Source organism: Gordonia amarae NBRC 15530, from assembly GCF_000241345.1.
Lineage (GTDB): Bacteria > Actinomycetota > Actinomycetes > Mycobacteriales > Mycobacteriaceae > Gordonia > Gordonia amarae.
The window spans coordinates 57,672-173,014 of sequence record NZ_BAED01000003.1 but is presented as its reverse complement, the minus strand read 5'-3'; the positions used below and the strand labels follow the sequence as shown (position 1 = coordinate 173,014).

Annotated in this window: 95 protein-coding genes, 1 tRNA gene, 3 pseudogenes and 1 riboswitch (2 of these 100 cut by a window edge); of the genes and pseudogenes, 68 read left to right on the top strand and 31 right to left on the bottom strand. The window is 67.6% G+C overall.

The genetic code is table 11. The features are described 5' to 3' along the window. From GOAMR_RS01005 to GOAMR_RS00985, 5 genes and pseudogenes are all read right to left on the bottom strand, one after another. A protein-coding gene (locus GOAMR_RS01005) for a GmrSD restriction endonuclease domain-containing protein (RefSeq protein ID WP_040513959.1) crosses the window boundary here: on the bottom strand, window positions 1-679 show its 5' portion. Its footprint begins 1,412 nt before the window's first position; 679 of the gene's 2,091 nt are visible here — the first part of the coding sequence; it begins with the start codon at window positions 677-679; the stop codon falls past the left edge of the window. 7 nt (window positions 680-686) lie between these two features. Continuing rightward, a pseudogene (locus tag GOAMR_RS01000) lies at window positions 687-1,595 on the bottom strand (restriction endonuclease subunit S); the annotation flags it as partial. 236 nt (window positions 1,596-1,831) lie between these two features. Next, window positions 1,832-3,287: pseudogene (locus GOAMR_RS00995) on the bottom strand (type I restriction-modification system subunit M). Window positions 3,288-3,335: 48 nt separating this feature from the next. Next, window positions 3,336-3,956: a response regulator gene (locus GOAMR_RS00990; RefSeq protein WP_005181415.1), complete on the bottom strand. Its 621-nt coding sequence runs from the start codon at window positions 3,954-3,956 to the stop codon at window positions 3,336-3,338. Window positions 3,957-3,963: 7 nt separating this feature from the next. Next, entirely contained in the window at window positions 3,964-5,142 is a 1,179-nt protein-coding gene (locus tag GOAMR_RS00985; protein ID WP_005181413.1) for a sensor histidine kinase, read from the bottom strand. A 150-nt stretch (window positions 5,143-5,292) separates the two neighbouring features. Between GOAMR_RS00985 and GOAMR_RS00980 the strand changes: the two genes are divergently transcribed. Together GOAMR_RS00980 and GOAMR_RS00975 are read left to right on the top strand one after the other, a co-directional pair. Next, window positions 5,293-6,372 (top strand): ABC transporter permease, encoded by a 1,080-nt coding sequence (locus GOAMR_RS00980; protein ID WP_005181410.1) that lies wholly within the window; start codon window positions 5,293-5,295, stop codon window positions 6,370-6,372. Further along, window positions 6,369-7,073 (top strand): ABC transporter ATP-binding protein, encoded by a 705-nt coding sequence (locus tag GOAMR_RS00975; protein WP_005181407.1) that lies wholly within the window; start codon window positions 6,369-6,371, stop codon window positions 7,071-7,073. Before GOAMR_RS00980 ends, GOAMR_RS00975 begins: the two co-directional genes overlap by 4 nt. An 84-nt stretch (window positions 7,074-7,157) precedes the next feature. Here GOAMR_RS00975 and GOAMR_RS00970 read toward each other — a convergent pair whose 3' ends face one another. Then, window positions 7,158-7,919, bottom strand: a complete 762-nt coding sequence (locus GOAMR_RS00970; protein WP_040513958.1) for a PIG-L family deacetylase — start codon at window positions 7,917-7,919, stop codon at window positions 7,158-7,160. 145 nt (window positions 7,920-8,064) lie between these two features. On the opposite strand from GOAMR_RS00970, the gene htpG reads away from it, so the two are divergent. Beyond that, window positions 8,065-10,020, top strand: coding sequence for a molecular chaperone HtpG (gene htpG / locus GOAMR_RS00965; protein WP_170319093.1), 1,956 nt, complete (start codon window positions 8,065-8,067; stop codon window positions 10,018-10,020). Between the two features lie 210 nt (window positions 10,021-10,230). Here the strand turns inward: htpG and GOAMR_RS00960 are convergent, their stop codons facing one another. Next, a complete protein-coding gene (locus tag GOAMR_RS00960; protein WP_005181399.1) occupies window positions 10,231-11,163 on the bottom strand; it encodes an N-acetylglucosamine kinase in 933 nt (310 codons plus the stop codon). Window positions 11,164-11,176: 13 nt separating this feature from the next. Further along, window positions 11,177-11,596, bottom strand: a complete 420-nt coding sequence (locus GOAMR_RS23410) for a hypothetical protein (protein ID WP_138943529.1) — start codon at window positions 11,594-11,596, stop codon at window positions 11,177-11,179. 103 nt (window positions 11,597-11,699) lie between these two features. On the opposite strand from GOAMR_RS23410, the gene GOAMR_RS00950 reads away from it, so the two are divergent. Then, the gene (locus GOAMR_RS00950; RefSeq protein WP_040513956.1) at window positions 11,700-12,167 is read left to right on the top strand and encodes a nitroreductase family deazaflavin-dependent oxidoreductase; all 468 of its coding nucleotides are present in this window, start codon (window positions 11,700-11,702) and stop codon (window positions 12,165-12,167) included. A gap of 284 nt (window positions 12,168-12,451) precedes the next feature. On the opposite strand, the gene GOAMR_RS00945 is transcribed toward GOAMR_RS00950, so the two are convergent. Beyond that, complete coding sequence (locus GOAMR_RS00945; protein ID WP_005181391.1) at window positions 12,452-13,279, bottom strand: crotonase/enoyl-CoA hydratase family protein; 828 nt, start codon at window positions 13,277-13,279, stop codon at window positions 12,452-12,454. A gap of 415 nt (window positions 13,280-13,694) precedes the next feature. Here GOAMR_RS00945 and GOAMR_RS25785 point away from each other — a divergent pair, with 415 nt between their 5' ends. Beyond that, window positions 13,695-14,039 (top strand): PaaI family thioesterase, encoded by a 345-nt coding sequence (locus tag GOAMR_RS25785; RefSeq protein ID WP_306302432.1) that lies wholly within the window; start codon window positions 13,695-13,697, stop codon window positions 14,037-14,039. A gap of 12 nt (window positions 14,040-14,051) precedes the next feature. Here GOAMR_RS25785 and GOAMR_RS00935 read toward each other — a convergent pair whose 3' ends face one another. Continuing rightward, on the bottom strand, window positions 14,052-15,143 hold the full coding sequence (locus GOAMR_RS00935) for an NAD(P)H-dependent amine dehydrogenase family protein (protein ID WP_005181384.1): 1,092 nt from the start codon (window positions 15,141-15,143) through the stop codon (window positions 14,052-14,054). Between the two features lie 160 nt (window positions 15,144-15,303). Between GOAMR_RS00935 and GOAMR_RS00930 the strand changes: the two genes are divergently transcribed. Both GOAMR_RS00930 and GOAMR_RS00925 read left to right on the top strand, forming a co-directional pair. Next, window positions 15,304-16,038, top strand: a complete 735-nt coding sequence (locus tag GOAMR_RS00930) for a glucose 1-dehydrogenase (protein ID WP_040513954.1) — start codon at window positions 15,304-15,306, stop codon at window positions 16,036-16,038. A 94-nt stretch (window positions 16,039-16,132) separates the two neighbouring features. After that, on the top strand, window positions 16,133-17,761 hold the full coding sequence (locus GOAMR_RS00925; protein ID WP_005181378.1) for an AMP-binding protein: 1,629 nt from the start codon (window positions 16,133-16,135) through the stop codon (window positions 17,759-17,761). A 23-nt stretch (window positions 17,762-17,784) separates the two neighbouring features. On the opposite strand, the gene GOAMR_RS00920 is transcribed toward GOAMR_RS00925, so the two are convergent. From GOAMR_RS00920 to GOAMR_RS00905, 4 genes are all read right to left on the bottom strand, one after another. After that, window positions 17,785-18,765 carry an arsenic resistance protein gene (locus GOAMR_RS00920; RefSeq protein ID WP_005181374.1) on the bottom strand — a complete coding sequence of 327 codons (981 nt, stop codon included), beginning with the start codon at window positions 18,763-18,765 and terminating at the stop codon, window positions 17,785-17,787. Window positions 18,766-18,844: 79 nt separating this feature from the next. Further along, window positions 18,845-19,474 carry a uracil phosphoribosyltransferase gene (upp, locus tag GOAMR_RS00915; RefSeq protein ID WP_005181372.1) on the bottom strand — a complete coding sequence of 210 codons (630 nt, stop codon included), beginning with the start codon at window positions 19,472-19,474 and terminating at the stop codon, window positions 18,845-18,847. Window positions 19,475-19,483: 9 nt separating this feature from the next. Then, complete coding sequence (locus GOAMR_RS00910; protein WP_005181369.1) at window positions 19,484-20,740, bottom strand: URC4/urg3 family protein; 1,257 nt, start codon at window positions 20,738-20,740, stop codon at window positions 19,484-19,486. Next, entirely contained in the window at window positions 20,740-21,975 is a 1,236-nt protein-coding gene (locus tag GOAMR_RS00905) for a GTP cyclohydrolase II (RefSeq protein WP_005181366.1), read from the bottom strand. The genes GOAMR_RS00910 and GOAMR_RS00905 overlap by 1 nt, the downstream gene beginning before the upstream one ends. A gap of 204 nt (window positions 21,976-22,179) precedes the next feature. On the opposite strand from GOAMR_RS00905, the gene GOAMR_RS00900 reads away from it, so the two are divergent. After that, on the top strand, window positions 22,180-22,899 hold the full coding sequence (locus GOAMR_RS00900) for a CPBP family intramembrane glutamic endopeptidase (RefSeq protein ID WP_005181364.1): 720 nt from the start codon (window positions 22,180-22,182) through the stop codon (window positions 22,897-22,899). Window positions 22,900-23,072: 173 nt separating this feature from the next. On the opposite strand, the gene katG is transcribed toward GOAMR_RS00900, so the two are convergent. After that, the gene (gene katG, locus GOAMR_RS00895; RefSeq protein WP_005181361.1) at window positions 23,073-25,268 is read right to left on the bottom strand and encodes a catalase/peroxidase HPI; all 2,196 of its coding nucleotides are present in this window, start codon (window positions 25,266-25,268) and stop codon (window positions 23,073-23,075) included. A 200-nt stretch (window positions 25,269-25,468) separates the two neighbouring features. Beyond that, window positions 25,469-25,942 carry a Fur family transcriptional regulator gene (locus GOAMR_RS00890; protein WP_005181358.1) on the bottom strand — a complete coding sequence of 158 codons (474 nt, stop codon included), beginning with the start codon at window positions 25,940-25,942 and terminating at the stop codon, window positions 25,469-25,471. A gap of 273 nt (window positions 25,943-26,215) precedes the next feature. On the opposite strand from GOAMR_RS00890, the gene GOAMR_RS00885 reads away from it, so the two are divergent. From GOAMR_RS00885 to GOAMR_RS00870, 4 genes are all read left to right on the top strand, one after another. Next, window positions 26,216-28,819 (top strand): helix-turn-helix transcriptional regulator, encoded by a 2,604-nt coding sequence (locus GOAMR_RS00885; protein ID WP_005181354.1) that lies wholly within the window; start codon window positions 26,216-26,218, stop codon window positions 28,817-28,819. A gap of 107 nt (window positions 28,820-28,926) precedes the next feature. Continuing rightward, complete coding sequence (locus GOAMR_RS23405; protein WP_005181353.1) at window positions 28,927-30,261, top strand: T6SS phospholipase effector Tle1-like catalytic domain-containing protein; 1,335 nt, start codon at window positions 28,927-28,929, stop codon at window positions 30,259-30,261. Between the two features lie 50 nt (window positions 30,262-30,311). Next, entirely contained in the window at window positions 30,312-30,623 is a 312-nt protein-coding gene (locus GOAMR_RS00875) for a hypothetical protein (RefSeq protein ID WP_005181350.1), read from the top strand. A gap of 108 nt (window positions 30,624-30,731) precedes the next feature. Then, the gene (locus GOAMR_RS00870) at window positions 30,732-31,583 is read left to right on the top strand and encodes a 3-hydroxybutyryl-CoA dehydrogenase (RefSeq protein ID WP_005181337.1); all 852 of its coding nucleotides are present in this window, start codon (window positions 30,732-30,734) and stop codon (window positions 31,581-31,583) included. Here the strand turns inward: GOAMR_RS00870 and GOAMR_RS00865 are convergent. Next, window positions 31,571-32,839 carry an MFS transporter gene (locus tag GOAMR_RS00865; protein WP_005181336.1) on the bottom strand — a complete coding sequence of 423 codons (1,269 nt, stop codon included), beginning with the start codon at window positions 32,837-32,839 and terminating at the stop codon, window positions 31,571-31,573. The two genes, GOAMR_RS00870 and GOAMR_RS00865, sit on opposite strands and share 13 nt — an antisense overlap. A 155-nt stretch (window positions 32,840-32,994) precedes the next feature. Here GOAMR_RS00865 and GOAMR_RS00860 point away from each other — a divergent pair, with 155 nt between their 5' ends. Further along, window positions 32,995-33,849 carry a hypothetical protein gene (locus GOAMR_RS00860; protein ID WP_138943527.1) on the top strand — a complete coding sequence of 285 codons (855 nt, stop codon included), beginning with the start codon at window positions 32,995-32,997 and terminating at the stop codon, window positions 33,847-33,849. Between the two features lie 98 nt (window positions 33,850-33,947). Here the strand turns inward: GOAMR_RS00860 and GOAMR_RS00855 are convergent, their stop codons facing one another. The 5 genes from GOAMR_RS00855 to ypfJ all read right to left on the bottom strand — a co-directional run bounded on the left by GOAMR_RS00855 (window position 33,948) and on the right by ypfJ (window position 39,295). Continuing rightward, a complete protein-coding gene (locus GOAMR_RS00855) occupies window positions 33,948-36,107 on the bottom strand; it encodes an acyl-CoA dehydrogenase family protein (protein WP_005181330.1) in 2,160 nt (719 codons plus the stop codon). Between the two features lie 59 nt (window positions 36,108-36,166). After that, window positions 36,167-37,024: an ABC transporter permease gene (locus tag GOAMR_RS00850; protein ID WP_005181327.1), complete on the bottom strand. Its 858-nt coding sequence runs from the start codon at window positions 37,022-37,024 to the stop codon at window positions 36,167-36,169. Further along, window positions 37,021-37,773, bottom strand: a complete 753-nt coding sequence (locus GOAMR_RS00845; protein ID WP_005181324.1) for an ABC transporter ATP-binding protein — start codon at window positions 37,771-37,773, stop codon at window positions 37,021-37,023. Before GOAMR_RS00845 ends, GOAMR_RS00850 begins: the two co-directional genes overlap by 4 nt. 20 nt (window positions 37,774-37,793) lie before the next feature. Beyond that, entirely contained in the window at window positions 37,794-38,282 is a 489-nt protein-coding gene (locus GOAMR_RS00840) for an MTB12 C-terminal domain-containing protein (RefSeq protein WP_005181322.1), read from the bottom strand. Window positions 38,283-38,422: 140 nt separating this feature from the next. Further along, window positions 38,423-39,295 carry a KPN_02809 family neutral zinc metallopeptidase gene (ypfJ, locus tag GOAMR_RS00835; RefSeq protein ID WP_005181321.1) on the bottom strand — a complete coding sequence of 291 codons (873 nt, stop codon included), beginning with the start codon at window positions 39,293-39,295 and terminating at the stop codon, window positions 38,423-38,425. 211 nt (window positions 39,296-39,506) lie between these two features. Here ypfJ and aspS point away from each other — a divergent pair, with 211 nt between their 5' ends. The 15 genes from aspS (at window position 39,507) to aroB (ending at window position 61,794) form a co-directional block, all read left to right on the top strand. Further along, the gene (gene aspS, locus GOAMR_RS00830) at window positions 39,507-41,300 is read left to right on the top strand and encodes an aspartate--tRNA ligase (RefSeq protein ID WP_040513950.1); all 1,794 of its coding nucleotides are present in this window, start codon (window positions 39,507-39,509) and stop codon (window positions 41,298-41,300) included. A gap of 157 nt (window positions 41,301-41,457) precedes the next feature. After that, window positions 41,458-44,937: a transglutaminase family protein gene (locus GOAMR_RS00825; RefSeq protein WP_005181317.1), complete on the top strand. Its 3,480-nt coding sequence runs from the start codon at window positions 41,458-41,460 to the stop codon at window positions 44,935-44,937. After that, a complete protein-coding gene (locus GOAMR_RS00820; RefSeq protein WP_005181316.1) occupies window positions 44,934-47,648 on the top strand; it encodes a circularly permuted type 2 ATP-grasp protein in 2,715 nt (904 codons plus the stop codon). Before GOAMR_RS00825 ends, GOAMR_RS00820 begins: the two co-directional genes overlap by 4 nt. After that, window positions 47,648-48,637: a transglutaminase family protein gene (locus tag GOAMR_RS00815; protein ID WP_005181314.1), complete on the top strand. Its 990-nt coding sequence runs from the start codon at window positions 47,648-47,650 to the stop codon at window positions 48,635-48,637. Before GOAMR_RS00820 ends, GOAMR_RS00815 begins: the two co-directional genes overlap by 1 nt. A 108-nt stretch (window positions 48,638-48,745) precedes the next feature. Beyond that, window positions 48,746-49,960, top strand: a complete 1,215-nt coding sequence (locus tag GOAMR_RS00810) for a protein kinase family protein (RefSeq protein ID WP_040513949.1) — start codon at window positions 48,746-48,748, stop codon at window positions 49,958-49,960. A 7-nt stretch (window positions 49,961-49,967) separates the two neighbouring features. Beyond that, on the top strand, window positions 49,968-51,398 hold the full coding sequence (locus GOAMR_RS00805; RefSeq protein ID WP_005181310.1) for a replication-associated recombination protein A: 1,431 nt from the start codon (window positions 49,968-49,970) through the stop codon (window positions 51,396-51,398). Window positions 51,399-51,552: 154 nt separating this feature from the next. Then, entirely contained in the window at window positions 51,553-54,252 is a 2,700-nt protein-coding gene (gene alaS, locus GOAMR_RS00800; RefSeq protein ID WP_040513993.1) for an alanine--tRNA ligase, read from the top strand. Continuing rightward, a complete protein-coding gene (gene ruvX, locus GOAMR_RS00795; RefSeq protein ID WP_005181307.1) occupies window positions 54,249-54,692 on the top strand; it encodes a Holliday junction resolvase RuvX in 444 nt (147 codons plus the stop codon). The genes alaS and ruvX overlap by 4 nt, the downstream gene beginning before the upstream one ends. Before the next feature lie 89 nt (window positions 54,693-54,781). Then, a complete protein-coding gene (gene mltG, locus GOAMR_RS23400) occupies window positions 54,782-56,779 on the top strand; it encodes an endolytic transglycosylase MltG (protein ID WP_005181306.1) in 1,998 nt (665 codons plus the stop codon). Next, window positions 56,773-57,609, top strand: a complete 837-nt coding sequence (locus GOAMR_RS00785; protein ID WP_005181305.1) for a shikimate dehydrogenase — start codon at window positions 56,773-56,775, stop codon at window positions 57,607-57,609. The genes mltG and GOAMR_RS00785 overlap by 7 nt, the downstream gene beginning before the upstream one ends. A 202-nt stretch (window positions 57,610-57,811) precedes the next feature. Further along, complete coding sequence (locus GOAMR_RS00780) at window positions 57,812-58,201, top strand: prepilin peptidase (protein WP_005181303.1); 390 nt, start codon at window positions 57,812-57,814, stop codon at window positions 58,199-58,201. A 39-nt stretch (window positions 58,202-58,240) separates the two neighbouring features. Further along, the gene (locus tag GOAMR_RS00775; RefSeq protein WP_005181302.1) at window positions 58,241-58,777 is read left to right on the top strand and encodes a Uma2 family endonuclease; all 537 of its coding nucleotides are present in this window, start codon (window positions 58,241-58,243) and stop codon (window positions 58,775-58,777) included. 163 nt (window positions 58,778-58,940) lie between these two features. Continuing rightward, entirely contained in the window at window positions 58,941-60,131 is a 1,191-nt protein-coding gene (aroC, locus tag GOAMR_RS00770) for a chorismate synthase (protein ID WP_280109972.1), read from the top strand. Further along, window positions 60,128-60,682, top strand: a complete 555-nt coding sequence (locus tag GOAMR_RS00765) for a shikimate kinase (protein ID WP_005181300.1) — start codon at window positions 60,128-60,130, stop codon at window positions 60,680-60,682. Before aroC ends, GOAMR_RS00765 begins: the two co-directional genes overlap by 4 nt. Then, a complete protein-coding gene (gene aroB, locus GOAMR_RS00760) occupies window positions 60,679-61,794 on the top strand; it encodes a 3-dehydroquinate synthase (protein ID WP_005181299.1) in 1,116 nt (371 codons plus the stop codon). The genes GOAMR_RS00765 and aroB overlap by 4 nt, the downstream gene beginning before the upstream one ends. Here aroB and GOAMR_RS00755 read toward each other — a convergent pair. The 4 genes from GOAMR_RS00755 to GOAMR_RS00740 are packed head-to-tail and all read right to left on the bottom strand — an operon-like array spanning window position 61,771 to window position 65,078. After that, entirely contained in the window at window positions 61,771-62,463 is a 693-nt protein-coding gene (locus GOAMR_RS00755) for an aspartate/glutamate racemase family protein (protein WP_005181298.1), read from the bottom strand. The genes aroB and GOAMR_RS00755 overlap by 24 nt on opposite strands. Continuing rightward, window positions 62,460-63,239 carry an amino acid ABC transporter ATP-binding protein gene (locus tag GOAMR_RS00750; protein WP_005181296.1) on the bottom strand — a complete coding sequence of 260 codons (780 nt, stop codon included), beginning with the start codon at window positions 63,237-63,239 and terminating at the stop codon, window positions 62,460-62,462. Before GOAMR_RS00750 ends, GOAMR_RS00755 begins: the two co-directional genes overlap by 4 nt. Next, window positions 63,236-64,150, bottom strand: a complete 915-nt coding sequence (locus GOAMR_RS00745; protein WP_005181295.1) for an amino acid ABC transporter permease — start codon at window positions 64,148-64,150, stop codon at window positions 63,236-63,238. Before GOAMR_RS00745 ends, GOAMR_RS00750 begins: the two co-directional genes overlap by 4 nt. Beyond that, on the bottom strand, window positions 64,137-65,078 hold the full coding sequence (locus GOAMR_RS00740; RefSeq protein WP_005181293.1) for an ABC transporter substrate-binding protein: 942 nt from the start codon (window positions 65,076-65,078) through the stop codon (window positions 64,137-64,139). The genes GOAMR_RS00745 and GOAMR_RS00740 overlap by 14 nt, the downstream gene beginning before the upstream one ends. A 153-nt stretch (window positions 65,079-65,231) precedes the next feature. Here GOAMR_RS00740 and GOAMR_RS00735 point away from each other — a divergent pair, with 153 nt between their 5' ends. Then, entirely contained in the window at window positions 65,232-65,894 is a 663-nt protein-coding gene (locus GOAMR_RS00735) for a GntR family transcriptional regulator (protein WP_005181291.1), read from the top strand. A gap of 64 nt (window positions 65,895-65,958) precedes the next feature. Here the strand turns inward: GOAMR_RS00735 and GOAMR_RS00730 are convergent, their stop codons facing one another. Continuing rightward, entirely contained in the window at window positions 65,959-66,444 is a 486-nt protein-coding gene (locus tag GOAMR_RS00730) for a B-4DMT family transporter (RefSeq protein WP_040513946.1), read from the bottom strand. Between the two features lie 90 nt (window positions 66,445-66,534). Between GOAMR_RS00730 and GOAMR_RS00725 the strand changes: the two genes are divergently transcribed. From GOAMR_RS00725 to nusB, 3 genes are read left to right on the top strand one after another with little or no spacing between them, the layout of a single operon-like run. Then, window positions 66,535-67,629: a M24 family metallopeptidase gene (locus GOAMR_RS00725; protein WP_005181287.1), complete on the top strand. Its 1,095-nt coding sequence runs from the start codon at window positions 66,535-66,537 to the stop codon at window positions 67,627-67,629. Between the two features lie 19 nt (window positions 67,630-67,648). After that, window positions 67,649-68,212 (top strand): elongation factor P, encoded by a 564-nt coding sequence (gene efp, locus GOAMR_RS00720; RefSeq protein WP_005181284.1) that lies wholly within the window; start codon window positions 67,649-67,651, stop codon window positions 68,210-68,212. A 12-nt stretch (window positions 68,213-68,224) separates the two neighbouring features. Next, window positions 68,225-68,689 carry a transcription antitermination factor NusB gene (nusB, locus tag GOAMR_RS00715; RefSeq protein ID WP_005181283.1) on the top strand — a complete coding sequence of 155 codons (465 nt, stop codon included), beginning with the start codon at window positions 68,225-68,227 and terminating at the stop codon, window positions 68,687-68,689. A 68-nt stretch (window positions 68,690-68,757) separates the two neighbouring features. On the opposite strand, the gene GOAMR_RS00710 is transcribed toward nusB, so the two are convergent. Continuing rightward, complete coding sequence (locus GOAMR_RS00710) at window positions 68,758-69,711, bottom strand: ERCC4 domain-containing protein (RefSeq protein WP_005181280.1); 954 nt, start codon at window positions 69,709-69,711, stop codon at window positions 68,758-68,760. A gap of 136 nt (window positions 69,712-69,847) precedes the next feature. Between GOAMR_RS00710 and pyrR the strand changes: the two genes are divergently transcribed. The 17 genes from pyrR to GOAMR_RS00625 all read left to right on the top strand — a co-directional run bounded on the left by pyrR (window position 69,848) and on the right by GOAMR_RS00625 (window position 88,721). Continuing rightward, window positions 69,848-70,435, top strand: coding sequence for a bifunctional pyr operon transcriptional regulator/uracil phosphoribosyltransferase PyrR (gene pyrR, locus GOAMR_RS00705; RefSeq protein ID WP_005181278.1), 588 nt, complete (start codon window positions 69,848-69,850; stop codon window positions 70,433-70,435). Beyond that, on the top strand, window positions 70,435-71,412 hold the full coding sequence (locus GOAMR_RS00700) for an aspartate carbamoyltransferase catalytic subunit (RefSeq protein WP_005181277.1): 978 nt from the start codon (window positions 70,435-70,437) through the stop codon (window positions 71,410-71,412). The genes pyrR and GOAMR_RS00700 overlap by 1 nt, the downstream gene beginning before the upstream one ends. After that, window positions 71,409-72,713, top strand: coding sequence for a dihydroorotase (locus GOAMR_RS00695; protein WP_005181275.1), 1,305 nt, complete (start codon window positions 71,409-71,411; stop codon window positions 72,711-72,713). The genes GOAMR_RS00700 and GOAMR_RS00695 overlap by 4 nt, the downstream gene beginning before the upstream one ends. Beyond that, on the top strand, window positions 72,710-73,318 hold the full coding sequence (locus GOAMR_RS00690) for a PH-like domain-containing protein (RefSeq protein ID WP_005181274.1): 609 nt from the start codon (window positions 72,710-72,712) through the stop codon (window positions 73,316-73,318). The genes GOAMR_RS00695 and GOAMR_RS00690 overlap by 4 nt, the downstream gene beginning before the upstream one ends. Beyond that, window positions 73,315-74,436, top strand: coding sequence for a glutamine-hydrolyzing carbamoyl-phosphate synthase small subunit (gene carA / locus GOAMR_RS00685; RefSeq protein ID WP_005181272.1), 1,122 nt, complete (start codon window positions 73,315-73,317; stop codon window positions 74,434-74,436). Before GOAMR_RS00690 ends, carA begins: the two co-directional genes overlap by 4 nt. Continuing rightward, window positions 74,436-77,771 carry a carbamoyl-phosphate synthase large subunit gene (gene carB / locus GOAMR_RS00680; RefSeq protein WP_005181265.1) on the top strand — a complete coding sequence of 1,112 codons (3,336 nt, stop codon included), beginning with the start codon at window positions 74,436-74,438 and terminating at the stop codon, window positions 77,769-77,771. The genes carA and carB overlap by 1 nt, the downstream gene beginning before the upstream one ends. Next, the gene (gene pyrF / locus GOAMR_RS00675; RefSeq protein ID WP_005181264.1) at window positions 77,761-78,618 is read left to right on the top strand and encodes an orotidine-5'-phosphate decarboxylase; all 858 of its coding nucleotides are present in this window, start codon (window positions 77,761-77,763) and stop codon (window positions 78,616-78,618) included. The genes carB and pyrF overlap by 11 nt, the downstream gene beginning before the upstream one ends. Before the next feature lie 111 nt (window positions 78,619-78,729). Beyond that, the gene (locus GOAMR_RS23395) at window positions 78,730-79,263 is read left to right on the top strand and encodes an LppP/LprE family lipoprotein (protein WP_005181262.1); all 534 of its coding nucleotides are present in this window, start codon (window positions 78,730-78,732) and stop codon (window positions 79,261-79,263) included. Between the two features lie 525 nt (window positions 79,264-79,788). Next, window positions 79,789-80,103: an integration host factor, actinobacterial type gene (gene mihF, locus GOAMR_RS00665; protein ID WP_005181260.1), complete on the top strand. Its 315-nt coding sequence runs from the start codon at window positions 79,789-79,791 to the stop codon at window positions 80,101-80,103. After that, window positions 80,100-80,717, top strand: a complete 618-nt coding sequence (gmk, locus tag GOAMR_RS00660; protein ID WP_083836796.1) for a guanylate kinase — start codon at window positions 80,100-80,102, stop codon at window positions 80,715-80,717. The genes mihF and gmk overlap by 4 nt, the downstream gene beginning before the upstream one ends. Continuing rightward, the gene (gene rpoZ, locus GOAMR_RS00655; protein ID WP_005181255.1) at window positions 80,714-81,016 is read left to right on the top strand and encodes a DNA-directed RNA polymerase subunit omega; all 303 of its coding nucleotides are present in this window, start codon (window positions 80,714-80,716) and stop codon (window positions 81,014-81,016) included. The genes gmk and rpoZ overlap by 4 nt, the downstream gene beginning before the upstream one ends. A gap of 55 nt (window positions 81,017-81,071) precedes the next feature. Beyond that, a complete protein-coding gene (coaBC, locus tag GOAMR_RS00650; protein ID WP_005181253.1) occupies window positions 81,072-82,319 on the top strand; it encodes a bifunctional phosphopantothenoylcysteine decarboxylase/phosphopantothenate--cysteine ligase CoaBC in 1,248 nt (415 codons plus the stop codon). A 108-nt stretch (window positions 82,320-82,427) separates the two neighbouring features. After that, complete coding sequence (gene metK, locus GOAMR_RS00645) at window positions 82,428-83,636, top strand: methionine adenosyltransferase (RefSeq protein WP_005181250.1); 1,209 nt, start codon at window positions 82,428-82,430, stop codon at window positions 83,634-83,636. Between the two features lie 86 nt (window positions 83,637-83,722). Continuing rightward, the gene (locus GOAMR_RS00640) at window positions 83,723-85,711 is read left to right on the top strand and encodes a primosomal protein N' (protein ID WP_005181247.1); all 1,989 of its coding nucleotides are present in this window, start codon (window positions 83,723-83,725) and stop codon (window positions 85,709-85,711) included. A gap of 58 nt (window positions 85,712-85,769) precedes the next feature. Continuing rightward, window positions 85,770-86,708 (top strand): methionyl-tRNA formyltransferase, encoded by a 939-nt coding sequence (gene fmt, locus GOAMR_RS00635; protein ID WP_005181245.1) that lies wholly within the window; start codon window positions 85,770-85,772, stop codon window positions 86,706-86,708. Continuing rightward, window positions 86,705-88,171, top strand: a complete 1,467-nt coding sequence (locus tag GOAMR_RS00630) for an RsmB/NOP family class I SAM-dependent RNA methyltransferase (protein WP_005181243.1) — start codon at window positions 86,705-86,707, stop codon at window positions 88,169-88,171. The genes fmt and GOAMR_RS00630 overlap by 4 nt, the downstream gene beginning before the upstream one ends. Window positions 88,172-88,259: 88 nt before the next feature. Beyond that, window positions 88,260-88,721 (top strand): CAP domain-containing protein, encoded by a 462-nt coding sequence (locus GOAMR_RS00625; protein ID WP_005181241.1) that lies wholly within the window; start codon window positions 88,260-88,262, stop codon window positions 88,719-88,721. 133 nt (window positions 88,722-88,854) lie between these two features. On the opposite strand, the gene GOAMR_RS00620 is transcribed toward GOAMR_RS00625, so the two are convergent. Together GOAMR_RS00620 and dapA are read right to left on the bottom strand one after the other, a co-directional pair. Next, window positions 88,855-90,645 (bottom strand): GmrSD restriction endonuclease domain-containing protein, encoded by a 1,791-nt coding sequence (locus GOAMR_RS00620; protein ID WP_005181238.1) that lies wholly within the window; start codon window positions 90,643-90,645, stop codon window positions 88,855-88,857. A gap of 144 nt (window positions 90,646-90,789) precedes the next feature. Further along, the gene (gene dapA / locus GOAMR_RS00615; RefSeq protein WP_005181236.1) at window positions 90,790-91,635 is read right to left on the bottom strand and encodes a 4-hydroxy-tetrahydrodipicolinate synthase; all 846 of its coding nucleotides are present in this window, start codon (window positions 91,633-91,635) and stop codon (window positions 90,790-90,792) included. 70 nt (window positions 91,636-91,705) lie between these two features. On the opposite strand from dapA, the gene GOAMR_RS00610 reads away from it, so the two are divergent. The 19 genes from GOAMR_RS00610 (at window position 91,706) to GOAMR_RS00520 (ending at window position 113,385) form a co-directional block, all read left to right on the top strand. Further along, entirely contained in the window at window positions 91,706-92,587 is an 882-nt protein-coding gene (locus GOAMR_RS00610; RefSeq protein ID WP_005181234.1) for a LysR family transcriptional regulator, read from the top strand. Window positions 92,588-92,685: 98 nt separating this feature from the next. Further along, window positions 92,686-93,375 (top strand): ribulose-phosphate 3-epimerase, encoded by a 690-nt coding sequence (gene rpe, locus GOAMR_RS00605; RefSeq protein WP_005181231.1) that lies wholly within the window; start codon window positions 92,686-92,688, stop codon window positions 93,373-93,375. Window positions 93,376-93,380: 5 nt separating this feature from the next. Further along, on the top strand, window positions 93,381-94,409 hold the full coding sequence (gene ribD, locus GOAMR_RS00600) for a bifunctional diaminohydroxyphosphoribosylaminopyrimidine deaminase/5-amino-6-(5-phosphoribosylamino)uracil reductase RibD (protein ID WP_005181229.1): 1,029 nt from the start codon (window positions 93,381-93,383) through the stop codon (window positions 94,407-94,409). 45 nt (window positions 94,410-94,454) lie between these two features. Next, a riboswitch (FMN riboswitch) is annotated at window positions 94,455-94,620 on the top strand. A gap of 51 nt (window positions 94,621-94,671) precedes the next feature. Next, the gene (locus tag GOAMR_RS00595) at window positions 94,672-95,307 is read left to right on the top strand and encodes a riboflavin synthase (protein WP_005181227.1); all 636 of its coding nucleotides are present in this window, start codon (window positions 94,672-94,674) and stop codon (window positions 95,305-95,307) included. Window positions 95,308-95,348: 41 nt separating this feature from the next. After that, window positions 95,349-96,689 (top strand): bifunctional 3,4-dihydroxy-2-butanone-4-phosphate synthase/GTP cyclohydrolase II, encoded by a 1,341-nt coding sequence (locus GOAMR_RS00590; protein WP_005181225.1) that lies wholly within the window; start codon window positions 95,349-95,351, stop codon window positions 96,687-96,689. After that, window positions 96,686-97,174 (top strand): 6,7-dimethyl-8-ribityllumazine synthase, encoded by a 489-nt coding sequence (gene ribH / locus GOAMR_RS00585; protein WP_005181222.1) that lies wholly within the window; start codon window positions 96,686-96,688, stop codon window positions 97,172-97,174. Before GOAMR_RS00590 ends, ribH begins: the two co-directional genes overlap by 4 nt. A 2-nt stretch (window positions 97,175-97,176) precedes the next feature. After that, window positions 97,177-97,632 carry a PH domain-containing protein gene (locus GOAMR_RS00580; protein WP_005181219.1) on the top strand — a complete coding sequence of 152 codons (456 nt, stop codon included), beginning with the start codon at window positions 97,177-97,179 and terminating at the stop codon, window positions 97,630-97,632. A 44-nt stretch (window positions 97,633-97,676) separates the two neighbouring features. Then, on the top strand, window positions 97,677-99,695 hold the full coding sequence (gene uvrC, locus GOAMR_RS00575; RefSeq protein ID WP_005181216.1) for an excinuclease ABC subunit UvrC: 2,019 nt from the start codon (window positions 97,677-97,679) through the stop codon (window positions 99,693-99,695). Further along, window positions 99,688-100,596 carry an RNase adapter RapZ gene (rapZ, locus tag GOAMR_RS00570; RefSeq protein WP_005181214.1) on the top strand — a complete coding sequence of 303 codons (909 nt, stop codon included), beginning with the start codon at window positions 99,688-99,690 and terminating at the stop codon, window positions 100,594-100,596. The genes uvrC and rapZ overlap by 8 nt, the downstream gene beginning before the upstream one ends. After that, a complete protein-coding gene (locus GOAMR_RS00565; RefSeq protein WP_005181212.1) occupies window positions 100,596-101,579 on the top strand; it encodes a gluconeogenesis factor YvcK family protein in 984 nt (327 codons plus the stop codon). The genes rapZ and GOAMR_RS00565 overlap by 1 nt, the downstream gene beginning before the upstream one ends. A 276-nt stretch (window positions 101,580-101,855) precedes the next feature. Continuing rightward, on the top strand, window positions 101,856-102,839 hold the full coding sequence (whiA, locus tag GOAMR_RS00560; protein WP_005181210.1) for a DNA-binding protein WhiA: 984 nt from the start codon (window positions 101,856-101,858) through the stop codon (window positions 102,837-102,839). 152 nt (window positions 102,840-102,991) lie between these two features. Next, window positions 102,992-104,011 (top strand): type I glyceraldehyde-3-phosphate dehydrogenase, encoded by a 1,020-nt coding sequence (gap, locus tag GOAMR_RS00555; protein WP_005181207.1) that lies wholly within the window; start codon window positions 102,992-102,994, stop codon window positions 104,009-104,011. Continuing rightward, window positions 104,011-105,222, top strand: a complete 1,212-nt coding sequence (locus GOAMR_RS00550) for a phosphoglycerate kinase (protein WP_040513944.1) — start codon at window positions 104,011-104,013, stop codon at window positions 105,220-105,222. Before gap ends, GOAMR_RS00550 begins: the two co-directional genes overlap by 1 nt. A 3-nt stretch (window positions 105,223-105,225) precedes the next feature. Further along, entirely contained in the window at window positions 105,226-106,014 is a 789-nt protein-coding gene (gene tpiA, locus GOAMR_RS00545) for a triose-phosphate isomerase (RefSeq protein ID WP_005181202.1), read from the top strand. A 93-nt stretch (window positions 106,015-106,107) separates the two neighbouring features. Further along, on the top strand, window positions 106,108-106,341 hold the full coding sequence (gene secG / locus GOAMR_RS00540) for a preprotein translocase subunit SecG (protein WP_005181200.1): 234 nt from the start codon (window positions 106,108-106,110) through the stop codon (window positions 106,339-106,341). Between the two features lie 172 nt (window positions 106,342-106,513). Continuing rightward, entirely contained in the window at window positions 106,514-109,345 is a 2,832-nt protein-coding gene (gene ppc / locus GOAMR_RS00535) for a phosphoenolpyruvate carboxylase (protein ID WP_005181196.1), read from the top strand. Between the two features lie 38 nt (window positions 109,346-109,383). Next, on the top strand, window positions 109,384-110,727 hold the full coding sequence (locus GOAMR_RS00530) for a 3' terminal RNA ribose 2'-O-methyltransferase Hen1 (RefSeq protein ID WP_040513981.1): 1,344 nt from the start codon (window positions 109,384-109,386) through the stop codon (window positions 110,725-110,727). Further along, window positions 110,724-113,258 carry a polynucleotide kinase-phosphatase gene (locus tag GOAMR_RS00525; protein ID WP_005181191.1) on the top strand — a complete coding sequence of 845 codons (2,535 nt, stop codon included), beginning with the start codon at window positions 110,724-110,726 and terminating at the stop codon, window positions 113,256-113,258. Before GOAMR_RS00530 ends, GOAMR_RS00525 begins: the two co-directional genes overlap by 4 nt. Window positions 113,259-113,308: 50 nt before the next feature. Continuing rightward, window positions 113,309-113,385, top strand: a tRNA-Met gene (locus GOAMR_RS00520). Window positions 113,386-114,427: 1,042 nt separating this feature from the next. On the opposite strand, the pseudogene GOAMR_RS00515 reads toward GOAMR_RS00520, so the two are convergent. After that, window positions 114,428-115,343, bottom strand: a pseudogene (locus GOAMR_RS00515) (IS1380 family transposase); it runs 460 nt beyond the window's last position.

Below are 115,343 nucleotides of genomic sequence, written 5' to 3'. Positions count from 1 at the left end.
CGCGGGCGTTGAGTGTTTCGAAGATTTCCTGGGAGTCCTCTTCGGCGGTCAGTTCGATGGTCACCAGTTGCAGTTGGGACTGCAACGCATCGGCGAGGACCGTGGCGCGCTGAGCGATGTCGCCCTCGCCTTCGTTCAGCCACTCCTCAGCCCGAGCGGTCATATAGGCATGGCACTGTGCGATCAGTGTTCTCGAGTGTGTGAGCGACACGTAGTCGACGGGGACCGGTGCCTCCATCACCTCGCTGAACGCCGCGCGATCGACATTCAAATGCCGTATTTTCAGGGCACTCTCACCGTCGGCGACGAATGCCGTGGGGTTGTGAGTGAGCATGTCCAGTTGCTCGGCAGATTTTTCGGCCCCGCGTTCGGAGATCACCGCACTCACCGCGTCCATGAGTAACTGGAGGGTGGTGAGGCGCTGTTGGCCGTCGATCACGTTCCACGTCGGGACATTCGCGGTCGTCACCGCCTGGGCTTGCAACACCACCGCACCCATGAAGTGCTGGGGTCGCGCCATCGGATTCTCAAGAGTGAGGTTCGCGATCCGACGTACGTCTTTCCACAGTGGTGCCCACTGGTCTTCCTCGTCCCAAACGTATTTGCGCTGGAATAGTGGAATCACAAGATGCTGTGGTTGGTTGAACAACTGCTGTGGAGTGCGTTTATGGGTGTCCATAATTGACCTACAGGTCCCCTCTGAAGGCACGGGATTGGAGAGATGTGAAGAGTTCGTCATCGTGGTTCGCTACTGCGTGAGTGGTCTCGTGCTCGGATTCGATACGGGCCAGTCTCACGGCGAACTCGGTCTGTGTACTGAGCGGCGGTACCGGAATGGGCATCGCCTTAATGATGCCCATGTTGAGGCCATCCATGATTGAGCCCTTGGTTTGGCGGCGGAGGTGTGCCAACGAATCGGGATGCCAGAGGAACGCTGCCCGCAGGAATTCTGGGTTAAGACGTTCGGTTTCCGGCGTAATCGCACAGATGTGCTTCGTGTTGATCGCGGTGGGGATGTCATCGGGGACAACAACGCATCGGCCAGTTGTACCCATGATGCTGATGAGAACGTCGCCGTGATTAACTGTGTACCTTGTCAGCTTCTCGTACTTCTCGGGTGTGATAAAACGGCGTTCGGCCCAACGGAACTTGTTCCCAACTACATTGTCGAGGCCCAGGACTGCGATTCCTTCGTCAACGAACTCGCTGTGAAGTAGTTGACTGCCGAACGGGCCGGTTCTTATCAGTGAAGCTTCGGCAGCGACAGTCGAGGTAGCAGGGACCTCCGCGAACATATCGCGGAAGACAGACTCGATGAGTGAGTCGAGGTGGGTGAGGACTTGGCGGCGTTTGGTGCGGAGGGAGTCGGCGTGGTCGAGGATTGTGGCGATGCGGCGTTGTTCGGGGAGGGGGGGGAGTGGGATCTGAAACGACAGTAGCGTCGCTTCTGCGATGCGCTGACGGTTCGTTGCACCAAAGCTGGAGGCGCGGATCTGGTCTTGGAGGACTCCAGCCCGCATCAAGTGCAAGAGGTAGGATGGCTCGATTCGACCAAATCGAACGTTGAAAATGGGGAAGTCTTTTGAAACGACGGCGCCGTCCAAAGCGTCCGGTACCAGCGCAAAGGCACCGTTTCGCGCATCAATGCGCGAATATATGAACTGGCCAGCGGCGATCCGGTAGCCAGTGAACGGAACTGGAGTTTTTCCGTCTTTGATTACACGTTGAACGGCTCCGGCTGCCTTTAGCTTAAGTGTGACGAACCGTTCGTTCTCCGGCTCTCGAATACGTTCGGGGACACCAGCAAAGTCAAGTACATCAGCCAGGACCGTCACGACAGCATCGCTTTCAGGTCGGCGATGCCCTGGGTGATTTCGGCGTCCAACTTTTCGATGTCGGCGATGATGTCGAGGGGCGGGCGGTGCTCGACTTCGTCGTATTCGATCTCTTTGTAGCGGTTGAGGGACAGGTCGTAGCCTTGGGCGACGATGTCGGCCTTGGGGACGAGGAAGGACTGGGCGGTGCGGGGGCGGTCGGCCTCGGCGGCGAGGTTGCGCCAACGCGCCAGGACGTCGGGGAGGTCGTTGGCGTCGACGGGGTTGCGTTTGTCGTCGAGGGAGAGGCCGTCGGCTTGGACGTCGTAGAACCAGACGTTGTCGGTGCCGCCGGAGTTGGTTTTGGTGAAGAACAGGATGGCCGTCGACACGCCGGCGTAGGGGCGGAAGACACCGGAGGGGAGTTTGACGACGGCGTCGAGTTTCTGGTCGTCGACGATGAGCTGGCGGAGAGTCTTGTGCGCCTTGGATGATCCGAAGAGGACGCCGTCGGGGACGATGACCGCGGCCCGTCCGCCGGGCTTGAGGAGTTTGAGGAACAGGGCCAGGAAGAGGAGTTCGGTCTTCTTGGTCTTCACCGTGCGCTGGAGGTCTTTGCTGGTGGCCTCGTAGTCGAGGGAGCCGGCGAACGGGGGATTGGCCAGGATCAGGGTGTACCTTTCGGCGTCCTCGCTCGCGCCCTCCGACAGGGAGTCGCGGTAGCGGATGTCGGGGGACTCGATGCCGTGCTGGAGCATGTTCATCGAACCGATCCGCAGCATCGTCGAATCGAAGTCGTAGCCGTGGAACATCGAATTGTGGAAATGGTTGCGCTGCTTGGCATCCAGCAGGGCGTCGGTGTGGGTGTCGCGGATGTACTCGCTCGCTGCCACCAGGAAGCCCGCAGTACCGCAGGCGGGGTCGCAGATCTCGTCGGCCGGGCCGGGGGGCGGTCATCTGCACCATCAGGTCGATGATGTGGCGGGGAGTGCGGAACTGGCCGTTCACACCGGCCGCCGCGATCTTCGACAGCAGATACTCGTACAGGTCGCCGTTGGTGTCGCGGTCGGCCATCGGGATGTCGTCGAGCATGTCGACGACCTTCGACAGCAGGGCCGGGGTCGGGATGGTGAAGCGGGCATCGCGCATGTGCTCGCTGTAGGTGGTGCCATCACCCATCGACCGCAGCAACGGAAACACATGGTTGGCGACCGTGTGGTGCATGACTTCCGGGGAAGCATTCTTGAACTGGCTCCACCGCAGATGCGCCTCATCGGGGCTGAATACCGGGTTGTCCAGGGGTTTGCCGGTGATGGTCGCTTTGCGTTCGGCGAGGATCTGGACGTCGTCAAGGCGGCGGATGAACAGCAGATAGGTGAGCTGTTCGATCACTTCAAGGGGGTTGGAGATGCCGCCGGACCAGAACGAATCCCAGATACGGTCGATCTTGCTCTTCAGCTCACCGGTGATCACCCCGGAAACTCTAGTGGACGGTGCCGACAGACCGCCGACTCCCGGCAATCACCGCAGGGCGCCTGCGTCGCGGGCGGCGGCGACCGCTGCGGTGCGGGAGGAGACACCGAGCTTGGTGTAGGTGTGCACCAGGTGGGACTTCACGGTGGCGTCGCTGATGTGGAGGCGGGCGGCGATCGCATTGTTGGTTGCGCCGTCGGCCACCAGTTGGAGGACCTCTAGCTCGCGAGCGCTGAGAGTTGGTTGGGGGGAACGCATCCGGGCGATCAGGCGGCCCGCGATCGCCGGCGCGAGGGCGGTTTCACCCGCTGCGGCGGCGCGGATCGCGGCGATCAACTCCTCCGGTGGGGCGTCCTTGAGCAGATAGCCGCTGGCTCCGGCCTCGACGGCACCCAGGATGTCGCCGTCGGTGTCGTAGTTGGTCAGGATCAGAACCGCAGGCGGATCGGGCAGGGAGCGGATGCGGCGCGTCGCGTCGGCGCCCGAGCCGGTGGCACCGAAACGCAGATCCATCAGCACCAGATCGGGGGAGAGTTCGCTCACCAGGGTCACCGCGTCGTCGGAGGTGGCGGCGTCGCCGACGATGTCGACGTCCGGTTCCGCCGACAGCATGGCGCGCAGGCCGGCGCGAACCACCGGATGGTCGTCGGCGATGACGATGCGGATCATTTGCGGCTCAACGGATCTCGGAAGTGGGTAGGTGTGCGGCAACGGGGGTGCCCCGGCCCGGGGCGGACGTGATGGTGAGGGTGCCATCGAGCTGGCCGATCCGTTCACTCATCGCGCGTAAACCGAACGACCCGGCCTCGTGAGCGTCGGCGTCAGCGCGGGTGGTGTCGAAGCCGCAGCCGTCGTCGCGGACCGTCAGCATCACCGTCTCCGACGCAGCCGACAGGTCGACGGTGATGTGGGTGGCGTCCGCATGCCGCACCGCATTCGACAAGGCGCCCTGGGCGATACGCAGCAACGCGGTCTGGGTGGACATCGGTAGGTCGACGTCGGCGGCCGAAACCTCGATGGTCGCCGCCGAGCGTCGGGACTGTTCGTCGCCGAGCCGGCGCAACGCGGCCGGGAGTCCATCGTCGAGGCGGCTCGGGGTGAGTTCGCCGATGATCTGGCGGGTGTCGGCGAGACTGCCGGCGGCCGTTTCCCGGGCCAGTCGCAGATAGCCGGCGCCCGGTTCGGGAGTGTCGCGTTCGGCGGCCCGCAGCAACATCTGGATGCTCGACAAACCCTGCGCAACCGTGTCGTGGATGTCACGGGCCAGCCGGGCGCGTTCGGCCAGAGCGCCCTGCTCGCGTTCGGTCTCGGCGAGCCGGCTGCGGGTGGCGATGAGTTCGGCGAGGAGCTGTTCGCGTTCGTGGGCCTCGCGGATCAGGGCCCGGTAGCCCAGGCCGATCAGCAACGCCACCCCGGCACCGACGAGTGGCCCGACCACACCGCCGACGCTGAACCCCAGATGCAGGCCGAGCGCCACGATCGCGAATGCCGTCGCAGCCACCACCGCCACCACACCGTGCCGCCCGCGCAACACGTGCAGGTAGAGGAAGAACAGCGGAAACACCAGGTAGGCGCCCTCCGGACGCAGCCACGTGAGCACCGCCCACAATACGGTGAGCGCGATGACCCAGCCGATGGCCGGGGCCGGCCGGGTAAACGGGATGCCGGTGCGGGCCGCCCACGCGCCGGACAGATACACCCCCACAAATCCGGCACCCACCAGGAGAGTCCACACCGCTACCGGCGACGACACCACAAACGCCCGCACCACCGCGAACACCGCCAACCCGACCAAGAGCGCGTGCAGCCCCGACCGGAGGCCGGTGAACACCGGGGCAAGAGTTGAATGCGACATGACACCACCAGGGTAGGCGAGCACCCGGCGACGCCCATCAACCGAAAGTTGGATCGCGAATCCGCCCGTTCAGGCGATGACCGGGCTCACGACAGCGTGGAATCTAGGTGGCGTAGCCCGCACAGTCCGCTGCGGGCGGAAAGGGACACAGTGTTCGTCGCCTGGCGAGAACTCCGGTTCGCGCGTGGTCGTTTCCTGCTCATCGGGGCCGTCGTCGCCCTCATCACCCTGCTCGTCGGATTCCTGACCGGACTCGCGGGAGGGCTTGCGTCGCAGAATATCTCGGCGGTACTGGAGCTGCCCGGGGATCGGGTGGTGCTGCAGCAACCGGCGAACGGGGATGCGAAGTTCGCGACATCGTCGATCAGCCCCGAGGCCGTCGGCACATGGCAGCGGGCAGGAGGTGTCGAATCGGTTGTGCCCGTCGGGATCGCGCAGGCGCGGGTGTCGTCGGCCGGTACCGACGATCGGGTCGGTGTTGCGCTGGTCGGGATGCCGGGCGGCTCTGCCGGGTCGCTGGGTGATCTTGTGCCAGGGGCCGATGATCAGGTCGGGCTCAGTTCCGGGGCCGCCGAGAAGCTCGGTGTCCGGGTCGGGGGAAAGGTCACCATCACCGGACGGGATTTTACCGTCGCTTCCGTCGGCGACGACCTCTGGTACAGCCATTCACCCGTCATCGCCATGACCGAGACCGCATGGCCGGCGGCCAGCCAACGCGTCGGGGGTACCGGCCGGCCGACGGCGCTCGCGGTCAGCGGTCACCCTGACTGGGGAGCGGTTTCGGCGGACACGGGGACCGTCGCCAAGTCGCGGTGGCTGAGCCTGACCGCGCTCGAAGCGTTCATGTCGGAGATCGGGTCGCTCGGGTTGATGATCGTGATGCTGTTCGGGATCTCCGCGCTCGTCGTCGGGGCGTTCTTCACGGTGTGGACGATGCAGCGGGCCTCGGATATTGCGGTCCTCAAGGCGCTCGGAGCCACCACCGGGTCGCTGACCCGCGATGCGCTCGGGCAGGCGGCTGTGGTGTTGGCGGCCGGAATCGCGGCGGGGCTGGTGCTCGTTCTCGGACTCGGGGCACTCGCCGAGACCAGGCTGCCGTTCATCGTCAGCCCGCTCACCACGGTCGTGCCGGCCGTCGCGATCGCGCTGCTCGGCCTCGCCGGTGCGGCGTTCGCACTGCGCACCGTCACCACCGCCGACCCGCTGACAGCACTCGGGAGCAACCGATGATCGAACTGCAGGACGTCACCCTCACCTTCCCCGACGGGGAGAACCGCATCACCGCCGTCGACCACGTCTCGGTGCGGGGTGCCGACGGGGTGGTCACCGGGATCACCGGGCCGTCGGGGTCGGGCAAGTCGAGCATCCTGGCCGTCGCCGCGACGCTGATCCGTCCCGACTCCGGGCGGGTGCTCATCGGCGACCGTGCCGATGCCGTCGACGCGGCGGGGCTGCCGAAGGCCGAGGCCACGGCGTTGCGGCGGGAACGGATCGGGATCGTGTTTCAGCAGTCCAACCTGTTGCCGGCGTTGACCGCGCGCGAGCAACTGCAGGTGATGGGGCGGCTCTGTGGGCGGGGCGGGGCGTTGCGGCGAGCGCGGATCGATCGCCGGGCCGATGAACTGCTTGACGCCGTCGGACTGGGGGCGCATGGCGGGAAGCGGCCGCACCAGATGTCCGGGGGACAGCGGCAGCGGGTGGCGATCGCCCGGGCTTTGGTTCACGAGCCTGAGGTGTTGTTGATCGATGAGCCGACCAGCGCGCTCGACTCCGAACGCGGGGGCGAGATCATGGGGCTCATCTCCCGGCTCACCAAGGAGCGGGGGACCGCGACGTTGCTGGTGACACATGATCTAGTGCACCGGAATGCGCTCGATGAGTTGGTGACGGTGGTGGATGGGGCGGTGCGTGGGAAGGAGGTGGTCGCTTGAGGGTTCGTGTGTTGGCGGACTCTTCGTGGCGGTCGCTCGTTCCTCGCTTCGGCCTCAGGGATCAAGATGGGTGTGCGTTTGTGGTCAGAGGAGGGGTGTACCGCCGGGGATGAGGTCGCGGCGGTGGTAGCACTCGGTGGCGAGGAGTTTGCGGCGGATGTCGGTGGGCAGGCTCATCAGCGCCTTCATGGCGATGCTGCGGTCGAGTTCGGTGTGGTGGGCCTGGATCGCGGCCTCCTTGCGGTCGAGGAGCGCGGCCGAATCGATGTCGACGCGCAGGTCGATGTCGTCGTCCGACACGGCCTGCAGGCGGTCCACCTCCTTCTCGTCGAAGACGTGTTCCCACAGCGTGTCGACCATCCAGGCCGATGTGGTGACCTCGTAGATCGACTTGATCTGCCACGGATCGCCCAGGCGCCGATAGATGTTGGGCACGGCGGCGGCGCGGGCGGCGGCGTCGGCGAGGCGATGAGCATGAATGTGGTCCTGATGGCCGTACACGCCGATCGGGTCGTAGGTGACCAGCGCATCCGGGCGCAACCGGCGGATATGCGCGACCATCTCCCGGACCTGGGTGTCCAGTCGCGCCTCACAGAACCGGGGAGCACCGGGAGCCGACGCGGGGATCCGGTCGTCGGCGTAGCCGAGGGCGATCGGCTCCCGCGGCAGGCCGAGGATGCGGGCCGCCTCCACCACCTCCGCATGCCGCTGGGTGCCGGGCGCCCACGTGCACACGATCAGATCGGCGTCGCCGCCGGCGGCCGTGTGCTGCGCGATCGTGCCGCCCGTCCACAACGACTCGTCGTCGGGATGTGCGTGAACGAACAGCAGTCGGGGGGCCACCAAGCCACCATAGAAGCACAGGGCCGGGCCCGGCAGGGCCTTCGGGATCGTGTCGGCGCCCCCAAGTAGAATTTCGGCGCGAACACGGCAGTCGCAGCACCCGGAATGAGGGGTGCGCGAATCGAGAAAGAACAGCGGAGGTATGTCGGTGAGTGCGCAACCAGAGGTCCACGAGTTCCAGGCGGAATCACGCCAGCTACTCGACCTGATGGTCCATTCGATCTACTCCAACAAGGACAGCTTCCTGCGCGAGCTGATTTCCAACGCCTCGGATGCGCTGGACAAGCTGCGCCTGGAATCACTGCAGAACAAAGACCTCGACGTCGACGCGAGCGACCTGCACATCCAGCTCGTCCCGGACACCGAGGGCCGCGTCCTGTCCGTTGTCGACAACGGCATCGGCATGAACCGCGACGAGGTCATCGGCCTCATCGGCACCCTCGCCCGCTCCGGCACGGCCGAGCTGCGCCGCAAACTCGCCGAGGCCAAGGACTCGGCCGCGTCCGAAGAACTGATCGGCCAGTTCGGCATCGGCTTCTACTCGACGTTCATGGTCGCCGACAAGGTCACCCTCGTCACCCGCAAGGCCGGCGAGAGCACCGGCACCCGCTGGGAATCGACGGGTGACGGCACCTATACCATCGCCGACGTCGACGACGCCCCGCAGGGCACCTCGGTGATCCTGACGCTCAAGCCCGTGGACACCGAAGATCACCTGTACGACTACGCCGATCAGCACAAGCTGCGTGCCCTGGTGAAGAAGTACTCCGACTTCATCTCCTGGCCCATCCGGATGGACGTGGAGAAGACGACCACCACCCCGGCCGAGGAGGAAGACGCCGAGCCCGTCACCACCACGACCGTCGAGACCGAAACTCTCAACTCGCGCAAAGCGCTGTGGGCCAAGTCGAAGGACGAGGTGACCGAGGACGAGTACAAGGAGTTCTACCGGCACGTCGCGCACGCCTGGGACGACCCGCTCGAAACGATCCCGTTCAAGGCCGAAGGCACCTTCGAATATCAGGCGCTGCTGTTCATTCCGACTCAGGCACCGTTCGACCTGTTCATGCGTGAACGGACCACCGGGGTGTCGCTGTACGTCAAGCGTGTGTTCATAATGGACGACTGCGACGAACTGATGCCCGAATATCTGCGCTTCGTCAAAGGCGTGGTGGACGCGGCCGACCTGTCACTCAACGTCTCCCGCGAAATCCTGCAGCAGGACCGGCAGATCCGCGCCATCCGGCGCCGGCTCACCAAGAAGGTCATCTCCACCGTCGCCGACATCCAGTCCACCCGGCCCGACGACTACCAGACCTTCTGGCAGAACTTCGGCCGCGTGTTCAAGGAAGGTCTGGTCAACGACCTCGACAACCGTGACGCGATTCTCAAGGCGTCCTCGTTTGAGTCAACCAACTCCGAGGACGGGCTCACCACGCTCGCCGACTACGTGGGACGCATGGTGTCGGGGCAGAAGTCGATCTACTACATGACCGGCGAATCGCGCAAGCAGATCGAGAACTCGCCGCACCTGGAAGCGTTCCGCGCCAAGGGAATCGAAGTGCTCCTGTTCAGCGACCCGGTCGACGAGATGTGGTCGGCGTCGGGAATCGAGTTCGACGGCAAGAGCTTCCAGTCGATCGCCAAGGGTGCGGTGGATCTCGACGAGCTCGATGACGCCGACAAGTCCGAATCCGAGGACGAGAAGGCCAAGGACGCAGCCGAATACGGCGACCTGCTCACCTGGCTGGGGGAGGCGCTCACCGACGACATCACCGAGGCCCGGATCTCGCACCGGCTCACCGAGTCCGCCGCCTGCCTCGTCGGCGACACCTTCTCGATGTCGCCGCAGTTGGAGAAGCTGTACCGGGCATCCGGTCAGGACGTGCCCCGGTCCAAGCGGGCACTGGAGATCAACCCCGACCATCCGCTGGTCAAGGGACTCAACGAGGCGTTCGCGGCATCCACCGACAAGGCGGAGCTGGAGCCGACAGCCAAGCTGATCTACGGCATGGCCGTGCTCGCCGAGGGCGGCGACCTCACCGACCCGGCCGAGTTCGCCAAACTGCTCGCCGCGACGCTGACCGCCGCGATCACCACTTAGAGTTCTTCGTTCGTCGAGGTGACCGTCGAAACCCGGTGCGGCGACATTGTCGTCTCACCGGGTTTCGAGGCTCGTCGCTTGCGCTCCTCGCACCTCAACCGGCGGGGTAGGGTATTGAGGCTCAGCCGGCAGGGGTAGCTGGTTTGTCGTCGGTTGAGGTGCGAGCTTGCGAGCCTCGAAACCTGGTGGGATGACAGTGTTCTCTGCACCTCAACCGGCAGATGGGAAGATGAGCGGGCGCAGGGGGTGATCGTGTGGCAGGTCCAGGAGTAGGGCCACTCCGTCGATCGGTTGGCCCAGGGGAGTGCCGGTGACGGCGCCGGGGGCTTGTGCGGTGACCGCGGTGAGGAAGGATTCACGCACGCGGGTGTTGCGGGTGAGGACGGTTCCGGTCCAGCTCACCCGTGCGTCGTGTCCTGCGCGCAGACCTGCCCGGGTCAGAGCCGCGATCGCCGAACCGGCCAGTTCGGTGCCTGCCGCGTCCAGGATGGCGGCGGCGGTGGCGTCGTCGGCCAATTTGTCGACGGTTCGGGCGAAACCGGCGATGCGGTTCACCCGGGCCGGGTCGGCCTGCAACACCATGTACAGGTCGGGGAGCGGCCCGAACTCCTCGATCGCGGCCCGCATCAGCGCTGTCGGTTCGGCACGGCCGTCGAAGGTGCGCAACGCCGCATCCAGGCCCGCCCGGCCGATCCAGTACGCACTGCCGGCGTCACCGAGGAGATGACCCCAACCATCCACGCGGGCGACACCTTCGGGTCCTACGCCGAGAGTCACCACCCCAGTGCCCGCGGCCACCACAACCCCGTGGCGGGTTCCGTTGGCGGCCAGGTAGGCGGTGACCGAATCGTGGGCGAGGACGACGCGTCCGACGCCGAAGTGGGCCAGCCGGTGTCTGAGCACGGCCGGTTGTGCGGCGTCGTCGGTGAGACCGGACAGTCCCACCGCCACCTCGCCGATACGATCGTTGTTGTCGGACAATGTCTCTCGGATCCTGTCCGCAACCTGCTCGACGACGCCGTGGCTGGTGTCGACAGGGCCGGCGACGGTGTCGACGACATGGCCGTCGGCGCCGATCACGCGTAATCGGGTGCCGGTCTGTCCTGCGTCGACCAACAGTCGTGAAGCGGTCACCCCGCCCACGGTACCCGGCCGGTCACCAGCCGCCGACCGCTACGACGGAGCTGTTGTTGGCGCGATGTGTCGGGCGGATATGCACCTCGTGGTCGCGGGCGGCCAGCCCGAGCAGCCGGGCCCACTCGCTGTCGGTGTCCGACACCTCGTTGTCGTCGCCTGCTCTGACCAGCAAGAAGGCGACCGAGGTGTCGTCCTCGATAATCTCGGCGATGGTCCGCATCAGCAGATTGATGCCCGCCGGGTCGGGGCGGATCGCCAGATCGACGGTGTTGTGGGTGGGGATCGTGCGGTTGTCGGAGTCGAGGAAGGTGAACCAGAGGGCGGTGTAGGTGAACGTGAGATCGGCTGTGCGGCGCTGCCATTCGTCACGGAGATCGGTGACCGTCGACAGGGTGCGGGTGAGCGGGGGTGTGTGGTGGTGTGGTGCTTCGGTTGTCATGCCCGAATAGTGCGTGGCGCGGGACGATTTCACGATCGCGGTATCCACAGCCGGTTCATTGTGGATGCCGGTGTTGACCGGACGTGATGGCACACTGTCGGGCATGGGTTTTCGCAAACGGCTGGCCATCGGGATCGGTTCGATCGCCTGGATGCCCCGGTTCCTGCCGCAGATCGTCAAGTGCGACGGCACCATTCAGAAGGTCACCGGCGACCGCTACAGCCTGCTCGACATCGCCGACCTGCCCAACATCACGCTCGACGTGCCGGGCCGGAAGTCGGGCATCGCGCGCCGCACGCGGCTGCTGTGCGCCCCCGACGGGGACGACTGGCTGATCGCTGGATCCTACTTCGGGACTGAGGCGATGCCCCAGTGGGTGTACAACGTGCGCGCCGCCGACACGGTCGCGGTCTTCCACGGCGGCAGGCAATGGGAATGCGTCCCCACCGAACTCGCCGGACCCGAGCGGGACGACGCGTGGCAGGTGCTGCGCGCGGTATGGCCGAACTTCGACCTCTACGAGCAGCGCACCGATCGCCAGATCCCGGTGTTCCGGCTCCGGGAACGCTGAGAAGCCTAGGCGAAGAGCCTGGAAAACCCGCACGAGGACAATGTCGGCGTGCGGGGTTTCGAGGCTCGCAGGCTCGCACCTCAACCGGCAGGAGGCGGCTCGCACCTCAGCCGGCAGGAGGCGGCTCGCACCTCAGCCGGCAGGAGGCGGGTCGCGCGTCAGCCGGCCGGAGGCGGGTCGCGCGTCAGCCGGCAGGAGGCGGGTCGCGCGTCAGCCGGCCGGAGGCGGGTCGCGCGTCAGCCGGCCGGAGGCGGCTCGCGCGTCAGCCGGTGGTGGGAGGGATTCTATTCGCCGGTAAAGTTCGGTTTCCGCTTCTCGAAGACGGCTGTGACCGCCTCGGACAGGTCGTTGGACGGCAGGAACGCGGCGTTCCAGGCGGCCACGAACCGCAGGCTGTCGTTGACGGCGGCGCTGCGCGCCCGGTCGAGGACCTGCTTGATGCCGTGCACCACCAGCGGCGGGTTGGCGGCGATCTCGGCGGCGGCGGCACGCGCGGCGGCCAGGGTCGCCTCGGCGTCGTCGTAGACGTCATTGACCAGACCGATGCGCTCGGCGCGGGCGGCGTCGATGTCGCGGCCGGTCAGCGCCAGTTCACGGAAGTGGCCGTCGCCGATGATCCCGGGCAGCCGGGCGAGGGTGCCCATGTCGGCGACCATCGCCACCTTGACCTCCCGGACGCTGAACTTGGCGTCGGCGGAGGCGTAGCGGAAGTCGGCGGCCGTGATCAGGTCGACGCCGCCGCCGATGCACCAGCCCCAGATGGCGGCCACCACGGGCTTGCGGCAGTCGGCCACCGCGTTCACGCCCGACTGCATGCGCAGGATCAGGTCGTGGAAGCGGGTCCGCACGGCGGCCTTGGCGTCGGGCGCCAGGACCGGACCCAGGTCACCGGCCATGCCGGGCAGGTCGAGGCCGAAGGTGAAGTTCTTGCCCGATCCGGCGAGCACCACGGCACGGACCGCGTCGTCGCGGTCGAGTTCGGCGAACACGGCCGGCAGCTCGTTCCAGAAGTCCGGGCCCATCACGTTGCCTTTGCCGGGTCCGATCAGGGTGACCTCGGCGATACCGTCGGCGATGGCGACCGTGAACGCTTTCCATTGATGCTCACTCATGAATCGTGAGATTACCCCGCAGTAGGTGGTGCGGTTCCCGGGGTGGGCGGATTGTCCTGATACAACGAGACGATGAGCATTGACGAGAGCGCCGCCAAGCCACCCAGGGGGTACGTCGAGGAGGACGTTCCCACCGAGCAGATCGCGCAGCAGGCGGTCGTCGCCCGGGCACTGGCCGGCGACGTGCGTGCGCTCGTTTCGGCCACCGTTCTCACCGACGTCGACGACGAACGCGTCGAGGCGGCACGCGCTCTCATCCGGCAGGCCACCGGCATCCTCGAGGAGCAGAGCCTCGACGGGTCCTTCGGGACGCGGGTGAACTCCGACGGCACCCGTCGCTCCTGGGGCAACGCGATGACGGGCATCCGCAATCCGATCGCACCCGCCGCTGGAGTTTCGGCACCTTCCCGACAAGGTGACAGTCGACGTGGAACTCGGTGGTGCCTACGAGGGTCCGGCGGGGCTGGTGCACGGCGGAATGCTCGCGGCGGTGTTCGACCAGGCACTTGGCCGGGCCTGCGAGAACGCGAAAGTACCGGGGATGACCGGGACCCTGTCGATCCGCTACCGGCAGGGCACCAAGCTCGGCAAGGTCCATGTCGAGGCCTGGCTCGACCGGATCGAAGGCGTGAAAGCCTTTGCCAAGGCCGAGGTTTCGACATCCGACGGGGTGTGTGCCGAGGCCGAGGGGGTCTTCATCATGCCCAAGTGGGCACGCGGTCTGCTGACGGAGAAGCTCCTCGGGACCATCGGCGACTGACCCCGCCGGCGGTCAGTTCGCGGCGGCCGGTTTCGCCGCCGCGAGTCCCGGCCCGGTGATCAGCGGCAGGTCGAGCGTGGTGAGCACGCCGGGCGCGGCGGCGACGACCGCCGGGATGGCGTTGACGACGCGGCCCACACCCGCGACGATCGCCGCGTGGTTGTGGTCGCCTACCGCGCTGGTGGGGCAGATGTCGACCCGGTAGGACGGTTCGCCGACGATCTCCACCCGGTACGAGCCGCCGTCCTGCGCCGGACGTGCCCAGTCGGGCCGCAGATCGTCGCGTAGCCGGGTGATGTGCTCGATGACGATGGCCGGTTCACCGTTGACCATGCCGGTGATCTCGAACCGCACCGCGGCCCGCGTGCCCTTCTCGATGGTGCCCGCCGCGATATCGAAAGTCTCAGGGGCGGGCTCGCTTTCGTGATGCTCGCGGACCTCGTCGATGGTGACGCCGAACCCGGCGGCCAGGATAGCCAGGGTGGTGCCCCACGCCATGCCGAGGATGCCGGGCAGGAGCAGCATCGGCGTCTGGTCCATCGGCAGGCCGAACCCCATCACGTCGAACATGACGGTGGAGCCGTCGTAGGTGGCGTAGTCGGCGATCTCCATGCACCGCACCTGCCGCACGTTCTGGCAGGTGCCGGCGAAGGCGAACGGGATCAGGTCGTTGGCGAAGCCCGGATCGACACCGGAGATGAACAGTGAGGCACCGCCCTCGCGGGCCGAACCCTCGATCTTGTCGATCGCCTTGGCGGGCATCACCCCCCACGGATACTGCAGGCCGCCGGGGGCGGTGCCGACCACATTGATGCCCGCGTCGAGGATCCGGCGGCAGTCGTTGAACGATTCGATCGGGCGGGTGTCGCCCATCGCCGTGTACACGACGCAGTCGGGCCGGGCGGCGATCACGCCGTCGAGCCCGATGACCGCGGTGATGCCGGTGGCGACCTCCAGGCCGGCCAGTTCGCCGGCGTCCTTGCCCGCCTTTTCCGGGGTGGACACGCCGACAGCGACCAACTCGAAACGGGGGTCGTCGATGAGCTGGCGCAGGGCGAGCCTGCCCGCGTTTCCGGTGCCGACGAGCGCGACGCGAATGGCCATGGTGTGTGTTGCCTCCCACTGATATGTGTGCAGGTCCGGCGTGTTTCCGCAGGTAGATGAACAATTGTCCGGACTGGTGTCCATATCAGTACATCACGGGCCGCCGCAGTTGGCTAGAACTTGTTCTAATTTCGGCCCTCGGCGGGTACTGTTGCTCGCCATGGGACGAGTAGAGAACAAAGTTGCGATCATCACCGGCGGTGCGCGAGGCATGGGTGCCGAGCACGCACGGGCACTGGTTGCAGAGGGCGCGAAGGTGGTCATCGGCGACATCCTCGACGACGAGGGCAAGGCGCTGGCCGAGGAAATCGGTACCTCGGCGCGGTACGTGCACCTGGACGTGACCTCGCTGGAGGACTGGGAGGCGGCCGTCGCCACCGCGATCGGTGAGTTCGGCACCGTCAACGTTCTGGTGAACAACGCGGGCATCGTCAACGGTGCGCCGATCCAGAACTTCAAGGTGGACAAGTGGCGGCAGATCATCGACGTCAACCTCACCGGCACCTTCCTCGGTATCCGGACCGTCGCGCAGCCGATGATCGACGCCGGCGGCGGGTCCATCATCAACGTGTCGTCGGTGGAGGGTCTGCGGGGCAGCCCGTGGGCGCACGGCTACGTGGCCTCCAAGTGGGGCGTGCGCGGCCTGGCCAAGTCGGCGGCCCTCGAGCTGGCGCCGCACAATGTGCGGGTGAACTCCATCCACCCCGGACTGATCAAAACTCCTATGACGGAAGGACTTCCGGAGGGGATGGTCAAGGTTCCGCTGGGCCGGTCGGCCGAATCGAGCGAGGTGTCCACCTTTGTGGTGTTCCTGGCCAGCGACGAGTCGTCGTACGCCACGGCGTCGGAATTCGTGATGGACGGCGGGCTCTCGGCGGACGTGCCGCACGCCTGATTGAAACAAATCTGAAGAAATGTTTCCAAATCGGTGATCCACCGATAGGCTACCCACGACAGAGCGCCTCAGGGCGATGAATGGGGAGTTTGGCATGGTTTCACTCGGTGGGTTGAAGGACTCGGTGACCGACGTCATCGGGCTGGTGCGGGTGCTGCGCGATCACGGTCTCGTGGAACTGAGCAAACCGCATCACGCGGCGTTGTCGGCCAAGCGCGGTGAACGGCTCGGACCGGTCGCCGCGCTCGCCGTCAACGGCGGCGAGAAGTTCGCCGGCGACCCGTGCATCACCGACGAACATGGGACCATCACCTACGGCGACTTCGACCGGCAATCCAACGCGCTGGCAAACGCGTTGCTGGCCAAAGGAATCGCTCGCGGCTCGGTGATCGCGGTGATCGCGCGCGATCACCGGGGCCTGCTCATCGCGCTGGCCGCGGCCGGAAAGGCCGGTCTGCGGCTGGTGATGATGAACACCGGTTTCGGCGCCACCCAGTTCGTGGAGGTCGCCCAGCGCGAGAATGTCAGCGCGATCCTCTACGACCAGGAGTTCACCGCGCTCGCCGATGCACTGCCCGCCGACATGCCGCGAATCATCACCTGGCTGGAGGGCCAAGCGCCGCAGGGGATCACCACCCTCGACGAGATCGCGGCCGGCGGCGACACCTCCGCGCCGCCGGAACCCGATGCCGCGGCCGGGATGGTGATCCTCACCAGCGGCACCACCGGACTGCCCAAGGGCGCCACCCGCGGGGCGATGTCACCGTTCGCCAGCGTCCTGCTGCTCGACCGGATCCCGTTCCCGCGCAAGGGAACCTCGATGATCGTCTCGCCGCTGTTCCACGCCACCGGATTCGCCACCGCCGGAGTGAACCTGGCCCTCGGGAACAGGCTGGTGCTGCGCCGCCGCTTCGACGCCGAGCACACTGTCGCCACCATGGCCGCGGAGAAGGTCGAGATGCTGGTGGCGGTGCCGACGATGCTGCACCGCATGGTGGCGCTCGGGCCGGACGTGCTCGGCAAGTACGACCTGTCGGCGCTCAAGGTGATCGTGATCGCCGGGTCGGCGCTGTCGCCTGCGCTGTCGGAGGCGATCCAGGATGCCTTCGGGGACGTGCTCTACAACCTGTACGGCTCCACGGAGGTGGCCATCGCCTCCATCGCGCAGCCACAAGAACTGCGCAAGGCACCCGGAACCGTCGGCCGCCCACCGATTTCCAGCCGATTGCGGCTCTACGACGCCGACAACAAGCAGATCACCGCGGCCAACGTGCGGGGCCGGTTGTTCGTGAAGAACGGGGTGCCGTTCGAGGGCTACACCGACGGCCGCAACAAAGACATCATCGACGGCTACATGTCGACAGGTGACATGGCTCGCTTCGACGACGACGGGCTCATGTTCATCGAGGGCCGCGACGACGACATGATCGTCTCCGGCGGTGAGAACGTATACCCGCTCGAGGTGGAGAACCTGCTCGCCGAACACGACGCCGTCGACGACGTCGCCGTGATCGGGGTGCCCGACGACGAGTTCGGTACCCGGCTGCGCGCGTTCATCGTCCGGGCCGAGGACACCGACCCCACACCCGACGAGATCAAAGCGCACGTCAAGACGCACCTGGCCCGGTACAAGGTGCCGCGCGATGTGGTGTTCGTCGACGAACTGCCGCGCAATCCCACCGGCAAGCTGGTGCGCCGGCAGTTGCCCACCGGACCGCTCTGATCCGGGCGTGACGGCGCGTGGTGTCAGGCCTTGATGAGAGCGGGCACCGCGCGCACGCAGATCGCCATGCCGATCACCTCGACGAGGGTCTGGGTGACGATCACCGCCGGGGCGATCTCCATGCCGTCCGGGAGGGCTATCGCCAGCGGCATCACGACGAGTGAGTTGCGGGTGGCGGCCGAGAAGGCCACAGCGCGGGCGCGTGGCGCGGGGAGCCGCCAGAGCCGTGCCACCGCGGCGCCGAGGAGGATCATCGCGGCGAGGAACACGACGTAGACCGGAACGACCCGGGCCACGTCGCCGGCGCGGCCGTCGATGTGGGGGACCTGTGAGGCTGTCACCACCAGCAGCACCAGCACCATCAACGGCACCATCGTCGTCGCGGCGAATCCGGGCCAGCGGTGCAGGCCGCGCGGGGTGGGGCGGCGTTCGTCGGCGGCGACCGCCCACTGGGTCAGCCAGGCCAGCAGCAGCGGGATCACGATGATGATCACGAACGCCTCGATGAACGGGTGCACGTCGAGCACGTCGCCGATGTTCTCGCCCATGAAGATCCGCAGATACAGCGGGAGCAGCGCCATCTGCACCAGCAGGAGCAGCGGGGTGCCCGCCACCAGCCGGGCTGCGTCGCCGCCGGCGAGGCCGGTGAACACGACGACGTAGTCGACGCAGGGACACAGCAGCACCAGCAGCACGCCGATGCGGACCGCGTCGGCGTCAGGCAGCAGTGGCAGCAGCGCGGCCACCAGCAGCGGCACCACCACAAAGTTCGCCACCAGCAGCGCGGAGACGAACCGGATGTCACGGACCGCCTCGGTCAGGGAGGCGATCGGCACCTGTAGGAACGTCACGTACAGCAGTGCCGCCAGGGCCGGGTTCATCGCGGTCGACAGGGGTGATGTCGCGCCGGGGAGCAGCCACCCCGCGAGCGCCCCGATCAGGATGGCGACGATGTAGATCGGTACCTGATGCCGGTCCATCGCATCGACGATGTTGCGTGCCATAGCCGGAATTGTTCCGTACCGCTGTTCGGTGGGTGGAGGTGGTGGCGAAGGGTCCGGCGAGATGGGGCTCCCAGCGGGATCAGTCGGTGCCGAAGACGCGGTCGGCGGCGTCGCCGATGCCGGGGAGGATGTAGCCGTCGGCGTTGAGTTCGCGGTCGACGGCCGCGGTGTAGATGGTGACGTCGGGGTGGGCCTCGGTGAGGATCTTGAGGCCCTCGGGACTGGCGACCAGACAGACGAACTTGATCGACCGGGGAGAGTACTCCTTGAGCCGGTCGACGGCGGCGACCGCCGAATGGCCGGTGGCCAGCAGCGGATCGGTCACCACCACGTCGCGTTCGTGCAGGTCACCGGGCATCTTGAAGTAGTACTCCACCACCACCTGGGTTTTGGGGTCGCGGTAGAGGCCGATGTGGCCGATGCGGGCGCCCGGCACCACCGTGAGCATGCCGTCGGCGATCTGCGAACCGGCACGCAGCACCGCCGCGATCACCACCTTCTTGCCGTCGATCACCCGGCCGGTGGTGGTTTCCATCGGGGTGTCGATGGTGATCTCGTGCATCGGGATGTCGCGCAGCACCTCATACGCCATCAGCGTGGAGATCTCGGTCATCAGACGACGGAAGTCGTTGGTGGAGGTCTCTTTCTGGCGCATCAGCGTCAGCTTGTGCTCGATCAGCGGATGGTCGATCACGGTGAGTTGTTCCATGGTGTGCTCCTAGAAGACGGTGCCGTCGCTGACGATGGTGAACGGTGGCAGGCCGCCGCGCAGACGGGCCGCGGTGACCCGGCCGGCGGCCCAGGTGCCACCTTCCAGCACGCACGCCAGCGGGAGCCGCGTTGCGGTGACACCCAGTTCGGCGCGGACGGCGTCGGCGATCTCGTCGAGCAGGGCGACGGTCAGGGCCCGCCACTCGACGACCGCTTCGTCGTCAACCTGCCACGCGCGGTCGGTGAAAGCAGGATCCAGCGGCGTGAGCACGCCGGTGTCGAGAAGCAGTCCACCGTTGCGATACTCGGGCAGACCGGTGAGACCGTCGAGGCCGGTCACCGCGTAGCCGCTCAGCTCCAGGGGTTCGATGAGAGAATACGTGAGCCACTGCGACAGCTTGTGGAACGGCATCCGGCCGGGGGCGGGAGTACAGTCGCCGAGGGCCGGGTGGAACCAGCAGTCACCCAGCGCCACAACGGTTCCCGACTCGTCGGTGTAGGTATTGTCCGACGGCCAGATGGGGGACAGGTGATCGAGCACCGCACCGAGGATCGCCTCGGCGGTCACGGGTCCGCCCGCGGTGATCACGTCGAACAGGCCACCCGGACGACCGTCGGCGCCGAACACCTCCGGGTCCGCGGCCAGTACGCCACCGAGGCGATGCAGCACGTCGAGTCTGCCGTCCAGACCTACCAGCGGATTGTCGCCGGTGACCTGGAAGGCGCCGGCCAGTTGTTCCGCGGTGAGTGCGCGCAGGCCCGCCGCGTCGACGCGCAGCGGCACATCGGCGTCCGAGGAGAAGAGTCCGGCACCGAACGCGTGCCAGCTCGCCACCCCCAGACCTTCCGAGCGGGTGTAGACACGGTCACCGTCGGGTGACGATTCCCGGAACGACCAGTCCGGGCCGGCGCCGGCGTCGAGCAGGACACTCACCAGCGTCACGTCGATGAGGGTGCGCGCCCGCTCGCCGGCGTCGAGGCCGGCGATGCGCGCGGTCAGGTCCGCGACGCGGTCGATGCCCCCGGCCTCGAAATGCCGCCACCTGCTGTGATAGGGGATCTGTAGGTCGGGGAACCGTGATCGGGTCAGCTCGGCCACCTCGTGCGCGGCGACCGCGAAGGCGGCGTCGTCGACGGTGAACCACGCCGACTCCCCGGACCTGGCCCGCACGAGCAGCACGCCGGCGCGTTCCCGGATGGTGGCGGTGGTGCGCAGAGCTGCCGCGACGTCGGCGGCGGAGGTCGCCACGTCGGCGGCCGTCATCAGTTCAGCCCCCGGCCGCGGACCTGTTTGAGCGCTGTCGCATCGGGGACCGGGCCGGGCGTGAAGTAGCCCGCGGCCATCTTGGCGTCGATCTCGACGCGGGCGTCGGCCGGCACCAGCTCGTCGGGGATGTTGACCCGTTCGCCCACCTCGATACCCGAGCCGGTGATGGCGTCGTACTTCATGTTGCTCATCGACACCAGGCGGTGGATCTTGCGGATACCCAGCCAGTGCAGAACGTCGGGCATCAGTTCCTGGAAACGCATATCCTGCACGCCCGCAACACATTCGGTGCGTGCGAAATACTGGTCGGCGGTGTCGCCGCCCTCTTGGCGTTTGCGGGCGTTGTACACCAGGAACTTGGTGACCTCGCCCAGCGCCCGGCCCTCCTTGCGGGAGTACGCCACCAGGCCCACACCGCCGCGCTGGGCGCCGAGGATGCATTCCTCGATGGCGTGCGTGAGATAGGGCCGGCACGTGCAGATGTCGGAACCGAACACGTCCGAACCGTTGCATTCGTCGTGCACGCGGGCCGTCAGCTCGACCCCGGGATCGGCGAGATCGCGGGCGTCGCCGAAGATGTAGACCGTCTGGCCGCCGATCGGTGGCAGGAACACGTCGAGGTCGGAGCGGGTGACCAGTTCCGGGTACATGCCGCCGGTCTCCTCGAATAGGACTCGGCGCAATTCGCCTTCGCCGCAACCGAATCGGGCTGCCACACCGGGCAGATACCACACCGGTTCGACGGCCACCTTGGTCACCAGGGCGGCGCCGCTGTCGAAGAGCGCCGTGCCGTCGGGGGTCAGCCGGCCGCGGGCGATCGCCTCGGTGATCTCGGGCAGGATCACGTGCGCCTTGGTCACCGCGATCGTCGGACGGATGTCGAAGCCGCGCTCCAGGTACCCCGAGAACACCTCGGACACCGTCGCTCCCCACGGGTCCAGGCTCACGATCGCCTGCGGATCGCTCCACTGCGGGTACGGGCCGATGTGGTCGGTGGGGGAGGTGTTGGTCAGGTCGGCGCGGTGATCGCGGGACAGTGCTCCCGCCGCCACCGCCAGCGCGCGGTACACGCTGTACGACCCGCTGTGCGTGCCGATCACATTACGGTGCCCGCGCGTGAGGGTCGTTCCCACGACGGGTCCGCGTTCTTCGGCTGTCTTTGCGCCCCAATGGATCCGGGGGGCATCGGCGCCACCGCTGTGCGAGGTGAGCCGGATGTGGCCGGTGGTCATATCACCTTCTCCTTCCCTGGGGGAAGGCACCAGCATAGCCACGGCCAGGCGGTACCGCCCGGTGAAAACCGTGATCGCGGACACACTGTTCACCCGTCGTTGGGCGATCGGTCACGGCGGTGTCACGATCACGGAACTTTCCGGCGCCGGCGACGGTTGAACACTAGGTCGGCGCCGTGGCCGACAGGTGATTAGGAGGACGTCATGGTGCGGTCGAGGCTCGGTTCGGTGGCATGGATCGCGGCGACGCTCCTGGTGCTGGTGGGGGCCAATCTCGCGGTCGCCTTCGGTTCCGGTCATCTGCCCACCGCGCTCACCTACGCGGTGGTCCCCGTCGCCGCAGTCGTGCTTGTCGTGATGGCCCGCGTGTCCGGGCTCGGCTGGGCCGATCTGGGGCTCGCGAAGTCGCAGATCCGGCCGTCGTTGCCCTATGCCGCGGCCGCGATCGGCGTGGTGGTTCTGGTGGTGGGTGCGGTGATCGTGGTGCCCGCACTGCGGCAGCTCTTCCTGTCGGAGAAGTACAACGCCGTCCTGCCCGCACTGTTCGCGGCCGGGATCGCGATCCCGCTGCACACCGTCATCCCGGAGGAACTCGCGTTCCGCAGCGTCCTGCACGGTCGTCTCACGCACTTGTTCGGGGTGCGGTCGGCGGTCTTCCTCGGTGCGTTCGCGTTCGGCCTGTGGCACATCGCGTCGTCGTGGGGGCTGACCGACGGCAACAAGGGACTCACCGACTTTCTCGGCAATGGGACGTTCGGGCAGATCGCCGGGGTGGTCGGCGCCGTCGTGGCCACCGCCGTCGCCGGGCTGGTGCTCAGTTGGTTGCGGCACCGCTCCACCAGCCTGATCGCGCCGATCGCGCTGCATTGGGCGCTCAACGCCACCGGTGCCGTCGCCGCCGCCGCGGCGTGGCAGTTCGCCTGAGGTGGGCGCGAGAAAACCCGGTGAGAGGACAAGGTCTTCTCACCGGGTTTCGAGGCTCGTCGCTTGCGCTCCTCGCACCTCAACCAGCGGGGCACCTCAACCGAGGGGGCACCTCACCGAGGGGGCACCTCAACCAGCGAGGCACCTCCACCAGCGGGGGAGGAGCGTGTCACTCAGACGTCGAAGCGGTCCAGGTTGGACACCTTGGTCCAGGCCGCGACGAAGTCGTTGACGAACGCGTCCTTGTGATCATCCTGGGCGTAGACCTCGGCCAGTGCCCGCAGCTGCGAGTTGGCGCCGAAGATCAGGTCGGCCCGGGTGGCGGTCCACTTGGCCTCACCGGTGGCCCGGTCGGATCCCACGTAAGTACCGTCGTCGTCGGCCGAAGGCTTCCATTCGGTGCCCATGTCGAGCAGATTCACGAAGAAATCGTTGGTGAGTGTCTCCGGCTTGTCCGTGAGCACGCCTAGCGCCGAGTCCTGGTAGTTGGCGCCCAGCACGCGCAGGCCGCCGACAAGGATGGTCGTCTCCGGCGCCGACAGGGTCAGCAGGTTGGCCTTGTCGAGGAGCTCGTACTCGGCGGGTACCGACGACGCCTTGCCCTGGTAGTTGCGGAAGCCGTCGGCGCGCGGTTCCAGGTAGGAGAACGACTCGACGTCGGTCAGCTCCTGGGTGGTGTCGCCACGGCCCGGGGTGAACGGCACGGTGACGTCGTGGCCGGCGGCCGTGGCCGCCTTCTCGACGCCGACGTTACCTCCGAGGACCACCAGATCGGCGAACGAGACGGTGTTGCCACCGGCACCGTTGAAGGCCTCCTGGATCTCTTCGAGCTTCGTGATGACCTGGGCCAGCGCGTCGGGCTCGTTGCTCTCCCAGCCGGCCTGCGGCTGCAGCCGGATGCGGCCGCCGTTGGCACCGCCGCGCTTGTCACTGCCGCGGAACGTCGACGAGGCCGCCCACGCCGTGGACACGAGCTGTGCCACCGTCAGACCGGAGTCGGCGAGCTGACCCTTGAGGGTCTCGACGTCGGCGGCGGTGATGGTGGAGGCGGTTTCGGCCGGGATCGGGTCCTGCCACAGGAGCTCTTCCGAGGGCACGAGCGGTCCGCGGTACAGGGTGGTCGGCCCCATGTCGCGGTGGATCAGCTTGAACCACGCGCGGGCAAAGGCGTCGGCCAGTTCCTCGGGATGGTCGAGCCAGCGACGGGTGATCTTTCCGTAGACGGGGTCGTACCGCAGCGCCAGGTCCGAGGTCAGCATCGACGGATGGGTCTTGCCGGTGCCGAACGGTTCGGGCACCGAGTTGGCCCAGCCGTTGTCCTTAGGCCGCCACTGCTGAGCGCCCGCCGGGCTGTGGAACATCTCCCACTCGTTGCTGTAGAGGATCTCCAGGAAGCTGTTGTCCCACTTGGTGGGGGTGTGGGTCCAGATGACCTCCAGACCGCTGCCCATCGCGTCCAGACCCTTGCCGGTGCCCACCGAACTGGTCCAGCCGATGCCCTGCTGCTCGATCGGGGCGGCCTCGGGTTCGGGACCCACCTGGTCGCCGTCACCGTTGCCGTGGGTTTTGCCGAAGGTATGCCCGCCGACGATCAGCGCCGCGGTCTCCTCGTCGTTCATCGCCATCCGGGCGAAGGTCTCGCGGATGTCGACGGCCGAGGCCAGCGGATCCGGGTTTCCGTTGGGGCCTTCGGGATTGACGTAGATCAGGCCCATCTGCACCGCGGCGAGCGGGTTGGCCAGGTCGCGTTCACCGGTGTAGCGGTTGTCGCCGAGCCAATCCGCCTCCGGGCCCCAGTAGACCTCTTCGGGCTCCCACTCGTCCTTGCGGCCGAATGCGAAACCGAAGGTCTTCAAGCCCATCGAGTCCAGTGCGACGTTGCCGGCCAGCACCAGCAGGTCGGCCCAGGACAGGGAATTGCCGTACTTCTTCTTGATGGGCCAGAGCAGACGGCGGGCCCGGTCGAGCAGGACGTTGTCGGGCCAGCTACCGAGCGGGGCGAACCGCTGCATACCCGCGCCGGCGCCGCCGCGGCCGTCGGTGACCCGGTAGGTTCCCGCGGCGTGCCAGGACATGCGGATGAAAAAGGGGCCGTAGTTACCGAAGTCGGCGGGCCACCAGTCCTGCGAATCCTTCATGAGGGTCTTGAGGTCGGATGTCAGTGCCTCGACGTCAAGGCTTTCCAGCGCTTTGTCATAGTCGAAGTCGCCACCGAGCGGGTTCCCGACATCGGGATTGTGGGCCAGCAGTTTCAGATTGAGCTGATTCGGCCACCAGTCACGGTTGCCGCCGCCCTCTGTGGGGGGACGGATGGTGCCGTGGGCCACCGGGCATCCACCGGTTTGCGGGGTGTCGGTTGTCTCGCTCATGAGCGGGGTTCCTTTCGGTGATCGACCGAGAAAAATGGGTACGTCAAATGCCCGCCGGACGTGGGGTCTCCGGCGCGCTGATTGGGGTTCGATCGACGGATAGGCTGCGGAAATGGCTGTGCCGCAGTATTAATCGTTGGTCTAGCGGGATCGCGGGCTGGGTGTTTCGGGTCCTTGTGGGGATCGGGGTCAGGATGGGTTCATGCGGGTTCGGACTGGATTACCGAGCAGTCGGGGCACAGGCCCCAATAGATCACCTCGGCCTCGTCGACGACGAAGCCTTGGTCGTTTGACGGTGTGAGACAAGGGGCTTCACCGATCGCGCAATCGACGTCGCCGATGGTCCCGCACTGTCGGCACACCACGTGGTGATGGTTGTCGTTGATCCGGGCCTCGTAGCGCGCGACATGACCGGACGGCTGGATCCTGCGGATCAGCCGCGAGGTGGTCAGAGCCCGCAGTACGTCGTAGACGGCCTGGGTCGAGACATCCGGCAGTGTGGAGCGCACCGCACCGACGATGGTGTCGGTATCGGCGTGCGGATGTGAGTGCACCGCTTCGAGAACCGCGACCCGAGGCCGCGTCACCCGAAGTCCGCTGCCACGGATGCGGTCCGTGAAGGTGGATTCGTCGCTCACCTCACCCACGGTAAGCGCCCCGCACCGGTTTGTCATCAGTTTCTGGAATCAATCCAAAAAATTAGGTCACCCTGTGTTGGGCGTCACAGTCGGATCAGGCTCGGATCAGCCATCGCGCTGTCTGGGGCCGGATTGCCGCGTCTCGGCGGCGGATTCGTCCTCCCCGCTGTCGCACGGATCGGTCCGGGCCGCGGTGCTTCGGCGATATTCCCTAGCGTTACTAATAATGTTTCGGCCGCAAGGCTTTCGCCCAGCCGTGTCTGTGTCATTGCTGTGGAGAGGCAAGGTGATGAGGACTACATTTACCCCATGGGGAACAACTGGCCGATGATCGAGCGTGAACTGGAGTTCGCTCGGATCCGGTCCGCGTTGGGGGACCGGTCGGGTCACTGCGGTGTGGTGCTGACCGGTGACGCGGGGGTCGGTAAGACGACGCTGGCGCGCTATGCCGTCGACGGGATGAAATTACGGGTTCGCTGGGTCGCAGGCACGGTGTCGGCGCGCAGCATCCCGCTCGGGGTGTTCGCGCATCTGGTGGGACCGGCCACCTCCAGCGACCCGGTCACCTACCTAGCCGCCGCCCGAGAGTCGCTGCTCGCCGACGGGCATCCCGTCATCGGCGTCGATGACGCCCATCTGCTCGACGAACTGTCCGCGACCCTGCTGCATCAGCTCGCCATCGACCGGGCCGTTCACATCATCGCCACCGTCCGCAGCGGCGAATCGGTTCCCGACGCCATCACGTCGCTGTGGAAGGACGACCACGTCGTCCGGGTGTCGCTGGCGCCGTTCAGCAAGGAGCAGAGCGTCGAACTGGTCGAGCGGGTCCTCGGCGGCCGGCTCGAAGGACTCTCGGCCGACCTGATGTGGGACGCCTCGGGAGGCAACGCGCTGTTCCTGCGGCACCTGGTGCAGGGCGCCGTCGAGTCGGGCAGCCTGCGCGAGGTCAACAACGTGTGGCAGCTCCGCGGCCGCGCAACCATCACCTCCGAGCTGGCCTCCCTGCTCGAAAGCCGCATCGACCAGCTCGACGACGACGTGGCGCACGTGCTGCAACTGCTCACGCTGTGTGAGCCGATCGACCTCGACGTCCTCATGGAACTCGCGGGCGAGCAGCCGGTGGAAAGGGCTGAGGACGAGGGTCTGATCCGGATCGCCCGGGATGGCCGGGCGCTGACCGTGCGCTACGCACACCCGCTGTTCGGCGAGGTGATCCGCAAGCGGCTGGGCTTCGCGTCGTCGCGCCGGCTGCGGGGAAAGCTCGTCACCGCCTTGCGCACCCGGCCGCTTCGCGCGGCGTCGGATCGTATCCGGCTCGCCGGGCTGGCACTTGACAGTGACGCCGCCGCCGAGCCGGAACTGTTCGCCACCGCCGCACGGGATTCGCTGATGCTCGCCGACGTGTCGATGGGGGAACAGTTCGCCCGCGCCGCCGTCGACGAAGGGGCGGGTGTGGCGGCGGCGAGCCTGCTCGCGCGGGCACTCATGTGGAAAGGGCTCGGCGACGAGTCCGACGCCGTGCTCGCCGACTACGATCCGGCGACGCTGGACGACGGCGAGTTGCTGCTGTGGGGGTTGCAGCGGATCGGCAATCTGTTCTGGGGGCTGGGCGAGGTGGGCGCCGCGGACGAGGTGCTCACCCTGGTCCGCGACCGCGTCACCGATCCGGTCCTGAGTCAGATCGTCGACGGAATCGCCTCGGCGTGCGCGCTTTTCACCGGCGACATCGCGACGGCGATAGAACTGTCGGACAAGGTGCTCGATGCCGCCGATCCGTTGCCGTGGGCCACCGAGTGGGCGGTGTTCGGCGGCGGTCTGGCGCGGGCACTGGCCGGCCGCGGCGACGAGGTCGCCGCGATCGCGCGCCGTGGCCGCAGCGCGGAGAAACGCACCGACGGCGTGCTGAGATTCCCGGCCGGTTTCGGTGAGATCCTGGCGCTGACGCTGACCGGGCAACTGCAGGCGGCGCAGTCGGCGGCCGATCAGTATGTCGAATTCTCCTCTGCCGGGCAATATTTGGCGTGGGCCCTGTCGGGTACGCACCTGGCGGCCGTGGAGGTGGCGCGGGGGCGGTTCCCCGCCGCGGCCGAACGGATCGAGCAGACGATGGCGGCGCTGGCCGACCAGGACGCGCTGTCGTGGGTCTTCCCGGGTCGGGTCCTGCTGGCACAGGCCTATGCCGCTCTCGGTGATGCCGGCGCGTCGGCCGGCGTTCTCGTCGCGGCCAGACAATGCGCCGGCCCGGCCGTCGAGGTGTTCCGGCACATGCTGGAGATCGCGCAGGCCTGGCAATTCGCGGCGGCGGGCATGGTGTCCACCGCCATCACCCACGCACAGAAGACGGCCGGTGCCGCGGCGGAGAGCGGCCAGTTCGCCATCGAGGCCGAGGCACTGCACGCGGCGGCCCGGTTCGGCACCTCCGATGAGCAGGTGCCCGACCGCCTCGCCGAACTGGCCACGCGGATCAACGGGCAACTGGTCGGGTTGTACGCCCGGCACGCACGCGCGGTCGTCGACTCCGACGCGGCGGCGCTGGACGACTGCGCCGCGGAGTTCGAACGGATCGGCGCGTTGCTGTCGGCGGCGGACTCGGCGGCCGCGGCGGCGAGCATCCACGACAGGGCCGGTGACCGGACGGTGCTGGCCATCTCGGCCGCGAACGCCGCACGTCTGGCGGCACAGTGCGGTGGCCTGCACACGCCGGCGATGGTGGAGTCGGCCAACCCGCTGCCGTTGACGTCGCGGGAACGGGAGATCGCCAACCTGGTGGCCGCGGGACTGAGCAACCGCGAGATCGCCGACCGGCTGGTGGTGTCGGTCCGCACCGTCGAGGGACATATCTACCGGGCCTGTACGAAACTCGACGTCGGTGACCGCGCCGCACTCGCGGCCCTGCTGACCGACAGCGCCTGACCCGGTACCCGCGCACACCGCGTCCCTGGCCTGTAGATCGAGTAGTCGACTACTCACGACAAGCACCCGGGAACTCCGTACCTTCGGATCATGGACAGGGAGGCGCGATGAAAACGCTGGTGGTGTGTTGTGACGGCACATGGAAACGGGCCGACGACGTCGATGTGTCCAATATCGAGAAGATCGCCCGTGCGGTGGCGCCGACCGGGCACGACGGGCCGCAGATCGTCTACTACCGGGCCGGGGTGGGTACCGGCGGCGGCAAGATCGAACGCATCGTCGGCGGCGCGTTCGGGATCGGTCTCGACACCGCCATCGTCGACGCCTACCGCTTCCTGGCACTCAACTACGAGCCGGGAGACAAGGTGTACATCTTCGGGTTCAGCCGGGGCGCCTATACCGCCCGCAGCCTCGTCGGCATGATGGGCCGCATCGGGCTGCTCACCCCGGACGGTGTGGCCGCCGGCAAGCTGCCGAAGGCGCTCACCCTGTATCGGGAGCGGCCGCGGCCCAAGATCGGATTCGTGCCCGCCTACGCCGGCAGTCCCGGTTGGGAACAGGACAGCGAGGCGTTCACGCGGTTCTGCCATCTCGCCGTGCCCATCGCCTTCCTCGGCGTGTTCGACACCGTCGGAGCGCTCGGGGCACCCGGCCCCACCCGGCGCCGGTACCGGTTCCACGACGTGCGGCTCAGTGACCAGGTGCTGGTGGCCCGGCAGGCGCTGGCCATCGCCGAACGCCGGCGCGCCTTCGCGCCGTGTCTGTGGGCCGTCCCCGATATCAAGGGTGGGCAGGGGCCGGCGTCCCGCGATGTGGTGCAGATGTGGTTCGACGGGGTGCACAGCGATGTCGGCGGCGGCTACGAGAACTGTGCGCTCGGCGACCGGTCGCTGGCGTGGATGGTCACCGAGGCCGCCAAGAACAACGGTCTGGTGTTCGACATGAACCGGATCGTGCCGCAGCGCTGCACCCGCGACGAGCAGGCACATGACTCGCTGACGATCTTCTACCGGATCGGCAACCTGTTCAGCCGCTGCGGATCGATGCTGGGCAAACAGCGGCTGGGTTCGGACCTGCTCACCCGCTACCGGCGCGGCTGGCGGAACTTCGCGCCGATGGTCGATCCCGTCGATCCCGCCGGACCGGAAGACGAGGCCGACAGACCCGTACTGGACGGCCGGGCGTCGGGGGTGTTCGTCGCCGAACCCGCCGTCGAGCGGATGGATGGTCCTGCGCGATCGTGGCCGGTCAACCCGAACATGCGGGCGTGGTTCGACGAATGGGCCGATCTCGGTGTCGAGCCGACCGCGGTGACCGTGCCCGTGCCGACACTTGGCGACATCGGCGCCGTCGGCGACCCCGGCGCGACGGACGGCAGCACCGGCTGCGAGCCCGATGTCGCCGCCGATGACGCCGGACGGGCGGTACCGACAGCCCGGTAGCGGGGCTGTCGGCCCTGTCGGTGTGCCGATGCTGTTGTTAGGGTCGCACCATGGCAGAAGTCGCGTCGGTCGAGGCAACCACCGGGCAGCCCGTGCATCCGGACGAGCTGCGCCCCGGCGACATCGTCGGGCGGGCCGACCGTCCGGGCGAGCGGGTCAGGGTGTCGGGGATCAGCGTGCCGGTGATGATGCCCACGGGGCGCACCGATCCCGATCATGCGCTGCGCTACCTGGTATGCGTGGCCTACGGCGACGGAATCGGTTATGTGATCAGTGTTTTCGCCGACGAGACGATGCTGCGCTATCCGCCCGGTACCCGCGTGAACCCGGGGCCGCACGGTGATCTGACCGACCTGGCCTGAGCCTCACCCGCATCGTCGCCGGCGGTCTCACTATCATCGACCCGATGACAGTGCGGTCGACGGCATCCGGCCCCGGCTCGCATCCTGGTGAGATTGGAGAACAGTCATATGACGCAGCTAGGTGTGGTCGGCGGTGGCACGATGGGCGCCGGTATCGCCGAGGTCGCGGCCCGGGCCGGCGACCAGGTGCTGATCCTCGAGCGTGATCAGGAAACCGCCGACGCGGCCCGCGCCCGGATCGCCGCGTCCTTGGCCCGTGGTGTCAAGCGGGGCAAGCTGAGCGAGGAAGACGCCGACGCCGCGCTGGCCCGGCTGACCACGACCACCACCGTCGACGACTTCAGCGACCGGGAACTGGTCATCGAGGCGCTCCCGGAGATCGAGAACCTGAAGGTGTCGTTCTTCGCGGACCTGGACAGGGTCACCCCTAAGGAGACGATCCTGGCCACCAACACCTCGTCGATCCCGATCATCCGGGTGTCGAAGGAGGTCGCCGACCCGTCCCGCGTGGTGGGTGTGCACTTCTTCAACCCGGTTCCGGTGATGCCGCTCGTCGAGATCATCTCCAGCCTCGCCACCGCGCCCGAGGCCGCCGCGAAGGTGACCGACTACGTCCGCGACAACCTCGGCAAGAAGCCGATCCAGGCCGGTGACCGCGGCGGCTTCGTCGTCAATGCCCTGCTCATCCCGTACCTGGTCAGTGCCATCCGCATGTACGAGAGCGGCTACGCCTCCAAGGAAGACATCGACACCGGCATGGTGAACGGCTGCGCCCACCCGCAGGGCCCGCTCGCCCTGTGCGACACCGTCGGCCTCGACATCGTGCTCGACGTCTCCGAATCGCTGTACGACGAGTTCCGTGAGTCGCACTACGCGCCGCCGCCGCTGCTGCGCCGCATGGTCGACGCCGGCTACCTCGGCCGCAAGAGCGGCCGCGGCTTCTACGACTACGCCAAGTAGCGTCGCCGGCGCGCCGACGTCGCCGAAAGCACGCACGCGACAACGAGATATGGTGCGGCGAACATGGTGAACGCCGCGCTGTACGAGGTCGCCGACACCACGGCCGCCACCGCCGGATACACGGCGGTGGCGGCCGCGTCTGCGCCGAAGGCGCCCAGTGAGGTGACCGTTGCCCGGCTCTGGCCCGTGATCGTGTCCTGCAGGCGGGTATCGGCCACCACATCGGCGGCCTGACAGATCCCGAACGCGACTGCGAGCAGCATCCAGCCGCCGATGCCGCCGAGGACCGCACCGGCCGCGAGGCACACCCCTCCCACTGCGATCAACCCGGCGAAGCCGCTGTCGGGCCACCTGGCGAGTGCACCGCCGCACAGTCCTCCGGCGGTGGCACCCGCCCAGATCACGGCCAGCACCAGGGGGATCGTCTCGGTGGCCACGCCGTGGTCGGCGACCAGCAGCGGTGCGTACTCGTCGAGCACGCCCCAGAACGACGTGAGCACCACCAGGAGGACGATCGCCACGCGCACCCGCCGGTTGTCACGGGCCTCGACGATGCCCGCGCGCAGCGTGGCGAGGTAACCCAATGATGATTCCCCGGCGCTTGGGTCCTCGTCCGCGGACTTACGGTCTGGGGTTGCGGGGATCAGGCCCCGGTTCTCGGGCAGTGCCATCGCGGCGATCGCGCACAGCACACAGGTGGCGACGCTGGCCGCCCCGACCGCGGCGAAATCGCCGTCTGTGCCGCCCCGGCCCGCCCAGTTCAGCACGGGAACGGCCACCAGGGTGGCCGCACCGGCCGCGCCGATCTCGATCGCCCGCGTCACGCCCATCACCCGCGCGTACCGGGCTACCGCGCCGCGGTGCGACAGCTCGTCGTGGACGAACGCCTCCAGGGCGCCGGAGGTGAGTGATCCGGAGATGCCCCACAACACGAAGCCCGCGGCGAACGAGGTATATCCGGGTGCGAGAAGCCACAGCGTGAATCCCGCGGCGGTGAGCATCGGGGCCGCGGCGAGCACGTATCGGCGCGACACGACGTCGGCCAGCGCACCCGCCGGGACACCGGTCACCAGACCGATGCCCGACCACAGCGCGAACAGCGAGCCGATCTGCGTCACCGACAGGCCGTGCTCGTCGAACAGCAACGCGTAGACGGGATACAGGAGCACGAACTCCTTGGCCGCGACATGCGCGTACAGGGGGACGGTGAGACGAGCTATGCGCGAATCATCCGCGCGGAGAACAACAGTGAACACGATGAACCTTCGGGCTCGAAGAAACAGGACTCACATCGGTTCTTCCGGTGGAGCCCTGCCGTGGGCCGAGGTTCGGGCCGAAGGTCATCGTCGCTTGCGCATGGCACCCAGGGTACCTCTGATGGCAGTGACATGGGCCACTACAGTTCATGGGCATGGCACTGCGACGTCGATCGACGATTCGGGCAGGATTCACCGGACTGGTCACCGCCGCGCTGGCGGCGGTCGCCCTCAGTGCCGCACCCGCGGCACACGCGGCGCCAGGATGGCGGCTCGCCGGAGCCTCGAACCATCCCAGCGTCGACGCCAATCAGGGCCTGGCCACCACGTCGTCGGGGCGCCTCACCGTCCGCGGATACACCTCGATCCGGCCCGACCTCGCGCTCGCCGGGTGGTCGCACATCGGGGACCACGACATCCACGGCGGACGCACCTATGACGCCTACGAGAACCTGACGTCTGGCAAGAAGCTGTACGTGGTGACCGATGCCGCCGGACGCGCACGTTCCTACTTTCACCGCGTACGGCCGGGGGAGAAGGCCAACAACTCTTTCGCCACCGTCTCGCCGTCGGGCAAGTACCTGGTGTCCGGCGAGTTCGAGCAGCAGCGGAGGCTACTGGTGTTCGCCAATCCCGTTGGGCAGCCTGATGGTTCGACGATCCGGTACATCGGCGAGATCCGCTTCGACCGGACTGTTGGCGACATTCAGTCCTGCGACTTCGTCACCGAACGCAAGCTGTTGTGCATCGATGATGACCGCGCGGTGAAAACCCTGCACGCGGTCAACCTGACCACGCCACTCGGCGGTGCGGTCACCCCGGCACGGCTGTCGCCCGAACTCACGCTGCCGTTACGCGGCCGCAGCGCCTGCGCCGGCGACTGGGAATCCGAAGGCGTCGACTACGACACCACCCGCAACGTGCTGCGGGTCGCGGCAATCGAACCGCTGCCATGCGGCCTCAACACCGTTGTGTTCAGATTTGTGCGGACCGCCCCGTCGACACGATAGGTCCGTGCAATGTGGGTCGCTTATCGGCGTAAACGACTCAAACCGCGCCGCGACCTCCGTCGAGAGGCATCAGGATCCCATGGATACAGCTCGCGGCATCACTGATGCAGCAGCGGGTCGCGGGGCAAGCCCAGGATGCGTTCGCCGATCTGATTGCGGGAGATCTCCGAGGTGCCGCCGGCGATGGTGTTCTGCCGGGCATACACGTACAGCATCGACGTCATCGCGGCCGGTCCGTCGGCCAGCGCGGCCTCCGGCCCCTGTAGCTCCATCGCGAGATCCAGTGCGCGCTGGCCGTGTTCGGCGGTGAGCAACTTGGTGACATTGCCCTCCGGACCGGGTTCGCCGCCGATCACCGCGCGCTGCGCGCGCCGCAGGTTCATCGCCCGTAGTGCCTGCTTCTGTGCGACCAGCTCACCGGTGCGCCGCCGGGCGCCGTCGACCTCGACGGTGCGGTCGCGCCAGGCCTGCAGCGGATCGATGGTGGCGGTCAGACCGTCGCCGCCGATGGTGACCCGCTCGTTGCCGAGGGTGGAGCGGGCCACCCGCCAGCCCTCGTTGACCGGACCGACGACATCGGTGTCGGGGACGAACACGTCGTCGAAGTAGACCTCGTTGAAGAGTGTCGTACCGCCGGCATCGCGCAGCGGCACGATCGTGACCCCGGGTGCCTTGAGGTCGATGACCATCGTGGTGATCCCGGCATGCTTCGGGACGTCGGGATCGGTGCGGATCGTCGCCAGACCGAACGCGGCCTTGTGTGCGTCGCTCGTCCAGATCTTCTGTCCGTTGACGATCCAGCCGCCGTCCGAGCGGACGGCCCGGGTGCGCACCGAGGCGGCGTCCGACCCGGCCTCGGGTTCGCTGAACAACTGGCACCAGATTGTCTCGCCGTACAGCGCGGGCCGCACCCACCGCTCGATCTGCTCGGGCGTACCGTGCGAGATCACCGACAGCACAACCCATCCGGTGATCGAAAGTTGCACCTTGCGGACTCCCGCGCGCGCCATCCCCTCGTCGATCACGAGTTGTTCTACGGCGCCCGCGGCCCGGCCCCACGGCGTGGGCCAGTGCGGCATCGCCAGACCCGCATCGACCAGCAGCCGACGCCGCTCATCGACCGGGGCGGCCGCGATCGGGGCGATAAGGCCGGCGATCTCGGTGCGGATCGACTCAGCCTCGGCGGGCAGGTCCAGCCGCCCCTGCCGCACCACACCCGCCTCGGCCAGCGCGGTGACGTGTTCGGCCGCGACGGCCGGCGCGGCGAAGGCACTGAGCGCGGAAGCACGGCGCAGCAGCACATGCCCGTCGTGTTCCCAGGTGAAACCGATGCCGCCGTGGAGCTGGATGGTGCGCTGGGCGTTGTCGATGAACGCCTGTTGAGCCAGTGCCGCGGCCGATGCTGCCGCGATCACGAATTGGCCGGGATCGTCGTCGGCGGCGCGAGCCGCATCCCAGACCGCAGCGGCGGCCAGTTCGGCGGCGTTGAGCATGTTGGCACAGTGATGCTTCACCGGTCCGAACGTGCCGATGACCCGGCCGAACTGGCTGCGGATCTTGGCGTAGGCGACGGCGTCGTCGGTGCACCGGGCGGCACCGCCCGCGGCCTCCGCCGCGGTGAGGGTGCGGGCGATCGCCACCGCCGTCGCCGCCGCACCGGCCAGGACCGAGACTCTCGAGAGCGGGACGTCGGTGAATGTGACCCGGGCCGAACGACGAGTCGGGTCAAAACTCGGTGCGGTGGCGATGGCGATACCGTCTGCCGATGCATCCACGATGAGCACGTCGGCGCCGGAGACCACCAGCAGATGGGTGGCCAGGGACGCGCTCAGGACCACGCCGGCGTCACCGGACAAGGATTCACCCGACCGGTCGAGCGAGCCGTGCAGGCCGACCCCGCCGATGGCGGTGCCATCGGCGAATCCCGGAAGCAGCGCGTCACGCTGGGCGTCGTCCCCGGCGACAGAGACGATCGCCGACGCGATGACCGTGGGCAGCAGCGGACCGGGCGCGCACTCGTACCCGGCCTCGTTGATGATGACCGCGAGCTCGCTCAGGCCCAGGCCCGCACCGCCATACCGTTCATCGAGATGGATTCCGGTCCAGCCCAATTCGGCGATCCGAGGCCAGAACGACGGGAGGGACTCGGCTGGTGCGTCGAGGAGCCCGCGGGCCTCGGCGCGCACGTGCGCCGACACGAGAAACGCGCGAGAGGTCTCCGCGAGGGTCCGGTGGTCGTCGGTGATCGCCAGTGACATGGCGCCAGCCTAGCCGCCGACTTGGTTACTGTAATCAGAACGGTAAACGCCGTACGGGCTCAGTCGCTGCCGCGAAGATCGCCCCGCGACAGGCGTACGGTCCCGATCACGAAGAACCCCACGGCGATTGCCGCGAAGTACAGCATCGACCCGAGTGCACCACCGAACGGGCTGTCGAACGTCACCATCTGGCCCGCGCCGATCTCGGCGTTGCGGAACGGAGACCAGCGTTGCAGCAGGATCCCGAAGTCGCCCTGGAGGAACTCGACAAACTTCTCCACCCCGAACTTCCACAGCAGGATGAGCATCACCACGAGACCGGGGCGGGGGAGCAGCGCGGACAGACCGAGGCCCAGCGCGACCACCAGCACCGTGAGCAGTGGTGTGCCGAGCCACAGCCGCACGCCGTCGTAGGAGAGCACGTCCACGCGACCCCACACATCGGGGAACAGTGCGTGATAGCCCCACATGATGCCGAACGTGGTGACCAGCGCGACCACGCCGGAGATGCCGCCGAAGACGATGAGCTTGGCCACCGGGAGCAGCCACCGGCGCGGCTGGACGGCGAACTCGAGTTCCGCTGTGCCGTCCCGGAACTCACCGCAGAACGAGGTCACCGCACCCGTCATCAGGATGAACGTGGAGAACACGATGATCCAGTACGCGGCGTTGTTGGTGTCCATGCCGCCGCTGCCGTCGATCTTGTTGAGCTGCGCGGCCTTGGCGATACCGAAATTGAGCCCCGCCGGGATCAGCACCGCCAGGGGGATCACCGCGTACCACAAGGGGCTGCGGCTGCTGAGCTTGCCGAGTTCGGCGCGCAGCGCCCGCAGCAGGTGCGTCACCACGATCGCCGACCCGGGTGCCATGTCGGGCAGGGCCGGCGTGAGGGTGCCGTCCGGTCTGCGGTGCGTCATCGCGACGAACCGCCGCCCACGTAGTCGACGCTGGTGCGGGTGATCTCCACGTACGCCGACTCCAGCCGGCGCGGCCCGGTACCGAGGGCGAGCACCTCATCGCGGTCCGCATCGGTCAGGATGCGGCCCTTGCCCATGATGATGATCCGGTCCGCGGTGATCTCGACCTCCGACAGGCTGTGGGAGGCCACCAGCAGGCTCTTGCCCCGCGTGGTCAGCGTCCCGAACAGTTCGCGCAGCCACAGCGTGCCCTCGACGTCGAGACCGTTGGCCGGCTCGTCCAGGACGACGCACCGGGGATCGCCGAGCAGTGCGGTGGCGATGCCGAGACGCTGCAGCATGCCGTAGGAGAACCGTCCGGTCAGCCGTCCCGACACCGAACCCAGGCCCACCAGATCCAGTACCCGGTCGGCGTCGGTGAGAGGAATACCGCCAAGCCTGGCCTGCCAGCGCAGATGTTGGCGCGCGGAGTGTTTCGGGTTGTGTGCGAACGGATTGAGCCCGAACCCGACGGCGCGTTTGACCTGCGCGAAATCACGCAACCGGCAGCCGTCGACGGTGATGATGCCGGCATCCGGTGTGGTCAGGCCGGCGATCATGCGCAGCACCGTCGTCTTACCGGCGCCGTTCGGTCCGAGCAGGTAGGTGAGCGAACCGGCACCGGCACCGAGGGTGACATCGTCGACGACCTGGTTGTCGCCGAAACGCTTGGACACTCCCGACACGGAGATCCCCCGCGTGGGGGTCACCGGCGCGCCCGCTGTGGCGTTCAGTAGCCCCAGTTCGTGACGCCCTGGCAGCCGCTGGCTTTGCAGTTGGCCTTCCAGTCGAACTTCCACAGCCCGTTCTGCCGGACGTAGTAGTACGTGAACGACTGGGCGGGGAAGCCGGCCATGACGCCCGTGCCACGAATGGTCATCCGGTTACCGTTGATCGTGGGCTTGCCGAGGACGCGTCCCTGGATGGAGAAGTAGTCGTAGGTGCGGCTCATCGACATGGCCTGGCGCAGGTTCTTCTGCACGGTGGGGTTGCCGCCGTTGAGGCTCACCTCGTACTTGGGGCCGATCGGCAGGTTGGGGTTCCACATCGCCGCGTACTGCCGCTCGACCTGTGCGACGCTCGGAGTGGCCGACCGGACATACAGGTCCGGAACCTTGCCGTTGCGGATGGACACGTCGGCCGAGGCGGGTGACACCAGCCCGGCGGACATGAGCACCGCGAACAATCCGACAGTCACCGCGCGCAAAACATGCCGCATCACACACTCCCTTGTTCACATGATGAATCACTGGATGATTGCGTGAACCGTATAAAGGAGCAGTAGCTTAGTCAACCCTAAGTTACAACTGTGTAGATTGCGCCATTCCGGTGACCCACCGCGCTGACCCGGCGCGCGGCTCAGCCGAGATTGCCGGCGGAGAACGTGTCGCAGGAGTTGGGGTCACCGCTCTTGTAGCCGGTGCTGAACCACTTCACCCGCTGCTTGGCAGAACCGTGGGTCCAGCTCTCCGGGTTGGAACTGGAACCCTGGATGGTGTCGTCGCCGATCGCCCGCGCGGTCTGGATGGCCGTCGCGATCTGATCAGAGGTCAGCGGTTCGAGCAGCGCGTCGTCACCCTTGTCAGAGTGGAACGCCCACACACCCGCGTAGCAATCGGCCTGCAGCTCGGTGCGCACGGAACCGGACGTGGCGCCGTGCGAACCCATCTGGTTGCCCTTCTGCAAAGCGCCCGTGAGGTTCTGTACGTGGTGTCCGTATTCGTGGGCCACCACGTACATCTGTGACAGCGGGCCGTCGCTGCCGCCCATCTTCACCAGCATGTTGAAGAACGTCGGATCGAAGTAGGCGGTCTTGTCGGCCGGGCAGTAGAACGGGCCCGTCGACGACGACGCGGCGCCGCACCCGGTGTTGACCGAATCGGAGAAGATCGTGGTCTTGGGTTCGGTGTAGCCGTCGAGGAGCTTGGTCCACACCTTGTCCACGCTCACCGTGGTGGCCTTGATACGGCACAGGGTGTCGGTGTTGGCCTTCTCGAAGGTGCACGCCTGGAGCTGCTTGTCGATCTCCGACACGACTGCGGTGTCCTGACCGCCGCCGCCGCTATCGCCCCCGCCCATGATGTCGCCGGGATTGACGCCGAACAGCAGCGCCACGATGGTCACCAGCAGGCCGGCGCCGCCGCCTAGTGCGATTCGCCCACGGCCGCCACCGCCACCGCCGCCGCCGGAGACATTGCCGGTTTCGATGGATCCACTGCCCCTGAAAGTCACGGGAATCATCATGGCATGACAAGTGCCCGCCGACGCACAGGAAACCAAGGATGACACGCAACGCGTCGCGCGGCGGCGGGGTATCGGGGTGTATCCGGAGGCGATTGTGGCCCTGAGCGGCGGATGCGGCACCATGGAAGGGCCTGTTGCGACCCCGGCGAACCACCGTTCGCGGGCGTCACGAAGTACCGACCTCTCGGAAGGACCCCCAGTGCTCCGCACACACCTCGCCGGATCGTTGCGCCGCAGCGATGCCTCGCAGACCGTCACCGTCGCCGGTTGGGTCGCGCACCGCCGCGACCACGGAGGCGTGGTCTTCATCGACCTGCGTGACAGCTCGGGACTGGTGCAGGTGGTGTTCCGCAACGAGGACGTCGCGGCGGCCGCGCACCGGCTGCGCGCCGAATACTGCATCGCCGTGACCGGCGTCGTCGAAGCACGTCCGGAGGGCAGTGAGAACCCGAACCTGGCCTCGGGTGAGATCGAGATCAACGCGGTATCGCTTGAGGTGCTCAACGAGTCGGCTCCGCTGCCGTTCCAGCTCGACGAGTCGCCGGGCGAGGAGGCACGCCTGCGGCACCGCTACCTCGATCTGCGCCGTGAGGGCCCGGCCAAGGCGATCCGGCTGCGCTCCCAGGTGAGCGCCGCCGCGCGTGGCGTGCTGGCCGACCACGACTTCGTGGAGATCGAAACCCCCACCCTCACCCGGTCGACCCCTGAGGGCGCCCGCGACTTCCTGGTGCCCGCACGCCTGCAGCCCGGCACGTTCTACGCGCTGCCGCAGTCGCCGCAGCTGTTCAAGCAGTTGCTGATGGTCGCCGGGATGGAGCGCTACTACCAGATCGCGCGTTGCTACCGCGACGAGGACTTCCGCGCCGACCGGCAGCCCGAGTTCACCCAGCTCGACATCGAGATGAGCTTCATCGACCAGGACGATGTGATCGCGCTGTCCGAGCAGATCCTCGTCGCGCTGTGGAAGCTGATCGGGGTGGAGATCTCCACGCCCATCCCGCGGATGACCTACGCCGAGGCGATGCGCCGCTACGGCTCCGACAAGCCCGACCTGCGCTTCGGCATCGAACTGGTCGAATGCACCGAGTTCTTCGCCGACACCCCGTTCCGGGTGTTCAAGGCCCCGTACGTGGGTGCGGTGGTCATGTCCGGCGGTGCATCGCAGCCGCGCCGTCAGCTCGACGCATGGCAGGAATGGGCCAAGCAGCGTGGCGCCAAGGGCCTGGCGTACATCCTGGTGCAGGAGGACGGCAGCCTCGGTGGTCCCGTCGCCAAGAACCTCTCCGACGCCGAACGCGCCGGCATCGTCGAGCATGTGGACGCCAAGCCGGGGGACTGCATCTTCTTCGCCGCCGGGCCGGTCAAGGCGCAGCGGGCGCTGCTCGGTGCCGCGCGCGGCGAGATCGCTTCACGGCTGGGGCTGATCAAGGACGGCGACTGGGCGTTCACCTGGGTCGTCGACGCCCCGCTGTTCGAGCCCGCCGACGAGGCCACCGCCTCCGGCGACGTGGCTGTCGGATCGGGCGCCTGGACCGCCGTGCATCACGCGTTCACCTCACCCAAGCCGGAGTCGATGGAACTGCTCGACACCGACCCTGGTGCGGCGCTGGCGTACGCCTACGACATCGTCTGCAACGGCAACGAGATCGGCGGCGGATCGATCCGTATCCACCGGCGCGATGTGCAGGAGAAGGTGTTCGCCATCATGGGAATCAGCCACGACGAGGCGCAGGAGAAGTTCGGCTTCCTGCTCGACGCCTTCGCCTACGGCGCACCCCCGCACGGCGGCATCGCCTTCGGCTGGGACCGCATCACCGCGCTGCTGGCGGGGGAGAACTCCATCCGTGAGGTCATCGCCTTCCCCAAGTCCGGCGGTGGTGTCGACCCGCTCACCGATGCCCCGGCGGCGATCACCCCGCAGCAGCGCAAGGAGTCCGGCATCGACGCGAAACCCGTTGTGCGGGCGGAAGCCCAGCCTGCGACCGCGGAGTAGACGGCCGCCGGTGGTGACATGAAACGGGAGGCACCCGAGATGCGGGTGCCTCCCGTTTGTGTGCGGGGACTGTGATCCCTGATCGGTGTTAACCGCATGCCAAGCGCGCCCACACTTTGTGTGATGAGATTTTCACCATGACTGTGGAGGTGCTCGGATGACAATCAAGGTCTCGCTGGAACATAGGACAAGCTACGCATTCGACCGGCCCGCCAAGATCTACCCGCACGTGGTGCGCCTGCGGCCGGCCCCGCATTCGCGCACGCCGATCGAGGCGTATTCGCTCAAGATCGAACCCGAGGATCACTTTCTCAACTGGCAACAGGATGCGTTCGCGAATTATCAAGCGCGCCTGGTGTTTCCGAAACCATCGACGAATCTGTCGATCACGGTCAGTCTGGTCGCCGACCTCACGGCGATCAACCCGTTCGACTTCTTCGTCGAGGACTGGGCCGAGAACTACGGTTTCGAGTATCCCGAGGATCTGCGTCGCGACCTGGAGATCTACCTGCGGCCGGTGGGGGTCACCGAGGGCGAGTTCTCCGGTGCCCCGGTCCACCCCGAGGTGGCCGTCTTCGCCGAGAAGTACCGGCCCGTCGGTAAGACCCGGGTCATCGACTTCCTGGTCGCGGTCAATCAGGCCGTCTGCTCGGCGGTCAACTACACCGTTCGCCTCGAAGCCGGCGTGCAGACACCCGAGTACACGTTGTCCAGCGCGATCGGCTCGTGCCGCGACTCGGCTTGGCTGCTGGTGGCGTTGCTGCGACACCTCGGCCTGGCCGCCCGGTTCGTCTCCGGCTACCTGGTGCAGCTCACCTCCGACATCAAGGCCATCGACGGCCCGTCCGGCCCCGACGCGGACTTCACCGACCTGCACGCCTGGGCCGAGGTGTATCTGCCCGGTGCGGGCTGGGTCGGCATGGACCCGACCTCCGGCCTGTTCGCCGGTGAGGGCCACATCCCGCTCGCGGCCACGCCGCACCCCGGGGGTGCGGCACCGATCACCGGTGCGACCGGCCCGTGCCACGCCACGCTCGACTTCTCCAACACGGTCACCCGCTTCCACGAGGACCCGCGCGTCACCCTGCCGTACACCCCCGAACAGTGGAACAAGGTCCTCGACCTGGGGGGCAAGCTCGACACACGGATGCAGGACAACGATGTTCGGCTGACGATGGGCGGCGAACCCACGTTCGTCTCGATCGAGAACCAGACCGACCCGGAGTGGACCACCGCCGCCGACGGCCCGCACAAGCGGTTGCTGGCGTCCAAACTGACCGAACGGCTGATGGCCGACTACGCGCCGAACGGCCTCGTCCAGCGCAGCCAGGGCAAGTGGTACCCCGGGGAACCGCTGCCGCGCTGGCAGATCGCACTGATGTGGCGCGCCGACGGAAAACCCATCTGGCGTAAGCCCGAACTGCTCGCCGACCCGTGGACCAGCATGGATGCCACGCGGGCCACCATCGACACCGAGACATCGGGGCCGCGGGCGGGGGAGAGCAGTGGTCACGTGCGGGCCCGGGCCCTGCTGGTCGCCTTCGCCGATGCGCTGGGCCTGCCCACGACCCAGGTGATGCCGGCGTTCGAGGATCCGCTCGTGCGGATGCGTGAGCTGGCGGCGCTGCCGCCCGGTGACCCGGCCGGCGACCCCACGCTGATCACCCAGCACAACCTCGCCCTGGCCGAGGCCGCCGTCGACATCGAGGAACCCGAGGATGAGGCAGACGACCTCGATCCCACCGCCGACTCGGTGAAGGCGCGGCAGTCGCTGCTGGCCAAGCTCGACGAGGCCGTCACGGTGCCCACGGCATATGTGTTGCCGCTCAACAGGTCTGGCGACGACGCGGCCTGGCAGTCGGCGAAATGGACCATGCGCCGCGGCCGTATCGTGCTCACCCCGGGCACCTCGCCGGCCGGTCTGCGCCTGCCGCTGAACTCGCTGTCGTGGGGTCCGGCGCCCACCATCTTCGAGTCCGACCCCACCGAACGCCGTCCCGATCTGCCCGACGACGTGACCGGCGCCGTCGGCCACATCGTGAAGCAGACCGACCCGAGCCAGTTCCTGCCGCGCACCGCCCTGGTGGCGCAGGTGCGTAACGACGTCCTGCACGTGTTCCTGCCGCCGACGTCGTACCTGGAGGAATACCTGGCGGTGATCGGGATGATCGAGGACGCCGCGGCGGCCACGGACCTCCCGGTGGTGATCGAGGGCTACGGCCCGCCCGGCGACGCCCGCCTGACGACGCTGACCGTCACCCCCGACCCCGGCGTCATCGAGGTCAACATCCAGCCGACCACCAGCTTCGCGCACCAGTCCGATCTGCTCGAATCGCTGTACGAGCATGCCCGGCACGTCAAGCTGGGCACCGAGAGCTTCGACCTCGACGGCAGCCACGGCGGCACCGGCGGCGGCAACCACATCACCCTCGGCGGTCCCACGCCCGCCGACTCGCCGATGCTGCGCCGGCCCGACCTACTCGTGTCGATGCTGACGTACTGGCAGCGGCATCCGGCCCTGTCGTACCTGTTCTCCGGACGGTTCATCGGCACCACCTCGCAGGCGCCGCGCGCCGACGAAGGCCGCGAATCGGCGCTGTACGAGCTGGAGATCGCGTTCGCCGAGATCGACCGCCTCGCCAGTAAGGGCGAACCCGGCACCGGCTGGGACGCGCCGCCCAACCCGTGGGTCACCGACCGGGCGCTGCGGCACCTGCTCACCGACATCACCGGCAACACCCACCGTGCCGAGTTCTGCATCGACAAGCTGTACAGCCCGGACTCTCCGCGCGGGCGGCTCGGGTTGCTGGAGCTGCGGGCGTTCGAGATGCCGCCGCATCACCGGATGGCGATGGTGCAGTCGCTGCTGGTGCGCTCGCTGGTGTCGTGGTTCTGGGAGAAGCCGTACCGTCATCGCCTGATTCGGCACGGCGGCGACCTGCACGGCAAGTATCTGCTGCCGTACTACCTGATCCGCGACATCGGTGCCGTGGCCGAGGACCTGCGGGAGGCCGGTTACGAGTTCGACACCGCCTGGCTGGCCCCGTTCACCGAGTTCCGCTTCCCGCGGCTGGGCACCGTACAGATCCGCGACCACGAGGTGGAGCTGCGCGGTGCGATCGAACCGTGGAACACCCTCGGCGAGGAGTCGACCGGCATGGGTACCGCCCGCTATGTCGACTCGTCCGTCGAACGGGTACAGGTGCGGGTCTCCGGCGGTGAGGACGACCGGTTCATCCTCACCTGCAATGGCCATCCCATCCCGCTGCGCTCCACCGGTATCCCGGGGGAGCGGGTCGCGGGCATCCGGTTCCGGGCCTGGCAGCCGCCGAGTTCGCTGCACCCGACGATCACCGTCGACACCCCGCTGACCTTCGACCTGGTGGATCAGGTGGCCGGCCGGTCCGTCGGTGGCGCCACCTACCATGTCGTGCATCCGGGCGGCCGGGCCTACGACCGCCCGCCGGTGAACGCCGTGGAAGCGGAATCCCGGCGAAACGGCAGGTTCGAGGCCTCCGGTCACACGGCCGGTCACGTCGACATCGGGGTGCTGCGCGAACGTATGGCACGGAGCGCGATCGACTCGGGGGTCCCCGGCATCCTCGACCTGAGGCGCGCACGTACAGTTCTTCGGTGACCGTTTCACCTGGCATCGACGTCGCGGGCAACACCGTGCCCGCGGTGTTCGACCGTTACCGTGCCGATGCCGGTTCCGGGTCGTACGACGAGATGCTGGACGGCGCGGGCGAAGCCCGGGCCGGCTGGTCGGAACTGGTGGCCGGATACGGGATACGTGGGCCGCGGCGGCTCGGCGAGGCCGCGCACCGGCTGGCCGGTGCGGTCCGCGACGAGGGCATCGTCTACAACGAGTACGACGGTGATGCCACCATCACCCGCGACTGGGTGGTCGACGCCGCGCCGCTGATGGTGGACGGCACCGAATGGGCGTCGCTGGAGAAGGCGATCGCGCAGCGTTCGACGCTGCTCGACCTGCTGCTGCGCGACATCTATCACGACCAGAAACTCATCTCCGCTGGCATCGTGCCGCCGGAGATGATCTACGGACATCCCGGCTACCTGCGCAAGGCCGCACACCTCGACGTCGCGGCCCCGCATGCGCTGTTCCTGCACGCGGTGGATCTGGGCCGGCGCGCCGACGGCACCCACGTGGTGTACGCCGACCGCACGCAGGCACCCTCGGGCATCGGGTACGCGCTGGCCGATCGGCGGATCCTCTCGCGCACGTTCGCCCAGCTCTTCCAGGACTGCGCACCCCGGCCGATCTCGACGTTCGTGCAGACTTTGCGGCTGGCGCTGCTCGACTACGCACCGCCCGGTGTCGAGGATCCGACAGTCGCCGTCCTCAGCCCGGGCAGCATGTCCGAGACCGCGTTCGACCAGGCGTATCTGGCGTCCGCATTGGGTATTCCGCTCGTCGAGGGGCCAGATCTCACGGTGCGCGACGGCGCCGTCTACATGCGGTCGCTGGGCAAGTACCGTCGCGTCGACGTGCTGCTGCGCCGGGTTGACGCCGAATTCGTCGATCCGCTGGACCTGCGCACCGATTCCCAGCTCGGGGTGGCCGGGCTGGTGGAGGCGATCTCCCGCGGCAATGTCACCGTCGTCAACACCCTCGGCAGCGGCGTCCTGGAAAACCCGGCGCTGCACACCGTTCTCGACGCGGTGGCGCGCGAACTCCTCGGCGAGCCGCTCCTGCTCGAATCCGTGCCCACATTCTGGGCCGGTGATCCGGGCGGACTGTCGAAGATCCTCGCCGAGGCCGAGTCGATGGTGCTCACCAACGTGCGCACCGGCGAGGAGATCGTGGGTGCGCTCAGCGGCTCGGCGGCCCTGTCCGGGTTGCGCGCACGGATCGAGGCCCAGAACTGGCAGTGGGTCGGGCGGTCGTTGGTGCAGTACTCCACGGCGCCGACGATGCTGCCCGGCGCAGCCGACCAGCCGTCGTCGCGGGAGGTCCGGGGTGCGCCGGTGTCGTTGCGGGCATTCAGCCTGGCACGCGGGCAGTCGTACGCGGTGATGCCGGGTGCGCTCGGGTCGGTGCTCGTCGACGGTGCGGCCGGCCGGGCGATGGCCACGATCGGCGCGAAGGACGTGTGGCTGACCAGCGCCGGATCAGGTGGACATGTCTCGCGCAAGACACAGTCGCGGACCGAACCGGCGGAGATCGTCGATGCAGCGGCGGCACCCGTGCGATCGGGTGCCACAGCATCGCGCGATCATGTCGGGGTCTCGCTGGTGGCCAGCCCGCGTGTGCTGTCCGACCTGTTCTGGGTGGGCCGCTATCTCGAGCGCGTCGACGGCACGACCCGGCTGGCCAAGGTGTGCCAGTCCCGGTATGAGGAGCTGCAGCGGCGTTCGTGGGCGGGACTGCCCAAGGTGGTGCCGGTGCTGCTGCACGCCACCGGCTGGATGACCGGGACCGCCGGGTATCTCGGCACCGCCGCGCTGCTCGAGACCGAATCGGGCGACGAACCGGCCGACATTCTGACCCTCATCGCCAAACTGACCGCCGATCGGCACGTGCCCGGCACCATCGCCTACTCGCGGATGCGGCTGGTGGGGGCGGTGCGTGCGGTCCGCGACCAGATGACCACCAGCACCTGGATGGTGCTGGCGCCGGCCGAGCGGGCCATCTCCCGGCTGACCCGGATGCTGAACACCGACGTGGACCCGGATACCCCGCAACTGGAACTGGGACCGGAACTCGCATCGGTGCACGACGACATCCTGTTCGCGGTGCTGGCCCTGTCCGGCCTGCAGGCCGAGTCGATGGTGCAGGACCCCGGCTGGTACCTGCTGGACGTGGGCCGTCGCGCGGAACGGGCCATCGCGCTCGCCGACCTGACCGCGGCGCTGTTCACCGATGTCCGCGAACCCGACCTGGAACAGCCGCTCCTGGAGTCGTTTCTGGTGGCCAACGAGTCGTCGGTCACGTACCGGCGGCGCAACCGCGGCCTGATCAGGCTCGGCGCTGTGCTCGAACTGATGCTGTTCGACGAATCGAACCCGCGATCGATGGTGTACCAGCTCACCACGATGATGCGGGATCTGACGGCGCTGCCCGATTCGGTCCGGTCGGCGGGCGCCGAGCGCATCGTCGAGGACCTGACAGCCGAACTGCGCCGTGCCGACCCGGCCGATCTGACCGCCGCCGACGCGGAGGGACGCCGCGCTGACCTGGGGGAGTTGATGACGACGCTGCGTGGTGGCATCCGGGAGGTGTCCGATCTGCTGGCCCGGACCCGGTTCGCGCAACCACGCGCGCTGCGGCCGCTCTGGGCGGGCCAGGGTGCGGATATCGATCTCACCGGCGGGAGCGGCGGGTGATGACGGCCTACGAGAACACCGCGGCACCGTTCGCGCCCACCGCCGAGGCCGGTGGTGCGCAGCAGGTACCGGGCACCCGGCGGTACCAGGTGATGCACAGGACGTCCTACACCTACAACGACGTGGTCTCCTCGTCGTACGGCCGCTGCTATCTGCGGCCCCGTGACCTGGTCCATCAGCGGGTGCTCAACGCGTCGGTGACCATCGACCCCGCACCCGACGACCGGTCGACGGGGGTGGACGTCTACGGCAACAGCGACGCCTACTTCCATGTGCATTCGGCGCATCGTGAGCTGGTGGTGGTGTCGGAATCGCTGGTGGAGGTCGATCCGGTCGATCCGGCGCTGTTCGAAACACCCGGGGCAGTGGGGCCGTGGGAGCAGGCCCGTCCCGGACTGTCGGGGTCGGCGGTGCTGCGTGAGTTCTCGATGGACCTGTACCCGCCGGAGATCACCCCCGCGGTGCGGGCGTACGCGGCCGAGGTGTTCTTCCCCGGCCGTCCGCTCGTGGAGGCGGTACGGGATCTGACCACCCGGATCTTCCACGACTTCACCTACGAATCGGGGTCGACGGCCATCAGCACCAAGGTCGACACCGTGCTCGAACGCCGCAAGGGCGTATGCCAGGACTTCGCGCGGGTCGCGCTGGCATGCCTGCGGTCGGTCGGGCTGGCCGGCCGCTACGAATCCGGGTATCTCGCGACCGATCCACCGCCGGGCCGGGAACGGATCTATGGCGCCGACGCCAGCCATGCGTGGGCGGCGGTGTGGGTGCAGGGGACCGCTCCCGATCCCGACAATCCGTCCGAACCCGGCTACTGGCTGGCCTTCGATCCGACCAACGACAAATGGGTGGACGAACGGCACGTCACGGTCGCCTGGGGCCGCGACTACGACGATGTGCCGCCGCTGCGGGGTGTGATCTACACCGATTCCACGCGCAGTGAGATTTCGGTGTCTGTCGACGTCAGTCCAGTGAATCCGGTGTGATAAATCGTCCGTAATCCGCCAGCTGCAATGTGCCACAGCACAACTGGCGTTCATTTGAATGAACAACGATGACGTGTGTCACCGTTATTGGGTAGGTTGGTCAGTGCCATGACGGTACTTACAGAGGGTCGCATTGTCAGCGTGGTGCGCGCAGCCGAGGCCGTGTTGTCTCAGCGCGCAGGTTCGTCGGTTGTGCTCGATGATCCCGAGGATCTCGGGGGCCGCGGCCGCACCACGGTTGTCCGGGTGCGCGTCGCCCAGAACCCGTTCTCCCAGGCGCGGACGTTGGTCATCAAGGCGTTGCCGGTCGACGAGGAGCCGCACGCCTTCCATCGCGAGATCGCGGCCTACAAGTACGCGACCACCCTGCCGACGCAATCGCGGCCGGGCCCCCAGATCATCGCCTCCGATGCCGACGCACGTGTCCTGGTCCTCAGCGACCTCGGCCATGGCCGGTCGATGTCGGAGCTGCTGACCGGGCGCGACGTCACCGAGGCCGTCCACGCGGTGAGTGCGTGGGGGCAGGCCCTGGGACGGATGCACGCCGCCACGTTCGGCGGCGAGAGTGATTTCCGGGCGCTGCTCCGGCGCGGCTCGAACCGGGCGGAGGAGGTCAACGTCCTGCGGGAACAGGCGGTGCGTGCCTTCTCCCTGTTCGACGGGGCGCTGCGGGCGCTCGATGTGCCGGTGCCGCCGCGGGTGACGGGCATGCTCGCCAACGCGTGTGACCTGTTCACCGAGGGCGAGCACCGCGCCTTCAGCACCTCCGACATCGGGCCCGAGAACATCCTCATCAACGGTGGCGGCGTGCAGTTCATGGACTACGAGTGGGGCGGTTTCCGCGACGCCATCCTCGACGTTGCGTACTCCCAGGTCACCTGCAGTTCGGCGTTGTCAACCATCGATCCGGCCGTCCGCGAGCGGCTGGAAGAGGCGATGGTCGACGCGTGGCGCGCCGAGGTCTCGCTCATCTGGCCGGCGCTGTCCAACAGGCGGGTACTGGCGCGCAGGCTGCTGGCCGCCCGGCTGCTGTGGGTATGGCTGTCGACCGTGTGGATGCTGCCGCTCGACGGCCTGCAACCCACCGTCGCCGACATCGTCGAGGCGGGGTTCGCCGAGACAAGTGAACTCACCGTCGCCGGCGCGTCATCGAGCCGCGCCAACGGCCACCTGCACGATCTGGCGCTGTACACCTCCGACCCGCGGGTGCTGGTCACCCGGTGGGCCGACCTGGCGAGCGCCGCGAGCCGCGCCGACGATGCCGTGCTGTCGGCGACGGCGGTTCGGCTCGGCGCCGCCCTCACCCGAGATTGGCTCACCTGAGCGTTCCATGGATTCACTGTTCGACCCGGCGCCCCCACCGCCGTCGGGTGAGGTTCCCGGTGCCGACGGTCGTCCCACCGCGCCGCTCGCCGTGCGGATGCGTCCGCAGACGCTCGACGAGATCATCGGCCAGCAGCATCTGCTCGGCAAGGCGTCGCCGCTGCGGCGGCTGATCAGCGGGTCGGGTGCGGCCTCCGTGCTCCTGTACGGGCCGCCCGGCACCGGCAAGACCACGATGGCCTCGCTTATCTCCCGCGCCACCGGTGGCAGGTTCGAGGCGTTGTCGGCGTTGTCGGCGGGCGTCAAAGAGGTCCGCGCGGTGATCGACGTGGCCCGCAGGCGCCTCATCGACGGTCAGCAGACGGTGCTGTTCATCGATGAGGTGCACCGGTTCTCCAAGACCCAGCAGGACGCACTGCTCGACGCCGTGGAGAACCGGATCGTGCTGCTGGTGGCCGCGACCACGGAGAATCCGTCGTTCTCGGTGGTGGCGCCGCTGCTGTCGCGGTCGCTGGTGCTGCGGTTGCAGCCACTGTCCGACGACGACATCGTCGAGGTCATCGAGCGCGCGATAACCGATCCGCGCGGCCTGGGCGGGGCCGTCCGGCTCACCGACGAGGCCCGCACTCACCTGGTGGCCGTCGCCGGCGGTGACGCGCGCCGTGCCCTCACGGCGCTGGAGGCCAGTGCGGACAGCGTCATCAGCCACGCCGACGACCCAGCGGACGGGGACACTGCTGCGGGGGATGTAGATGAGGGGGATCGGGTCGCGCTCGTCATCGACGTCGCCGACGTGGAGGCCGCGATCGACCGCGCCGCCGTGCGCTACGACCGGGACGGTGACCAGCACTACGACGTGACCAGCGCGTTCATCAAGTCGATCCGTGGATCGGATGTCGACGCGGCGGTGCATTACCTGGCGCGGATGATCTCGGCGGGTGAGGACCCGCGGTTCATCGCGCGCAGGCTGATGGTGCACGCCTCCGAGGACATCGGCATGGCCGACCCGTCGGCCCTGCAGACGGCGGTGGCCGCCGCGCAGGTGGTCCAGCTGGTCGGGATGCCCGAGGCCAAGCTCGCGCTCACCCAGGCCACCATCCACCTGGCAACCGCCCCGAAATCACCGGGTGTGGTCGCGGCGATCGGGGAGGCGATGGCCGACGTGGCCGCCGGCAAATCGGGACCGGTGCCACCGCACCTGCGCGACAGCCACTACGCCGGCGCCAAGGCGATGGGCAGCGGCAAGGGCTACCGCTACCCGCACGACGACCCCGACGGCGTGGTGCCGCAGCAGTACGCACCCGACGACCTGGTGGGCGTCGACTACTACCGGCCCACCCCGCACGGATTCGAACGGGAGATCTTCACCCGGCTCGGCAAACTGCGGTCCATCATCCGGCGCGGCGGGCGCCGCCGATCCCCGCCCGCTCAGGCCTGACAGTCGTCGGCGACCGGGAATGTAGGCTGGTGTGTCGCAGTCGTCGCCACGCCGGGAGCCCCGGCGCCGCGCCGCGGCCCGCACAGCGAACGATCACAGAACCCCCACGATCCCAGAACTCACGATCAAGAACCTCAGCAAGGACGAGACCACAGTGCAGACGCATGACATCAGGAAGCGGTTCCTGGATCACTTCATCCGCGCCGGACACACCGAGGTACCCAGCGCATCGCTGATCCTCGACGATCCCAACCTGATGTTCGTCAACGCGGGCATGGTGCCGTTCAAGCCGTACTTCCTCGGCCAGCAGACCCCGCCCTACTCACGCGCCACCAGCGTGCAGAAGTGTGTGCGCACCCTCGATATCGATGAGGTCGGCGTCACCACCCGCCACAACACCTTCTTCCAGATGGCGGGCAACTTCAGCTTCGGCGACTACTTCAAACGCGAGGCGATCACCTTCGCCTGGACACTGCTCACCAACTCGGTCGAGGACGGCGGCTACGGTATCGACCCGCAGAAGCTGTGGCCCACGGTGTATCTCGACGACGACGAGGCCGAGGCCATCTGGCGCGACGAGATCGGCGTGCCCGCCGAACGTATCCAGCGGCGCGGCATGAAGGACAACTACTGGTCGATGGGCGTGCCCGGCCCATGCGGTCCGTGTTCGGAGATCTTCTACGACCGCGGCCCCGAGTACGGCAAAGAGGGCGGCCCCGAGGCCGACGAGGACCGCTACATCGAGATCTGGAATCTCGTGTTCATGCAGAACGAGCGCGGTGAGGGCGGCGGCAAGGACAACTACGAGATCCTCGGCCCGCTGCCCAAGCAGAACATCGACACCGGCATGGGCATCGAGCGCGTCGCCTGTCTGCTGCAGGGTGTTGACAACGTCTACGAGACCGACCTGCTCAAGCCGATCATCGACCTGGCCTCGGAGCTGACCGGTCGCGGTTACGGTCGCGGCGCCCACGACGACGACGTCCGGTTCCGGGTGATCGCCGACCACGCCCGCACCGCGGCGCTGCTGATCTGCGACGGCGTGCTGCCCGGCAACGACGGCCGCGGCTACGTGCTGCGCCGGCTGCTGCGCCGCGTCGTCCGGTCGGTGCGGCTGCTGACCTCGGCGAGCGAGGCCGCCGGTGTCACCCCGCGCGCCGCGTCGGAACCGACGATGGGTGCGCTGATCGGCCGGGTCATCGACATGATGGCCCCGTCGTACCCCGAACTCGAGGAGCGGCGCGAGCAGATCGTCTCCACCGCGGTGGGCGAGGAGACCTCGTTCTCCAAGACCCTCGCCGCCGGGTCCAAGCTGTTCACCGACGCCGCCACCGCCACCAAGGCCGCCGAGCGTTCCACGATCAGTGGCGACGACGCGTTTACCCTGCACGACACCTACGGCTTCCCGATCGACCTGACCCTGGAGATGGCGGCCGAGGCCGGTCTGACCGTCGACCAGCACGGGTTCACCGCCCTGATGGCCGAGCAGAAGAGCCGCGCCAAGGCCGACGCCACCGCCCGCAAGACCGGCCACACCGACCTCAGCGTGTACCGCGACCTGCTCGACCGCGGGCCCACCGAGTTCACCGGTTTCGGTGAGCTGGTGTCCGAGGCACGGGTGCTCGGCCTGGTCGCCGACGGGGCACGGCTGCCGGCCGCCGGTGCGGGTCAGGAACTGACCGTCGTCCTTGACCGGAGCCCGCTGTACGCCGAATCCGGTGGCCAGATCGCCGATACCGGCACCATTACGTCGTCGGCCGGCGCCCGGCTGACCGTCACCGACGTGCAGAAGCTCAACAAGACGCTGTGGCTGCACAAGGTGCGGGTCGACGAGGGCGAGATCACCGAGGGCGAGGAGGTGCTCGCCTCGGTGGACGCGGCCTGGCGACACGGCGCCACCCAGGGCCACTCGGGCACCCACATGGTGCACGCGGCGCTGCGGCAGGTGCTCGGCCCCAACGCCACCCAGGCCGGTTCGCTCAACCGGCCCGGCTACCTGCGGTTCGACTTCCACGCGAGCGGTCCGCTCAGCGAGGCCCAGCGCAGCGAGATCGAGGAGATCAGCAACGCGGCCGTCGAGGCCGACTACCGGGTCAATACCTTCGAGACCGGACTGGCCGAGGCCAAGGCGATGGGTGCGCTCGCGCTGTTCGGCGAGAACTACGGCGACGAGGTCCGGGTTGTCGAGATCGGTGGCCCGTTCTCGATGGAACTGTGCGGCGGCACGCATGTGTCGTCGTCGGCGCAGATCGGACCGATCACCGTGATCGGTGAGTCGTCGGTCGGTTCGGGTGTGCGGCGCGTCGAGGCGTACGTCGGCATGGACTCGTTCCGCTACCTGTCCAAGGAACGCGCGCTGCTCGCCGGCCTGGCGTCGTCGCTGAAGGTGCCCTCCGAGGAGGTGCCCGGCCGCGTCGAGGCGCTGGTCACGCGGCTGCGCGATGCGGAAAAGGAACTCGAACGGATCCGGGCCGAGGCCGCGCGCAACGCGGCATCGGGCCTGATCGACGCCGCCGTCACCTCCGGATCGACCCTCGTGGTCGGTGGCCGGCTGCCCGACGGTATCGACGCCGGTGACCTGCGGTCACTTGCCACCGACCTGCGCGGGAAGGTGGCCGACAAGCCCGCCGTCATCGCGCTGTTCTCGTCGGCCGGCGGCAAGGTGCCGTTCGTCATCGCCACCACCGACAGCGCCCGTGAGGCCGGGATCAAGGCCGGTGACCTGGTCAAGCAGATCGCCCCGCTGGTCGGCGGGCGCGGCGGCGGCAAGCCGGACCTCGCGCAGGGGTCGGGAACGGACGCGTCCGGCACCGATGCGGCGATGGACCGGATCCGAGAGCTCGTTCTGCGGTGACCGCGGGAGGGGGAGGTCGGCCGGGTCGGGTCCTCGGGATCGACGTGGGGAGCGTACGGATCGGGGTCGCCGTATGCGACCCGGACCGGATTCTGGCGACACCGGTGGAGACGGTGGCCCGGACACCCGGCGACCGCGCGGATGTCGACCGGATCGCCGCGCTGAGCAGCGAATACGAGGTCGTCGCAGTGGTGATCGGGATGCCCCGGACCCTGCGCAACACAGCGGGAGCGGCAGCCGACGCGGCGCGCGAGTTCGGGACCGCTGTCGCCGCCGCGATTGCACCCGTGCCGGTGGAGTATTTCGACGAGCGGTTCACCACGGTGACCGCGCAGCAGGCGCTGCGGGCCAGCGGACGTTCGGCGAAATCGTCGCGCCAGGTCATTGATCAGGCCGCCGCTGTCGCTATTCTGCAAGGGTGGCTGGATGCGGGACGATGATGCGCCGCACCCTCAGGGGTGCGCTTCGGTGACCCCCTCGTCGGTGGACTGCACGGTGACCGGTCCCGTCGCCGGGGTGGTGATGTCCCGTGGATGATGAGCACTACCGGCACAGCCGTCGTCGGGGTGCCCCCGGCTCCGACCCGTCCCACGACGACATCGACCGGCTGAGGTACTTCACCCAGCCGAACCCGGACCGGCCGAGCAGGCACCGGCGTCGCCGCGACGACGCCGACGGTCCGGCTCCGGTCGACACCGGGCGGGCGATGCCGCAGCGGATCGAACCGCGGCCCCCGCAGGGACCCCGCAGGCCGGCCCCGGGTTCGTACACCCCGCCCCCCGCGCCCACCGCACCTGCTCAGCCCGCTCCGCCGATGAGGCGGCCCGAGCCGCCGCAGGCGCCCTCTCAGCAGTACGTGCCGCCGGCCCCGCACGGGCCCTCCGCCGGCCGGCCACCCGGGCCCGCCCGGGGATTGCCGCCGGGCCCGCCGACGTATGACGACGTCGAACGGACCCCTCCGCAGACCGGGTATTTCCGCCGCGAAGCGGTGTACGACGGGAACTCCGACACCGGCCCGATCGAGGTCATTCCGGGGCCGGTCGACACGCACACCGGCCAGATCCCGCCATCGCCGGTGGCCGCTACCAGGACCCAGACAAGCGGCGAGGTCGATCGTGCTGCTGTCGCAGTACCCGCCGAGAGCACACGCCCGACGACCACCGGTCGTGAGGCGTCCGATGCGCGTTCCGCCGAGGACGATCGCCCGGCCCAGGACGAACGTTCAGGTACGGAAGAACCTCCGGCCAAAGCAGGCCGCTCCGGCAGAACCGAGCGCGCGGGCACAGCGGGGCGTTCGGGCAAGGCGGGGCGCGCGGGCAAGGACAACCGGAAAGCCCGATCGGACGACCGGGACACGGCAGCAGCCGATACCGCCCGCAAACGCAAGCGCAAGCGACGGACCGCCCTCGCGTTCGTCCTGGTCCTGTTCGTGGCCATGCTCGGCGCGATCGGCTATGCGGCGATGCGCGCCTTCGGCGGCCCGAGTGCCGAGGACTACACCGGTGCCACCGGCCTCGCGGACGTGATCGTCGAGATCCCCGAGAACTCCACGCTCAGCGACTTCGGGACCATCCTCGCCGACCGTGATGTGGTGAAGAGCTCGCAGGCGTTCATCAACGCCGCGGGAGGGCGGACCATGGAGGGCGGCTTCTACAAGCTGCGCACCCAGATCTCGGCGTCGACCGCCGTCGACATGATGAGCGACACGTCGCGGGTTCACCGTGTCGGGCTGATGAACGTTCCCGAGGGTCTGCAACTCGAATCCAAGAAGGGTATCGACGGCAAGACCACCCCCGGGATCTTTGAAATGATCGCCGACGCGACCAAGGTCGACATCAACGGCGCGCATCGCGGGGTCACGGTCAAACAGTTGGAGAAGGTCGCGGCCACCGCCGACCCCAAGTCACTCGGCGTCCCCGAGTGGGCCCGCAAGTGGGTCACCGCCTCGGATGTGAAGGGTGACTTCCGCAGGATCGAGGGTCTCATCGCACCCGGCACGTGGGAGTACATCAACCCGGAACATTCGGCGACGCAGATCCTGTCCGAGTTGATCTCCCAGAGTGTGAGCCGTTTCGAGAAATGGGGTCTGCTGAACGACAACGGCTCGGGCCTGACCCCGTACGAAACCCTGGTCACGGCGTCGGTGGTGGAACGGGAGGCCAAGAATCCCGAGGACTTCCCGAAGGTCGCCCGGGTCATTCTCAACCGTCTCGCCAAGGATCAGCGCCTGGAGATGGACTCGACGTCCAACTACAAGGCCGAGGTCACCAACATCGACGTGCACGGCGACGCCTACAGCGACGAGAACCCGTGGAATACCTACCAGATCTTCGGGCTGCCGCCGACACCGATCGGCGCGGTCGGGGAACGTGCCTTGGAGTCCACCGAACATCCAGCGAAAGGCCGCTGGCTGTATTTCGTGTCGATCGACACGGACGGCACCACGTTGTTCGCGAACACGTACGAGGAACACAAGCGCAACCGGCAGAAGGCCTGTGACACCGGCCTGCTGTCCACGGGATGCTGAGGCCGCCGGTGACAGCACGCAAAGCGGCGGTGCTCGGTTCGCCCGTGTCGCATTCCCGCTCACCCGACCTGCACCTGGCTGCCTACCGGGCGCTGGGGCTGACCGACTGGACGTACGAGCGCATCGAGTGCACCGCCGAGCAACTTCCCGGGATCGTCGGCGGAGCGGGACCGGAGTTCGTCGGGTTCTCGGTGACGATGCCCGGCAAGATCGCCGCGCTCGAGTTCGCCGACGAGGTCACCGAACGGGCCCGGCTCATCGGGTCGGCCAACACACTCGTGCGAACCGACGCGGGCTGGCGCGCCGACTGCACCGATGTCGACGGCATGGCCGGCGCATTACGGGACCTGGGTGTGCTGGACCGTACCGGTGGCGAGGCGGTGGTGATGGGTGGCGGCGGCACCGCCCTGCCGACGGTCAGCGCCCTCGCCGACGCCGGTATCACCTCGCTACGGCTGGTGGTGCGCAGTCCGCAGCGGGCCGCCGACGTCGCCGCGCTTGCCGGCGTCCTGGGCCTGCACTGCGATTTCCTGCCGTTCGCCGACTCGGCTGACCTCACCGACGCCTGCCGTTCGGCACGCGTCGTCGTCTCGACGGTCCCATCATCGGCCACCGCGCCGATCATCGACTCGGTGCGGGAATCGGCCGCGCTTGTCGACGTCATCTACAACCCATGGCCGACGCCGCTGGCGGCGGCGGTCACCGAGTCGGGGGGCCGCGTCGTCGGGGGACTGGTGATGCTGCTCAACCAGGCCTACAGCCAGGTCGAACAGTTCACCGGCCTGCCCGCACCCCGCGAGGCGATGGCCGCCGCGCTCGCCGCCGCCTGACCCCGTTCCCGCGTAACAGTTTCCCTCGATGCTCATCGGATCCGTTTGTGGCGTTGAAGGAAACCGTTGAGCGGGAACGGAAGATCTTGTCGTCATTTGATAGGGGGATCGGTGTCAAGCGTGTTGGTCACAGGGGATGTGTGTTGTCCACAGATGTGATCGCGGCCGGTTGATTCGGCGGTTGGGCGGCGACGATAGATGTGTGACCCTCGCAACGATCCCCGTCGGACTGTGGTTGTCGGCTATCGCAGTCCGCGACGCACGCACTCGCCGCATCACCAACACCCTCCTGTGGCCCGGGGTGGTCGCGGTCGCCGGAATGGGTGTCGCCTCGCCCGCAGTGATCGTCGCCGGGCTCATCGCGGCATCGCCGTACCTTCTGGCGTGGCTGCTGCGCCAATGCGGTGGTGGTGATGTAAAACTCGCGCTGGTCGTCGGCGGTCTCACCGCCGACTGGGTGATCGCAATGCTTGTCGTCCTGCTTGCCGCGATCCTGTCGGCGATCGCCGCGCTGGTCGCCCGGTCGTCGTCGCTCCCACACGGACCGGCACTGGTCGGTGCCACCGCGTTGCTGCTCGGGGTGACCCATTGACACCGCCGGCCGCACGACCGGCGCGAGTACCCTGACCTCATGTCCGGTCCCGACCCCACCTCGCTGTTGTCGTTGCGGGACTGGCGTGCCCTCGGAGAGGAGACCGACGTACGGTCCGAACTTCAGGAGGGTGTCCGCATCGTGACGCCCCGGCCTGCCAAACGACACATCCGCGCCGTACACCGGCTGTGGAACGCGCTGGAGGGCGCTGCCGGCGAGGACTACGAGGTGCTCGGTGAGATCGACATCGTGATCGATGCCCACACCCCGGCCACGGTGCGCGTCCCCGACCTGGTGGTCTGCGCAGCCACCGCTCCCGACAACCTCGACGCGGCACATGTGCTCCTCGCCGTCGAGGTGATCTCACCCGGCACCCGGCGAATCGACAGGGTGATGAAACGCAGCGAATACGCCGACGCCGGAATCGCCTACTACTGGATCGTCGACCTCGACGGACCACGCCTGACCGAATTCACCCTGACCGACGGCCAATACACCGGCCATGAGCACATCGGCGAGTTCACCACAACCGTGCCGTTCGCCTTTGAGGTGGATCTGCGCTTGTTGACACGCTGACCGCCGATGTGAAGGTCACAGGGACGCCGGTCACCCCGTCGGGAGTTTGTCAGGGGCTCATCGAATGTGCGGGAGGATCCGTCGGGGACCAGATCGCCCATCGCCATCGGTCCATCATGGCCTGAGCAGAAGGGCCGCATCGGCTCGTGGAACAATTGACGCCGTGTTGCGCTGGATAACCGCCGGAGAATCTCATGGACCGGCCCTGGTCGCCATCGTCGAGGGGATGGTCGCCGGAGTAGAGGTCACCTCGTCCGATATCGCCGAACAGCTCGCCCGGCGCCGCCTCGGCTACGGCCGTGGTGCCCGGATGAAGTTCGAGGCCGACAAGCTGACGCTGCTCGGCGGCATCAGGCACGGTCGCACCCAGGGCGGACCGGTCGCCATCGAGATCGGCAACAGCGAATGGCCCAAGTGGGAACAGGTGATGGCCGCCGACCCGGTCGATGCCGACGAACTGTCCGGCAGCGCCCGTAATGCGCCGCTGACCCGGCCCCGGCCCGGCCACGCCGACTTCGCAGGGATGCTCAAGTACGGTTTCGACGACGCGCGGCCGGTGCTCGAACGCGCCAGCGCCCGCGAGACCGCGGCCCGGGTGGCCGCCGGTACCGTCGCCCGCAACTTCCTGCGTCAGGTGTTCGGTATCGAGGTGCTCAGCCACGTCATCTCCATCGGCGCATCCGACCCGTACGTGGGGCCCGCGCCCCGCTACAGCGACCTGGCGGCCATCGACGAGAGCCCGGTCCGCGCGTTCGACAGCGCGTCGGCCGACAAGATGATCGCCGAGATCGAGGCCGCCAAGAAGGACGGTGACACTCTCGGCGGCGTCGTCGAGATCGTCGCCACCGGCGTGCCTATCGGCCTCGGCTCGCACGTCAGCGGCGAGACCCGGCTCGACGCGAAGCTGGCCGCTGCGCTGATGGGTATCCAGGCTATCAAGGGTGTCGAGGTCGGCGACGGTTTCGAGACCGCCCGCCGCCGCGGCAGCCAGGCCCACGACGAGATGGTGCCTGGACCCGACGGTGTGCTGCGTTCCACCAATCGCGCGGGCGGCCTCGAAGGCGGCATGACCAACGGTGAGGACGTGCGCGTCCGCATCGCGATGAAGCCGATCTCGACGGTGCCGCGCGCCCTGCAGACCGTCGACATGACCACCGGCGAACCGGCCGTCGCGATCCACCAGCGGTCCGATGTGTGTGCGGTGCCCGCGGCCGGTGTCGTCGCCGAGGCCATGGTGGCCCTCGTGCTCGCACAGGTCGCCCTCGACAAGTTCGGTGGCGACTCCGCGGCCGAGACCGCCGACAACCTCCACGCCTACGTCAAGCGGATCAGCGCGAGGCCGCCGCACCAATGACGGTGAACCGCAAAAGGATCAAGTCCCGCCCGGCCGCCGTCCTGATCGGTTTCATGGGCGCAGGCAAGTCGACGGTGGGCAAACTCGTCGCCGAACTGCTCGGCGTGGACTTCGTCGACGCCGACGAGGAGATCGTCCGCGTCGTCGGCCGGAGCATCCCGGAGATCTTCGCCGAGGACGGCGCCCCGGCATTCCGGGACATCGAGCGGCGGGTGGTGCTCGACCTGCTCACCCGTGGCGGGGTGGTCTCCCTCGGTGGTGGTGCGGTGATGACCACGGCCATCGCCGACGCCCTCGCCGAACACCGGGTGGTGTACCTGAGCATCGATCCCGCCGAAGGCTATGCCCGCGCCCAGGGCAGCGATCGTCCGTTGCTGGCCGGGGAGGACCCTGAGACCCGCTACCGCGAACTGCTGAACGAACGCCACGACACCTACGCGGGGCTGGCCACCGTGGCCGTCGACGCCGGTGCGGGCAGCGCCGAGCAGGTCGCCGACGCCGTGGTCGCCGCCCTCGCCGATTACCTCATTCCCGAGAGGAACTTCCCGTGACAGAGACCCCCGAACCGATCCGGATCCGCGTCAACGCGGGCGCCCCGTACGACGTCGTCATCGGCCGCGGTCTGCTCGGCGAGGTCGCCGAGGCCGCCGCCGGTGCCGACCGCATCGCGATCGTGTTCCAGCCGACGCTGGTGGAGACCGCCAAACAGATCCGGGAGTTCCTGAACGAGAAGGGTTTCGACGCCCATTCGGTGGAGATTCCCGACGCCGAGGCGGGCAAGGACCTGCAGGTCGCCTCGTTCTGCTGGGGTGTGTTCGGGCAGATCGGTCTCAAACGCAACGACAAGGTGATCAGCCTCGGCGGCGGTGCGGCCACCGACCTCGCCGGCTTCGTCGCCGCCACCTGGATGCGCGGCATCGGCGTCATCCACATCCCCACCACGCTGCTGGCGATGGTCGACGCGGCCGTCGGCGGCAAGACCGGCATCAACACCGACGCCGGCAAGAACCTCGTCGGCTCGTTCCACGAACCTGACGCGGTCCTCATCGACATCGCCACGTTGGAGACCGTGCCGCGTAACGAGGTGGTCGCCGGGCTGGCCGAGGTCATCAAGACCGGATTCATCGCCGATCCCGAGATCCTGAACATCATCGAGGCCGATCCACACTCCGCCCTCGACCCCACCGGCGACGTGTTGCCGGAGCTGATCCGCCGGTCCGTGCAGGTCAAGGCCGATGTGGTGTCGGCCGACCTCAAGGAGTCCTCGCTGCGCGAGATCCTCAACTACGGCCACACCCTCGGCCATGCCATCGAACGCCGCGAACGCTACAAGTGGCGTCACGGCGCGGCCGTGTCGGTCGGCCTGGTGTTCGCCGCCGAACTGGCCCGGCTGGCGGGCCGGCTCGACGACGCGACCGCCGACCGGCACAAGAGCATCCTCGAACTCGTCGGACTGCCCACCACCTACGATCCGGACGCCTTCGCCGACCTGCTGCAGGGCATGGCAGGGGACAAGAAGAACCGCTCGGGTGTGCTGCGTTTCGTGGTGCTTGACGGTCTGGCCAAACCCGGCCGCCTCGAAGGCCCCGATCCGTCGCTGATCGCCGCAGCCTACTCGGCCGTCGCCGGTGCTCCCGCCTCAGGCGGTGGTGTCCTGCTCTGACCGGGCAGGACGGCCCAGCGTTCCCTCCACCAGCGCGATCGCGGCCTCCAGCGGATCGATCACGGGAACGTCGAGCAGCGCGCGCAGACTGTCCGCGTACGGGCTGAACGCGGCCGATCCCAGGCAGATGCTCGACGCACCGTCGCCGGCCAGCAGCTTGCAGGCGTCGGCGAGCCGGGGGAGCACCGCCGCGTCGTCGGCGCTTTCGGCGATGCCCGCCCCGATCGGTTCGATACCGACGCATCGCCCGGCCAGACCACCGGCCCGAAGCGATGCCCGGATCGGGTCGACCATGCCCGCCACGGTCGTCACGATCGCGTAGTTGCCGCCCACCGCGGCGGCGGCGGCCGCCCCGGCGTGGGTGATGTCCACGACCGGGACGGCGACCGTCTCGCGGAGCGCCTCGACACCCACGTCACCGAAACCCGCCATGATCAGCGCATCGAAGCGCTGTGGGTGTTCTGCGATCCGCTCGAGCATCCCGCTCGCACTCCGGTAGGCGTCCGCCCAGGATTCGACGGCACGCGGGCCGCGGGCCGGGCAGAGCGTCACCACCTCGGTGCCGGGGCGGGCGCACCTCCGGGCACGCCGATCGAGGGCGGCCGTCACCGTCGCGGAGGTGTTGGGGTTGAGCACGACAAGCCGCACCGTTGCGGCCTGCTCGCTCATACCGATTCGCCGACCGGCCGGACGTGTCCCATGCGGCTCAGGAATCGCCGGGTCCGTTCGTTCTGCGGGTTCCCGATGACCGCGGCGGGCGGCCCCGACTCCACCACCACGCCCTTGTCGATGAACAGGATCGTGTCCGAGACATCGGCGGCGAAACCGAGTTCGTGCGTCACCACCAGCATGGTGATGTCACCGGAGGCGATATCACGCATCACCGCGAGTACCTCGCCCACGAGTTCGGGGTCGAGGGCGCTGGTCGGCTCGTCGAACAGCAGGATCTCCGGATCCATCGCGACCGCGCGGGCGATCGCCACCCGCTGCTGCTGCCCGCCCGACAGACTCGACGGCATCGCGTCCTGCTTGTCGAGCAGGCCCACCCGGTCGAGCTCACGCCGGGCCCGTTCGACGGCCTCGTCCTTGGCGCGGCCCTTCACCACCCGCTGACCGACCACCACGTTCTGCAGCACGGTCATCCGCGGGAACAGTTCGAACTGCTGGAACACCATCCCGAACAGGCGGCGCTGGTTCACCAGGTCGGCCCGCAGCTGCCGGTTCCGGAGACCGGGGGCCGGGCCGATCGCGGTGTCGCCCACCATGATCGAGCCGCCGTCGGAGGTCTCCAGCCGATTCAGGCACCGCAGGATAGTGCTCTTGCCCGACCCCGACGGGCCGAGGATGCCGACGCATTCCCCGCGTTCCACCGAGAACGAGATGTCGCGCAGAACGACGTTGTCGCCGTAGGACTTCCGGAGTCCGGTGACGTTCAGATGACTCATAGCCGTTGCTCCTGAAGTGCGGGGATCGTGTCGAGTTCGGTTGTCTCGGTGACCTTGGCGGGGGTCTTCGGGGTGCCGGGAGCGGTGCTGAACCGGCGTTCGAGGGCGTGCTGGACGAGCGTTGCGGCCGCGACCAGGACCACGTACCAGATGGTCGCCACCAGCAGCAGCGGGATGGTCTTGAAGTTCTGCTCGTAGATCTGGGTGGCCTTGGTGAGCAGATCGGCGCCGCCGATGAACGCGACCGTCGCCGTCGCCTTGAGCAGACCGATCAGCTGGTTGGTGAGGGCGGGCACCGTCACCCGGATCACCTCGGGCCCGATCACGTAGCGATAGGCCTGCGGCGCTGTCATACCCATCGCCGCCGCGGCCCGGTACTGCCCGGCCGGCACCGCGAGCAGACCACCCCGCAGGATCTCCGCGACATAGGCCGACTCGTGCAGCGCCAGACCGAGGATCGCCGCGGTGAACGCGCTGACCAGGTTGTTGGTCGATTCGTCGAAGATGTGGCCACCGCCGGGCAGCGGGATCGACAGCCGCGGCACGATGAGCGCGACGTTGAACCAGAGCACGAGTTGCACCATGAGCGGCACGGCCCGGAATATCCAGACGTAGGTGCCGGCGATGGCCCGGCCGACACCGCCCATCCGGCCGATCCCGACGATCAGCGCGCCGAGGAGCAGCGAGATCACCGCGGAGACGACGGTCAGCTCAAGGGTGCCCATCAGACCTTCGAGGATCTTGCCGTTGAACAGATAGCTGCCGACGTCGGACCAGCCGAAATGCGGATTGCGGGCGGCCTTGTAGACAACGAACCCCACCACCACGGCGAGGACGGCCCAGGGCAGTGCCCGACGTGCGGTAGAGCGCGGGACGTCGACGGAGAACAGATGCTGGTCAGGAGAATCCATTGGTGGCCCAATCCGTGTGTACTTCGGTGATGCCGTTCAATTCGGGGTCGACGTCGTTGTCGGTGAGAATCTTGGCGTAGGTGCCGTCGGCGACCAGGCCTTGCAAGGCCGCGGCAATCGCCTTGGCGAGTTCGGGTTGGCGTCGGTCGACGGCGATGCCGTTGGGGAACCTGGCGTTCATGCCGTCGTTGATCGGCAGGGCCCAGAACGCGCCTGGATTCTGCTTCACCTGGTATCCGGCGCCGGGGTAGGTCTGCATGGCCGCATCGGCGCGACCGGACCGGACGGCAAGCAGCGTGGCCGCGTTGTCCTTGAACTGGACCAGGGTCATCGGCGGCTTGCCGAGTGTGGTGCATTCGGCGTTCTCCGTCTCGACGATGGTGACCGATACGCTGCCGATCACCGCGGCCACCTTGAGCCCGCACATATCGGTGAACTGCTTGTACTTGCCTTCCGCGGCGGCGGGGAAGACAGCGCCGTTACGGCCGATCAGGTTGTCGACGAAGATCACGTGTTCCTGACGTTCGGCGTTGTCAGTGATACCGAGCGCGGCCACCGAGATACGGCCCGACTGGATCGTCGGCACCGCTTCACCCACCGACTTGACGTCGATGTACTCCGGCTTGAGGCCGAGGCGGTCCATGATCGCGTCCATCAGGTCGGGTTCGTAGCCGGCGTAGCCCTTGCCGGACTCGGGGTGATAGGAGAACGGCGGGAACTGGGCGCCGAGCCCGATCTTCACGGTGCCCGCGTCGGCGATGGCTTTGGGCAGCAATGCGCGGGCGGCCTGGTCGACCACCGCCGGTGCGGCCGGAGTGGAGCCGTCCTCTTCGGACGATGAGCAGCCGGCGAGGAGCCCCGCGGCCGCGGCGAGTGCGGCGCAGTAACGTAGCGCCCTGTGGGCGCCGGTTCTCGGGTGGGATGTCACGGACGTACCTTCCTGGACGGTGGTGTTTGGTATGCCAAAGTCTGCACGCGGACTATTTCCACCAGGTAAATACCGATTTCACCTTTGCTACAAATTGACTTTGGTATGCCAAGTTGGGTGGAACGTGATCCTGGTTTCGGTAAGGATGTGTGCATGACGTCGACGGCCGATGACTCGGTGACCCAGCGCATCTACGCGGAGATCCGTGCACGCATCATCTCCGGTGAGCTGCCCTTCGGGGAACGACTGCGTGAACGGGATCTCGCCGACGAACTCGACGCCTCGCGGGTACCTGTCAGGGAGGCGATCGTGCGGCTGGAAGCGGAGGGTTTCGTCGAGACGGCACCGCGCCGTGGTGCGTCGGTGGTGCGGCTGAGCCTGGCCGACGTGCAGGAGCTCTACGACGTACGGCTGGCCCTGGAGGTGCAGGCGGCACGGCTGGCCGCCCGCCGGGCGGCATCCGGGGAGCCCACCACCTCGATGACGGAGGCGCTGGCCGCCGCCGACCGGCTACTGGCCACCGGCCCGGATGCCGCCATCGCGGAGGCGAATGCGGCGGTGCACGACGAGATCCTGCGGCTGGCCGGCAATTCGTTGCTGTCGTCGATGATGCGTCCGGTGGTGGGCCGGGACCGCTGGATCTTCGGGATCATCTCGACTCAGCGCAACGCCTTCCAGACGTGCCGGGAACACCACCAGCTCTGCGACGCGATCGCGTGCGGTGATGCGGAACTGGCCGGTGCCATCGCCTACGCACATATCGAAGGAGGGCGCCACCCTACGCTGGAGGCGCTGCGGTCGGTACTACCTGAGTGAAACGGGACGTGAAAAAGCCCGCCGCGTCACCGACGCGGCGGGCTTTGTGGTTCGTGGTTGAGGATCAGGCGTTCTGGGGGGTGCGGTCCTCGTGAACCGACCAGTCCTCCTCGGCCTCGTTCTTGCGCTGGTCGCGGCGGACGACCCAGCGGCCGAAGGAGAATCCGACGAAGGCGGGGGCGTACACCAGCAGCGCGGTGAACGAGCCGCCGGCGATGATCTCGATGGGCAGCGAGGCCTCACCGATGCCGCTCATGAACCAGTGGCCGATGATCCAGCAGATGATCGCGGCGACGACACCGGCGAACAGGCCGGCCTTGAGCCAGCGCACGGTCAGGTCGGCGTAGTCGTCGGGGTCGGGATTGGCCCGGGCGTCCCGGATACCGTCGATTCCGCCCCACAGCAGTGCGACGAGCACCACGGCGGCAACGGCGAGAACCTTCCACGTACTCGAGGAGAGCGGCGTTTCCACCACGGCGATCGCGAGTAGCACGCGCGCGACGACGTGGACAGCGGTGAGCGGTATACCGCGCAGTAACCAAGAACCCATGGCGGACAGACTAGACCACCGGTGACGTGAGGGAAACCACATACCCGCTGGTTCCCCCGCACGGATGAGTGCGCTGGGTAGATTTCAGTCATGGCCCAGCCCTGGAATCCGCCCCCTTCCGCCGACCACCGCGCCCGCCGCGACAGGCTGCGCGGCCTGCTGACGGACACCGCCGACGTCCTGGTGGTGTCCGACCTCATCAACGTCCGGTACCTGACCGGTTTCACCGGATCCAACGCCGCGGTGCTGGTCGGCACCGATCCGGCGGCCGACCGGATCAGCACCGACGGCCGCTACCTCACCCAGGTCGCCGAACAGTCGGGCGACCTGGAGGCGGTGATCGCCCGCAACTGTCTCGGCGAGCTCGTCGAGCACGCCGGTAAGGACGGCGCGGTCCGGATCGGATTCGAGGAGCACATCGTCACGGTGGCCGCTCACCGGGACCTCGACGGCGATCTGGTCGGCACGTCGGGGCTGGTGGAACGGTTGCGCGAGGTCAAGGACGCGGGGGAGGTCGACCTGCTGCGCCGGGCGTGCGCGGTCGCCGACGAGGCGCTGGCCGCGATCATCGAGCGGGGGCTGCTGTCGCCCGGCCGGACCGAACGCGAGGTCGCCCGGGCGCTCGAATGGGAGATGTACGAGCGCGGGGCCGATGCCGTGTCGTTCGAGACCATCGTCGCCGCCGGGGCCAACTCGGCGATCCCGCATCACCGGCCCACATCCGCGGCGCTGGCCGCGGGCGACTTCGTGAAGATCGACTTCGGGGCGGCCGTCGCCGGCTACCACTCCGACATGACCCGCACCTATGTCCTCGGTCACGCCGCCGACTGGCAGCGCGAGATCTACGACCTCGTCGCCGCGGCGCAGGCCGCGGGCCGGGCGGCCCTGTCACCGGGCGCGGACCTGCGTGGTGTCGACGCCGCTGCCCGTTCGGTGATCGCCGACGCGGGCTACGGAGACAAGTATGTGCACGGTCTCGGGCACGGCATCGGGCTGCAGATCCACGAAGCGCCGGGAATCGGATCGGCCGCGGCGGGTACACTGCCATGCGGCGCCGCGGTGACCGTGGAGCCCGGCGTCTACCTCCCAGGTCGAGGTGGCGTCAGGATCGAGGACAGCCTCGTGGTCACCGAAGGCGGGCCCGACCTGCTGACCACCACCGACAAGACGTTCACCGTCATCTGACGTTAGGAAGTAACCACGCATGGCGAGTACCGCCGATTTCAAGAACGGCCTCGTGCTGAACATGGACAACGGGCTCTGGCAGATCCTGGAGTTCCAGCACGTCAAGCCCGGTAAGGGGCCGGCCTTCGTGCGTACCAAGATCAAGAACGTGCTGAGCGGCAAGATCGTCGACAAGACCTTCAACGCCGGCGTGAAGGTGGAGACCGCCACCGTCGACCGTCGCGACATGACCTACCTGTACAGCGACGGCAGCGACTTCGTCTTCATGGATGCCGAAACCTTCGAACAGCTCAACATCACCCCGGAGACCGTCGGCGACGGCGCCCGGTTCCTGCTGGAGAACATGAAGGTGCAGGTCGCCACCCACGAGGGTGCGCCGCTCTACGTCGAGCTGCCCGTCACCGTCGAACTGCTCGTGCAGCAGACCGACCCGGGCCTGCAGGGTGACCGGTCCACCGGCGGCACCAAACCTGCCACGCTGGAGACCGGCGCCGAGATCCAGGTCCCGCTGTTCATCAACACCGGCGACAAGCTGAAGGTCGACTCTCGCGACGGCAGCTACCTCGGCCGCGTCAACAGCTGAGCGCGAGGTTCAGTGAAACACCCGGGTACCCGTCACAAGGCGCGTAAACGCGCCGTTTACCTGCTGTTCGAGGCCGAGGCCAAGGGCGTCAAGGCCACCGACCTGGTGGCCGAACGGCGTGAGCTGGTGATCACCGACGAGAGCGTCGGTCAGATCCACCCGTACACCGCGCGCGTCGTCGAGGGTGTGGCGGGTGATCAGGCTCAGGTCGACGCCGTGCTGTCATCGCACCTGAAAGAGTGGACGCTGCCGCGCCTGCCCGCGGTCGACCGGGCCATCATGCGGCTGGCCACCTGGGAGTTGTTCAATGCCACCGATGTTGATCCGGTGGTGATCGTCGACGAGGCGGTCGAGCTGGCCAAGGAACTGTCCACCGACGATTCGCCCGCCTTCGTCAACGGGGTGCTCGCCCGCATCGCCGACCTCGCACCGCAGGTGCGCGCCGCGGCCGCGGCCGAACCCAGCACAGACGCCTGACCCCGACGCACAAAGATTGCGGTTGGTTCCGGATTCCGGAACCAACCGCAATCTTTGTGCGATAGGCGTCAGCCGTTTCTGGCGTCGAATGCGCGCCGGATGTCGTTCGGGATGCGGCCTTTGGCGGGAACGTCGAGGTCGTTGTCGCGCGCCCAGGCCCGGATGTCGGCGGCCGTGGCCGACGGTCCGGCAAGTGTTTCCACCACCGGTTCGGTTCCCTTGTTCAACCGCCATTCGTGCAGCGCGGCGCCCAGCCAGCGGTAGGTCCATTCCTGGGCGAGCTTACGGTTGTCGCAGAAGACGATCGGTACGTTCGGGAACCGGACCTGGGCCTCGGCGATCGCTTCGGCCAGCGATGAACCCGCGACGTGTTCCTGAGCGAACACCGCCGAATATCTCGCTTCGACGACGACTGCACCGCGATGTCGGCCGGCGAGATCGGCGAGCTGGTAGGTGAGGGTACCGCCGAGCAGACTACCGGCGAGGTCCTCGATCGACTTGCGTTCCACCGCAGCCACCAGGTCATCGCCGTCGAAAACTGCGTAATCGCCGACGGGTAGCCGCCGCTTGGTGGTCGTCGCCTGCTGGTGCGAGAAGTTGTAGGAGTAACGTTCGCCGGAATCGATGACGATGTCGAGGACCTGGCCGTGGGCGCGGGCGGTCGGCAATGCGACGTTCGGCCGGGCCTGTTTGGTGGTGCGCCGCGACTGCCAGAAGATCACCTCCCGGCCCCGTGCCCGGGTGAGCACGAATTGGGACCGGTTCTCCCGAGCACGATCGAGGACCAGGTCGATGGCCCCGCCGCGTTTGGTGACCGAGCGCACCGGATGTTGTTCCAGTATCTCGGGTGTGTCGGGCCATTCGGCCGCGCGATGGCAGTAGATCTTGGTGGTCCGCGGCCACGTGTCGCGCACCTTGAGCACGATGCCGTTCGTGCCCAACGGAATCCGGACCAGGTATGGCAGCGTCGAACCCTGCTCGGGATTACGGGCGATGATCAGTTCGTCGGAGGCGGACGACATACCGCCACGATACCGAGGTGAAGGTGCGGGCGATATCACGTCACGCTGCCTGGAGTTCGGCCCCTCGGCGTGTAGACTGCATGACCGGCAGGCATCCTTTAACGGACCGTCCCGTGAGGCGGAGAAGGAGGTCACGTTGGCTGACGTAAACGATGGGCAATCCCATCGGGTGCTGCTCGACGCGGCGGATGTGTCCCGGACCATCGCCCGTGTCGCACATCAGGTGATCGAGAAAACAGCTCTCGACGGCCCGGACGCACCCCATGTCGTCCTCATCGGTATCCCCACGCGTGGAACGGCTCTCGCGAAACGTCTGGGTGCCAAGATTTCCGAGTTCGCCGGTACCGAGATCCCGGTCGGCTATCTCGACATCACCCTGTATCGCGACGATCTGCGCGACAAACCGCACCGCCCGCTCGAACGCACCATGGTGCCCGCCGGTGGTGTCGACGGCGCGATTGTCATCCTCGTCGACGACGTCCTCTACTCGGGTCGCACCGTCCGCGCCGCCCTCGACGCGCTGCGCGACCTCGGCCGCCCGGCCGCGGTGCAACTCGCGGTTCTCGTCGACCGCGGCCACCGTGAACTGCCGCTGCGCGCCGACTATGTCGGCAAGAACATCCCCACCTCCCGCGAGGAGAACGTCGCGGTCCACCTGACCGAACATGACGGCGTCGATGAGGTCGTCCTCGGCGCCCGTGTGCTTCCCGGGGCAGGTGCCTGATGCGTCACCTGCTCAGCACCCAGGATCTGTCCCGCGAACAGGCCACAGCCATCCTCGACGAGGCGGAACGCTTCGAGCAGGCGCTCACCGGCCGCGAGGTGAAGAAGCTGCCGACGCTGCGCGGGCGCACCGTGATGACGGTGTTCTACGAGAACTCCACCCGTACCCGCGTCTCGTTCGAGGTGGCGGGCAAGTGGATGAGCGCCGACGTGATCAACGTCAGCGCATCCAGTTCGTCGGCGGGTAAGGGTGAGTCGCTGCGCGACACCGTCAAAACCCTGTACGCCGCCGGTGCCGATGCGCTGATCGTGCGCCATCCCGCCTCGGGCGCGGCCCGGCAGATCGCCGACTGGACCACCGCCGCCGACGGCAGCGGACCGTCGATCATCAACGCCGGCGACGGCATGCACGAGCACCCGACCCAGGCCCTGCTCGACGCGCTCACCCTGCGCCAGCGCCTCGGCAGCCTCGACGGCAAGCGCATCGCGATCGTCGGCGACGTGCTGCATTCGCGGGTGGCCCGCTCCAACGCCTACCTGCTGTCCACGCTCGGCGCGGAGGTGGTGCTGGTCGCACCGCCCACCCTGCTGCCGACGGGTGTCGAGCAGTGGCCGGTGACGGTGTCGACCGACATCGACGCCGAACTCGCCGCCGTCGACGCCGTGATGATGCTGCGGGTACAGGCCGAACGCATGAACGGCGGGTTCTTCCCGAGTTCCCGCGAGTACTCGGTCCGCTACGGCCTCAACGAGCGCCGCCTGGCCCTGATGGCCGACGACGCGGTGGTGCTGCACCCGGGCCCGATGCTGCGCGGCATGGAGATCGGCTACTCGGTGGCCGACTCGCCGCGCGCGACGGTCCTCGAACAGGTCCGCAACGGCGTGCACGTCCGGATGGCGGTGCTGTTCGGGCTGCTCGTCGGCACCGACCCCGAAACCACGACCCCGGTCCCGAACAGCAGGGAGAACCACCAGTGAGCGCGCCCGGATCGTTGCTGATCACCGACGTCCGACCGTACGGCGAGGGCGATCCCGTCGACATCCTGATCGTCGACGGCGTGATCACCGAGATCGGGCCGGATCTGACCGCTCCGGCGGCGGTGGAGCGGATCGCCGGCCGCAACTCGGTGCTGCTGCCCGGTTTTGTCGACATGCACACCCACCTGCGCGAACCCGGCCGCGAGGACACCGAGACCATCGCCTCCGGTTCGGCCGCCGCCGCCCTCGGCGGGTACACGGCGGTGTTCGCGATGGCCAACACCGACCCGGTCGCCGACAACTCGACCGTCACCGACAACGTGTACCGCACCGGCCGCGAGGTCGGCCTGGTCGATGTGCACCCGGTCGGTGCGGTCACCGTCGGACTGCAGGGCAAACAGCTCGCCGAGATGGGCATGATGGCCGCCGGCGCGGCCAAGGTGAAGATGTTCAGCGACGACGGCAAATGCGTCGACGACCCGCTGCTGATGCGCCGCGCGCTCGAATACGCCAAGGGCCTCGACGTTCTCATCGCCCAGCACGCCGAGGAGCCGCGGCTCACGGTGGGAGCGCTGGCACACGACGGACCCACCGCCTCCCGGCTCGGCCTGGCCGGTTGGCCGCGCGCGGCCGAGGAGTCGATCGTGGTCCGCGACGCGCTGCTCGCCCGCGACGCCGGCACCCGCGTGCACATCTGCCACGCCTCCACCGAGGGCACCGTCGAACTCGTCAAATGGGCCAAGGCACAGGGTATTTCGATCACCGCCGAGGTGACGCCGCACCATCTGCTGCTCACCGATGCCCGCCTGGAAACGTACGACCCGGTCAACAAGGTCAACCCGCCGCTGCGGGAGGAACGCGACAACCTGGCGCTGCGCCGCGGTCTGGCCGACGGCACCATCGACTGTGTCGCCACCGACCACGCACCGCACGCGGCGCAGGAGAAGTGCTGCGAGTTCTCCGTCGCCCGGCCCGGCATGCTCGGACTGGAGACGGCGCTCTCGATCGTGGTCGAGACCATGGTCAACACCGGGCTGCTCGACTGGCGCGGGGTCGCCAAGGTGATGAGTGAACGGCCGGCGCAGATCGTCGGGCTCACCGATCAGGGCCGCCCGATCGCCGTCGGTGAACCCGCCAATCTCACGGTGGTCGACGCCGAGGCGTCGTGGACGGTCACGGCCGACGACCTGGCGAGCCTGTCCCGCAACACCCCGTACGCCGACATGACGCTGCCCGCCACGATCCGGGCGACGGTCCTGCGCGGGGCGGTCACCGCCTACGAGGGGTCGGTCCGGCGATGAACAGGGGATGGGTCCGCGCCGGCGCTGTGGTGCCGGCCGCCGTCCTCGCGGTCGTGGTACTGCACATCGGGCCGGACTGGACCTGGGGCAAGGCCGTGATCAACGTGCTGATCGTCGGGGGCACGCTTGCCGTGCTCGTCGGTCTCGCACGCATGGTGCATATGGTGGCCACGGGGGCGGGGCGTAAGGCCCACGAGCAGGCGCCGACGGTGGGGGAGATCCCGGCGGTGCCCGACAATCCGGGCGCACTGCTACGCGGACCCGATTCCGGGCTGTACCTGGGCACGACGTTCGCGCCGAGCTGGCAGAACAAGATCACCGTCGGCGGGCTGAGCGACCGCGCGGCGGCCAACATCACCGAATTCTCCGACGGTATCGAGATCGCGCGCCAGGGTGCGGGCGACATCTGGATCCCGCGGTCGAGCGTGACGGCGGTCCGCACCGAGAGCGGCCACGCGGGCAAGGTCATGGGGGCGGGCGGAGTGCTCGTGGTCCGGTGGGCGTTGCCCAACGGAACCGAGGTGGACTCCGGCATCAGAGCTGACGACAAGGCCGTGTACAGCGGCTGGGTCGACGATTTCGCTGCAACAGAAAGTGATCAATGAGCAGAGCGGTACTGGTTCTGGAGAACGGCCAGGTTTTCGCCGGGCAGTCTTTCGGGGCCGTCGGGCAAACCCTCGGGGAAGCGGTGTTCTGCACCGCGATGACGGGCTATCAGGAGACCCTCACCGATCCGAGTTATCACCGCCAGATCGTGGTGGCCACCGCACCGCAGATCGGCAACACCGGCTGGAACACCGAGGACGACGAGTCGCACGGCGGCAAGATCTGGGTGGCCGGGTACGCGGTGCGCAACCCCACCCGCCGGGTCTCCAACTGGCGCGCCACCACGAGCCTGGAGGACAAGCTGGTCGAGCAGGGCGTGGTCGGCATCGCCGGCATCGACACCCGCGCCCTGGTGCGGGTGCTGCGTGAGCACGGTTCGATGCGCGCCGGGGTGTTCTCCGGCGACGCACTGTCCGACACCGACGAGCTGCTGGCGCGGGTCAAATCGCAGCCGACGATGGCCGGCGCCGACCTGGCCGGCGAGGTGTCCACCGACGCCGGTTACGTGATCGAGTCCGACGGACCCGCCCGGTTCACCGTCGCCGCCCTCGACCTCGGGATCAAGACCAACACCCCGCGCATGTTCGCCCAGCGCGGCATCCGCGCTCACGTGCTGCCGTCGTCGACGAGCCTGGACGCGATCAAGGACCTGAAGGTGGACGGGGTGTTCCTGTCCAACGGCCCGGGCGACCCGGCCACCGCCGATGCCACCGTCGAGCTCACCAAACAGGTTCTGGGCGAAGGGATCCCGCTGTTCGGAATCTGCTTCGGCAACCAGATCCTGGGTCGGGCGCTGGGCCGGGGAACCTACAAGATGAAGTTCGGTCACCGCGGCATCAACATTCCGGTCATCGACTCGGCCACCGGCAAGGTGTCCATCACCGCCCAGAACCACGGCTTTGCCCTCGAAGGCGAGGCCGGTGAGGAATTCGACACCGACTTCGGCCGCGCCCGCGTCAGCCACGTGTGCGCCAACGACGGCGTCGTCGAAGGGGTGGAACTCCTCTCCGGACAAGCCTTCTCGGTGCAGTACCACCCGGAGGCCGCGGCCGGCCCGCACGATGCCGCCTACCTCTTCGACAAGTTCGCGACCCTGCTGGAAGGAACGAGGGCCTGATGCCACGCCGTACCGACATCTCCCACGTCCTGGTCATCGGGTCCGGCCCGATCGTCATCGGCCAGGCCTGTGAATTCGACTACTCCGGCACCCAGGCGTGCCGCGTCCTCAAGTCCGAGGGCCTGCGGGTGTCGCTGGTCAACTCCAACCCGGCCACCATCATGACCGACCCGGAGTTCGCTGACGCCACCTACATCGAACCCATCACCGCCGAGTACGTGGAGAAGGTGATCGAGGCCGAACGCGACGCCGGTCATCCCATCGACGCCGTGCTGGCCACCCTCGGCGGTCAGACCGCACTCAACACCGCTGTGGCGCTGCATGATCGTGGCTCACTGGAGAAGTACGACATCGAACTCATCGGTGCCGACTTCGACGCCATCCAGCGCGGCGAGGACCGGCAGATGTTCAAGGACATCGTCGAGAAGGTGGGTGGCGAGAGTGCCCGCTCCCGCGTCTGCCACACCATGGACGAGGTCCGCGAGACCGTCGCCGAACTCGGCTTCCCCGTGGTGGTGCGGCCCTCGTTCACCATGGGCGGTCTCGGCTCGGGCATGGCCTACGACGACGCCGACCTCGAACGCATCGCCGGCGGCGGCCTGGCCGCCTCACCGACCGCCAACGTGCTCATCGAGGAGTCGATCCTCGGCTGGAAGGAGTACGAGCTCGAGCTGATGCGCGACAACCGCGACAACGTGGTCGTCATCTGCTCCATCGAGAACGTCGACCCGGTGGGTGTGCACACCGGCGACTCGGTGACCGTCGCCCCCGCGATGACCCTCACCGACGTCGAGTACCAGAAGATGCGTGACCTCTCGATCGCCATCCTGCGCGAAGTGGGCGTCGACACCGGCGGCTGCAACATCCAGTTCGCACAGGACCCGCAGGACGGACGTCTGGTCGTCATCGAGATGAACCCGCGTGTGTCGCGGTCGTCGGCGCTGGCCTCGAAGGCCACCGGCTTCCCGATCGCCAAGATCGCCGCCAAGCTGGCCATCGGCTACAGCCTCGATGAGATCGTCAACGACATCACCAAGGAGACGCCCGCCTGCTTCGAGCCGACGCTCGACTATGTGGTGGTCAAGGCACCGCGGTTCGCGTTCGAGAAGTTCCCCGGCGCCGACGACACCCTCACCACCACCATGAAGTCGGTGGGCGAGGCGATGAGCCTGGGCCGCAGCTTCGCCGAGGCCCTCGGTAAGGTGATGCGCTCGCTGGAGACCAAGGCCGGCGGCTTCTGGACCGAGGCCGCACGTCAGGGCCCGGCCACGGTGGACCTGCCCGCACTGCTGGAGTCGCTCTCCACACCCAAGGACGGACGTCTCTACGGCATCATGCTGGCCTTCGACGCCGGCGCCACCGTCGAGCAGCTCTACGACGCCACCGCCATCGACCCGTGGTTCCTAGCCGAGATCGAGGCCATCGGCGCGCTCGGCTCCCGTATCCGCGACGCCGGCCGGCTCGATGAGGCTCTGCTGCGCGAGGCCAAGAGTTCCGGTTTCTCCGACCGCCAGATCGCCGCGCTGCGCAGCGATTTCGCCGACGAGGCCGCGGTCCGCGAGTTCCGCATCGGGGCGGGCGTGCGCCCGGTGTACAAGACCGTCGACACCTGCGCCGCCGAGTTCGAGGCCAAGACGCCGTACCACTACTCGTCGTACGAGCTCGACCCCGCCGCCACCAGCGAGGTGGCGCCGCAGACCGAACGGCCCAAGGTGCTGATCCTCGGTTCGGGTCCCAACCGGATCGGTCAGGGTATCGAGTTCGACTACTCGTGTGTGCACGCGGCGCTGACGCTGTCGGAGGCCGGGTACGAGACGGTGATGGTCAACTGCAACCCCGAGACCGTCTCCACCGACTACGACACCGCCGACCGCCTCTACTTCGAGCCGCTGACCTTCGAGGATGTGCTGGAGGTGTACCACGCGGAGGCGCAGTCGGGCACCGTCGCCGGGGTGATCGTGCAGCTCGGCGGCCAGACCCCCCTGGGCCTGGCGCACCGGCTCGAAGCCGCGGGCGTCCCGATCGTCGGCACCTCACCCGAGGCCATCGACCTGGCCGAGGACCGTGGCGAGTTCGGCAAGGTGCTCACCGACGCGGGCCTGCCCGCACCGGCCTTCGGTACCGCCACCACCTTCGACGAGGCACGTGAGACCGCCGGACGCATCGGGTATCCGGTGCTGGTGCGGCCCTCGTATGTGCTCGGCGGCCGTGGCATGGAGATCGTGTACGACGAGAAGTCGTTGCAGGACTACATCTCCCGCGCCACCGAACTCACCCCCGACCATCCGGTGCTGGTCGACCGCTTCCTGGAGGATGCGGTCGAGATCGACGTCGACGCGCTCTGTGACGGCGACGAGGTGTTCATCGGCGGCGTCATGGAACACATCGAGGAGGCCGGCATCCACTCCGGCGACTCGGCGTGCGCGCTGCCGCCGGTCACCCTGGGCCGCGCCGACCTGCAGATGGTGCGCGAGTCCACCGAGGCGCTGGCCAAGGGTATCGGCGTGAAGGGGCTGCTGAACGTCCAGTACGCGCTCAAGGACGACATTCTGTACGTGCTCGAGGCCAATCCGCGGGCGAGCCGCACGGTGCCGTTCGTGTCCAAGGCGACGGCCGTGCCGCTGGCCAAGGCATGTGCCCGGGTGATGCTCGGGTCAAGCATCGCGCAGTTGCGCGAGCAGGGGATCCTGCCGGCGACCGGTGACGGCGGCGAGGCACCGGTCGGCGTGCCGATCGCGGTCAAGGAGGCGGTGCTGCCGTTCAACCGGTTCCGCCGCGAGGACGGCACCGGCGTCGACACGCTGCTGAGCCCGGAGATGAAGTCGACCGGCGAGGTCATGGGCATCGACTCCGACTTCGGCAAGGCCTTCTCCAAGTCGCAGGCAGCGGCATACGGATCGCTGCCCACCTCCGGTGCGATTTTCGTGTCGGTGGCCAACAAGGACAAGCGGGCGCTGATCTTCCCGGTCAAGCATCTCGCCGACCTCGGCTTCACCATCCTGGCCACCGAGGGCACCGCGGATGTGTTGCGCCGCAACGGCATCACCTGCACCACGGTGCGTAAGCACTTCGAGGCCGCAGAGGGTGAACCGACAATCCTCGACCAGATCCGGGCCGGTGAGGTGGCGATGGTCATCAACACCCCATACGGCAACTCCGGCCCCCGCGTCGACGGGTACGAGATCCGCAGCGCCGCGGTGTCCAAGAGCATCCCGTGCATCACCACGGTGCAGGGCGCCAGCGCCGCGGTGCAGGGCATCGAGGCCGCCATCAACGGGGCGATGGGCGTCGAATCCATCCAGAGCAGACACGGAGCGCTTATCGATGCACGGTGACACAGGTGTGGTGACAACAGGTTTCGGGGCCCGATATCTCGACGCGGTGGTCCGGCGCGGACGGTTCTGCGCCGGGATCGACCCGCACGCGGGCCTGCTGACCGACTGGGGACTGACCGTCGACGCCGCCGGCCTGTCCCGCTTCGCCGACATCTGTATCGAGGCGCTGGGTCCGGTGGCGGCGGTGATCAAGCCGCAGGTGGCGTTCTTCGAGCCGTTCGGGTCGGCCGGTTTCGCCGTCCTCGAACGGGTCATCGCCGGCTGCCGCGAACACGGTGCTCTGGTGCTCGCCGACGCCAAACGCGGCGACATCGGCTCCACCATGGCCGCCTACAGCACCGCGTGGCTCGACGACTCGTCCCCGCTGTGCTCGGACGCGGTGACGATCTCGCCGTACCTGGGATTCGAGTCCCTGCGTCCGGCGATCGACGCCGCACACGCAGCGGGCAGGGGAGTGTTCGTGCTTGCCCGCACCTCCAACCCGGAGGGCGGTCAGGTCCAGACCGCGTCGGTGCCGGGCGGCCGGATCGTCGCGCAGTCCATTGTCGACGATGCGGCCGCGGAGAACGCCTCCGGTACCTCGACGGTCGGGCTCGTGGTGGGCGCCACGCGTTCGCACGGACTCGATCTGGCCGCGCTGAATGGGCCGATCCTCTCGCCCGGTCTCGGTGCGCAGGGGGCCACCGCAGCCGACATCCCCGAGGTGTTCGCCGGGGCCGATACCCGCTGGGTGCTGCCCGCCAGCTCGCGTGGTGTGCTGGCGGCGGGTCCGGATGTCGCCGCCCTGCGGGCTGCCTGCGAGGCGGCCCGGGACGAGGTCGAGTCGGCGCTGACGCCCTTTTCCTGACCATTCCCGCATACCGGGCGCCGGGCTGTCCTCTGTCTGGGCGAATGTACGCCGGTTACCTGAACTGATTAGTTCAGGTAACTACGGTGGGTTGGTGGAAGGAGATTGACCATGGGTAAACGCTTTGCATCAACCGCACTCGCACTCGCCCTGGGTGCCGGATCCTTCGGGATCGGATCTCTGGGGGCGGGGGTCGCCGGCGCCGCACCGGAAGGTCTGGGAGGGCCGACAGGCTCGCTCGGCACATACTGTCCGGCGATCCCCACCGACCTCGTCACGCGCGCCGTCAAACGCCTCGCGCCGCCGTTTCCAGACCGGGCCTGGGTCGTCGACGGGCGGGGTTCATCGCTGGACTGCTCGCTCAACTGGGTGCGCCTGGACACCGAGGGCGGCACGGTCGCCTCACCCACTCAGATTCTGTGGTTCAACCGGTTCGACTACGTCGGTACCGTCACACGGAAGCCGACCGCGTTGACCCTGGTGCTGGGCAGCTGGGCCCCCGGGCAGGTGACCGTCCGCTTCCGATGGCCGATAGGCGACGACGCCAACGCCGCTCCCAGCGGACGCGCCGACGTACGGTTCCAGGCCCAGGCCGGAGGGCCGCCGAAGGCGCTCGACCGCATCCCGCCACAGGCCGGGGGATAGCCTCCCGGTTCCCGCCTGACACGGCCGGCGCCCGCTTCCGGCGAGCGCCGGGCGGTGTCGGGATGCGGCCGCGACGGGGCGACCGCGGTGTGTTCGGGAGCCGCGACACGCGCAAAACGGCAAATCGGATCGGGTGATTTTCGTTGCCGCCACATGCGTCACACGTGACTCGTCGCCGCAGTGGGACGAGGCTGCGCGGGTGTGGTGTAGCTGCCACCGAAATGGGATTTGACCTGGCCTTTTAGGTGAGTCCGCGGCGCGGGTGGCGGGAGTGTTGATCCGCCGGGCGCGACAGTATGCGGTTTGGGGCCGAACGTCCTTACATCATCGGGTTCCTGGGGTTTTGTGGGGGTGCCACTCGCAAATGCCAGCTCACGTGGGTACGGTCGCATTCGCCGCACCAAATGGCGAGACCCGCAGGTCAGGTAAATATCTGCCGGTCCCGCATCGGGCGACCACCATCACCGCCACCCGCACAGGCAGGCGGTGACAGTCCACACGAAGACACGAAAGACGGAGGAACCCGTGGCCCTTCCCCAGTTGACCCCCGAGCAGCGCGCCGCTGCGTTGGAGAAGGCTGCTGCCGCCCGCAAGGCCCGCGCCGAGCTGAAGGAGCGCCTGAAGCGCGGTGGCACCGACCTGCAGCAGGTGCTCAAGGACGCCGAGACCGACGAGATCCTGGGCAAGATGAAGGTCTCTGCCCTGCTCGAGGCTCTGCCGAAGGTCGGCAAGGTCAAGGCGCAGGAGATCATGACCGAACTGGAAATCGCCCCCACCCGCCGCCTGCGCGGGCTCGGCGATCGCCAGCGCAAGGCTCTGCTCGAGCGGTTCAGCTCCTGAGCACTTCTCTAGGCAGCACTGACCGTCCGAGGGGCCGACTGATCGTTTTGGTCGGCCCCTCGGCCGTCGGTAAGTCCACGGTGGTCCGCCGCGTCCGTGAAGTGCTGCCGGATCTGTTCTTCAGCGTGTCGGCGACGACGCGCGACCCGCGGCCCGGCGAGGTCGACGGCCGCGACTACCGATTCGTCTCCCGGGAGGAGTTCGACCGGATGATCGCCGACGATCAGCTCCTGGAGTGGGCGGACATCCACGGCGGACTGCAGCGCTCGGGCACGCCCGCGCAGCCGGTCGAGGAGCGCCTGGCGGCCGGAGAACCCGTGCTGGTGGAGGTCGACCTGACCGGCGCCCGCAACATCGTCGCGCGGCTGCCCGAGGCCACCACCGTGTTTCTCGCCCCGCCGAGCTGGGACGTGCTCGTCGAGCGGCTTACCGGGCGTGGCACCGAGACCCCCGAAGCGGTCGAGCGGCGGCTGGCCACCGCCCGCACCGAGATGGACGCTGTCGACGAGTTCGAGCACGTGCTGGTGAACAGCGAAGTCGACCAGGTGGCCGATCGGTTGGTATCCTTGTTGGTCGGATCCCGACAGCCCCATCAATCGCAGGAGAATGCGTGAGCACCCAGACAGATTTTGAACTGACGGCCGTCGAGGATGCGCCCGCATACGACACCCCGCTGGGCATCACCAACCCGCCCATCGATGAGCTGCTGGAGCGTGCCTCCTCGAAGTACGCACTGGTGATCTACGCCGCCAAGCGTGCCCGCCAGATCAACGACTACTACAACCAGCTCGGCGACGGCATCCTCGAGTACGTCGGCCCCCTCGTGGAGCCTGGCCAGCAGGAGAAGCCGCTCTCGATCGCGATGCGCGAGATCCACTCGGACCTGCTCGAGCACACCGAAGGCGCGGAGTAGTCCACCGAAGCAGGTTCTGGCCCATTCGGTTCTGACACAGAGATTCGGATAATCGATGACCGCATCGACAGGCCGCCGCCGCATCCTCGTGGGTGTGGGCGGCGGCATCGCCGCATACAAGGTGTGTTCGGTCATCCGGCACTTCACCGAGGCCGGCGATGACGTCCACGTCGTGCCCACCCGGTCCGCTCTCAACTTCGTGGGAGCGGCCACCTTCGAGGCGCTGAGCGGCAATCCCGTCCGGACCGAGGTGTTCGAGGACGTCGACCAGGTCGCCCACGTCAAGCTCGGCCAGGAGGCCGACCTGGTGGTCATCGCTCCGGCCACCGCGGACCTGATGGCGCGTGCGGCGGCCGGACGGGCCGATGATCTGCTCACCGCCTCGCTGCTCACCGCCCGTTGTCCGGTGCTGTTCGTCCCTGCGATGCACACCGAGATGTGGGAGCATCCGGCCACTCAGGCCAACGTGGCCACCTTGCGGTCGTTCGGCACCACCGTGATGCGCCCGGCGTCGGGCAGACTCACCGGACGCGATTCCGGTGCCGGCCGGCTGCCCGACCCGCAGGAGATCGCGCTCGTCGGTGAACTGCTGCTCGACAGCCCTGCAGCCCTGCCCTACGACCTGCACGGCGTCCGCATGCTCATCAGCGCGGGCGGCACCCGCGAGCCGCTCGACCCGGTCCGCTACCTCGGCAACCGCAGTTCCGGCAAGCAGGGCTATGCGCTCGCCCGGGTCGCCTCCCAGCGCGGTGCGCAGGTCACCGTCGTCGCCGGCGCCACGTCCGAACCCGGCGATCCGGCCGGTGTCGAGATCGTCCGGGTCGCGCGGGCCACCGAGCTCGAGCATGAGATGACCAAGCGTGCCGCCGACGCCGACGTGGTGATCATGTCGGCGGCCGTCGCCGATTTCCGGCCGGTGGCGGTGTCCGGGTCGAAGATCAAGAAGGGCGCCAAGGGGCCTGCTCCGATCGAGCTGACCACCAACCCCGACATCCTGCGATCCCTGGTCGAGAGCCGTGACAATGGTCACATTCCGTCCTCGGCCGTGATCGTCGGATTCGCCGCCGAAACGGGCGACGAGACCGGCGGCGTGCTCGATCACGGCCGGGCCAAGTTGCGCCGCAAGGGCTGTGACCTGCTCGTGGTCAACGCCGTCGGCGACGGCAAGGCATTCGGCACCGAGGACAACACCGGCTGGCTGCTGTCGTCGGACGGCAGCGAGACCGCGCTGCCGCTCGGGTCGAAGTCACTCATGGCGAGCCGAATACTTGACGAGGTCCGTGCCCTCGTATCTGATGATTGACCGTTCCGGACAACTGTCCGGTGCCCTGTGAGGGCACCCTAAGACAGTGCCGGTGTACCGTGGGAAAACAATCCTATTTTCCTGAAATGAAGCGCTTGAGAGGATCCGATGACCACATCGTCGCGCCTGTTCACCAGTGAGTCCGTCACCGAGGGTCACCCCGACAAGATCTGTGACGCGATCAGCGACTCGATCCTCGACGCCATCCTCAGCGAGGACCCCGCCGCCCGCGTCGCGGTGGAGACCCTGGTGACCACCGGCCAGGTCCACGTCGCAGGTGAGGTCACCACCTCCGCCTATGTCGATATCCCCGGCATCGTGCGTAACAAGATCCTCGACATCGGGTACGACTCGTCCACCAAGGGCTTCGACGGGGCCTCGTGCGGCGTCAACGTCGCCATCGGTGCGCAGTCTCCCGACATCGCCGGCGGCGTGTTCACCTCGCACGAGAGCCGCACCGGCATCTCCGAGGACGAGATCGACAGCCAGGGTGCCGGCGACCAGGGCCTGATGTTCGGGTACGCCACCGACGAGACCCCCGAGCTGATGCCGCTGCCGATCGCCCTCGCGCATCGCCTGTCGCGCCGCCTCACCGAGGTGCGCAAGAACGGCACGCTGCCGTACCTGCGTCCGGATGGCAAGACCCAGGTCACCATCGAGTACGACGGTGACAAACCGGTCCGTCTCGACACCGTGGTGCTCTCGACGCAGCACGCCGCCGACATCCACCTCGAGAACATGCTGGCCCCCGACATCAAGCGCGAGGTCGTCGACGTCGTGCTGGCCGCCGACGATCTGCCTGAACTCGACACCTCCGACGTGCGGCTGCTGGTCAACCCGACCGGCAAGTTCGTGCTCGGTGGCCCGATGGGTGACGCCGGCCTGACCGGCCGCAAGATCATCGTCGACACCTACGGCGGCATGGCCCGCCATGGTGGCGGCGCCTTCTCCGGCAAGGATCCGTCAAAGGTCGACCGCAGCGCCGCGTACGCGATGCGCTGGGTCGCCAAGAGCGCCGTCGCCGCCGGCCTGGCCAAGCGCATCGAGGTGCAGGTCGCCTACGCCATCGGTAAGGCCGCCCCGGTGGGCCTGTTCGTGGAGACCTTCGGCACCCATACCGTCGACGAGGAACTGATCCAGAAGGCCATCTCCGAGGTGTTCGACCTGCGTCCGCTCGCGATCATCCGCGACCTGGACCTGCTGCGCCCGATCTACGGGCCGACCGCCGCGTACGGCCACTTCGGCCGCACCGACGTCGAGCTGCCGTGGGAGAGCACCGACCGCGCCGAGAAGCTGCGCGCCGCAGCAGGGCTGTAGCACTGGCCACTCCCTCCCGGGCGACACCGCCTGCCAAAGGAGCACCCACACCCGCGTCACCGTTTCCGGTGGCGCGGGTGTTGCCGATGTTGGGCCTGGCGCACCTCGACCGTCCCTTCGACTATCTCGTCGACGCCGCCGACGAGGAGACCGCGGTGGTGGGGTCGCGGGTACGAATCCGGTTCGCGGGCAGGCTCGTCGACGGTTTCGTGCTGGAACGCCGCGCCGACAGTGACCACGTCGGGAACCTGTCGTACCTCGACAGGGTGGTGTCGGCCGAACCGGTCCTGACTCCCGAACTGGCAACCCTGACCCGAGCGGTGGCGGACCGGTACGCGGGCACCATGTCCGATGTGTTGCGGCTGGCCGTCCCGCCCCGCCACGCCCGCACCGAGGCACGGCCTGCCGACGACATTCCGCCGCCACCGGAGCCGCCCGATCTGGCGGGCTGGTCGTCGTACCAGCACGCGGAATCGTTCATCGGCGCACTCGGCTCGGGGGTGTCGGCGGCCGCGCCGCACGCCGTCTGGCAGGCGACGCCGGGGGAGCAATGGCCACAGCGGTTGGCGGAGCTTGCCACGGCGACGGCGGCGGCGGGCAAGGGGACGATCATCGTCGTACCCGATCAACGTGATCTCGACCGACTCGTCGAGGCATGCGAACCGCTCCTGGGTGACCGCTGCGTCAGCCTGACCGCCGGGCTGGGGCCATCGGCGCGGTACCGGCGGTGGCTGGCGGTCAGCCGGGGCACGGCGTCGGTGGTGGTCGGTACCCGCAGTGCCGTGTTCGCGCCGGTGCGTGATCTCGGGCTGGTGGTGGTGTGGGACGACGGCGACGACAGTCTCGCCGAACCACGGGCGCCCTACCCGCATCCGCGTGAGGTCGGTGTCCTGCGCGCCCATCAGCAGCGATGCGGGTTCCTCCTCGGCGGCTACGCCCGCACCGCCGAGGCGCAGGCGCTCGTCGAGTCGGGGTGGGCGCATGATCTTGTCGCCGACCGCGCGCTGGTCCGGGCGAGGATGCCGCGGGTGCAGGCACTCTCGGATTCGGATGCCAGGGTGATGCGTGACCCGCTGGCCCATTCGGCCCGGATCCCGGAGCTGGCGTTCGTGGCGGCCCGCAAGGCGATCGCCGCGGACCTGCCGGTGCTGTTCAGCGTGCCGCGGCGCGGCTACCTGCCCTCGCTCGCGTGCGCACGGTGCCGGACGCACGTGCGGTGCCGCGCCTGTCATGGCCCGGTCCAGCTCGACCAGGACCGGATGGGGCACGGGGAGATCCTGGCCTGCCGGTGGTGCGGGCGGACCGAACGAAGCTTCCGGTGTGTGGAATGCGGCGGGACCCGGGTGCGCGCACTGGTGACGGGTGCACGCCGTACTGCCGAGGAACTGGGCCGGGCCTTCGCCGGTGTTCCGGTGGTGACCTCGGGCGGCAGTGCCACCGTCACCGCGATCGAGCCGGGCGCCCGGGTCGTCGTGGCCACCCCCGGCGTCGAGCCGGTGGTGCCCGGTGGGTACGGGGCCGCGGTGATCCTGGACACCTGGGCGTACCTGGATCGCGCCGACCTGCGGGTCGCCGAGATCGCGGTGCGCAGGTGGCTGGCGATCGGTGCGCTCGTCCGTGCCCACGGCGGCGGCGGGGAACTGGTGCTGGTGGCCGACGCCGGCATTCGTGCGGTGCAGGCGGTGGTGCGGTGGGATCCGGTCGGGTTCGCCGCCCTCGAACTCGCCCAGCGCGCCGAGCTGGGCTTTCCGCCGGCCGTGACGATGGCGTCCGTCGACGGTCTTGCCGCCGACGTCACCCGCTTCACCGACCTCATCGACATGCCCACCGGCGCTGATCTCCTCGGCCCGGTCGCGCTGCCCGCCGGTGTCCGGCCACCCGCGGGTCTGGCCGACACCCGGGCGGCGGGAGCCTTCGACGACGAGTCCGCCGACATTGAACGGGTACTGGTGCGTGTGGACCGTCGGCACGGGCGCACCCTGGCCGCCGCCCTCACCGAGGCCCAGAAGCGCCGAAACACCAAACACGAGACCGGGCCTGTCCGGGTACAGGTCGACCCGCACACCATCGGCTAGCCTGTAAAGCCCGGTGGTTCGTCCACCTCAGCCGATCCAGCACGTGTGAAAGGTCCTCATGAGAGTGGTGTTCGCCGGTACGCCGGAGGTGGCCGTGCCCACATTGCGGCGGCTGCTGGAGTCCGAGCATGAGGTGGTCGGCGTCATCTCCCGTCCCGACGCGGTGTCCGGGCGTGGACGCAAGGTGTCGCGGTCGCCGGTGGCGCTGGTGGCAGATGAGGAAGGTGTCGAGGTGTTCCAGCCGAGGCGGCTGTCCGACGACGGTGTCGCCGACAAACTCGCCGAGTGGAATCCCGAGGTCGCCGTCGTCGTCGCCTACGGGGGACTGGTGCCGCCCGCACTGCTGGAGTTGCCCGAACACGGCTGGATCAACCTGCACTTCTCGGTGCTGCCCGCCTGGCGCGGTGCCGCACCGGTGCAGGCATCGATCGCCGCCGGTGACGAGTTCGCCGGGGCCACAACCTTTCTCCTAGAAGAGGGGCTGGACACCGGCCCTGTCTTCGGGGTGATCACCGAACGGATCAAGCCCACCGACACCAGCGGCGACCTGCTGGCCCGGCTCGCCGACGCGGGTTCGTCGCTGGTCATCACCACTCTCGACGGGCTCGCCGCCGGCATCCTCGTGCCGGCCGCGCAACCGCTCGACGGGGTGTCCCACGCACCGAAGGTGACCGTCGAGGACGCCCGCATCCGCTGGGACCGGCCCGCGCACATAGTCGACCGGCTCATCCGGGCGCACACCCCCGCACCCGGTGCGTGGACCACCCTCGACGACGCCCGCATCAAGGTCGGCCCGCCGCAGGGCATCACCGAACTCGACGCCGACCAGGCCGTGCCGGCGCCGGGCGAACTGCGGGTCACCAAGAAGGACGTGTTCGTCGGCACCGCCGGTAAGCCGGTGCGCCTCGGTACTGTGCAGCCGCCCGGTAAGAAGCCGATGGCCGCGGCGGACTGGGCGCGTGGTGCCAGGCTCACCGACGGGCAGGTGCTCCGATGACCGGTGCACCTGGCAACCGCAGGCCCCGCAAAGGCGGCGGTGATCGCCGCGGCCCCAAGGATTCCCGGCCCCGCGATCAGCAGCCGCGCGACAAGAAGCTGCGCGAGAAGGACGTCGACGTCGCCCGCGAAGCGGCCCGTGATGTGCTGCGCGCGGTCCGCGAGCAGTCCGCGTACGCCAACCTTCTGCTGCCGAGGCTGCTGCGTGAACGCCACATCACCGGCCGCGACGCGGCCTTCGCCACCGAACTCACCTACGGAGCCGCCCGCGCGCAGGGGCTTCTCGATGCCGTGATCGCGTCGGCGGCGGGTCGCGGGATCGACGACATCGACGGAAACGTCCTCGACATCCTGCGGCTCGGTGCCTACCAGTTGTTGCGCACGCGGACCTCGCCGCACGCCGCGGTGTCCACGTCGGTGGATCTGGCACGTTCCGAATTGGGTATGGGCCCTTCGGGTTTCGTGAACGCCGTGCTGCGCAAGATCTCCCAGCGCGACGAGGACCTGTGGATCGATGAACTCGCGCCGCCGATGGCCGAGGACATGATCGGTAGTCTCGCGTTCCGCTACGCACACCCCCGGTGGATCGCCGAGGTGTTCTTCGACGCCCTCGGCCGGTCGGCCGGGCAGCTGCAGGCGGCGCTGGCCGCCGACGACGAACGCCCACCCGTGCATCTGGTGGCCCGGCCCGGCATGATCACCGCCGAGGAACTGGCACTGACCAGCGGGGGCGACGAGGGCCGCTACTCGCCGTACTGCGTGTACCTGCCCGGGGGTGATCCAGGTGGAATCGACGCGGTCCGCGACGGTTTCGCCGGTGTCCAGGATGAGGGCAGCCAGCTCGTCGCGCGTGCGGTCACCGTCGCCGAGGTGGGCGAGGACTCCGGCCGCTGGCTCGACATGTGCGCAGGCCCTGGTGGCAAAGCCGCGTTGATCGGGGCGATCGCCGACATCGACGGCGCCCGTCTCGACGCACTAGAGGTGTCCGACCATCGCGCCGAACTGATCCGCAAGATCACCGGCGACCTGCCTGTCGACGTCCGCGTCGCCGACGCCCGTGATTCCGGACTCGAACCCGGGTACGACCGCATCCTCCTTGACGCCCCTTGCTCCGGCCTGGGCTCCCTGCGCCGCCGCCCCGAGGCTCGCTGGCGCCGTACCCCCGCCGACGTCACCGAACTCGTCGTCTTGCAGAAGGAACTGCTCGCCGAGGCGCTGCGGCTGGTCAAACCCGGTGGTGTGGTGGTCTATTCGACCTGCTCGCCGCATCCCGCCGAAACGGTGGAGGTCATCGACGCCGTCGTCGCGGCGGTGCCGGGAGCCCGGCAGCTCGACGCCCGCCCACTGGTCACCGTCGGCGAACTCACCGAATCCCTCCTCGGTCCCGGCCCGCACGTGCAGCTGTGGCCACACCTGCACGGCACCGACGCCATGTTCCTGGCCGCGGTGACCAGGGATACGTAAGTCGTCCCTTCGGGCGCTGGCCGAACCGGCAGCAAGCGCATAGCGTCGTAGACCCGGCAGTGCTGTTTCGTCCGAAAGGTCCAGTTCGATGAGATGTGTCCCGATCGTGTTCGGCGCCGTGTGCGCACTCGTCGTCGGGCTGGGTGCGCTGGTGGTCCCGGCCCCCGCATCAGCCGCCCCTAGCGCGGCGTCGCTGGAGGGCAGTATCCATTCGCTCACCAACACCGAGCGCACCCAGCGGAAACTGGGCAAACTCGGCACCAACGCCTGCCTGAAGCGCTATGCCGTGACCCACGCACAGCGCCAGGCCCGGGACAATCGTATGTACCACCAGCAGATCCGCCCGATCCTGAGCGCCTGCGGCCTGCGTTACGTCGGTGAGAATGTCGCCGCCGGATACCCCACCGCACGTGCGGTGATGACCGGCTGGATGAACTCACCCGGCCACCGAGCCAACATCCTCAAACGCGAATTCAACCGCCTCGGCGTCGGCGTCGCCTACTCCAAGTCCGGCCGCCCCTACTACTGCCAGGTCTTCGGCCAGGTCTGAAACCGGTTCACTGACACCAATCGGAACGGGTTGGCATTTGAGTTTGCCGGCAAACTCATCGATATCTACAGCTCAGCTGACTGCGGTTACGACCGTGGCAGGCAGGCGGGACGCCCTGAATCGTGGTTGTAGATCAGAGACTTGAGTAGTAGTTTCGGATGATGGCTGCCATGAGACGGCGGCGCTTGGCGAGGAACTCCCGGTAGTTGCCCGCTGAGATTTCGCCGATGTCAGTCGGTACGGCGTTCTCGCCGAGATTGACGGAGAGCACTGCTTGGCTGGTAATTTCCCCGAGCCGTAGGTCGCCGGTTTCGATCTGCTCATGCACGATCGCCATGTATTCCGCCGGTGGACGGTTGCTGATCGCGATATTGATGGCGGTCTCGGTAAGCGCGAAGTTAGCAACCTGATTGTAGTCACCGCGGTCGGGATAGCCGTTCTTGGCCAGGTAGTCCTTGGGAACGATGTGATGAATGTCGCCGCTCTGTTGGTGCATTGCGGCGACGGTCACGCCCTTGGAAAGGAAGCCACGCGCGCCGGTCGTGACTTGCGCGGCAAGGAACGTTTGAAAGAATGGGCTGACGGTGCTTGTCGTGTCGAGGGCTGCGGGGAGTGTCACGGCCCAGAAGGCATCGGATAGTTCGGACTCCTCAATCTGCTTCAGATAGTTGGCAGCGCCTTGCTCGCCGATGCGGCGGATATCCTGTTCCCAGGTGGATTCGAAACTTCCTGAGTGGCGGCTCGTCAGCATTGACATCACGAACCACCGCTTGACGATTCGTTTGCGCTCGCCGTCAGTGAGGTCAGAATCCGCGCGCAGGCGGAGGTAGAGCGCGTACGCGAAGTTTAGGGCGTTCTTCGAATTCACCATGCGTGCCGAGATGAAGCCTGTTGCCTTGATTGTCATGATGAAGTTCTCGAAGTTGTACTTCCTGACGATCTCGATCAGTGATCGCTCAAGCGTGTCGTACGCGACCGGGATTCGTTTGTCGTCAACCTTTCGAGTCTCAGGATCTCGACCCGATAGTTCACTGACGATGCTCGACGCCTTGCCGCGGCTGAATCCGACCAGACCTGCGACGCGAATTATGTCACTGTAGGCGGGAGTGTACAGGTCCTCGGAGTTATCCTTCAGCCACTTGATAGCGTCAAGGTACTTGGTCGCAGAGAAATCCGTGTCGTTGTCCTGGATATCGCTGAATGCGTGCGGTGCCGCCGCGAGGTGACAGAAGTAGTCGATCAGCTTGCGGATACTGCGCCCGCGGTCGCCGTACGTGGCGATCTTGCTCATCGCGAAGTCAGCGCTACTGAGGGGTACGCCTTTCGAATTGATTCGGATGAAGATCTCGGACACCGTCTCAACATCGAGGTCGTCCGCGAGCGCGATAATGCCGATCTGGGAGTTCTTGATCGCTCCGAGGCGCCCGAGGTTGGCCTCGAAGACTAATTCGTTGACGTCGGGGTTGATGGTCAAATACTTGCGTGCAAATGACAGTGGCGACACTGAGTTGAAGTACTCGCTGATGTCTGGAATCCACTGAGGGTTCTTCTTTATAACCGGCGTCACGGTGGCGAACTGCTCAGTGATCGGATTGAACGCGATTTGGATACGGACGGACTGGTAGCGCTTGTTGACTACAGGTAGCCCAGCGACGGCAGCGCGCAGCGCGGTCACGCGTTGCTGACCATCGATCAGGATCTGCTGATGCGAGGCGACCTGGCCATCCTTGAGGTTGGCTCCGACAGACTGCCAGGTGATCAGGTAGCCGACCGGATAGCCCTTGTAGAGGGAGTCCATCAAGTCGCGCACTTTGACGCTGTCCCAGACGAAGGGGCGCTGCAGCTCCGGGATCGCGATCTTCTCGCCCTTCACATCAGCCAGGAGTTGACTGACAGCCGACTGATTGACTGTGTACTTCGCCACAAGTTCTCCTTCGCTTTGAGTCCACCGTAATAGTGCAGGCAGGGCAGGGTCTCAGCGGGATCTGGTGCGATCTCGACGCAAGGAGCCTGGCGACCTGGTTGCCCTTGAGCCTGGCAAGTGTGAGCCGGTCCGGGTGGATGATCTTCAACCGGCACGCGAGTGCCGAGTAGACAGCAAGGGAAGCCGAACGTTCGGGGTTCCGATACGCCTAAGATCGTGCAGCTCACTCTTGATGGTGACCGGATTGGGTGCCGCCATCAGTGCTAGGGCGGGTTCGACGAGATTGTCACCGACATCTTGTGCGCGCTCAACGTGGCCAGCACGCCACAGATCGTAGAGAGCTGCGAACTCGCGGGTGAGGACGTTCGCGGTGCCGAGGATGGCTCCGTCGGCACCCATCGCCAGGAGTGGCGACACGAGGGCGTCCTCGCCTGCGAGGATCGAGAACTGCTCCGGCCGTGCGGCGATCAGGCGGGCGGTGTCGTAGTCGACGGCGCCGACGGCCTGTTTGATGCCGACGATGTTGGGATGTTCGACCAGTCGCAGGATCGCGTCGGCACCCAAAGCTTGCCCGGTCCGGTACGGCACGTTGTAGAGGATCAACGGGATCGGGCTGCGGTCGGCGAGGAACTCGAAATGTGCGACCACACCGTCCTCGGACGGCCGGACGTAGTACGGAACGACGGTCAGTGCGGCATCGACTTCGGCTGTGGCAGCCAGGGTTTCGAGTTCGGTCAGGGTGCTGCGCGTGTTGTTGGAGCCGGCTCCGACGATCAGCGGTACTGATCGCTGCCGACACACGGATGCGCATACGTCGACCACCTGGGACCGTTCGTCCGGGTTGAGTGACGAGGCTTCGCCGGTGGTGCCGAGTGCGACGATGCCTGACGCGCCGTCATCGATGACAGTCTGCGCGTGGCGTTCCAGTTCATCGTCGTCGGTGAACGGCGTGATGAGTGGGACCAGGATGCCCGCAGGGTGAAAGGTCATGTACTGACGATCGTCCACAATTTCGCGAAGGTCTACTTACTGTATTTGTCGGCAAGCATAAGATTTGGTGATGCTTGATCCGAATCGCCTCCGACTGCTCCGGGAACTGGCCCATCGTGGCACCATCGCCGCTGTCGCCGAAGCACTTGCGTACACACCGTCGGCGGTGTCTCAACAACTGTCGGCACTGGAACGGGAATCCGGTGCGTCCCTGCTGCGCAGAACCGGCAGGGGCGTGACCCTGACCGACGCAGGGCGGCTGCTCGTCGGACACGCAGACACCATCCTTGCCGACATCGAATGTGCCGAGGCAGCGCTTGCCGCGGTCGATGCGGATACGTCCGGCGTGGTCCGGCTCGGCGCATTCACGTCGGCACTCGTCCCGATCGTCGGACCGGCACTGCGCGCTCTGGCTGAATCCGATCCGGGTGTGAAACTCGAAGTGACAGAACTTGACCCGGCCCGCGCCCCGGACCTGCTGCGGTCGGGACACCTCGATGTCGCACTCGTTCATGAATACGACAACGCACCGTCGATCGTCGGCAGCGGTATCGACCTGGTCTCGCTGCTGGACGAACCGGTCTTCCTCGTGACCCGGGCAACGACCACGGTACCAAGCAACGACCTACGCCATTACGAATCTCGCGATTGGCTGTCGGGAAGCGTCGGAACCTTATGCCACGCGATGACCGTCCGCAGTTGCGAAGCCGCGGGCTTCACCCCACGCATCGTGCACCACGTCGACGACTTCGGTGCAGTCCTGGACATCGTTGAAGCCTCGGACTGCGTCGCGCTGGTACCTGCCCTCGGCATAACCGCGGTCGCTGGTGACGTCGCCTGCACCGAACTACCGATCCGCCGACGCACCAAGATCGCCTGTCGCCGAGGCAGTACGGCAGCGCCCACCTTCACCGCAGTCGGTGACGCATTACGCGCAGTAGTGCCCAGTTGAGCTTGCCGATAGATCCGGAAACCGGGTCTATTAGCAAGCTCAAACCGACGTATGCGGGTGGCGGGACCACATCGCGGCACCGATTAGAATCTGCGCACATGTGCACCGCCGGTAAGAGCCCGATGATCGCTCCGTCCATCCTGTCCGCCGACTTCGCGAACCTGGCCGCCGAGGCGGCCGCCGTCGCGAAGGACGGCTCGACCCGTGCCGACTGGCTGCACGTCGACGTCATGGACGGGCATTTCGTGCCGAATCTGACGCTCGGGCTGCCGATTGTGGAGTCGATTCTCAAGTCGACGGACATCCCGATCGACTGTCATCTGATGATCGAGGATCCGGCCCGGTGGGCGCCGCCGTACGCAGAGGCAGGCGCGTACAACGTGACGTTCCATGCCGAGGCCACGAATGATCCGGTGCCCGTGGCCCGCGACATCCGTAAGGCCGGCGCGAAGGCGGGGCTCTCGCTCAAGCCGGGAACGCCGCTGGAACCGTACCTGGAGATCCTGAAAAGCTTTGACACACTGCTGATCATGAGTGTCGAGCCCGGGTTCGGCGGGCAGAGTTTCATTCCGGAGGTACTGGAGAAGGCACGCGCGATCCGCAAGGTCATCGACTCCGGTGACCTGACCCTGCTCGTCGAGATCGACGGCGGCATCAACGCCGACACCATCGAGCAGGCCGCGGAGGCCGGTATCGACTGCTTCGTCGCCGGTTCCGCCGTCTACGGCAAGGACGATCCGGGTGCGGCCGTGGCGGCGCTGCGGGCGCAGGCGGCTGCCGTCCGCTGACCGATATGGACTTCGACGGGGCGATGCTGCGCGCGATCGATGCATCGCGGGCAGCACAGGGGATCAGTTCGCCGAACCCTCCCGTGGGGGCGGTGATCGTTGCGCCCGACGGGGCCGTGGTGGGGGTGGGCGCCACCCAGCCGCCCGGCGGGCCGCACGCCGAGATCATGGCGCTGCGGCAGGCGGGGGAGTCGGCACGCGGGGCGACCGCGGTGGTGACGCTCGAACCGTGCAACCACACCGGACGGACCGGCCCGTGCGCGCAGGCGTTGCTCGAGGCCGGGATCACGGCGGTGGTGTACGCGGTCGCCGACCCCAATCCGACCGCCGCCGGCGGGGCGCGGACGCTGCATGCGGCCGGGGTGACAGTCCACGAGGGTGTCGGCCTCGACGCGGCGGAGGCGGGGCCGCTGCGACCCTGGCTGTTCCGGCAGCGGCACGGCCGGCCGCTGGTCACCGCCAAGATCGCCACCACCATCGACGGCCGGATCGCCGCACCCGACGGCACCAGCCAATGGATCACCGGACCCGCCGCGCGCGCCCACGCACACGAGATCCGGTCACGCATCGACGCGATCGTCGTCGGCACCGGAACAGCATTGCGGGACAACCCGAAACTCACCGCGCGCCGTCCCGACGGGCAACCGTACGCACATCAGCCGACGCGCGTCGTCACCGGACGGCGTGACCTGCCCGCCGACGCCGCCCTGCGCGGCGGACCCGGCTACCTGCACGTCCACAGCCACGATCCGGCCGCGGTGCTCGCGGTGCTCCCGGACGCCCTGTGGGTGCTGGTGGAGGGCGGACCGTCGATCATCGGGGCATTCGCCGACGCCGACCTCATCGACGAGATCGACCACTACCTGGCACCCGCCCTCCTCGGCGCCGGCGCCTCGTCGGTCGGCGCGCAGCGGGTGACCACCCTCACCGACAAGCGAGTGTTCCGGCGCGATGTGGTCACCGAACTCGGCGACGACCTGTACGTGCGGTACCGCAGACAACTCGGGGACGGTGCCGGGTTTCGCGCTCGGTGATTCGGGAAATCCGCGCTGACAGGCACGCGTGCTAGCGTCGATCCCAGAAGTTCTCGGGGCGGGGTGAAATTCCCCACCGGCGGTGACGTCCGTGACCACGAGGTCCGGCGAAGCCCGCGAGCGCTGCCTACCCGGTCACCGGGCGGGCGGGTCAGCAGATCCGGTGTGATTCCGGAGCCGACGGTGACAGTCCGGATGCGAGAGAACAGGCGACACGATGCCGTCTGCGTCCGCTCCGGGGTGTGAGGACAGGAGCGCGGAGTTGTTTACCGGCATCGTCGAGGAACTCGGCACCATCGTCGCCCGCGACGATCTAAGTGATTCCGCCCGCATCACCGTCGACGGGCCGCTGGTCACCTCCGACGCCGGTCACGGCGATTCCATCGCGGTCAACGGCGTCTGCCTGACCGTTGTCGAATTCGGCGAGGGCCGATTCACCGTCGACGTCATGGCCGAAACCCTCAAACGCAGCTCCCTCGGCGCCCTGGAGGCGGGCAGCCGCGTAAACCTCGAACGTGCGATGGCCGCCGGTGGCCGCTTCGGCGGGCACATCGTGCAAGGTCACGTGGACGGTGTCGGCACCGTGGTGTCGGTCAGCCCGTCCGAGAACTGGACGGTGGTACGGATCGCACTGCCGGACGACCTGTCGCGTTATGTTGTGGAAAAAGGATCGATCACCGTAGACGGTGTCTCGCTGACGGTGTCGGCGGTGGGGTATGGCGAAGGGGGCACAGGCGACTGGTTCGAGATCTCGCTGATCCCCACCACACTGGCCGAGACCAACCTGGGAATCACCGAGCCGGGACTCGTGGTCAATCTTGAGGTGGACGTGATCGCCAAGTATGTCGAACGCCTGCACAGTCGGGCGGGCGGCGCGACGCACAGCCACGGCGAGTAGAACTAAGTCGATAGCGAACAGAATCAAGCGAAGTGAGCAGCATGTCTGAAGACACCGAGGCATCGCAGGCCAAGGTTGCAGAAGCCAGGGCGACGTTCGACACGATCGAACGTGCCGTCGCCGACATCGCGGCCGGTAAAGCGGTCGTCGTGGTGGACGACGAGGACCGTGAGAACGAGGGCGACCTGATCTTCGCGGCCGAGATGGCCACGCCAGAACTGGTGGCTTTCATGGTGCGCTACACCTCCGGCTACCTGTGCGTCCCGCTCGACGGCGACGACTGCGACCGCCTGGGCCTCCCTCCGATGTACTCGATGAACCAGGACAAGCACGGCACCGCCTACACGGTCACCGTCGACGCCCGGCTCGGTGTGGGCACCGGCATCAGTGCCGCCGACCGCGCCACCACGATGCGTCTGCTTGCCGACCCGAAAGCCACCGCCAACGACTTCACCCGCCCCGGGCACGTGGTCCCGTTGCGCGCCAAGGAGGGCGGTGTGCTGCGCCGCCCCGGCCATACCGAGGCCGCGGTCGACCTGGCCCGCCTGGCCGGGCTGGCACCCGCGGGCGTGATCTGCGAGATCGTCAGCCAGAAGGACGAAGGGCACATGGCGCAGACCGACGAGCTGCGCGTCTTTGCCGATGAACACGACCTCGCACTGATCTCCATCGCCGATCTCATCGCCTGGCGCCGCCGCAACGAGAAGCACGTGGTGCGGGTCGCCGACGCGCGGATCCCCACCAAGCACGGCGATTTCCGCGCCGTCGGCTACACCAGCGTGTACGACGACGTCGAACATGTGGCGCTCGTGATGGGCGACATCGCCGGCACCGACGGACAGGGTAACGACGTGCTGGTGCGCGTCCACTCCGAATGCCTCACCGGCGACGTGTTCGGGTCGCTGCGCTGCGACTGCGGTCCGCAGCTCGACGCCGCGATGGAGATGGTGGCGGCCGAGGGCCGCGGCATCGTGCTGTACATGCGCGGTCATGAGGGCCGTGGCATCGGCCTACTGCACAAGCTGCAGGCCTACCAGTTGCAGGATGCCGGCCAGGACACCGTCGACGCCAACCTCTCGCTGGGGTTGCCCGCCGATTCCCGCGACTACGGTCTCGGCGCGCAGATCCTCGTCGACCTCGGGGTGTCGTCGATGCGCCTGCTGACCAACAACCCTGCCAAACGTGTCGGCCTGGATGGCTACGGGCTGCAGATCACCGAGCGGGTGCCGATGCCGGTGCGCGCCAACGCCGAGAACCTGCGGTATCTGCGCACCAAGCGCGACCGCATGGGTCACGATCTGGACGGACTCGAAGAAGCCGTCAGCAATGAGGGCGCCGTACCGTCCGGTCAGCACTCCACGGCGACGGGAAGCCCGGCATGAGCGGCGCGGGAGAACCGACCCTCGACCTGGGGAATGTGTCGGATCTGCGGGTGGCGATCGTCAGTTCGCAATGGCACGAGACTATCTGCACCGCGCTGCTCGACGGCGCGCTGCGCGCCGCCGCCGACGCGGGCACGCCCACACCGACGGTCGTTCGGGTCGCCGGTGCCATCGAGCTGCCGGTGATCGTGCAGGCGCTGGCCCGCACCCACGACGCCGTCGTCGCTCTCGGTGTGGTGATCAAGGGTGAGACACCGCATTTCGATTACGTGTGCGACGCGGTGACCGCAGGCCTGACGCGGGTGTCGCTGGACGAGTCGACGCCCGTCGGCAACGGTGTGCTGACCACCCTCGACGAGCAGCAGGCGCTGGCGCGGGCCGGTCTGCCGGATTCGTCGGAGGACAAGGGTGCGCAGGCGATGTCGGCGGCGCTCGCGTCGGCCGTGATCCTGCGCGATCTGGCCGCGGGGACCCCGGAGAAGTGAGTGTGAGCAGTCCGGTCACCGAGTGGGAACTGGAGTACCGCCCGGGCAAGCTGCGTCTGTACGCGGTGATCGCGGCCGCGGTGGTGCTCACCATCCACATCGTGTTCGGGGCGCTGCTGACGATCTCCGACACCGGCGTCCGCAATGTGGGTGTCCTCGATCAGCTGTCGATCATGTTGATCGGCGTTCTGATCGCGGGCGCGATCCTGCTGGTCACCCGGCCGCGGATCCGCGTCGGGCGGGCGGGGGTGTCGGTGCGCAATCTCGCCACCGAGCGGCTCTTCGAATGGGACCGGGTGCGCGGGTTGACCTACCCCGAGAAGGGCAGTTCGGCGCAGCTCGAACTGCCCGATGACGAGCACGTACCCGTGCTGGCGGTGCGCGCCTCCGACGGCGAGCAGGCTGTCGCGGCGATGGACAGGTTCCGCGAACTCGACGCCCGCTACCGCGGCCGCTGACCCGCCGCCCGTGGCCGGTGGGCCGTCCGTACTAGCCTGGAGCGGTGGCCGACCCGTCAACCTATCGCCCCGCCGCGGGCACCATTCCCACCGATCCAGGCGTCTACAAGTTCCGCGATGCGCACCGGCGGGTCATCTATGTGGGCAAGGCCAAGAACCTGCGGTCACGGCTGACGTCGTACTTCGCCGACATCGCCTCACTGCACCCCCGGACCCGGCAGATGGTCACTACGGCCGCATCGGTGGAGTGGACGGTCGTCGGTACCGAGGTGGAGGCGCTGCAGCTCGAATACAACTGGATCAAGGAGTTCGATCCGCGGTTCAACGTCCGCTACCGCGACGACAAAACCTATCCGGTGCTGGCCGTCACCCTCAACGAGGAGTATCCGCGGCTGGCCGTCTATCGCGGCCCGCGCAAACGCGGCGTCCGCTACTTCGGCCCGTACTCACATGCGTGGGCCATCCGCGAGACGGTGGACCTGCTCACCCGCGTGTTCCCGGCCCGGACCTGCACCAACGGGGTGTTCAAGCGGCACAGCCAGATGGACCGCCCGTGCCTGCTCGGCTACATCGACAAGTGCTCGGCGCCCTGCGTGGGGCGGGTCACCGCCGACGAGCACCGCCGAATCGTCGGCGACTTCTGCGACTTCCTGGCCGGGCGCACCGACCAGATGATCAATCAGCTCGAACGCGAGATGACTGCTGCCGCAGAAGAACTCGATTTCGAGCGGGCGGCCCGGCTGCGCGACGACATCAACGCCCTGCGCCGGGCGATGGAGAAGCAGTCCGTGGTGTTCGGCGACGGCACCGACGCCGATGTCATCGCCGTCGATTCCGACGACCTCGAGATGTCGGTGCAGGTGTTCCATGTGCGTGGTGGCCGAGTCCGTGGCCAGCGGGGCTGGGTGGTCGAGCGTTTCGACTCCGACGACGACGGTGAGGTGATCGGGCAGTTCCTCACCCAGTTCTACGGCGGCCAGGCCGATGTCGAGAGCGGTGTGACGGGCGGTGTGGTGGAGTCGATCCCGCGTGAGGTGCTGGTACCGGCGGTGCCCGCCGACGTCGACGAGGTGGCCGACTGGCTCTCGGGTTTGCGCGGCAGCCGGGTGACGGTGCGGGTGCCGCAGCGCGGAGACAAACGCACCCTGATGGAGACCGTGGCGCGCAACGCGTCCGAGTCGTTGGCCCACCACAAGCTGAAGAGAGCCGGTGATCTGACGACCCGGTCGGCGGCGCTGACTGAGATCCAGCAGGCCCTCGCCCTCGACGAGGCGCCGCTGCGCATCGAATGTGTCGACATCTCGCACGTACAGGGCACAGACGTGGTGGCCTCGCTGGTGGTGTTCGAGGACGGCCTGCCCCGCAAGTCGGACTACCGGCACTACTCGATCAAAGAGGCCGCGGGCGAAGGGCATTCCGACGACGTCGCCTCGATCGCCGAGGTCACCCGGCGACGGTTCCTGCGTCACCGCGCCGACCAGGAGCCGGTAGTGGACCCCGACTCGGGCAAGGCCCGCCGGTTCGCCTACCCGCCCAACCTGTTCGTCGTCGACGGCGGGCAGCCTCAGGTGCAGGCCGCGGCCGCGGTGTTCGACGAACTCGGTATCACCGATGTCGCGGTGGTCGGGCTCGCGAAACGGCTGGAGGAGATCTGGCTCCCCGACGACGACGATCCGGTGATCCTGCCGCGCAGCAGTGAGGCGCTGTTCCTGCTGCAGCGTGTGCGTGACGAGGCACACCGGTTTGCGATCACATTCCATCGCAGTAAGCGCAGCAAGCGGATGACCGAATCCGCGCTGGACGGCATTCCGGGCCTGGGGCAGACCCGGCGCACCGCGCTGGTCAGCCATTTCGGGTCGGTCGCCAAGCTGCGCGAGGCCTCGATCGAGGAGATCTCGGCGGTTCCGGGTATCGGAGTGGCCACGGCGACGGCGGTTCGTGAGGCACTCGCGGTCGGGAACGGGCACGATGAACGCGGGCAGACGACCGGGCCCGATGAACGCGGGCGGACGCCCGGGGCACAGCCGGCCCGGGCCGCCGGAGGAGGATTTGTGGATGAGTGAGGCAAGCGTTCTCGGTGAGGCGACCGGCCTGACGGTGCTGTTCGTGGCCGGCATGTCGGGTGCGGGCCGGTCGAGTGTGGCCAACATTCTCGAGGACGACGGCTGGTATGTGGCCGACAACGTGCCGCCGTCCCTCGTCGCCAAGCTCGTCGACTTCGTCCACACCGACAGCCCGGCGATCGCCCGGATGGGAATCGTGGTGCGGGCCACCGACAGCGCCATCGACGACGAGCTGGCGCAGGTACGCGACCAGCTCGCCCAGGCCGGGGTGACCACGCGGGTGCTGTTCCTCGACGCCAGCGATCAGATCCTGGTCCGGCGTTTCGAGCAGGTCCGCCGGCGCCACCCGATGCAGGGCGGGGAGACCCTGATCGAGGGCATCGCGCGGGAGCGGGCGGTACTGGCTCCCATCATGGACTCGGCCGATCTGGTGGTGGAGACATCCAACCTGAGCATCGCCAAACTGCGGGCGGTGGTGGAGGGCATGTACCCGAGCACCGGCGACGAGAAGCTGAGCATCGCGCTGCAGTCGTTCGGATTCAAGTACGGCCTGCCGATCGATTCCGACCTCGTGGCCGATGTTCGCTTTCTGCCCAACCCGTACTGGATCCCGGAGCTGCGTGAACACAACGGCCGCGACGAGCCGGTGCGCGACTACGTCCTCGGTCAGCCGGAGGCCGAACAGTTCGCCCGGACCTACGTCGATCTGGTGGCGCTGGTCGCGCCCGGGTATCTGCGGGAGGGTAAGCGCTACATGACAATCAGCGTCGGCTGCACGGGCGGTAAACACCGCAGTGTGGCGATGACCGAGGAACTCGCACGCCGGCTCATGGAACTGTCCGGCGACGGGGACTCCCGGTACGACATCCGGGTGATGCACCGCGATCTGGGACGCGAGTGATGGGCGAGCCGAAGATCGTCGCGCTCGGCGGCGGACACGGACTGTACGCGACCCTGACGGCGATGCGGTACCTGACCCGTCATGTGACGGCGGTGGTGACCGTCGCCGACGACGGCGGTTCGTCGGGCCGGATGCGGGCCGAACTCGATGTGATCCCGCCCGGCGATCTGCGGATGGCGCTGGCCGCGTTGATGAGTGCGCCCGCCGCACTGGCCGACCGGGCCGAGGGCCACGACCGGGACAAGCGGACGTTGTGGGCCGACGCCCTGCAGCACCGGTTCCGCGGCAGGGGAGCGCTCGCCGGGCATCCGGTGGGCAATCTGCTGCTGGCGGGCCTGTCCGAGTTGCTCGGGGATCCGGTCGCCGCCCTCGACGAGCTCCGGGACATCTTCGGCGTCGACGGGCGGGTGTTGCCGATGTCGCTGGTGCCGCTGGACATCGAGGCGGACGTGTCGGGGCTGGAGAGCGATCCGCGGATCAGTCGCTGCATCCGGGGGCAGGTCGCGGTGGCAACCACACCGGGCAAGGTGCGCCGGGTGCGGCTGCTGCCCGAGGACCCGCCGGCCTGTGACGAGGCCATCGCGGCGATCGGGGCGGCCGACCTGGTGGTGCTCGGGCCCGGGTCCTGGTTCTCGAGCGTGATCCCGCATGTGCTGGTGCCCAAACAGCTCGCCGCGCTGCGGCACAGCTCTGCCCGGAAAGTGCTCGTGGTCAATCTGGCGCCGGAATCGGGTGAGACGCCTGGCTTTTCGGTGGAACGGCATCTGCACGTGCTGCACGCGCATGCCGACGCGTTCCGGGTCGATCACGTGGTGGTCGATTCCGCGTCGGTGCCCGCGGGGCGGGAACGCGAGTATCTCGAGCGTGCGGCCGCGAAGTTCGGGGCCACGCTGCATGTGGGTGATCTCGCGGTGCCCGGCAGGCATGTCCACGATCCGGAGAAGTTGGCGCATCTCGTCCGAGGCCTGTATGAAGAAGAATAATCTTCGGCATCAAGAATCGGGCTCTGGATAGCGATCCGGCTGACCTATCGGAGCATGCGGATGCGTGAGCCGTTACGTATTTGAGATACTGACTGTTCGCGGGTGCGCCCGCCAGAGGGCGATGCCCATCCGGCGGACCACGTCACCCGCGGTGGCGCCCACGCCGGGCGTGGCGCCGTCTCACGGTGGGGTGTGCTGTGACCCGACACGTCACCGGGGATGTCACAGCACAGTGAAACAGGGGGGTTTGGGCAGATGACAGGAGGCCAGGTACTCGTGGCGATGACGGCGGCGGTCAAGGATGAGCTGAGTCGTCTACCGGTGACGCAGGTGAGCTCCCGGAAGGCAGAGGTATCGGCCCTCCTCCGATTCGCCGGAGGCCTGCATATCGTCGCGGGCCGCGTCGTGGTCGAGGCCGAACTCGACGTGGGCAACGTCGCCCGCCGTCTGCGTGGGGAGATCCACGACCTGTACGGCTACAACTCCGAGGTACATGTGCTGCGCAGCGGCGGTATCCGCAAGAGTGCCCGGTTCATCGTGCGCGTCACCAAGGACGGTGAGGGCCTGGCCCGGCAGACGGGCCTGCTCGACATGCGGGGGCGCCCCGTGCGCGGCCTGCCGGCCCAGGTCGTCGGTGGCACCGTCGCCGACGCCGAGGCGGCCTGGCGCGGCGCCTTCCTGGCCCATGGATCTCTCACCGAACCCGGCCGGTCGTCGGCGCTCGAGGTCAGCTGCCCAGGGCCCGAGGCCGCGCTCGCGCTCGTCGGCGCCGCGCGCAGGCTCGGTGTCACCGCGAAGGCCCGCGAGGTCCGTGGCGCCGACCGGGTGGTGATCCGTGACGGCGAGGCCATCGGCGCGCTGCTCACCCGGATGGGTGCCCACGACACCCGGCTGGTGTGGGAGGAACGGCGGATGCGCCGCGAGGTGCGCGCCACCGCCAACCGCCTCGCCAACTTCGACGACGCCAACCTCCGCCGATCGGCACGCGCCGCGGTGGCCGCCGCCGCCCGCGTCGAACGGGCGATGGAGATCCTCGGCGACGAGATCCCCGACCACCTTCTGGCGGCGGGACAGTTGCGGGTGACGCACCGCCAGGCGTCGCTGGAGGAACTCGGCCAGCTCGCCGACCCGCCGATGACCAAGGATGCGGTCGCGGGCCGGATTCGGCGCCTGCTGTCGATGGCCGACAAAAAGGCACGCGCAGAAGGTATTCCGGACACCGAGGCGGCGGTCACCTCCGACCTGCTCGACGAGGCGTGAATTTTCGGTGCCACCCGCTGCTCCGATGACCGGCAGCTACTAGGCTGAGATGCGGCGATGGTCTCCCGGTGGTGCCTGTAAGGATGGCGCCGCGGGGGGCCGTACCCCTGGGCCATACGGCCCGTCGATGAATACCGCTAAGGAGCACAACAGTGACTGTTCGGGTAGGCGTTAACGGATTCGGCCGGATCGGCCGTAACTTCTTCCGCGCTGTCGAGGCACAAAAGGCGCTGGGGACCACTGACATCGAGATCATCGCGGTCAACGACCTGACCGACAATGCGAGCCTCGCGCACCTGCTGAAGTTCGACTCCATCCTCGGCCGCCTGCCGCAGGATGTCACCCTCGAAGGCGAAGACACCATCGTCGTCGGCGACGTGAAGATCAAGGCCCTCGAGGTCAAGGAGGGCCCGGCGGCGCTGCCGTGGGGCGACCTGGGCGTCGACGTCGTCGTCGAGTCCACCGGCATCTTCACCGCCCGCGCCAAGGCGCAGGGCCACCTCGACGCCGGTGCCAAGAAGGTCATCATCTCCGCGCCGGCCTCCGACGAGGACATCACCATCGTGATGGGCGTCAACGACGACAAGTACGACGGCAGCCAGAACATCATCTCCAACGCCTCGTGCACCACCAACTGCCTCGGCCCGTTCGCCAAGGTGCTCAACGACGAGTTCGGCATCGTCAAGGGCCTGATGACCACCGTCCACGCCTACACGCAGGACCAGAACCTGCAGGACGGCCCGCACAAGGATCTGCGTCGCGCCCGCGCTGCCGCGATCAACATCGTGCCCACCTCCACCGGTGCCGCCAAGGCCATCGGCCTGGTCCTGCCCGAGCTCAAGGGCAAGCTCGACGGCTATGCGCTGCGTGTGCCGATCCCCACCGGCTCGGTCACCGACCTCACCGTCGAGGTCGGCCGGGATACCACCGCCGACGAGGTCAACGCCGCGATGAAGGCCGCCGCCGAGGGGCCGCTCAAGGGCATCCTCAAGTACTACGACGCGCCCATCGTCTCCAGCGACATCGTCACCGACCCGCACAGCTCGCTGTTCGACGCCGGGCTCACCAAGGTCCTCGGCAACCAGGTCAAAGCCGTCTCCTGGTACGACAACGAGTGGGGCTACTCCAACCGCCTCGTCGACCTCATCGGTCTGGTCGGAAAGTCGCTCTGATGTCCGTAGCTACTCTGAAAGACCTTCTCGAAGAAGGTGTTTCGGGTCGTGGTGTGCTGGTCCGGTCGGATTTCAACGTCCCGCTCGACGGGTCGACGATCACCGATCCGGGCCGCATCCTGGCGTCGCTGCCCACCCTCAACGCGCTGATCGACGCCGGTGCCAAGGTGATCATCACCGCGCACCTCGGCCGGCCCAAGGGTGAGCCCGACCTGAAGTTCTCGCTCGCCCCGGTGGCCGCACGGCTGTCCGAGGAACTGGGCCGCAATGTGCAGCTCGCCGGTGACGTCGTCGGTTCGGACGCACTGGCCCGCGCCGAGGGTCTCACCGACGGCGACGTGCTGCTGCTGGAGAACATCCGGTTCGACCCGCGCGAGACCTCCAAGGACGAGGCCGAGCGCGAATCGCTCGCCAAGGCCCTGGTGGAACTCGTCGGCGACGACGGCGCGTTCGTCTCCGACGGCTTCGGTGTGGTGCATCGCAAGCAGGCCTCGGTGTACGACGTCGCCAAGCTGCTGCCGCACTACGCGGGCAACCTGGTGGCCGCCGAGGTCGAGGTGCTGGCCAAGCTGACCCACGACGTGGAGCGCCCGTACGCGGTGGTGCTCGGCGGCTCGAAGGTGTCCGACAAACTCGGCGTCATCGAATCGCTGGCCCCCAAGGTCGACACCCTGGTCATCGGTGGCGGAATGGCGTTCACCTTCCTTGCCGCACAAGGCCTCTCGGTGGGCACCTCGCTGTTGCAGGAAGATCAGATCGACGTCTGCAAGGCCCTGCTCGAGCGGTTCGGCGACGTGATCAAGCTGCCCGTCGACGTGGTGGTGGCCGACAAGTTCGCCGCCGACGCCGAAGCGCAGACCGTTGCCGCGGGCGAGATCCCGGACGGCTGGATGGGCCTGGACATCGGGCCCGAGTCGGTCAAGCGGTTCGCCGCGGTGCTCTCGGGCGCCAAGACGATCTTCTGGAACGGCCCGTCGGGTGTGTTCGAGTTCGAGAAGTTCGCCGCGGGCACCCGCGGCGTCGCCGAGGCGATCGCCGCGACCACCGAGGGCGGCGCGTTCACCGTCGTCGGTGGCGGTGACTCCGCCGCCGCCGTGCGTACGCTGGGCCTGCCCGATTCCGGGTTCTCGCATATCTCCACCGGTGGCGGTGCGTCGCTGGAATATTTGGAGGGCAAGGAACTGCCGGGTCTGAAGGTTTTGGAGAGCTGATACGTGAGTACACGCAAGCCGCTCATCGCGGGCAACTGGAAGATGAACCTCAACCACCTTGAGGCCATCGCGCTGGTGCAGAAGCTGGCGTTCGCGCTGCCGGCGAAGTACTTCGACAAGGTCGACGTGACGGTGATCCCGCCGTTCACCGACATCCGCAGCGTGCAGACCGTCGTCGACGGCGACAAACTGCTGCTCACCTATGGTGCGCAGGACCTGTCGCAGCACGACTCGGGCGCCTACACCGGTGAGATCAGCGGTGCGTTCCTGGCCAAGCTGGGGTGCACCTATGTGGTGGTCGGCCACTCCGAACGCCGCACCCTGCACGCCGAGACCGACGAGGTGGTGCTCGCCAAGGCCAAGGCGGCATTGCGGCACGGCATCACGCCGATCGTCTGTATCGGTGAGGGTCTGGACATCCGTGAGGCGGGCAACCACGTCGAGTACAACGTCGCCCAGCTCAAGGGTTCGCTGGCGGGTCTGACCGCCGAGGAGATCGGCAAGACCGTCATCGCCTACGAGCCGGTGTGGGCCATCGGCACCGGCCGGGTGGCCAGCGCCGACGACGCCCAGGAGGTGTGCGCCGCCGTGCGTGGTGCACTCGCCGAGATCGCCGACGCGGACACCGCCGCAGCGGTCCGCGTTCTCTACGGCGGTTCGGTCAACGCCAAGAACGTCGGTGACATCGTCGGCCAGACCGATGTCGACGGCGCGCTCGTCGGCGGTGCCTCGCTCAAGCCGGACGAGTTCGCGACGCTGTCGGCCATCGCGGCCGGGGGCCCGCTGCCGTAACACCGCGTTAGCGTAGACTGTGGCGGATCGGTTCTCACCAGGACCGATCCGCCACATGTTTATGCACCCGAGACCGACAGGACACCACCACCCGTGAAGCTCGCACTCGACATCGGACTGATCATCACCAGCATCCTGATGATCGTGCTGGTGCTGTTGCACCGTGGCAAGGGTGGCGGTCTGTCGTCGCTGTTCGGCGGTGGAGTGCAGTCCAGCCTGTCCGGGTCCAGCGTCGTCGAGCGCAACCTCGACCGGCTCACCATCTTCGTCGGCCTGATCTGGGTCATCTTCATCATCGGCATCGGCGTCGACATCAAACTTTCCTGACCCGTTTACCGGGTTGAAGTCCGTGGAGCGCTGTGACCGAGGCCCCCGCGCCGGTTGAGGTGTGAGGAGCGTTAGCGACGAGCCTCGAAACCAGCGTGGGGGACACCATCGGCGGTCGTCGGTTCCGCCGGTCGCACTGCCGTGAATCGGATTTGGCGCAATACTGGTCGCCATGAGCGATTCGAGTCCCTCGCGGGGTGCAGCGTCCTGGCGGCCATCGATTTCCATCGTCGACCACATCCACATCGACGACGCGGGGCGGGCGCTCACCGAACCGCTGCGTAACGACATCAGGCTTCTCGGCACCATCCTCGGCGACACGGTTCGCACCCACTCCGGTGACGACATCTTCGAACTCGTCGAGGGCTCCCGCAAGGACGCCTTCCGCATCCGGCGCGGTGAACTCGACCGCGACAAGCTCGCCGACCGCTACACCGACATCGACATCGCCGTGGCCATGCCGATCATCCGCGCGTTCAGTCATTTCGCCCTGCTGGCCAACCTGGCTGAGGACATCCACCGCGAACGCCGCCGCCGCATCCACGTCCGCGCCGGCGACCCGCCGCAGGTGAGCAGCCTGGCGAACACCTACGCGGCACTGGCCAAGGCCGGCCTCGACGATGCGGCCGTCGGGAAGGCACTTGCGGACGCCACCGTGGTCCCGGTGATCACCGCGCACCCGACGGAGACCCGGCGCCGGTCGGTGTTCGAGGCCCAGCACCGTATCACCGACCTGCTGCGGCAGCATCTGCGGCAGGATCCGACCCCCGAGGAGGATGCGGCGATCATCGAGGGCATCCGCCGTCAGATCCTCATCCTGTGGCAGACCGCGCTGATCCGGCTCGAACGCCCCCGCATCGAGGATGAGATCCGCACCGGTCTGCGCTACTACGATGCCGCGTTTTTTGAGGTGGTGCCCAAGATCAACACCCAGGTGCGGCAGGCATTGCGGGCCGCGTATCCCGCTGCCGGGATCACCGACGACCCGATGATCCGGATGGGGTCGTGGATCGGCGGCGACCGCGATGGCAACCCGTACGTCACCGACGAGGTGGTGAGCTTCTCCACCACGATGGCCGCCCGCACCGCCATCGGCCACTATCTCGAACAGCTTGAGGTGCTCGGCCAGGAGGTGAGCCTGTCGACACGCCTCACCGTGCCCTACGACGAGCTGTACGCACTCACCGGGTCCTCGCCGGAGGATCCTTCGGCGGACGAACCGTACCGGGTCGCGTTGCGGCACATCCGTTCCCGGCTCGCCGCCAAGGCCACCGCGATGTTCGGTGAGGACGTGATGCGCACCTCGGACCTATATCTGGTGGACGGTTCGGCCCCGTATGACACGGCGGACGAATTGCTCGTCGACCTCGATATCATCGACGCCGCGCTGCGTGCCAACCATGACGAGATCATCGCCGACGACCGGCTGCGCACCCTCCGCGAGGGCGTCCGCACGTTCGGGTTCAACCTGTACGGCCTCGACATGAGGCAGAACTCGGATATGCACGAGGAGGTGGTGGCCGAGCTGATCGCTTGGGCCGGTGTGCATCCCGATTACGCCTCGCTCGATGAGGACGAGCGGGTGGCGTTGCTGTCGGCGGAGCTGACCTCCCGCCGGCCGCTGATCGGTCCCGACGCCGAGCTCAGTGAGCTGGCGACCAAGGAACTCGCCATCGTCCGCGCCGCGGCGAAAGCCGTTGCGCTGTACGGCCCGGAGGCCGTGCCCAACTACATCATCAGCATGTGTACCTCTGTCTCGGACATGTTGGAGGCGATGATCCTGCTCAAAGAAGCGGGACTGTTCGACCCCAACGACGGTTCACCGCGCTCGACGGTGCGAGTGGTGCCGCTGTTCGAGACCATCGAGGATCTGCAGCAGGGTGCGGCGACAATCCTTGCCGCGCTGGAGGTTCCGTTCTACCGGAAGCTGGTCCAGTCTCAGCAGGGCATCCAGGAGATCATGCTCGGCTACTCCGACTCCAACAAAGACGGCGGCTACATGGCAGCCAACTGGGCGCTCTACCGCGGCGAGCTCGACCTGGTGGAGGCGGCGAAGAAGGCCGGAATCCGGCTGCGGCTCTTCCACGGCCGTGGCGGCACCGTCGGTCGCGGCGGCGGACCCAGCTACGACGCGATCCTCGCGCAGCCGCCGGGTGCGGTGCAGGGTTCGTTGCGGATCACCGAACAGGGTGAGGTGATCGCCGCCAAGTACTCCGAACCGGTCAAGGCCGCCCGCAATCTGGAGACGCTGCTGGCCGCGACCATCGAGTCGTCGCTGCTGGATGTCGAGGGCCTCGGCGATGATTCTGAGTCGGCGTACCGCGACATGGACGAGATCGCCGCGCTGGCCCGGTCTGCGTACTCGAAACTGGTGCACGAGACCCCGGGCTTTGTCGAGTACTTCACCACCTCGACTCCACTGTCGGAGATCGGTGCGCTGAACATCGGCTCCCGACCGTCCGCGCGGAAGCAGACGACGGCCATCTCGGACCTGCGGGCCATCCCGTGGGTGCTGAGCTGGTCGCAGTCGCGGGTGATGTTGCCCGGCTGGTACGGCACCGGGTCGGCGTTCGAGCAGTGGATCGACGGTGACGAGACCAAACTCGCCACCCTGCGCCGATACTACGAGGAGTGGCCGTTCTTCACCTCGGTGATGTCGAACATGGCGCAGGTGATGGCCAAGTCCGACATGGGCCTGGCCCACCGGTACGCCCAGTTGGTTCCGGATGAGGAGTTGCGCGACAAGGTGTTCGGCATGATCGTCGACGAGCATGAACGCACCATCGACATGTATTTCAAGATCACCGGCACTGACGACCTGCTCGCCGACAACTCCGCGCTGAAACGCTCGGTCTACAACCGCTTCCCGTACCTGGAGCCGCTCAACCTGCTGCAGATCGAACTCCTGCGCCAGTTCCGTGCCGGCGAGGACTCACCCCGCATTCGCCGCGGTATCCAACTCACCATGAACGGCCTGGCCACCGCCCTCCGCAACAGCGGCTAGTTCCGAAAACCGGTTGCCGGAGTCCGTACAGTCGAGTGGTGATAGCCACCATTGAAGTGACCGGAGACGACTCGCGGCCGGCAACCGATCTCGGGTTCCTGCTGCATAAGCACCCCGATCGGGTGCAGACGTTTCCGACGACGCAGGGCACGGCGACCGTGTTCTCTTCGGAGGCGACGGCGCAGCGGTGCCGGGTGGTGCTGCATGTCGATGGTGACGGTGTGCGGCCAGACAAGTCCAGTGGTGTCAGTCCGTATGTGAATGCGCTTGCCGCCGAGGCGTCGTCGCGGTTCGTGGTGGCGTTGGGAAAGGTTTTCGGCGACACCATCGCCGGGCGGGCCGCCGCCCGGCCCGATCTGGTCGGGCATGTCTGGGATGTGGTGGTCACCGTCGCGGCGGTGCCATTGCGCAGTGCGTCGACGCCGGCGGAACTGTTCGGCCCGCTCGGGTGGGATGTCGGCGTGCGGCGGGAGCAGCTGAGCCCTGTGCAGTGGGGTGAATCGATGCACGCGACCATCACGGTGCGTGGACGGTCCACGCTGCGAGATGCGTTGCGGCAGATCGCGGTACTGTTGCCGGTTTTGGCCGATGACAAGCACTATTTCGTCGCCGACGACGAGGTGGACAAGCTGGAGCGGCTCGGTGACGGCTGGCTCGGCGCGCATCCGTGTCGCGAGGCGATCGTGCGCGGATACCTGAAATGGATACGTCCGCTGACCGAGCAGGCCACGCTGCGCTTCGGTGATGCCGCGGCACCCGACGATGACGGTGCACGGCAGTACCGTGCGCCGCTGGCCCGGCAGCGCCGGACGGCGGTGAGGGAGTTGATCTTCCGGTCGGGTGCGCGGTCGGTGCTCGATGTCGGCTGCGGTGAGGGAAAGCTGTTGGCGGGCCTGGTGTCCGACGGTTTCGCCGGGCGGCTCGCCGGTATCGACGTGTCGGTGGCGGAACTGAACAAGGCGACCACCCGGTTGGCGCGGCTACGTGATGTGGACCTGTGGCAGTCATCGTTGATGTACACCGATTCGCGCTGTCGCGGCTTCGATGCGGTGGTGCTGATGGAGGTGATCGAGCACATCGACGCCGACCGTCTTGCGGTGGCCGAGTTTTCGGTATTCGAGACGATGGCTCCGCGCACCGTCGTCGTCACCACCCCGAACCGGGAACACAACGCGGTGTTCGGGCTCGCCGACGATAAACTGCGCCATCCCGATCACCGTTTCGAGTTCTCCCGAGCCGAGTTCGCCGACTGGGCTGCACGTGTCGCCGAGCGGTACCGGTACACGGTCGAACTCGGCGGCGTCGGTGAGGACGTGCCCGCGTGGGGGCCGCCGACACAAGTAGCTGTATTCACCCGAATTGACTGTGGAGACAAGCAATGACGACCATCGAGATACCGCAGCTGTGCCTGGTGGTGCTTGTCGGCGTCACCGGCTCGGGTAAATCGTCGTTCGCGCGCACGCACTTCCGGGACACCGAGGTACTGTCCTCGGATGCGTTCCGGGCGCTGGTGTCCGACGACCAGACCGACCAGGACGCCACCGTCGACGCGTTCGACGCTCTGCACGATATCGCCGGGCGGCGACTGCGTCGTGGCCTGCTGACCGTCGTCGACGCCACCTCACTGCGGCCCGAGGACCGGAAGGGGCTGCTGGATCTGGCGAAGGAGCACGACGTCTTCGCCGTGGCCGTCGTGCTCGATGTGCCGCTCGCCGAGCTCAAGCGCCGCGCTGAGGGCCGCGCGGGCATCGACGCAGCTGTTGTTGTGCGGCAGCACAAACTGCTCAAACAGCATGGCCGGAATCTGCGTAAGGCGGGGTTCCGGTTCGTGCATGTCCTCGACGGTGTCGAGACGATCGATGCTGCCCGGATCACCCGGACACGGTTGTTCAGCGACGTCGGCGATGTACACGGCCCGTTCGACCTCATCGGTGATATTCACGGTTGCCGCGCCGAACTCGACACCTTGCTGGGGCGTCTCGGCTGGGTGGGCAACACCCATCCGGACGGCCGGAAACTGATCTTCGTCGGCGATCTCGTCGACCGTGGCCCGGACACCCCGGGAGTGTTGCGTCGGGTGATGGGTCTGGTGGCAGCCGGTAACGCGTGGTGTGTGCGCGGCAACCACGAGGAGAAACTGCTCAAGACGCTGCAACGACGCCGTGGCTCCGGCCGTCCGGGTGAGGCTCCCGCCTTGACCCACGGACTCGCCGAGTCGGTGGCGCAATTGGAGGCCCAGTCGCCGGAGTTCGTCGACGAGGCCATCGCATTCCTCGATTCGCTGGTCTCGCACTACGTGTTCGATGACGGGAAACTGGTTGTGGCGCACGCCGGTCTGGCACAGCGCTACCACAACCGGTCGTCCGGGCAGGTCCGGAACCTGGCGATGTACGGCGAGACGACGGGGGAGAAGGACCGCTGGGGTTACCCGGTGCGCGGCGACTGGGCGCGGGACTACCGCGGCGCGGCGCGAGTCGTCTACGGGCACACCCCCGTCACCGACGTCGGGTGGGTCAACAACACCCTGTGCATCGACACCGGTTGCGTGTTCGGAGGCCGGCTGACGGCACTGCGGTATCCGGAACTGGAGACCGTCGACGTGCCGGCCGAGACGGTGCACTGGCCTGGCGGACGGCCGATGGGATACGGCGACACCGACATCGACGTGCTGATGCGTACCGAACTGCGTCTCGATGACGTCACCGGAAAGCGGGTTATACGCACCAGATTCGGTCCGGCGGTGACTGTGCGGGAGGAGTTTTCGGCGTCGGCGCTGGAGGTCATGTCGCGCTTCGCCATCGACCCCCGCTGGGTGCGCTACCTGCCGCCGACGATGAGTCCCGTCGGGTCGGCCCGCGATGACCTTTTGGAGGATCCGCGCGCCGCGTTCGAGTTCTACGCCGAACTCGGCGTCGGGGAGGTGATCTGCGAGCAGAAGCACATGGGGTCGCGGGCGGTCCTGGTTCTCACTCGTGGTGACGCCGCCCGGCGGGTGTTCGGGGTGAGCGACGGTACCCGGGGCGCCCTGTACACGCGCACCGGCCGCCCGTTCTTCGATGCCGCCACGACGGACAGCATCGTCTCACGGGCCCTTGACGCCGCACACGGCGTGCTCGACGGCCTGGGAAGTGACTGGCTGATCCTCGACGCCGAACTTCTCCCATGGAACATCAAGGGTGAGAGGCTGATCCGTGAGCAGTTCGCCGAGGTCGCGGCGGCGGGGGGGTCGGAGGCCGACGTGCTGGCCACGGAACTGGCGCGCGCGACCGCACGCGGTCTGGACCTCGGCGCGCTCTCCGATCGGTGCGAGCGCGATCGTCGGAATCGGGCGGCCTTCACCGCCGCGTATAGCCGGTACGTCGATGCCGACGCCGGTATCGACGATGTGCGGATCGCCCCGTTCGAGGTACTGGCGGCCGGAAGCACCGACGGCGGCACGACATTCGCGAACCGCCCGCACACCTGGCATCTCGATACCGCTGACGGCCTCGCCCTCGCCGGGCCCGGCATCTTCGCGTCCACACAGCGACTGCTGGTATCGACGGGCGAGGCGTCATCGTGTGCCGAAGGCATCCGCTGGTGGGAGGACCTCACCACCGCCGGCGGGGAAGGGATGGTGGTCAAACCCGCCGGCAACCTGACGCGCGACGACAAGCACCGTCTCATCCCGCCGGGTGTGAAGGTGCGCGGCCCCGAGTACCTGCGCATCATCTACAGCCAGTCCTACCGTGATGACCTCGCCCGCCTGCGCAAGCGGGACCTGAGACACAAACGGTCGATGGCGATGCGTGAGTACCAGCTCGGCCGCGAAGCCCTCGCCCGCCACATCGACGGCGCCCCGCTCTGGCAGATCCACGAGGCCGTCTTCGCCGTCCTCGCCCTCGAGTCCGAGCCTGTCGATTCACGCCTCTAGCAGCCGATTTGCGTTCTGCCGTCCCACCCCCGTAGTCTTCTTCAAGTCAACGCGGGGTGGAGCAGCTCGGTAGCTCGCTGGGCTCATAACCCAGAGGTCGCAGGTTCAAATCCTGTCCCCGCTACCACGCACCGGCCCTGACCGATCTTCGGTCAGGGCCGGTTTGCATTCCGTAGTATCGAATCAAATTATGATGACGCTCGTACTAGCTGTAGCTACCATACCATTTGGGATGGTATGATGAGTGCTGGCCAAAATGTTCAGGGGGGCAGGTGAGTATTCGATTAGGTGGCCTGTCGATGGATGTGGTGAAAGGATGCCGGTTGAGGCGTTGACCCGCTCCAGTGGGCGGGTTCTATCGGATAACGCTATTGCAGATATTTAGTTATTCGAAACCGTACGCATGGTGTCATGCGTAGCTGCTGGGATCGCGCGACATGGCATTGATTCGCACGCGTCGAGATAAACTTAGCTAGCATGAAATGCAAGGGGAGTAATGAAGATTCGTCCTACGTATTTACTGGTTGGTATTGGAGTTGCCGTACTGTTAGTGGGAGGCACGGGGATTACTGTTAGTGGTATAGGTTCTGAATCGGAGGCAAAGCCTGCCATGTTAGATCTAGAATCAGCGGCTTTGGCTCTTCCGCAACCGCTGGACTCATCTACCCCACAATCAAATGAATCGAAGTCAACCTCATTGTCAGGTCCGATTCTCATGACTGCATCCGGCTCTAAGCGGTGTGGCACCTATACCTATTCGTCAACAGGAACTGTTGGAACTGTCGTCGCACGGGGTGATGTGTCGTGTAAGACTGCGCGATCAGTATTACATGGATATTTTTCGCTGCCCGATAGTGCCCTTGGTGGTAACGCGCAGCATGGCGATGTGGGAGTTTGGCATTGTTCGTCACCTACTGCTGGTACGAGTCAGATGACCGGGGTGGGAACTCAGTGCACCAGGCCTAACGGTGATCAGATAGTTATTCGCGTCCACTAGCCTCAAAATTTCGTGAGGTTGCTGTTGTCTGTTGAGTGGGCCCAGGTGGTGGTCTGAGGACCGAATTCTGGGCCGGGGCCGTGACGGTGTGCCCGAGCGTCGGTGGGCGTCGGGGTTCACGGCCCCGAAAAGTGCTGTCCTTCCTGGTGGTTGGTTATGGTCGGCGGCAGTGTCAGCCGGGGTTGGGAAGTTCTGTCAGGGTATGCATCCCGTTCAGGAGTAGTTGTAAGTGTGGTGCGGCGGCGAGTTTGAGGCGTCGTCTTCGGGCATGTCGGGTCAGTCGTGCTGCGATCGAAAACAGTCGTAGCCGTAGCGCTTTGGGTTCCCAACGGCGGGCCGGGCTTCCGGTGAGGGCGAGCATCTGGGTCCAGGCCAACAGCTCGCAGGCCAGTTCGACGATGGTGCACCAGATGCGGTTCTGGTCGAACCCGTGCAGTGGCAGGTTACGCAGACCGCAGTCTTTGGCAGAGCGGATGCGGTCCTCGCAACGGGCCCTACGTCGATGACGCAACTCCAGGGCGGCCAGTTGCCCACCACGGGTATTGGTCGCGAACGCTGTCAGCCGCAGCCCGTCGCGGTCGGTGAACCGCAACTGTGCGCCGGGGTGCGGGCGCTCCTTACGCACGATGACCCGCATACCGGCAGGCCAGGACGATAGATCGAGCATCCCGGTCAGCTCAGCGACCCACGCCCCCTCGCGTTCGGTCCCGTCAGGGTCGTAGGCGCGAGTCCACGCCTGCGGGAGCAGCCGGTCGATCGCCTGGGCGGCGATAGTTGAGAGTCCGAAACCGACCGAGTACCCCAGTCCGTGGTCGGTGAGGTAGTTCAGGAACTCGTGGGTGCCACCGGCCGAGTCGGTACGGATCAGCACCGTCCGGGCTGGTGTACGTATCTGGGTCAGGACCTGTTCGGTGACCGCGATGTGGTCGGCGGCGGTGTTGGCTCCGGCGTTGCCGGGGCGCAGCATGATCGCACCGGCTCACCGGTCCCGCCGGGCCTGTGATCTACGAACGCGCACAGTGGGTGAAATCCGAACCCCCGCTTATAGGTTGGCGCAGCTGACTGTTTCTCCGAATGTGCGGTCAGCA

What these genes read in the sequence shown, in the direction of transcription:
- GOAMR_RS00990 (WP_005181415.1), bottom strand. Translation starts at nt 3,956, where the DNA reads ATGATCCGCATCGTCATCGCCGACGACCATCCGGTGGTTCGCGCCGGC.
- GOAMR_RS00985 (WP_005181413.1), bottom strand. Translation starts at nt 5,142, where the DNA reads ATGTCGCATTCAACTCTTGCCCCGGTGTTCACCGGCCTCCGGTCGGGG.
- GOAMR_RS00975 (WP_005181407.1), top strand. Translation starts at nt 6,369, where the DNA reads ATGATCGAACTGCAGGACGTCACCCTCACCTTCCCCGACGGGGAGAAC.
- GOAMR_RS23410 (WP_138943529.1), bottom strand. Translation starts at nt 11,596, where the DNA reads ATGACAACCGAAGCACCACACCACCACACACCCCCGCTCACCCGCACC.
- GOAMR_RS00950 (WP_040513956.1), top strand. Translation starts at nt 11,700, where the DNA reads ATGGGTTTTCGCAAACGGCTGGCCATCGGGATCGGTTCGATCGCCTGG.
- GOAMR_RS00945 (WP_005181391.1), bottom strand. Translation starts at nt 13,279, where the DNA reads ATGAGTGAGCATCAATGGAAAGCGTTCACGGTCGCCATCGCCGACGGT.
- GOAMR_RS00935 (WP_005181384.1), bottom strand. Translation starts at nt 15,143, where the DNA reads ATGGCCATTCGCGTCGCGCTCGTCGGCACCGGAAACGCGGGCAGGCTC.
- GOAMR_RS00930 (WP_040513954.1), top strand. Translation starts at nt 15,304, where the DNA reads ATGGGACGAGTAGAGAACAAAGTTGCGATCATCACCGGCGGTGCGCGA.
- GOAMR_RS00925 (WP_005181378.1), top strand. Translation starts at nt 16,133, where the DNA reads ATGGTTTCACTCGGTGGGTTGAAGGACTCGGTGACCGACGTCATCGGG.
- GOAMR_RS00920 (WP_005181374.1), bottom strand. Translation starts at nt 18,765, where the DNA reads ATGGCACGCAACATCGTCGATGCGATGGACCGGCATCAGGTACCGATC.
- upp (WP_005181372.1), bottom strand. Translation starts at nt 19,474, where the DNA reads ATGGAACAACTCACCGTGATCGACCATCCGCTGATCGAGCACAAGCTG.
- GOAMR_RS00910 (WP_005181369.1), bottom strand. Translation starts at nt 20,740, where the DNA reads ATGACGGCCGCCGACGTGGCGACCTCCGCCGCCGACGTCGCGGCAGCT.
- GOAMR_RS00905 (WP_005181366.1), bottom strand. Translation starts at nt 21,975, where the DNA reads ATGACCACCGGCCACATCCGGCTCACCTCGCACAGCGGTGGCGCCGAT.
- GOAMR_RS00900 (WP_005181364.1), top strand. Translation starts at nt 22,180, where the DNA reads ATGGTGCGGTCGAGGCTCGGTTCGGTGGCATGGATCGCGGCGACGCTC.
- katG (WP_005181361.1), bottom strand. Translation starts at nt 25,268, where the DNA reads ATGAGCGAGACAACCGACACCCCGCAAACCGGTGGATGCCCGGTGGCC.
- GOAMR_RS00890 (WP_005181358.1), bottom strand. Translation starts at nt 25,942, where the DNA reads ATGACAAACCGGTGCGGGGCGCTTACCGTGGGTGAGGTGAGCGACGAA.
- GOAMR_RS00885 (WP_005181354.1), top strand. Translation starts at nt 26,216, where the DNA reads ATGGGGAACAACTGGCCGATGATCGAGCGTGAACTGGAGTTCGCTCGG.
- GOAMR_RS23405 (WP_005181353.1), top strand. Translation starts at nt 28,927, where the DNA reads ATGAAAACGCTGGTGGTGTGTTGTGACGGCACATGGAAACGGGCCGAC.
- GOAMR_RS00875 (WP_005181350.1), top strand. Translation starts at nt 30,312, where the DNA reads ATGGCAGAAGTCGCGTCGGTCGAGGCAACCACCGGGCAGCCCGTGCAT.
- GOAMR_RS00870 (WP_005181337.1), top strand. Translation starts at nt 30,732, where the DNA reads ATGACGCAGCTAGGTGTGGTCGGCGGTGGCACGATGGGCGCCGGTATC.
- GOAMR_RS00860 (WP_138943527.1), top strand. Translation starts at nt 32,995, where the DNA reads ATGGCACTGCGACGTCGATCGACGATTCGGGCAGGATTCACCGGACTG.
- GOAMR_RS00855 (WP_005181330.1), bottom strand. Translation starts at nt 36,107, where the DNA reads ATGTCACTGGCGATCACCGACGACCACCGGACCCTCGCGGAGACCTCT.
- GOAMR_RS00850 (WP_005181327.1), bottom strand. Translation starts at nt 37,024, where the DNA reads ATGACGCACCGCAGACCGGACGGCACCCTCACGCCGGCCCTGCCCGAC.
- GOAMR_RS00840 (WP_005181322.1), bottom strand. Translation starts at nt 38,282, where the DNA reads ATGCGGCATGTTTTGCGCGCGGTGACTGTCGGATTGTTCGCGGTGCTC.
- GOAMR_RS00825 (WP_005181317.1), top strand. Translation starts at nt 41,458, where the DNA reads ATGACAATCAAGGTCTCGCTGGAACATAGGACAAGCTACGCATTCGAC.
- GOAMR_RS00815 (WP_005181314.1), top strand. Translation starts at nt 47,648, where the DNA reads ATGACGGCCTACGAGAACACCGCGGCACCGTTCGCGCCCACCGCCGAG.
- GOAMR_RS00810 (WP_040513949.1), top strand. Translation starts at nt 48,746, where the DNA reads ATGACGGTACTTACAGAGGGTCGCATTGTCAGCGTGGTGCGCGCAGCC.
- GOAMR_RS00805 (WP_005181310.1), top strand. Translation starts at nt 49,968, where the DNA reads ATGGATTCACTGTTCGACCCGGCGCCCCCACCGCCGTCGGGTGAGGTT.
- GOAMR_RS00785 (WP_005181305.1), top strand. Translation starts at nt 56,773, where the DNA reads ATGCTGAGGCCGCCGGTGACAGCACGCAAAGCGGCGGTGCTCGGTTCG.
- GOAMR_RS00775 (WP_005181302.1), top strand. Translation starts at nt 58,241, where the DNA reads ATGTCCGGTCCCGACCCCACCTCGCTGTTGTCGTTGCGGGACTGGCGT.
- GOAMR_RS00765 (WP_005181300.1), top strand. Translation starts at nt 60,128, where the DNA reads ATGACGGTGAACCGCAAAAGGATCAAGTCCCGCCCGGCCGCCGTCCTG.
- GOAMR_RS00755 (WP_005181298.1), bottom strand. Translation starts at nt 62,463, where the DNA reads ATGAGCGAGCAGGCCGCAACGGTGCGGCTTGTCGTGCTCAACCCCAAC.
- GOAMR_RS00750 (WP_005181296.1), bottom strand. Translation starts at nt 63,239, where the DNA reads ATGAGTCATCTGAACGTCACCGGACTCCGGAAGTCCTACGGCGACAAC.
- GOAMR_RS00745 (WP_005181295.1), bottom strand. Translation starts at nt 64,150, where the DNA reads ATGGATTCTCCTGACCAGCATCTGTTCTCCGTCGACGTCCCGCGCTCT.
- GOAMR_RS00735 (WP_005181291.1), top strand. Translation starts at nt 65,232, where the DNA reads ATGACGTCGACGGCCGATGACTCGGTGACCCAGCGCATCTACGCGGAG.
- GOAMR_RS00730 (WP_040513946.1), bottom strand. Translation starts at nt 66,444, where the DNA reads ATGGGTTCTTGGTTACTGCGCGGTATACCGCTCACCGCTGTCCACGTC.
- GOAMR_RS00725 (WP_005181287.1), top strand. Translation starts at nt 66,535, where the DNA reads ATGGCCCAGCCCTGGAATCCGCCCCCTTCCGCCGACCACCGCGCCCGC.
- efp (WP_005181284.1), top strand. Translation starts at nt 67,649, where the DNA reads ATGGCGAGTACCGCCGATTTCAAGAACGGCCTCGTGCTGAACATGGAC.
- GOAMR_RS00710 (WP_005181280.1), bottom strand. Translation starts at nt 69,711, where the DNA reads ATGTCGTCCGCCTCCGACGAACTGATCATCGCCCGTAATCCCGAGCAG.
- GOAMR_RS00700 (WP_005181277.1), top strand. Translation starts at nt 70,435, where the DNA reads ATGCGTCACCTGCTCAGCACCCAGGATCTGTCCCGCGAACAGGCCACA.
- GOAMR_RS00690 (WP_005181274.1), top strand. Translation starts at nt 72,710, where the DNA reads ATGAACAGGGGATGGGTCCGCGCCGGCGCTGTGGTGCCGGCCGCCGTC.
- carA (WP_005181272.1), top strand. Translation starts at nt 73,315, where the DNA reads ATGAGCAGAGCGGTACTGGTTCTGGAGAACGGCCAGGTTTTCGCCGGG.
- carB (WP_005181265.1), top strand. Translation starts at nt 74,436, where the DNA reads ATGCCACGCCGTACCGACATCTCCCACGTCCTGGTCATCGGGTCCGGC.
- pyrF (WP_005181264.1), top strand. Translation starts at nt 77,761, where the DNA reads ATGCACGGTGACACAGGTGTGGTGACAACAGGTTTCGGGGCCCGATAT.
- GOAMR_RS23395 (WP_005181262.1), top strand. Translation starts at nt 78,730, where the DNA reads ATGGGTAAACGCTTTGCATCAACCGCACTCGCACTCGCCCTGGGTGCC.
- coaBC (WP_005181253.1), top strand. Translation starts at nt 81,072, where the DNA reads ATGACCGCATCGACAGGCCGCCGCCGCATCCTCGTGGGTGTGGGCGGC.
- metK (WP_005181250.1), top strand. Translation starts at nt 82,428, where the DNA reads ATGACCACATCGTCGCGCCTGTTCACCAGTGAGTCCGTCACCGAGGGT.
- GOAMR_RS00640 (WP_005181247.1), top strand. Translation starts at nt 83,723, where the DNA reads ATGTTGGGCCTGGCGCACCTCGACCGTCCCTTCGACTATCTCGTCGAC.
- fmt (WP_005181245.1), top strand. Translation starts at nt 85,770, where the DNA reads ATGAGAGTGGTGTTCGCCGGTACGCCGGAGGTGGCCGTGCCCACATTG.
- GOAMR_RS00630 (WP_005181243.1), top strand. Translation starts at nt 86,705, where the DNA reads ATGACCGGTGCACCTGGCAACCGCAGGCCCCGCAAAGGCGGCGGTGAT.
- GOAMR_RS00625 (WP_005181241.1), top strand. Translation starts at nt 88,260, where the DNA reads ATGAGATGTGTCCCGATCGTGTTCGGCGCCGTGTGCGCACTCGTCGTC.
- dapA (WP_005181236.1), bottom strand. Translation starts at nt 91,635, where the DNA reads ATGACCTTTCACCCTGCGGGCATCCTGGTCCCACTCATCACGCCGTTC.
- GOAMR_RS00610 (WP_005181234.1), top strand. Translation starts at nt 91,706, where the DNA reads ATGCTTGATCCGAATCGCCTCCGACTGCTCCGGGAACTGGCCCATCGT.
- rpe (WP_005181231.1), top strand. Translation starts at nt 92,686, where the DNA reads ATGTGCACCGCCGGTAAGAGCCCGATGATCGCTCCGTCCATCCTGTCC.
- ribD (WP_005181229.1), top strand. Translation starts at nt 93,381, where the DNA reads ATGGACTTCGACGGGGCGATGCTGCGCGCGATCGATGCATCGCGGGCA.
- GOAMR_RS00590 (WP_005181225.1), top strand. Translation starts at nt 95,349, where the DNA reads ATGTCTGAAGACACCGAGGCATCGCAGGCCAAGGTTGCAGAAGCCAGG.
- ribH (WP_005181222.1), top strand. Translation starts at nt 96,686, where the DNA reads ATGAGCGGCGCGGGAGAACCGACCCTCGACCTGGGGAATGTGTCGGAT.
- rapZ (WP_005181214.1), top strand. Translation starts at nt 99,688, where the DNA reads ATGAGTGAGGCAAGCGTTCTCGGTGAGGCGACCGGCCTGACGGTGCTG.
- GOAMR_RS00565 (WP_005181212.1), top strand. Translation starts at nt 100,596, where the DNA reads ATGGGCGAGCCGAAGATCGTCGCGCTCGGCGGCGGACACGGACTGTAC.
- GOAMR_RS00550 (WP_040513944.1), top strand. Translation starts at nt 104,011, where the DNA reads ATGTCCGTAGCTACTCTGAAAGACCTTCTCGAAGAAGGTGTTTCGGGT.
- ppc (WP_005181196.1), top strand. Translation starts at nt 106,514, where the DNA reads ATGAGCGATTCGAGTCCCTCGCGGGGTGCAGCGTCCTGGCGGCCATCG.
- GOAMR_RS00525 (WP_005181191.1), top strand. Translation starts at nt 110,724, where the DNA reads ATGACGACCATCGAGATACCGCAGCTGTGCCTGGTGGTGCTTGTCGGC.